Source organism: Sphingobium terrigena, from assembly GCF_003591655.1.
GTDB classification, from domain to species: Bacteria; Pseudomonadota; Alphaproteobacteria; order Sphingomonadales; family Sphingomonadaceae; genus Sphingobium; species Sphingobium terrigena.
In genome coordinates, this window is the sequence record NZ_QVRA01000015.1 from 1 (window position 1) to 103,707 (window position 103,707).

At 63.2% G+C, this 103,707-nt stretch carries 97 protein-coding genes, 6 tRNA genes and 3 pseudogenes; 47 read left to right on the forward strand and 59 right to left on the reverse strand.

The genetic code is table 11. The features are described 5' to 3' along the window. Positions 1-235 precede the first annotated feature (235 nt). A complete protein-coding gene (locus tag D0Z70_RS15670) occupies positions 236-1,570 on the reverse strand; it encodes an MFS transporter (RefSeq protein WP_119748282.1) in 1,335 nt (444 codons plus the stop codon). 164 nt (positions 1,571-1,734) lie between these two features. Between D0Z70_RS15670 and cyoA the strand changes: the two genes are divergently transcribed. The 9 genes from cyoA to D0Z70_RS15715 all read left to right on the forward strand — a co-directional run bounded on the left by cyoA (position 1,735) and on the right by D0Z70_RS15715 (position 10,155). Beyond that, positions 1,735-2,865, forward strand: coding sequence for a ubiquinol oxidase subunit II (gene cyoA / locus D0Z70_RS15675; protein WP_119748112.1), 1,131 nt, complete (start codon positions 1,735-1,737; stop codon positions 2,863-2,865). Positions 2,866-3,039: 174 nt separating this feature from the next. Continuing rightward, entirely contained in the window at positions 3,040-5,058 is a 2,019-nt protein-coding gene (cyoB, locus tag D0Z70_RS15680; protein ID WP_119748114.1) for a cytochrome o ubiquinol oxidase subunit I, read from the forward strand. A 4-nt stretch (positions 5,059-5,062) separates the two neighbouring features. After that, complete coding sequence (gene cyoC / locus D0Z70_RS15685; RefSeq protein ID WP_119748116.1) at positions 5,063-5,707, forward strand: cytochrome o ubiquinol oxidase subunit III; 645 nt, start codon at positions 5,063-5,065, stop codon at positions 5,705-5,707. After that, positions 5,704-6,066 (forward strand): cytochrome o ubiquinol oxidase subunit IV, encoded by a 363-nt coding sequence (cyoD, locus tag D0Z70_RS15690; protein WP_119748118.1) that lies wholly within the window; start codon positions 5,704-5,706, stop codon positions 6,064-6,066. The genes cyoC and cyoD overlap by 4 nt, the downstream gene beginning before the upstream one ends. Continuing rightward, positions 6,063-6,761, forward strand: coding sequence for an SURF1 family protein (locus D0Z70_RS15695; RefSeq protein ID WP_119748120.1), 699 nt, complete (start codon positions 6,063-6,065; stop codon positions 6,759-6,761). Before cyoD ends, D0Z70_RS15695 begins: the two co-directional genes overlap by 4 nt. Next, positions 6,758-8,077, forward strand: a complete 1,320-nt coding sequence (locus D0Z70_RS15700) for an ATP-binding protein (protein WP_119748123.1) — start codon at positions 6,758-6,760, stop codon at positions 8,075-8,077. The genes D0Z70_RS15695 and D0Z70_RS15700 overlap by 4 nt, the downstream gene beginning before the upstream one ends. Further along, on the forward strand, positions 8,074-8,607 hold the full coding sequence (locus D0Z70_RS15705) for a response regulator transcription factor (protein ID WP_119748125.1): 534 nt from the start codon (positions 8,074-8,076) through the stop codon (positions 8,605-8,607). Before D0Z70_RS15700 ends, D0Z70_RS15705 begins: the two co-directional genes overlap by 4 nt. Positions 8,608-8,657: 50 nt before the next feature. Beyond that, positions 8,658-8,731 (forward strand) — tRNA-Gly (locus D0Z70_RS15710). A gap of 200 nt (positions 8,732-8,931) precedes the next feature. Then, positions 8,932-10,155 (forward strand): tyrosine-type recombinase/integrase, encoded by a 1,224-nt coding sequence (locus D0Z70_RS15715; RefSeq protein ID WP_119748128.1) that lies wholly within the window; start codon positions 8,932-8,934, stop codon positions 10,153-10,155. A 137-nt stretch (positions 10,156-10,292) separates the two neighbouring features. Here the strand turns inward: D0Z70_RS15715 and D0Z70_RS15720 are convergent, their stop codons facing one another. Then, positions 10,293-10,691, reverse strand: a complete 399-nt coding sequence (locus D0Z70_RS15720; protein WP_119746153.1) for a hypothetical protein — start codon at positions 10,689-10,691, stop codon at positions 10,293-10,295. Between the two features lie 546 nt (positions 10,692-11,237). Between D0Z70_RS15720 and D0Z70_RS15730 the strand changes: the two genes are divergently transcribed. Continuing rightward, positions 11,238-11,435: a hypothetical protein gene (locus D0Z70_RS15730; protein WP_119748132.1), complete on the forward strand. Its 198-nt coding sequence runs from the start codon at positions 11,238-11,240 to the stop codon at positions 11,433-11,435. After that, positions 11,423-11,533, forward strand: a complete 111-nt coding sequence (locus D0Z70_RS25835; protein ID WP_420820385.1) for a hypothetical protein — start codon at positions 11,423-11,425, stop codon at positions 11,531-11,533. The genes D0Z70_RS15730 and D0Z70_RS25835 overlap by 13 nt, the downstream gene beginning before the upstream one ends. Here the strand turns inward: D0Z70_RS25835 and D0Z70_RS25420 are convergent. From D0Z70_RS25420 to D0Z70_RS15755, 4 genes and pseudogenes are all read right to left on the reverse strand, one after another. Beyond that, positions 11,485-11,676, reverse strand: a pseudogene (locus tag D0Z70_RS25420) (hypothetical protein); the annotation flags it as partial. The gene D0Z70_RS25835 and the pseudogene D0Z70_RS25420 overlap by 49 nt on opposite strands. A gap of 338 nt (positions 11,677-12,014) precedes the next feature. Beyond that, positions 12,015-12,989, reverse strand: coding sequence for an NAD-dependent epimerase/dehydratase family protein (locus D0Z70_RS15740; protein ID WP_182913988.1), 975 nt, complete (start codon positions 12,987-12,989; stop codon positions 12,015-12,017). 595 nt (positions 12,990-13,584) lie between these two features. Further along, positions 13,585-14,061 (reverse strand): hypothetical protein, encoded by a 477-nt coding sequence (locus D0Z70_RS15750; protein ID WP_119748141.1) that lies wholly within the window; start codon positions 14,059-14,061, stop codon positions 13,585-13,587. Between the two features lie 77 nt (positions 14,062-14,138). Next, positions 14,139-14,492, reverse strand: coding sequence for a hypothetical protein (locus D0Z70_RS15755; protein WP_119748143.1), 354 nt, complete (start codon positions 14,490-14,492; stop codon positions 14,139-14,141). 284 nt (positions 14,493-14,776) lie between these two features. Between D0Z70_RS15755 and D0Z70_RS15760 the strand changes: the two genes are divergently transcribed. From D0Z70_RS15760 to D0Z70_RS15770, 3 genes are all read left to right on the forward strand, one after another. Continuing rightward, entirely contained in the window at positions 14,777-14,977 is a 201-nt protein-coding gene (locus D0Z70_RS15760) for a hypothetical protein (RefSeq protein ID WP_119748145.1), read from the forward strand. Between the two features lie 365 nt (positions 14,978-15,342). Beyond that, positions 15,343-17,100 (forward strand): ParB/RepB/Spo0J family partition protein, encoded by a 1,758-nt coding sequence (locus D0Z70_RS15765; RefSeq protein WP_119748284.1) that lies wholly within the window; start codon positions 15,343-15,345, stop codon positions 17,098-17,100. 110 nt (positions 17,101-17,210) lie between these two features. Continuing rightward, positions 17,211-18,131, forward strand: a complete 921-nt coding sequence (locus D0Z70_RS15770) for a HEPN domain-containing protein (protein WP_119748147.1) — start codon at positions 17,211-17,213, stop codon at positions 18,129-18,131. A 14-nt stretch (positions 18,132-18,145) separates the two neighbouring features. Here the strand turns inward: D0Z70_RS15770 and D0Z70_RS15775 are convergent, their stop codons facing one another. Then, complete coding sequence (locus D0Z70_RS15775) at positions 18,146-18,541, reverse strand: polyketide cyclase (protein ID WP_119748149.1); 396 nt, start codon at positions 18,539-18,541, stop codon at positions 18,146-18,148. Positions 18,542-18,936: 395 nt separating this feature from the next. Here D0Z70_RS15775 and rlxS point away from each other — a divergent pair, with 395 nt between their 5' ends. From rlxS to D0Z70_RS15795, 4 genes and pseudogenes are all read left to right on the forward strand, one after another. Then, positions 18,937-20,886: a relaxase/mobilization nuclease RlxS gene (rlxS, locus tag D0Z70_RS15780; RefSeq protein WP_119748151.1), complete on the forward strand. Its 1,950-nt coding sequence runs from the start codon at positions 18,937-18,939 to the stop codon at positions 20,884-20,886. A gap of 95 nt (positions 20,887-20,981) precedes the next feature. Beyond that, the gene (locus D0Z70_RS15785) at positions 20,982-21,401 is read left to right on the forward strand and encodes a CopG family transcriptional regulator (RefSeq protein WP_119748153.1); all 420 of its coding nucleotides are present in this window, start codon (positions 20,982-20,984) and stop codon (positions 21,399-21,401) included. Continuing rightward, positions 21,398-21,592, forward strand: a complete 195-nt coding sequence (locus D0Z70_RS15790; protein ID WP_119748155.1) for a helix-turn-helix domain-containing protein — start codon at positions 21,398-21,400, stop codon at positions 21,590-21,592. Before D0Z70_RS15785 ends, D0Z70_RS15790 begins: the two co-directional genes overlap by 4 nt. After that, positions 21,583-21,813: pseudogene (locus D0Z70_RS15795) on the forward strand (IS66 family transposase); the annotation flags it as partial. The gene D0Z70_RS15790 and the pseudogene D0Z70_RS15795, both read left to right, overlap by 10 nt. Before the next feature lie 207 nt (positions 21,814-22,020). On the opposite strand, the gene D0Z70_RS15800 reads toward D0Z70_RS15795, so the two are convergent. The 4 genes and pseudogenes from D0Z70_RS15800 to D0Z70_RS15820 form a co-directional block, all read right to left on the reverse strand. Then, positions 22,021-23,133, reverse strand: a complete 1,113-nt coding sequence (locus D0Z70_RS15800; protein WP_119748157.1) for a DUF3800 domain-containing protein — start codon at positions 23,131-23,133, stop codon at positions 22,021-22,023. 42 nt (positions 23,134-23,175) lie between these two features. Next, on the reverse strand, positions 23,176-26,973 hold the full coding sequence (locus D0Z70_RS15805; RefSeq protein WP_119748159.1) for an SIR2 family protein: 3,798 nt from the start codon (positions 26,971-26,973) through the stop codon (positions 23,176-23,178). A 79-nt stretch (positions 26,974-27,052) separates the two neighbouring features. Continuing rightward, positions 27,053-27,655: pseudogene (locus D0Z70_RS25425) on the reverse strand (carbohydrate porin). 180 nt (positions 27,656-27,835) lie between these two features. Beyond that, the gene (locus D0Z70_RS15820) at positions 27,836-28,636 is read right to left on the reverse strand and encodes a DUF3223 domain-containing protein (protein WP_119748167.1); all 801 of its coding nucleotides are present in this window, start codon (positions 28,634-28,636) and stop codon (positions 27,836-27,838) included. Between the two features lie 59 nt (positions 28,637-28,695). On the opposite strand from D0Z70_RS15820, the gene D0Z70_RS15825 reads away from it, so the two are divergent. After that, on the forward strand, positions 28,696-30,324 hold the full coding sequence (locus D0Z70_RS15825) for a HamA C-terminal domain-containing protein (RefSeq protein WP_182913989.1): 1,629 nt from the start codon (positions 28,696-28,698) through the stop codon (positions 30,322-30,324). A 50-nt stretch (positions 30,325-30,374) separates the two neighbouring features. Then, a complete protein-coding gene (locus D0Z70_RS15830) occupies positions 30,375-32,486 on the forward strand; it encodes a DEAD/DEAH box helicase (protein WP_119748171.1) in 2,112 nt (703 codons plus the stop codon). Positions 32,487-33,075: 589 nt separating this feature from the next. Here D0Z70_RS15830 and D0Z70_RS15835 read toward each other — a convergent pair. From D0Z70_RS15835 to D0Z70_RS15845, 3 genes are all read right to left on the reverse strand, one after another. Continuing rightward, positions 33,076-33,152: transfer RNA gene (locus D0Z70_RS15835), tRNA-Ile, on the reverse strand. 31 nt (positions 33,153-33,183) lie between these two features. Beyond that, on the reverse strand, positions 33,184-34,221 hold the full coding sequence (locus tag D0Z70_RS15840) for a polysaccharide deacetylase family protein (RefSeq protein ID WP_119748173.1): 1,038 nt from the start codon (positions 34,219-34,221) through the stop codon (positions 33,184-33,186). A 46-nt stretch (positions 34,222-34,267) separates the two neighbouring features. Then, positions 34,268-35,992, reverse strand: a complete 1,725-nt coding sequence (locus D0Z70_RS15845; RefSeq protein ID WP_239018951.1) for a sensor histidine kinase — start codon at positions 35,990-35,992, stop codon at positions 34,268-34,270. A 203-nt stretch (positions 35,993-36,195) separates the two neighbouring features. Between D0Z70_RS15845 and D0Z70_RS15850 the strand changes: the two genes are divergently transcribed. Continuing rightward, the gene (locus D0Z70_RS15850; protein WP_006950751.1) at positions 36,196-36,669 is read left to right on the forward strand and encodes an Lrp/AsnC family transcriptional regulator; all 474 of its coding nucleotides are present in this window, start codon (positions 36,196-36,198) and stop codon (positions 36,667-36,669) included. Between the two features lie 44 nt (positions 36,670-36,713). Here D0Z70_RS15850 and D0Z70_RS15855 read toward each other — a convergent pair whose 3' ends face one another. After that, the gene (locus D0Z70_RS15855) at positions 36,714-37,955 is read right to left on the reverse strand and encodes a tetratricopeptide repeat protein (RefSeq protein ID WP_119748177.1); all 1,242 of its coding nucleotides are present in this window, start codon (positions 37,953-37,955) and stop codon (positions 36,714-36,716) included. A gap of 93 nt (positions 37,956-38,048) precedes the next feature. Continuing rightward, positions 38,049-39,323: a hypothetical protein gene (locus tag D0Z70_RS15860; RefSeq protein WP_119748287.1), complete on the reverse strand. Its 1,275-nt coding sequence runs from the start codon at positions 39,321-39,323 to the stop codon at positions 38,049-38,051. 294 nt (positions 39,324-39,617) lie between these two features. Between D0Z70_RS15860 and gyrA the strand changes: the two genes are divergently transcribed. Together gyrA and D0Z70_RS15870 are read left to right on the forward strand one after the other, a co-directional pair. Beyond that, complete coding sequence (gene gyrA, locus D0Z70_RS15865) at positions 39,618-42,293, forward strand: DNA gyrase subunit A (RefSeq protein WP_119748179.1); 2,676 nt, start codon at positions 39,618-39,620, stop codon at positions 42,291-42,293. Continuing rightward, positions 42,290-42,637, forward strand: a complete 348-nt coding sequence (locus tag D0Z70_RS15870; RefSeq protein WP_119748181.1) for a DUF952 domain-containing protein — start codon at positions 42,290-42,292, stop codon at positions 42,635-42,637. The genes gyrA and D0Z70_RS15870 overlap by 4 nt, the downstream gene beginning before the upstream one ends. On the opposite strand, the gene D0Z70_RS15875 is transcribed toward D0Z70_RS15870, so the two are convergent. Beyond that, positions 42,616-43,749 (reverse strand): glycosyltransferase, encoded by a 1,134-nt coding sequence (locus D0Z70_RS15875; RefSeq protein WP_119748183.1) that lies wholly within the window; start codon positions 43,747-43,749, stop codon positions 42,616-42,618. The two genes, D0Z70_RS15870 and D0Z70_RS15875, sit on opposite strands and share 22 nt — an antisense overlap. A gap of 53 nt (positions 43,750-43,802) precedes the next feature. On the opposite strand from D0Z70_RS15875, the gene D0Z70_RS15880 reads away from it, so the two are divergent. From D0Z70_RS15880 to D0Z70_RS15910, 7 genes are all read left to right on the forward strand, one after another. Next, entirely contained in the window at positions 43,803-44,681 is an 879-nt protein-coding gene (locus D0Z70_RS15880) for a lysophospholipid acyltransferase family protein (RefSeq protein ID WP_119748185.1), read from the forward strand. Between the two features lie 32 nt (positions 44,682-44,713). Further along, positions 44,714-45,358, forward strand: coding sequence for a phosphoribosylanthranilate isomerase (locus D0Z70_RS15885; protein WP_119748187.1), 645 nt, complete (start codon positions 44,714-44,716; stop codon positions 45,356-45,358). 99 nt (positions 45,359-45,457) lie between these two features. Further along, positions 45,458-46,699 carry a tryptophan synthase subunit beta gene (gene trpB / locus D0Z70_RS15890; RefSeq protein ID WP_119748189.1) on the forward strand — a complete coding sequence of 414 codons (1,242 nt, stop codon included), beginning with the start codon at positions 45,458-45,460 and terminating at the stop codon, positions 46,697-46,699. 2 nt (positions 46,700-46,701) lie between these two features. Continuing rightward, positions 46,702-47,517, forward strand: coding sequence for a tryptophan synthase subunit alpha (gene trpA / locus D0Z70_RS15895; protein ID WP_119748191.1), 816 nt, complete (start codon positions 46,702-46,704; stop codon positions 47,515-47,517). After that, the gene (accD, locus tag D0Z70_RS15900) at positions 47,514-48,365 is read left to right on the forward strand and encodes an acetyl-CoA carboxylase, carboxyltransferase subunit beta (protein ID WP_017182676.1); all 852 of its coding nucleotides are present in this window, start codon (positions 47,514-47,516) and stop codon (positions 48,363-48,365) included. Before trpA ends, accD begins: the two co-directional genes overlap by 4 nt. A gap of 27 nt (positions 48,366-48,392) precedes the next feature. Next, a complete protein-coding gene (locus tag D0Z70_RS15905; protein WP_119748193.1) occupies positions 48,393-49,715 on the forward strand; it encodes a bifunctional folylpolyglutamate synthase/dihydrofolate synthase in 1,323 nt (440 codons plus the stop codon). 68 nt (positions 49,716-49,783) lie between these two features. Then, on the forward strand, positions 49,784-50,227 hold the full coding sequence (locus D0Z70_RS15910; RefSeq protein ID WP_119748195.1) for a DUF6628 family protein: 444 nt from the start codon (positions 49,784-49,786) through the stop codon (positions 50,225-50,227). Here the strand turns inward: D0Z70_RS15910 and D0Z70_RS15915 are convergent. Next, positions 50,212-51,537, reverse strand: a complete 1,326-nt coding sequence (locus D0Z70_RS15915) for an AmpG family muropeptide MFS transporter (protein WP_119748289.1) — start codon at positions 51,535-51,537, stop codon at positions 50,212-50,214. The two genes, D0Z70_RS15910 and D0Z70_RS15915, sit on opposite strands and share 16 nt — an antisense overlap. A 76-nt stretch (positions 51,538-51,613) precedes the next feature. Next, the gene (locus D0Z70_RS15920) at positions 51,614-52,072 is read right to left on the reverse strand and encodes a response regulator (RefSeq protein WP_119748197.1); all 459 of its coding nucleotides are present in this window, start codon (positions 52,070-52,072) and stop codon (positions 51,614-51,616) included. 175 nt (positions 52,073-52,247) lie between these two features. Between D0Z70_RS15920 and D0Z70_RS15925 the strand changes: the two genes are divergently transcribed. Further along, positions 52,248-53,237 (forward strand): pseudouridine synthase, encoded by a 990-nt coding sequence (locus D0Z70_RS15925; protein ID WP_119748199.1) that lies wholly within the window; start codon positions 52,248-52,250, stop codon positions 53,235-53,237. Next, positions 53,234-53,785: a 16S rRNA (guanine(966)-N(2))-methyltransferase RsmD gene (rsmD, locus tag D0Z70_RS15930; protein WP_119748201.1), complete on the forward strand. Its 552-nt coding sequence runs from the start codon at positions 53,234-53,236 to the stop codon at positions 53,783-53,785. Before D0Z70_RS15925 ends, rsmD begins: the two co-directional genes overlap by 4 nt. Here the strand turns inward: rsmD and D0Z70_RS15935 are convergent. After that, complete coding sequence (locus tag D0Z70_RS15935; protein ID WP_119748204.1) at positions 53,770-54,213, reverse strand: globin domain-containing protein; 444 nt, start codon at positions 54,211-54,213, stop codon at positions 53,770-53,772. The two genes, rsmD and D0Z70_RS15935, sit on opposite strands and share 16 nt — an antisense overlap. A 108-nt stretch (positions 54,214-54,321) precedes the next feature. Here D0Z70_RS15935 and D0Z70_RS15940 point away from each other — a divergent pair, with 108 nt between their 5' ends. Continuing rightward, complete coding sequence (locus D0Z70_RS15940; RefSeq protein WP_119748206.1) at positions 54,322-54,795, forward strand: Rrf2 family transcriptional regulator; 474 nt, start codon at positions 54,322-54,324, stop codon at positions 54,793-54,795. Here the strand turns inward: D0Z70_RS15940 and D0Z70_RS15945 are convergent. Further along, a complete protein-coding gene (locus tag D0Z70_RS15945) occupies positions 54,758-55,168 on the reverse strand; it encodes a Fe-S oxidoreductase (protein ID WP_119748208.1) in 411 nt (136 codons plus the stop codon). The two genes, D0Z70_RS15940 and D0Z70_RS15945, sit on opposite strands and share 38 nt — an antisense overlap. Before the next feature lie 216 nt (positions 55,169-55,384). Then, complete coding sequence (locus D0Z70_RS15950) at positions 55,385-55,780, reverse strand: GFA family protein (protein WP_119748210.1); 396 nt, start codon at positions 55,778-55,780, stop codon at positions 55,385-55,387. Between the two features lie 115 nt (positions 55,781-55,895). Between D0Z70_RS15950 and D0Z70_RS15955 the strand changes: the two genes are divergently transcribed. Further along, the gene (locus tag D0Z70_RS15955; RefSeq protein WP_119748212.1) at positions 55,896-58,172 is read left to right on the forward strand and encodes an ATP-dependent helicase; all 2,277 of its coding nucleotides are present in this window, start codon (positions 55,896-55,898) and stop codon (positions 58,170-58,172) included. Between the two features lie 9 nt (positions 58,173-58,181). Here the strand turns inward: D0Z70_RS15955 and D0Z70_RS15960 are convergent, their stop codons facing one another. The 4 genes from D0Z70_RS15960 to D0Z70_RS15975 all read right to left on the reverse strand — a co-directional run bounded on the left by D0Z70_RS15960 (position 58,182) and on the right by D0Z70_RS15975 (position 59,422). After that, positions 58,182-58,646 carry a GAF domain-containing protein gene (locus tag D0Z70_RS15960; protein WP_119748214.1) on the reverse strand — a complete coding sequence of 155 codons (465 nt, stop codon included), beginning with the start codon at positions 58,644-58,646 and terminating at the stop codon, positions 58,182-58,184. 84 nt (positions 58,647-58,730) lie between these two features. Beyond that, positions 58,731-58,806: transfer RNA gene (locus D0Z70_RS15965), tRNA-Ala, on the reverse strand. 115 nt (positions 58,807-58,921) lie between these two features. Beyond that, a tRNA-Ala gene (locus D0Z70_RS15970) sits at positions 58,922-58,997 on the reverse strand. Positions 58,998-59,086: 89 nt separating this feature from the next. Next, entirely contained in the window at positions 59,087-59,422 is a 336-nt protein-coding gene (locus D0Z70_RS15975; protein WP_119748216.1) for a TIGR02300 family protein, read from the reverse strand. Positions 59,423-59,603: 181 nt separating this feature from the next. Between D0Z70_RS15975 and aroA the strand changes: the two genes are divergently transcribed. The 7 genes from aroA (at position 59,604) to D0Z70_RS16010 (ending at position 66,397) form a co-directional block, all read left to right on the forward strand. After that, the gene (gene aroA, locus D0Z70_RS15980; RefSeq protein WP_182913990.1) at positions 59,604-60,914 is read left to right on the forward strand and encodes a 3-phosphoshikimate 1-carboxyvinyltransferase; all 1,311 of its coding nucleotides are present in this window, start codon (positions 59,604-59,606) and stop codon (positions 60,912-60,914) included. Further along, on the forward strand, positions 60,911-61,162 hold the full coding sequence (locus D0Z70_RS15985) for a CBU_0592 family membrane protein (RefSeq protein WP_119748220.1): 252 nt from the start codon (positions 60,911-60,913) through the stop codon (positions 61,160-61,162). Before aroA ends, D0Z70_RS15985 begins: the two co-directional genes overlap by 4 nt. Next, the gene (gene cmk / locus D0Z70_RS15990; RefSeq protein ID WP_119748222.1) at positions 61,159-61,794 is read left to right on the forward strand and encodes a (d)CMP kinase; all 636 of its coding nucleotides are present in this window, start codon (positions 61,159-61,161) and stop codon (positions 61,792-61,794) included. Before D0Z70_RS15985 ends, cmk begins: the two co-directional genes overlap by 4 nt. Positions 61,795-61,963: 169 nt before the next feature. Beyond that, positions 61,964-63,676: a 30S ribosomal protein S1 gene (gene rpsA, locus D0Z70_RS15995; RefSeq protein ID WP_119748291.1), complete on the forward strand. Its 1,713-nt coding sequence runs from the start codon at positions 61,964-61,966 to the stop codon at positions 63,674-63,676. Positions 63,677-63,841: 165 nt separating this feature from the next. Further along, positions 63,842-64,132, forward strand: a complete 291-nt coding sequence (locus tag D0Z70_RS16000; RefSeq protein ID WP_006961926.1) for an integration host factor subunit beta — start codon at positions 63,842-63,844, stop codon at positions 64,130-64,132. A gap of 47 nt (positions 64,133-64,179) precedes the next feature. Next, positions 64,180-64,265 (forward strand) — tRNA-Leu (locus tag D0Z70_RS16005). A 347-nt stretch (positions 64,266-64,612) separates the two neighbouring features. Then, positions 64,613-66,397: a cation:proton antiporter domain-containing protein gene (locus tag D0Z70_RS16010; protein WP_119748224.1), complete on the forward strand. Its 1,785-nt coding sequence runs from the start codon at positions 64,613-64,615 to the stop codon at positions 66,395-66,397. A 99-nt stretch (positions 66,398-66,496) separates the two neighbouring features. Here the strand turns inward: D0Z70_RS16010 and D0Z70_RS16015 are convergent, their stop codons facing one another. The 16 genes from D0Z70_RS16015 to D0Z70_RS16090 form a co-directional block, all read right to left on the reverse strand. Beyond that, positions 66,497-67,288 carry a LysR family transcriptional regulator gene (locus D0Z70_RS16015; RefSeq protein ID WP_119748226.1) on the reverse strand — a complete coding sequence of 264 codons (792 nt, stop codon included), beginning with the start codon at positions 67,286-67,288 and terminating at the stop codon, positions 66,497-66,499. Next, a complete protein-coding gene (apaG, locus tag D0Z70_RS16020; protein WP_119748228.1) occupies positions 67,285-67,683 on the reverse strand; it encodes a Co2+/Mg2+ efflux protein ApaG in 399 nt (132 codons plus the stop codon). Before apaG ends, D0Z70_RS16015 begins: the two co-directional genes overlap by 4 nt. Positions 67,684-67,715: 32 nt before the next feature. Then, positions 67,716-68,924 (reverse strand): trans-sulfuration enzyme family protein, encoded by a 1,209-nt coding sequence (locus D0Z70_RS16025; protein WP_119748230.1) that lies wholly within the window; start codon positions 68,922-68,924, stop codon positions 67,716-67,718. Continuing rightward, positions 68,921-69,919: a threonine dehydratase gene (locus tag D0Z70_RS16030; RefSeq protein WP_119748232.1), complete on the reverse strand. Its 999-nt coding sequence runs from the start codon at positions 69,917-69,919 to the stop codon at positions 68,921-68,923. The genes D0Z70_RS16025 and D0Z70_RS16030 overlap by 4 nt, the downstream gene beginning before the upstream one ends. Positions 69,920-69,982: 63 nt before the next feature. Next, positions 69,983-70,402 carry a hypothetical protein gene (locus D0Z70_RS16035; RefSeq protein WP_119748234.1) on the reverse strand — a complete coding sequence of 140 codons (420 nt, stop codon included), beginning with the start codon at positions 70,400-70,402 and terminating at the stop codon, positions 69,983-69,985. Positions 70,403-70,467: 65 nt separating this feature from the next. After that, complete coding sequence (gene leuB / locus D0Z70_RS16040; RefSeq protein ID WP_119748293.1) at positions 70,468-71,511, reverse strand: 3-isopropylmalate dehydrogenase; 1,044 nt, start codon at positions 71,509-71,511, stop codon at positions 70,468-70,470. A 146-nt stretch (positions 71,512-71,657) separates the two neighbouring features. Next, entirely contained in the window at positions 71,658-72,392 is a 735-nt protein-coding gene (gene recO / locus D0Z70_RS16045) for a DNA repair protein RecO (RefSeq protein WP_119748236.1), read from the reverse strand. 19 nt (positions 72,393-72,411) lie between these two features. After that, positions 72,412-74,328: an excinuclease ABC subunit UvrC gene (gene uvrC, locus D0Z70_RS16050; RefSeq protein ID WP_119748239.1), complete on the reverse strand. Its 1,917-nt coding sequence runs from the start codon at positions 74,326-74,328 to the stop codon at positions 72,412-72,414. A gap of 349 nt (positions 74,329-74,677) precedes the next feature. Next, entirely contained in the window at positions 74,678-75,292 is a 615-nt protein-coding gene (locus D0Z70_RS16055) for a F0F1 ATP synthase subunit B family protein (RefSeq protein WP_119748241.1), read from the reverse strand. Further along, entirely contained in the window at positions 75,285-75,779 is a 495-nt protein-coding gene (locus D0Z70_RS16060) for a F0F1 ATP synthase subunit B family protein (protein ID WP_119748243.1), read from the reverse strand. The genes D0Z70_RS16055 and D0Z70_RS16060 overlap by 8 nt, the downstream gene beginning before the upstream one ends. 85 nt (positions 75,780-75,864) lie before the next feature. Next, positions 75,865-76,092 carry a F0F1 ATP synthase subunit C gene (locus D0Z70_RS16065; RefSeq protein WP_006961951.1) on the reverse strand — a complete coding sequence of 76 codons (228 nt, stop codon included), beginning with the start codon at positions 76,090-76,092 and terminating at the stop codon, positions 75,865-75,867. Positions 76,093-76,145: 53 nt separating this feature from the next. Then, positions 76,146-76,931, reverse strand: coding sequence for a F0F1 ATP synthase subunit A (locus D0Z70_RS16070; RefSeq protein WP_119748244.1), 786 nt, complete (start codon positions 76,929-76,931; stop codon positions 76,146-76,148). Between the two features lie 134 nt (positions 76,932-77,065). Next, positions 77,066-77,389, reverse strand: a complete 324-nt coding sequence (locus D0Z70_RS16075) for an AtpZ/AtpI family protein (RefSeq protein ID WP_119748295.1) — start codon at positions 77,387-77,389, stop codon at positions 77,066-77,068. A gap of 171 nt (positions 77,390-77,560) precedes the next feature. Beyond that, entirely contained in the window at positions 77,561-77,962 is a 402-nt protein-coding gene (locus D0Z70_RS16080) for a YdbL family probable chaperone protein (RefSeq protein WP_119748246.1), read from the reverse strand. After that, on the reverse strand, positions 77,959-78,147 hold the full coding sequence (locus D0Z70_RS16085; RefSeq protein WP_017182713.1) for a YnbE family lipoprotein: 189 nt from the start codon (positions 78,145-78,147) through the stop codon (positions 77,959-77,961). The genes D0Z70_RS16080 and D0Z70_RS16085 overlap by 4 nt, the downstream gene beginning before the upstream one ends. Further along, on the reverse strand, positions 78,144-81,374 hold the full coding sequence (locus D0Z70_RS16090) for an intermembrane phospholipid transport protein YdbH family protein (protein ID WP_119748248.1): 3,231 nt from the start codon (positions 81,372-81,374) through the stop codon (positions 78,144-78,146). The genes D0Z70_RS16085 and D0Z70_RS16090 overlap by 4 nt, the downstream gene beginning before the upstream one ends. 135 nt (positions 81,375-81,509) lie before the next feature. Between D0Z70_RS16090 and radC the strand changes: the two genes are divergently transcribed. After that, positions 81,510-82,205, forward strand: coding sequence for a RadC family protein (gene radC, locus D0Z70_RS16095; protein ID WP_119748250.1), 696 nt, complete (start codon positions 81,510-81,512; stop codon positions 82,203-82,205). Between the two features lie 93 nt (positions 82,206-82,298). Further along, positions 82,299-82,697 carry a hypothetical protein gene (locus tag D0Z70_RS16100; protein ID WP_119746153.1) on the forward strand — a complete coding sequence of 133 codons (399 nt, stop codon included), beginning with the start codon at positions 82,299-82,301 and terminating at the stop codon, positions 82,695-82,697. A 180-nt stretch (positions 82,698-82,877) separates the two neighbouring features. Here D0Z70_RS16100 and D0Z70_RS16105 read toward each other — a convergent pair whose 3' ends face one another. Then, a complete protein-coding gene (locus tag D0Z70_RS16105) occupies positions 82,878-84,356 on the reverse strand; it encodes a DEAD/DEAH box helicase (RefSeq protein ID WP_119748252.1) in 1,479 nt (492 codons plus the stop codon). A gap of 136 nt (positions 84,357-84,492) precedes the next feature. Beyond that, positions 84,493-84,927, reverse strand: a complete 435-nt coding sequence (locus D0Z70_RS16110) for a hypothetical protein (protein WP_119748254.1) — start codon at positions 84,925-84,927, stop codon at positions 84,493-84,495. A 77-nt stretch (positions 84,928-85,004) separates the two neighbouring features. On the opposite strand from D0Z70_RS16110, the gene D0Z70_RS16115 reads away from it, so the two are divergent. The 3 genes from D0Z70_RS16115 (at position 85,005) to D0Z70_RS16125 (ending at position 87,749) form a co-directional block, all read left to right on the forward strand. Then, entirely contained in the window at positions 85,005-86,444 is a 1,440-nt protein-coding gene (locus tag D0Z70_RS16115) for an FAD-binding oxidoreductase (RefSeq protein WP_119748256.1), read from the forward strand. Positions 86,445-86,573: 129 nt separating this feature from the next. After that, positions 86,574-87,362 (forward strand): SapC family protein, encoded by a 789-nt coding sequence (locus tag D0Z70_RS16120; RefSeq protein ID WP_119748258.1) that lies wholly within the window; start codon positions 86,574-86,576, stop codon positions 87,360-87,362. 312 nt (positions 87,363-87,674) lie between these two features. Further along, positions 87,675-87,749: transfer RNA gene (locus D0Z70_RS16125), tRNA-Glu, on the forward strand. Here D0Z70_RS16125 and D0Z70_RS16130 read toward each other — a convergent pair. From D0Z70_RS16130 to D0Z70_RS16160, 8 genes are all read right to left on the reverse strand, one after another. Continuing rightward, on the reverse strand, positions 87,709-89,310 hold the full coding sequence (locus D0Z70_RS16130) for a recombinase family protein (RefSeq protein ID WP_119748297.1): 1,602 nt from the start codon (positions 89,308-89,310) through the stop codon (positions 87,709-87,711). The genes D0Z70_RS16125 and D0Z70_RS16130 overlap by 41 nt on opposite strands. An 864-nt stretch (positions 89,311-90,174) precedes the next feature. Further along, positions 90,175-90,639 (reverse strand): SRPBCC domain-containing protein, encoded by a 465-nt coding sequence (locus D0Z70_RS16135; RefSeq protein WP_119748260.1) that lies wholly within the window; start codon positions 90,637-90,639, stop codon positions 90,175-90,177. Positions 90,640-90,821: 182 nt separating this feature from the next. Beyond that, the gene (locus tag D0Z70_RS16140; RefSeq protein WP_119748262.1) at positions 90,822-91,097 is read right to left on the reverse strand and encodes an HU family DNA-binding protein; all 276 of its coding nucleotides are present in this window, start codon (positions 91,095-91,097) and stop codon (positions 90,822-90,824) included. Positions 91,098-91,172: 75 nt separating this feature from the next. Beyond that, complete coding sequence (locus D0Z70_RS25430; protein ID WP_239018952.1) at positions 91,173-91,847, reverse strand: lytic transglycosylase domain-containing protein; 675 nt, start codon at positions 91,845-91,847, stop codon at positions 91,173-91,175. Positions 91,848-91,864: 17 nt separating this feature from the next. Continuing rightward, positions 91,865-94,825: a MobF family relaxase gene (mobF, locus tag D0Z70_RS16150; RefSeq protein WP_119748264.1), complete on the reverse strand. Its 2,961-nt coding sequence runs from the start codon at positions 94,823-94,825 to the stop codon at positions 91,865-91,867. Next, positions 94,822-96,867, reverse strand: coding sequence for a type IV secretion system DNA-binding domain-containing protein (locus D0Z70_RS16155; protein ID WP_119748266.1), 2,046 nt, complete (start codon positions 96,865-96,867; stop codon positions 94,822-94,824). Before D0Z70_RS16155 ends, mobF begins: the two co-directional genes overlap by 4 nt. Next, on the reverse strand, positions 96,864-97,028 hold the full coding sequence (locus D0Z70_RS24955; protein WP_182913991.1) for a hypothetical protein: 165 nt from the start codon (positions 97,026-97,028) through the stop codon (positions 96,864-96,866). The genes D0Z70_RS16155 and D0Z70_RS24955 overlap by 4 nt, the downstream gene beginning before the upstream one ends. Next, a complete protein-coding gene (locus D0Z70_RS16160) occupies positions 97,025-97,324 on the reverse strand; it encodes a ribbon-helix-helix protein, CopG family (protein ID WP_119748299.1) in 300 nt (99 codons plus the stop codon). Before D0Z70_RS16160 ends, D0Z70_RS24955 begins: the two co-directional genes overlap by 4 nt. Positions 97,325-97,502: 178 nt before the next feature. On the opposite strand from D0Z70_RS16160, the gene D0Z70_RS25435 reads away from it, so the two are divergent. Further along, the gene (locus D0Z70_RS25435; RefSeq protein ID WP_239018953.1) at positions 97,503-98,120 is read left to right on the forward strand and encodes a hypothetical protein; all 618 of its coding nucleotides are present in this window, start codon (positions 97,503-97,505) and stop codon (positions 98,118-98,120) included. 146 nt (positions 98,121-98,266) lie between these two features. Here D0Z70_RS25435 and D0Z70_RS16170 read toward each other — a convergent pair whose 3' ends face one another. The 7 genes from D0Z70_RS16170 to D0Z70_RS16200 form a co-directional block, all read right to left on the reverse strand. Beyond that, positions 98,267-99,250 (reverse strand): DUF2493 domain-containing protein, encoded by a 984-nt coding sequence (locus D0Z70_RS16170; protein WP_119748268.1) that lies wholly within the window; start codon positions 99,248-99,250, stop codon positions 98,267-98,269. A gap of 462 nt (positions 99,251-99,712) precedes the next feature. After that, the gene (locus tag D0Z70_RS16175; protein ID WP_119748270.1) at positions 99,713-99,910 is read right to left on the reverse strand and encodes a hypothetical protein; all 198 of its coding nucleotides are present in this window, start codon (positions 99,908-99,910) and stop codon (positions 99,713-99,715) included. Further along, positions 99,907-100,143: a DUF6117 family protein gene (locus D0Z70_RS16180; protein WP_119748272.1), complete on the reverse strand. Its 237-nt coding sequence runs from the start codon at positions 100,141-100,143 to the stop codon at positions 99,907-99,909. The genes D0Z70_RS16175 and D0Z70_RS16180 overlap by 4 nt, the downstream gene beginning before the upstream one ends. Before the next feature lie 59 nt (positions 100,144-100,202). Then, entirely contained in the window at positions 100,203-101,195 is a 993-nt protein-coding gene (locus D0Z70_RS16185) for a DUF2493 domain-containing protein (RefSeq protein ID WP_119748274.1), read from the reverse strand. Between the two features lie 84 nt (positions 101,196-101,279). Then, positions 101,280-101,762, reverse strand: a complete 483-nt coding sequence (locus tag D0Z70_RS16190) for a DUF736 domain-containing protein (protein WP_119748276.1) — start codon at positions 101,760-101,762, stop codon at positions 101,280-101,282. Between the two features lie 379 nt (positions 101,763-102,141). Continuing rightward, positions 102,142-102,648 carry a hypothetical protein gene (locus tag D0Z70_RS16195; protein ID WP_119748278.1) on the reverse strand — a complete coding sequence of 169 codons (507 nt, stop codon included), beginning with the start codon at positions 102,646-102,648 and terminating at the stop codon, positions 102,142-102,144. A 79-nt stretch (positions 102,649-102,727) separates the two neighbouring features. After that, positions 102,728-103,549, reverse strand: a complete 822-nt coding sequence (locus tag D0Z70_RS16200) for a hypothetical protein (protein WP_239018954.1) — start codon at positions 103,547-103,549, stop codon at positions 102,728-102,730. Positions 103,550-103,707: the final 158 nt, after the last annotated feature.

The window sequence follows — 103,707 nt, forward strand, 5'->3', positions numbered from 1 at the left end:
CGGCGACAACCAGGCTCCACCCAAATCCCCCTGACCACTTGAACGATGCATCGACCATCCCTCCCACAATCAAAACAGAATCACATCTGATCGGTTTTGCAAAGGTCTCCTCAAAGGGGGAGGTTGGGTGGGGGTGTGCTGCCGCCACCGTGGACGCTCGGCTTCGCCTCACTCCCCCTCCCCCGGCCCCTCCCCGCCGGGGAGGGGAGATCAATGGAGCCATCGCGTATTGATATTAGCGATCCTTACCCGCCAGTTCCTTGTTCACGAACAGAGCGAATCCCGTCACCACCGCGCCCGACAGCAGATAGGCACCCGACGCGGCCAGCCCGAACTCTGCGGAAATCGCCAGCGCGACCAGCGGGGCAAAGCCCGCGCCCACCAGCCAGGCGAGATCCGAGGTCAGCGCCGATCCGGTATAACGGGTCGCTATGCGGAAATTGGAGGCGACCACGCCCGACGACTGGCCGAAACTCAGGCCCAGCAGGATGAAGCCCAGCACCATGAAGGCGACCTCGCCCAGATCGCCGCCATTGAGCAGCAGCGGCGCGGCGACGGCGAAGAAGCCGATCCCGACCGCCGAATAGCCCAGCAACCGGCGGCGACCGATCATGTCGGCGACGAAGCCCGACACGATGATCGCCAGCACGCCGACGCAGGCACCAATCGCCTCGATTACCAGAAAGCGCTCCAGCGGCTGGTCGGTGTAGAGCGCGATCCACGAAAGCGGGAACACGGTGACCATGTGGAACAGCGCGAAACTGGCCAGCGGCGCGAAAGCCCCGATGACGATATTGCGCCCTTCGCTGCGGATGGTCGGGATGACCGGCGAGGGCTGAAGTTCGCGCGTTTCATAGAGGCGCGAAAACTCCTCCGTCACGACGATCCGCAACCGCGCGAACAGCGCCACCACATTGATCGCGAACGCCACGAAGAAGGGATAGCGCCAGCCCCAGTCGAGGAAATCGGCAGGCGACAGGGTGGACAGGAAGAAGGCGAACAGCCCCGCCGCCACGATCAGTGCCAGCGGCGCGCCCAGTTGGGGCATCATCGCATACCAGCCGCGCTTGCGCTGCGGCGCGTTGAGCGAGAGCAGGGACGCGAGGCCATCCCATGTGCCGCCCAGCGCGACACCCTGCCCCGCACGGAACAGCGCCAGCAGCACGGCGGACCAGTGACCGATCGTCGCATAGCCGGGCAGGAAGGCGATCGCCGCGGTCGATCCGCCGAGCAGGAACAAGGCGATGGTCAGCTTCACCCCCCGGCCATAGGCGCGATCCACCGCCATGAAGATGAACGACCCGATCGGCCGCGTGACGAAAGCCAGCGCGAAAATGGCGAAGGACCAGAGCGTCCCTTCCAGCGGCGACAGATAGGGAAAGACATGGGCGGGAAAGACGATGCAGGACGCGATCGCATAGACGAAAAAGTCGAAAAATTCCGACGTCCGCCCGATGATGACGCCGATGGCGATCTCGCCGGGCGCGATCTTTTTGCCGCTATGCGCATGAAGATTGCGCACGTCATGTTCCGCCTGCGTTTCGTTGGGCGTTGTCGTCGCGGATGTCATGGCGTGGAACGGGCCTTCATGCTGCGGGAACGATTGTCCGCCGCACTTCGTTGCACGGCGAATCATCGGCTTGTCAAATAGACCCATGCCCCATTTCGCAGCCGCACAGGGATAGGACAAAAGGTCCAATGTCGCCCCGGTAACTTCCTGACTAGACGGAGGCTATGATCGCTCGACCATCCGCCAAATGCCGCGCTTTTCTGCGCCGATTCGCGCCCTTGCTGCTGCTGCCTTTGGGGGCGTGCAACTGGGTGGTGATGGCCCCATCCGGCGACGTTGCGGTGCAGCAACGCGATCTCATCCTGATCGCGACCGTATTGATGCTGCTCATCGTGCTGCCAGTGATGGCCACCATCGCCTGGTTCGCATGGAAATATCGGGCCAAGGCGCAGGCCGCCGATTATGATCCCGACTGGGACCATTCGACCAGCCTGGAACTGCTGATCTGGTCCGCGCCGCTGCTGATCATCATCGCGCTGGGGGCGGTCACCTGGACCAGCACCCATCTGCTCGACCCCTATCGCCCGATCGAGCGGCTGGACGCGCAGCGCAAGGTCGATCCCGCTGCTAAACGCTTGCAGGTCGAGGTTGTGGCGCTCGACTGGAAATGGCTGTTCATTTACCCTGAGCTTGGCATCGCGACCGTCAATGAACTGGCCGCGCCGGTCGACCAGCCGATCGAATTCAAGATCACCTCGGCATCCATCATGAACAGCTTTTTCGTGCCGGCGCTGGCGGGGCAAATCTATGCCATGCCGGGGATGCAGACCAGCCTGCACGCGGTCGTCAACAAGCCCGGCAGCTTTGACGGCTTTTCCGCCAACTATTCGGGCGCTGGCTTTTCCAACATGCGCTTCAAATTCCACGCGATGGACCAAAGCGGCTTTGCCCAGTGGGTCGCCCGCGTGAAGGCCAGCGGCAAGGCGCTGGACCGCGCCACCTATGTGAAGCTGGAACAGCCGAGCGAAAAGGTGAAGCCGACCTATTTCGCCAGTGTCGAACCCCGCCTGTTCCACGCCGCACTCAACATGTGCGTGCAGCCGGGCAAGCGTTGCATGGACGCGATCATGATGACCGACATGCACGGCGGCGCAGGCAAGGAGTCAGCCCGCGACACCGCTGGCCTGCGCCATGACGGCACCATCGACGTGGGCGGCTATCACCCGGTCGAACCCGGCAAGAAGGGCGAGATCGCCCAGCCTGCGGGCATGACGCCAGCGGCAGAGCGCACGCCTGCCGAGCGCGGCAAACAGGCGCCGGGGCAGCAGGATCATGAGGGGCATGATGGGCATTAACGCGAATACTCCCCTCTCCTTTAGGTCGGATCGAGTCACGTGCCTCGATCCGAGGGCTGGGGGTGGGGGCCATCGTCTTGACGCTCTGCCTGCCTCACGCCCCCACCCCAACCCCTCCCCTGAAGGGGAGGGGCGTGAGAAAACCCCCTCCCCCCTTTCAAGGCCGTAACGTCCATGTCCCCGCATCCCGCCTCCGAAAATAGCGGCATCTGGAAGCTGATCTTCGGTCGGCTCGACTGGAGTTCGTTGCCGCTGCATGAGCCGATCGTCGTCGGCACCTTCCTGATGGTCGCGCTGGGTGGCGCGGTGGTGCTGGGCCTCGTCACCAAATATCGGCTGTGGGGCACGCTGTGGCACGACTGGTTCACCACCGTTGACCATAAGCGCATCGGCATCATGTATATGATCCTGGGCCTCATCATGTTCCTGCGCGGCTTTGCCGACGCGATCATGATGCGGCTGCAGCAGGCGATGGCCTTCAACGGGTCCGAAGGCTATCTCAACGCCCATCATTACGACCAGATTTTTACCGCCCACGGCGTCATCATGATCTTCTTCGTCGCGATGCCGATGATCACCGGGATCATGAACTATATCGTCCCGCTGCAAATCGGCGCGCGCGACGTCAGCTTCCCCTTCCTCAATAATTTCAGCTTCTGGATGACCACGGCGGGTGCCGTGATCGTCATGATGTCGCTGTTCGTGGGCGAATTTGCCCGCACCGGCTGGCTCGCCTATCCGCCTTTGTCGGGCATCGCTTACTCGCCCGGCGTCGGGGTCGATTATTATATCTGGGGGCTACAGATAGCGGGCATCGGCACATTGCTCTCGGGCGTCAACCTGGTCGCCACCATCGTCAAGATGCGCGCGCCGGGCATGACGATGATGAAGCTGCCCATCTTCACCTGGACCTCGCTCTGCGCCAACGTGCTGATCGTTGCGGCCTTCCCGGTGCTGACCGCCGTGCTGGCGCTGCTCAGCCTCGACCGCTATGTCGGCACCGCCTTCTTCACCAACGACATGGGCGGCAATCCCATGATGTATGTGAACCTGATCTGGATCTGGGGCCACCCCGAAGTCTATATCCTGATCCTGCCCTTGTTCGGCGTGTTCAGCGAAGTCACCTCCACCTTCTCGTCCAAGCGGCTGTTCGGCTATTCGTCGATGGTTTACGCCACGATCGTCATCGCCCTGCTCAGCTATCTCGTCTGGCTGCACCATTTCTTCACCATGGGATCGGGCGCGAGCGTCAACAGCTTCTTTGGCATCACGACGATGGTGATTTCCATCCCCACCGGGGCCAAGCTCTTCAACTGGCTCTTCACCATGTATCGCGGGCGCATCCGCTATGAATTGCCGATGATGTGGACGGTCGCCTTCATGCTGACCTTCACCGTGGGCGGCATGACCGGGGTGCTGCTTGCCGTGCCGCCGGCCGACTTCGTGCTGCATAACTCGCTGTTCCTGATCGCCCATTTCCACAATGTCATCATCGGCGGCGTGTTGTTCGGCCTGTTCGCGGCGATCAACTACTGGTGGCCCAAGGCGTTCGGTTTCCGGCTGGAAACGACCTGGGGCAAGCGCAGCTTCTGGTTGTGGGTCGTGGGTTTCTGGGTCGCCTTCATGCCGCTCTATGTGCTGGGCCTGATGGGCGTCACCCGCCGGATGCGCGTGTTCGATGACCCTTCCCTGCAAATCTGGTTCCAGATCGCGGCGCTGGGCGCGGTAATGATCGCGGCGGGCATCGCCTGCATGTTCATCCAGTTCGCGGTGTCGATCAAGAATCGTGCGGCATTGCGCGACACCACGGGTGATCCATGGGATGGCCGCACGCTCGAATGGGCAACCAGTTCGCCCCCGCCCGACTATAATTTCGCCTTCACCCCCGTCATCCATGATGGCGACGCATGGGCGGACATGAAGAAGCGCGGCTATCAGCGTCCGCTGATCGGTTATGCCGCCATCCACATGCCGTCCAACACCGGCACCGGCGTCATCATCGCGGGCCTGTCGGTCGCCTTCTCGGTCGGCATGATCTGGTACATGTGGTGGCTGGCGGGCCTGTCCTTCCTCGCCATCCTGGCCGTAGCGATCGGGCATACGTTCAATTACAAGCGCGACTTCACCATCCCCAAGGATGTGGTCGAGCGCATAGAGGGCGAGCGCAGCACGCTGCTCGCAGCAAAGGGCTAACATCATGGCCACACGCTCCCAAATCGACCCCGCCTTTCTCGACAATGATGGCAAGCCCCTCTTCCATCTGGGCGAGGAGCCGCATCATCCCGAAGGGTCCAGCACGGCGCTGGGCTTCTGGATCTACCTGATGAGCGATTGCCTCATCTTCGCCTGCCTGTTTGCCACCTATGCAGTGCTGGGCGGCAATTATGCGGCGGGACCGGGACCGCGCGACCTGTTCGACCTCAATCTTGTCGCGCTCAACACCGCGATGCTGCTCTTTTCGTCGATCACCTATGGCTTTGCCATGCTGGCGATGGAGAAGAACCGGGTCGGCGCGACGCAGGGCTGGCTCGCCATCACCGGCCTATTCGGTCTGGCGTTCCTCAGCATCGAACTTTACGAATTTGCGCATCTGATTCACGAAGGCGCGACGCCGCAGCGGTCGGGCTTCCTGTCCGCCTTCTTCGCGCTGGTCGGCACCCATGGGTTGCACGTCAGCTTCGGCATCATCTGGCTGGTCACGCTGATGGTGCAGGTCGGGAAAAAGGGTCTGATCGCCGCCAACCAGCGCCGCCTGATGTGCCTTTCCATGTTCTGGCACTTTCTGGACGTCATCTGGATCGGCGTTTTTACCTTCGTCTATCTCATGGGGATGCTGCGATGAGCGCGCACGATCACGATACTCACGCTGGCACCCACGGGACGATGGGCAGCTATATGATCGGCTTCGGCCTGTCGCTACTGCTGACCGCCATCCCCTTCTGGCTGGTGATGGACAAGACCTTCGCCAATCCGCAGGTGACCGCCTTCATCATCATGGGCTTTGCCGTGGTGCAGATCGTCGTTCACATGATCTACTTCCTGCACATGAACACCCGCTCGGAAGGCGGCTGGTCGATGATGGCGCTGATTTTCACGCTGGTATTGGTGGTCATCACCCTGTCCGGCTCCATGTGGGTCATGTATCATCTCAACGCTAACATGATGCCCCATATGGAGCATGACATGAGCCAGATGCCGTGACATCCCCGCGCCAGGGCCGGGCGGGCTTCCCGGTCGGCCCGACGCTGATCGCCGCCTTGCTGTTTACGGGACTGTGCGCATTGGGCGTGTGGCAGGTCGAGCGGCTGGCGTGGAAGCGGGATCTCATCGCCCGCGTCGATGCCCGCATCCACGCCGCGCCGGTCGCAGCACCCGGCAGCGCCACCAAGGCCGACGAATATCGCCGCGTCAGCGCGACCGGCACCTTCCTGCATGATCGCGCTACGCTGGTGCAGGCCTCCACGGTGCGCGGCCCCGGCTTTTGGGTGCTGACACCCCTGCGCCAAACCAACGGCACCTTCCTCCTCATCAACCGCGGCTTCGTGCCACCCGACGCCCGCACCCACTATGCCCGCCCGACCGGCACCGTCCGCGTGACCGGCCTGTTGCGCCTGACCGAGCCGGGCGGCGGCTTTCTGCGGTCGAACGATCCTACCGCCAACCGCTGGTATTCGCGCGACGTCACCGCCATCGCCACAGCCCGCGCCCTGCCCACCACGCCCACCTATTTCATCGACGCCGATGCCGACCCGCAGCCCGACGCCCCGCCCATAGGCGGACTCACCGTCATCCGCTTCCCCAACAATCATCTTGTCTATGCGCTGACATGGTTCAGTCTGGCCGCCATGACCGTGGGCGCCTATATCCTCCTCATGCGCCAAAGCCGCCGCCCATGACCGCGCTCCTGCCGATAGCGACACGCTGGCTGCCCAGCCAGTGGCCCGCCGACGCTGCCGGGCGCAAGAATATGGCGCTGCTGGTGCAATTGCGCTGGATCGCGCTGGCGGGTCAGGTCGCCACCATCCTGATCGTCCATTATGGCATGGGCATCCGCCTGCCGATGCTGCCGATGCTCGTCGTCCCCTGTATCGCGGCGGGGGTGAACCTCGCCAGCCTCGCCATCTTGCGGCGGCGCACCGACATTACCCATGCCGAACTGTTCCTGGCGCTGCTGTTCGACGTCCTCTCGCTGACCGCTCAACTCTATATGAGCGGCGGGGCAACCAACCCGTTCATCTCGCTCTATCTGCTCCAGGTCGCATTGGGCGCGGTGCTGCTGCATCGCTGGAGCGTCTGGGGCATCGTCGCCGTATCCGCTTTGTGCGCAGCGGGCCTCGCTTTCTTCTACCGTCCGCTGGACCTCAGCGAAACGCTCGAAGGCCGCCTGTTCGACCTCCACATCATCGGCACCTGGGTCTGCTTCACCATGATCGCGGTGCTGCTGGTGCTGTTCATGACCCGCGTGACCCGCAACCTTGCCGCGCGCGAAGCCTATCTGGCGCAATTGCGGCAACAGGCGGCGGAGGAGGAGCATATCGTCCGCATGGGCCTGCTGGCGTCGGGTGCAGCCCACGAGCTTGGCACCCCCCTCTCCTCGCTCGCCGTGGTGCTGGGCGACTGGCGGCACATGCCCGAAATCACCAGCCACCCCGCGCTGGTGGAGGAAGTGGAGGAGATGCAGGCCGCCGTCACCCGGTGCAAGGCGATCCTGTCGGGCATATTGCTATCAGCAGGCGAAGCGCGCGGCGAAGCGCCGCAGGTCACCAATGTCCGCGCCTTCATCGACGCTATGGCGCAGGGCTGGCGCGCCGCCAATCCGGGGATGCCGCTGCGCTGCGATTTCGGCCCGCACGACTATCCCCGCATCGTCGCCGATCCGGTGATCCGCCAGGCGATCACCAACCTGCTCGACAATGCGCGGGAGGCTGGCGCGACCACTATCGACCTGCTGGTCGGGCGCGACAGCCAGTGGCTCAACATCGCCGTGCGCGACAATGGGCCGGGGTTCAGCGCCGACATGCTGGCCGATTTCGGCAAGCCATACCGCTCCAGCAAGGGGCGGCAGGGCGGCGGGCTTGGCCTGTTCCTGGTCGTCAATGTCGTGCGTAAACTGGGCGGCAGCGTCAGCGCCAGCAATGGCGCGGACAGCGGCGCGCTGATCCTGCTACGCCTGCCGCTCGGCACGCTGGCGATCGAGGAGGGAGAAGGATGACCGATAACCGTCTGCTCATGATTGTCGAGGATGACGACGCCTTCGCCAAAACCCTCAAACGCTCGTTCGAGCGGCGCGGCTACACCGTGCTGATCGCCGACAGCGTGGAAATGGTCACCATGCTGCTGGCCGATCATGATCCGGGCTATGCCGTCGTCGACCTGAAACTGGGCGGGCAATCGGGGCTGGTCTGCGTCCAGGCGCTCCACGCCCATGATCCCGACATGCTGATCGTCGTTCTGACCGGCTTTGCCAGCATCGCCACGGCTGTCGAGGCGATCAAGCTGGGCGCGACCAATTACCTCGCCAAACCGTCCAACAGCGACGATATCGAAGCCGCCTTCGCGCGTTCAGGCGGCGATACCGCCACCCCGCTTGCCCCCCGCCCGACATCGATCAAGACGCTGGAGTGGGAACATATCCATGAGGCGCTCAAGGACAGCGAGTTCAACATCTCCGAAGCCGCCCGCCGCCTGGGGATGCACCGCCGCACCCTGGCCCGCAAACTCGCCAAACGTCAGGTTGGTTGACGCCCAATCGGTTGACGGGGCTTTTCCCCCGTGGCAATGGGCGCTGCAACGCGGGTGTAGCTCAATGGTAGAGCTTTTGCTTCCCAAGCAAGTGACGAGGGTTCGATTCCCTTCACCCGCTCCAGCTCCCTCTTCAAAAATCACCCTCCTTAGTGTATAAAACCCGCAGAAACCTTGGACTTTTGTGTCCTCGGTTGTCCAGATTTGACCAACTCTTTCCGGCCGCATCCGTGCCGTGTGGGGGCCTTTCGAGGGAGTGGTCTGTTCCGGGCATTTCAAGAAGCCCCCATCATAGGGGCCTATTGCGGAAAAAGGCTTTGGATCATGGCACTTACCGACATTGCGATTCGAAACGCGAAGCCCCGGGAGAAGTCATACAAGATGGGCGACAGCCTTGGACTCTTCGTTCAGGTAGAGCCCACGGGTGGCAAGCTTTGGCGGTTCAAGTATCGAATCCACGGGAGGGAGCGAAAGCTGGCGATCGGCACGTACCCCGCTATCAGTCTTGCCGAAGCTCGGCGGAAGCGGGATGCGGCACGCGAGATGGTAGCCCAGGGACAAGATCCTTCGATCGAGAAACGGCGCGCCAAGTTGCGCGGGGAGCTCGGGGCGGCATCAACATTCTCGGCGGTTTCGGCTGAATTCTGCGAAAAGCGCAAGCAGGATGGCCAAAAGCGTTGGGCCCCCGCCACGGCTGCTCGCAGCGAATACCTTTTATCACTTCTGAAGGTCTCGATCGGTAACATGCCGATCGCTGATATTCAGCCAATCGATATTCTTGGCGCGGTTCGAAGAATTGAGAAAAGAGGGAAGCTTGAGAGCGCCCGGCGAACCTTACAGCTGGCCGGCGCCGTGTTTCGATACGCCGTTGCCACGGCCCGAATTCCGTCTGATCCTACACGCGATTTGCGTGGAGCGCTCAGAACTCCAACTGTTACGCATTATGGCGCCATTCTAGAGCCGGAGCGAGTTGGAGACCTGCTTCGCGCAATCGATGGATATGACGGTCAGCAGATCACCAAATTTGCATTACAACTGGCACCGCACGTCTTTGTCCGGCCTGGCGAATTACGCCACGCCGAGTGGAACGAATTCGACCTTGAGGCCGCTCTCTGGACGATCCCTGCGGAAAAAACAAAAATGCGTAAAGCGCATCGGGTACCATTATCCCGGCAGGTCATCGCAATTCTAGAAATGACCCACAGGTTGACGGGACCCAAAGGCTACCTCTTTCCTTCTGTCAGGACACGGTCAAGGCCGATGAGCGATAATACAGTCAACGCAGGGCTTCGACGCCTCGGCTATTCGACCGACGAAATGACCGCCCACGGGTTTCGCGCCATGGCATCAACCCTGTTGAACGAAAGTGGACTGTGGCACCCCGATGCTATCGAGCGCGCGCTGGCTCACGGCGACAGCGATAAGGTCCGCGCCGCCTATCACCGGGGTGCCCACTGGAAAGAGCGGGTCGAGATGGCGCAGTGGTGGAGCGATTATCTTGATACTCTGCGTAACAGCGCCGGGTCTCACCATCTTACTCGATTGTGAGCAAGACTGGCCGATTTCGGAATGTCGTCTTACCGGCGGGCAAGAGGGGATAGCCGTCGGTCCTCTTTAGGGCAGGAGACACGATCGTGGTCGGAAATAGCTGCCTGTCGCCCATCGACCAGTTGCGGACAGGGTAGCTACTGCTGCAAAACCCTATCATCGGACATATAGAAGAGCCCTGTCTCCTTCTTGAAGCCGAGAGCGCGCCAGACGCGGATGGCGTAGCGGCCTACTTCATCGCGGTCTTCGGTGGCGAACATATCCACGTCGCCTAACAGACTCGATAAGCGTTTACGCACGGCTTCTCGATCAAGAGGATCAGGCATGGCGCGAATATCTAAAATCGCAGCGTCAACAGCGTCTTGTAGAGGCTTGCGATCCTCTGGAGTGTCCGCGCCAGTGTAATGGCCGTCAGGTTTGAACTTCGATTGTTTGAGAAGGGCGGTCAGCGCAGGTCGTTCTGGAGGTGGTGAAGCCTTGGCGCATCCTGTAAGGGCCAGTGAGATCAGTACGGTATATTTGACATAGCACAGCATACCGCCATGTTATCAATGTCTGTGTCTGCTTTCCAGCATTCCGGCGCCGAGAGCCGACCGTCCACTAACCACCCTAGCCGGGCACCATGAAGGTGACAACGCCTTTGCCGGAACCTGCCCCCGGCGGAAACGACAATTTTTGGTCACTCCGCAAGATCAACCGCATCTTTGAAACCGGTCACTCATTCAGACGACAAATCGAAGGCTGACGGATCAAATCTGGTGAGAAACGGACGTAGATGCTATCGTTGCCCTGCGCTGCCCGAAAATGAAGGAGGCCGTAATCGCCAAGTTTGTCGCTATGATCGGAGTCCTGTTTGCCCTCGCTGGCGTTTTCCTCAACGTGAGCGCTAACCTGCTCTACGGCCGCCCCTTTGTGTTCAGCGCTCAGTGTTGGTCGATAGCAATCAGCGTTTTCGCGGTGGCGTTCGGTGTAACAGCCGTCAGTCTCTGCTTCTATTCCGTCCGCGAACGCACTCGGAGGCGAAGATAAGGTCGAATGACCCCTAAATTGGCGCATTTCTGTCAAAGCTTTGGAAAATTGACATGAGAAATAGGTCGTCCCGTGCGTGCCGCCCCGGCCTCGACACCGTAAACGCACTGGCCCGTTTCATCGCCGAGCATGGCGGGTTGGGCGCGGCGCTGCTCGACCATTGCGACGACGACCTTGAGGAAGGCCGCGAGGCATTGGAGGATCGTTACCTTGGCACTATGCCAGCCTTGATGATTATGTGCAGGAGGTGACGGAAGAAGCCACCGCTATCCTACAAACGCTGCGCTACTACATCGACTATCAGGCCATGGCCCGTGACCCAGAAATCATGTTTGGTCCCGGGATTTGATGGTGCGGGTCTGATGTGAAGCGCTGGGATACTTTTGTCCAGCATTTGCAGATGAACTCGTAGGGGGTGATGCCCTGGAGGGTCTTCAACCGCTTGGCGAAGTTGTAGGCGACGATGAAGTTGGCTAGATGTTCGCGCAGTTCGTAGCAGATGGTTGGGCGAAGCTTCACAAGATCCAGTCCTTCGTGACGAAGCTCCGCCCGCGCCCTGAGCACCCGGCCAAATGAACGGCTGATTGCGGGATCAGAATATGACGTCAGTTGCCTCGCGCCCGATGACATGGTCAGGCAGCTAAACACGAAAAGACGCCGGCGCGGTGGGGGGTACGCCGGGGCCCATCGAAGGTTGCCTCGTTGATCGGAAAGAATCGGAGACACCGATGATGATCGAGCCAATATCATACAGAAAAGTTAACGGCAGAGCCGATTGCCAGCAGGTCACGCCGCATCGCTTTGAAACGGCAGCGAGACGCCCAGCCCCATCATCGGGGGGAAAGGCATGGCAGGGGGGCCATCAGATCCGCATCCCGCAATATCTGGCTCAGGCCATCATGCAGGCTGATGGTGGGCTGCCACTGCAGGACATCCCTTGCGCGCGCAATGTCGAGGCAGGAGAATCTGGGATCGGTCCTGTCGGCTTCCACATTGACCTTGTTAAGTTCCAACCCGCTCAGTTCCTCGACCATCGCGATTAGCTGGTTGATCGATGTTCCCTGGCCCGTCGCGATGTTGACGATCCCGGCACCCTTGGCATGCACGGCCGCGGCGATGGCTTTCTGGACGTCGATCACATTGACATAATCCCTCTGCATCTCACCATTTCCCAAAACCGTGAAAGGCGATCCGCTCTTGAGGGCGCTGATCATGGTGGGAATGACGCCAAAGCCGGGCTTGATCGTCTGACCGGAGCCATAGGCATTCGATACGCGCAGGATCGACACGTCCAGCGCGATCTGCGCGGCGGACAGAAGGCTCGTTTCGACGATCATCTTTTCCAGGCCATATTCGGTCTGCGGATTGCAGGGCGACTGTTCATTCAGGGTCGTAAGGGCAGTATTGCCGTAGATGGCACCGCCGGACGATAGGTAGATATAATGGGCATGGCTGCGATGGTTGAGGAGGCCATCGATCATCCGCAAATGCGGTCTGATCCGCGTATTGATGTCCCTTTCCTGGGCAGTGCGCCCACGGCCCTGAGACACCAGATCGATGATGACATCGGCCTCGCTCAGCCAATCCAGATCGATGGTTTCGAAATCTTCGATCATATGGGGTTCGGGAAGATCGGAAGCGTGGAGGAACGTGGACTTTGTCCGTTTCACCCAATGAAGATCGATGTTTTCGTCTTTACACAAATAGTTAATAAGTCTGAAACCTATAAATCCAGTACCACCAAGCACTATGACGTTCTTTTTAGCGTTAGTATGGCCCGGCATTGAAAATACCTCCAATATCAATCCTCCTAATTATAGCCATGTAACTGAATTTGAATGGCTGTAATCAGAAGATGGTTTCCCACTTCCGATCACTCTCCTTCAATTGTGTCCCATTCCGAAATCAGATATTTCAATGAGGGGCGCCATTATATTTTGTGATTGCATCGGCACTTTATCAAAAGCCTCGCTACCTTGAAATAGGAAATGCGAAAGGCTGACCTTCTCACAAGGCCAGCCCATTCTCACGAGCAGGAAGCCCAACTCCTGGAACGCGCGGTCAACTCTATCTGCGCAACACCGTGACGTCTATTCACTGCACGCTGCACTCAGTTCCGATGCCATCAGGGCTTGTAAGCGTCGCGCATCTCTCCGCCCCAACCAGCGATAGGCGCTGCCTCCGATGTTACAGGCTGCGGGACCAAGCTGACGCACTATTCTTTCTAGCCTCATCTATCGCGTCGTTGAACGCAAGTCCGGCAAGCTGATAGCGAGTCCATCGCACGGTCGCCCCGGCGGCATGAATAGCGCCCACCGAGTCAGCCACGCGCATAACCGGCCCGTTGAATGTCCGCAACCGGGCAAGCGCCATTGTGATCTCAATGGCAATAAGTGGCCGCTATCGGGCATAGGATTGGCCGCTCCAAGGCATCCACCAAAACCAGATCGGTGGTGAAGTTCCCTGTTGATTGGGACCGAACGCAAAATCTCCTTTTCCGTTCTGAACATCAGTTAAGGCGGTCAGGATGTTGTCGCATCGTTCCTCTCCCACAAACAGCTCTAAGCGGTCGTTCGTCAGCTGCAACTGAAGGTCAGAAAAGAACGGGTCAAAAATGATCCGAAGCTTTTCGAAATCATCGTTCTTCGGATCGCCATAGCCCGGAACGGAGGAAATCGATGGTGTCGGCCGACTAAGCTTGATGGTCCTATGAACTGCCTCAGCGGCGGATCGCATGTATGTGAGCAATTCAACTAATGCGCCGCACGCGGCCGGTTCGGCTGAAAAGTGCCACCCCTGATTCGAACTTCGGGAGGCCGAGTAGCGCCAGACAAAAACCTGTCCGCGCATCTGCCAGTTCGCGACATCTTCGTTCATTCGACTATCCTACCAGGCATCACAAGCGTCCGCTATCCGAGCACGTCACGCCCTTGCTCAACGGCAAAAAGTGGTCGTCAGCCGATGCCTTTCACAGTGTAAGGATAAGTAGCCTCCCGAAGCATTGACATCGTTTCGCCGTCGTCTCTGCCGTTGGCCAGAGCCCACTCTTCAACGAGCCGGATCGGTGCATTGAGGTCAGCCCGATCCATGACGAGATTGGTAGGCGCGAGGCCAGCGGGTTCGATCAATGCTTCGATCAATGCATTGACGTATGGCGTGGTTAAAAAATCGATGCGAGGGCCATCCGCGAATTTTGAGTGCAGCAAGATCGACAGAATAGGCATCGCGTGCTGCCGGTTGACCCGAATGACAACATCGTCGTCAGTATGGGCAATGGCGATGCCCGGAGCTGTGCGTTGAGATTGCATGCCTTTTCATAAGAAGTTTTTTGCGGGAGGCAAACTAATGTCCGCTCTCTGGCGACCCAAGACGCCTTCGAGATGGCGATTTCTGGTCGGCGGCTGACCGGCAGCCTTCTGTCTCCAGATGGGCAGCGAAAATCCGAACGAATGACCGCTTCCGGGAAACGGAAATGGAGCGCTGAACGGCGACAAGTGGCGCAAAGGGGCCGTCGCCACTGAGCGGATGGCGATACGGATTTATCGACCGCGGCCATGGACATGTCGGCCCTGCCGTCGGTATCGGCCTGCCGATGAGTATCATCGCCACCATCATGAATTCGGCCACCGGCCAGCCCATCCAGAAAATGACCTTTGGCCGCATGCCCAAGCCCTGGGCGAGCTTCAACCTGGAGAGTGGCGAACTCGTGACCGCCGACCGGGTCCACGTCGGCAAGCCTGCACCGGGCAAATTCGTCGCACCGGTCGAGGTCTGGGTCACGCCCAAGGGCTGACACTGACAAAAGACCATGGCGTGTCCTTGGCCGGACCGCGCTCTATGTCGCTGCGCGCCACCGAGCCTGCGCTGCGCTTGTCTCGTCCCTCCCGGGTGACGATCGCTCACGTGTGCCGGTCACTGACCGGCCAGCCTCATCGCGCGGGGCGCGATGAGGCTGTTGCGGCTCCGAACAAGCGGGGTGGGCGTCCCTCTCCTCTAGTCCCGCCGCGGCGTGCCGCAAACCGCGCTGCGCGCGGCTCCTCCTCTTGCGTTCCGGCCTTTCAGGTGCAGCCCGCCTTGTTCGGCGGGACTGCCGGATCGCTCCTGCCGCCCACCCCGCCGTCCGGGGCCGGTGCGCTGTTAGAGAAGGAGCAGAAAGACATGGAACTCAAGCATATCGACATCGCCTGCCTCTCGGTCTCGCCCGCCAACATGCGCGGCGTGAAGAAGCAGCCCGACCTCACCAACATCCTGCCCTCCGTGCGAGCGCGGGGCATACTCGTGCCGCTGATCGTGCGGCAGAACGGGTCGCCCACCACCTATGAGATCGTGGCAGGCAAGCGGCGCTATCATGCCGCCCTTGCCGTGGCGCAGGAGAGTGGCGGCATCGATCCGCTGCCCTGCGCGGTCATGGAAGCAGGCGACGATGCCGCCGCGCTCGAAGCCTCGCTGATCGAGAATATCGCCCGGCTCGATCCCGACGAAGTGACCCGCTGGGAGAGTTTTACCCGGCTGGTGAAGGAAGGCCGTTCGCCCGAAGACATTGCGCTGACCTTTGGCTTGACCTCGCTGCAGGTGAAGCGGACGCTGGCGCTGGGCAATCTGCTGCCACGTATCCGCACCCTCTATCGCAATGGGCATATCGACGCCGTTACCGTTCGTCACCTGACGTTAGCGTCCCGGCCAAGGCAGCGCGAATGGCTGGCCCTGCTGGACGATGGCAGCGCCTACGCCCCGACTGGCCACGCGCTCAAAAGCTGGCTGATGGGCGGTCACGCCATCGCCACCGGCAAAGCGCTGTTCGACCTCTCCCTCTATACTGGCGAGATCATCGCCGACCTGTTCGGCGAAGACAGCTATTTTGCCGATGCGACCCAGTTCTGGCAGGCGCAGGAAGACGCGATCAGCGCGCTGGCGGAGGACTATCGCGAAGCGGGATGGAACGATGTGCTTGTCCTGCCCCGCGGCGAGACCTTCCATCATTGGGAGCATGTCCATTGCCCGAAGAAGAAGGGCGGTCGCATCTATATCGCGGTCGGCCATGGCGGCGACGTTGCGGTCCATGAGGGCTATATCAGCCAGAAGGAAGCGCGGCGTCTGGAACGCGGCGACGTACTGGAAAAGCCGGTTCGTCCCGAACTCTCCGCCCCCCTGGCCAGCTATGTCGACCTGCATCGGCATGCTGCCGTGCGGGCCAGACTTGCCTGCGCGCCTTCCATCGCGCTGCGGGTCATGACCGCACATGCAATCAGCGGCAGCAGCTTGTGGCGGGTGGATGTGGCATCCCAGCGTGGCGCGACCGACGCGATCAGCGAGAGCGTCGAGACCTGCGCATCGGAAACCGCGTTCGACCGCGAACGGCGCATCGCGCTCGACCTGCTTGGTCTCGATCCCGACACCCCGACCGTCACCGGCCGTGGCTATGATCGCGACATCAACGCCCTGTTCGCGCGACTGCTGACCATGGATGACCCCACCGTCATGGGCATCCTTGCCGTGGTGATGGCCGAGACGCTGGAACCGGGATCAGCGATGATCGAGAGGCTGGGGCAGGAACTAAACGTCACCATGGCGAGCGTGTGGGAAACTGATAACACGCTGCTCGACCTCATCCGCGACCGTGAAGTAATGAACCATATCCTTGCCGATGTGGCAGGCTTCGACATCGCCGAGGCCCATGCCAGGGCGACGGTCAAGGTCCAGCGCGGGATCGTGCATGACTGTCTCACCGGTAGCAGCGGGCGCGGACGAGTCGAGGGCTGGGTGCCGCGCTGGATGCAGTTTCCGCCCAGCGGCTATACAACGCGCGGCGGGGTCGGCAGCGTCGAGAGGGCGCTGGAGATGTCCGCTCGCGAGGAGCAGCCGCGAGACGACACAGAGCTTGCGCCGGAGACCGAACCGGAACGGCAGGCTGCATGATCCCACCCCATGGCTGGCGGCGATCATGCCGCCAGCCATCTTTCTTTCCTCATCCGCCCCTGCCGATTTTTTGCTTGGCATGGGCGACATTTGCCGCAAGGCTTGGCCCCATGAAATCGATCACGGACAAGGATGTGACCCTGCCGCTGGCCAAGCGCCGCGAACTGGATTTCGTAGTCGAGACGCTGCGCGATGGCTTTGCCACCGCTACGGGCAAGAAGTGCCACGAGAAATACCGGCAGGGCCGCATTCTCAAGATCATCCTGTTCGGCAGCTATGCGCGCGGCGACTGGGTCGAGGACCCGGTCGGCCGCTATTTCTCCGACTTCGACATTCTCGTGGTGGTCAGCGGCGAGGACTTCACCGACGGCGCGGAGTTCTGGATGAAGACCGAGGCGAAGCTGCTCGACGCGCTCGCCGATGGGTCACGCCTGCGCACGCAGGTCAGCCCGATCTACCACAGCATCGAGGATGTGAACGCCCAGCTGAAGCTCGGCCGTTACTTCTTCATGGACATCGTGCGTGATGGCATAATCCTGTTCGAGGAACCGGATCATCCGCTGGCCGAACCGCAGCCGCTGGAGCCTGCTCAGGCGCTGCAGGAGACACAGGATTATTATGAGGAGTGGTTCGAAAGTGCGTCCTATTCCATAGAACGGGCGAGAAATAGCGTGGCGGATGGCCAGCTTAAATATGCTGCATTCGACCTTCATCAGGCCAGTGAACGGCTATATCACTGCCTGTTTCTGGTCCGCACTTTATACAGCCCCAAGACCCACAATCTGAACCGTTTGCGCTCCCAGACCGAGCAGCTTGAGCCCCGCCTTGCCGCCGTCTGGCCCGCCGACACGAAGTTCGAGCGGCGCTGCTATGAGTTGCTGCGGGCGGCCTATGTGAAGGCGCGCTACTCGCGCCAATATGTCATCACGCCAGAGCAATTGGCATGGCTGAGCGAACGGGTTGCGCTGTTGCAGGACCTTATCCGCGAGCTCTGCAGCGCGCGGATCGAGGACCTCGCCCGAGCTGCCTAGCCTTTAACGTCGGCCTAGCCCTCGATCAGCGCCTTCAAGCGCTTCAAATCCCGCATCACCCATTTGACGTCCGCCGAGAAGCGTTCGTCATCCATGTCGGGCTGTCGAAACAGCGTCAGCAAGACCTCTGACCCATCGCCATTGGCGATGATCCGCATCGGAATGGAGATGGTGGAACCGCTGCCGGTATCGACCCAATGATCCATGACTCCATGGTCATTATGCGGCGTGAAACGGATGCGGATCGGCCTGTCCGCGCCATCGGCAAGCCATAGATCGCCCTCCTGCCGCAAGTAGGATTCGGCGAGGCCCGACGCCCATTTGGTGAAATATTCCGGTCGCCAGATCCATTCATAGAGCGCCTGCCAGCTATGGTTGATCGAAACGCTCAACGTGCGTGATGGCAGCATTTTACTTTCCCTCTGGCTCTTGCATCCGACGCTTTTGCAGCGTCCCAGGCTTTCCCATGCGCGCTACGACTCCTGCGATGTGACCGCAAGAATCATGCGGACGATCCGCAGGCGCGCTGCGCCGGGGCTGGTGGTCGGCGGCAGCGGTGGGGAATGTCCATAAGCGTCCGGGAATGCGGAAACAGGGGGATAGAAGGGACGGCAAGATTAAAACGCGGCCTCCATGAGGCCAGCGATTGGGCGTCTGCACAGGCTTTGCGATGGAGGCATGGCAAGGGCCTTGCCTCCACGTCTACAGGAAAGGCCGGTGTTGCCGGCCTTGGAGAGGAGGCCCTTGAACGGAGCTGTCGGGCTTGCCCATCCTCTTGTCCTTTGCGGACGAAGAGGAGGAAGGGATGCCCGGCGACGACGACTTCGAACTCTGGCTGGGTCGCATTGGCGCGAAGGATCGCAGCGTCGGCCAGACCCTTGCCCGTGCGCGCCGCGCAGGGGGCGTGGCGAGCGCCAGGGGCCGCCGCTTCACTGGCGCCGCGATCGGGCGCGGCGCGGGCGTGGGCCGCGTGCTGGGGGCATCACAGCGCATGACTGGCCTGCGCGCACGGCGCGTCATCGTGAAGGCGCGGATCGTGAAGCTTGGGGGCAAGGGCATGGCCGCCGCCGCGCACCTGCGCTACCTGCAGCGCGACGGCACCACCCGCGAGGGCGAGCGCGGCGCGCTCTACGGCGCGGATGTCGACAGGGTCGATGGGAAAGCCTTCCTCGCGCGCGGGCAAGGGGATCGCCACCAGTTTCGCTTCATCGTCGCGCCAGAGGATGGCGCGGAGTATGACGATCTCAAACCCCTGGTCCGTCGCCTGATGAGCCAGGCGGAGAAGGATCTGGGCACAAGGCTCGACTGGGTCGCGGTCGATCACTTCAACACCGGCCATCCCCATAGCCATGTCATGCTGCGCGGCGTGGACGAACGGGGCAAGGACTTGGTCATCGCCCGCGACTATCTGACCCAGGGTCTGCGCAGTCGCGCAGAGGAACTGGTGAGCCTCGATCTTGGACCGCGCACGGAACGGGAAATCATGGCCGCTCAGGACCGCGAAATAGGCCAGGAGCGGTTTACCGGTATCGACCGCCGCCTGCTGCGCGAGGCCGATGGCGATCGTCAGTTGATGGTAACGACCAGCGATCCGCGCGAACATGCCCTGCGTATCGGCCGCCTGCGCAGCCTCGAACGCCTTGGCCTCGCCATCGAAGGCAAGGCCGGCCAATGGAGGCTCGATCCCGAACTCGAGCCGACCCTGCGCCGGATGGGCGAGCGTGGCGACATCATCCGCACCCTGAACCGCGACCTGCGCGAGGCGGGCATCGCCCGGCCGCCGCAGGACCATGCACTGTTCGACAGCCACGATCCGTCCGCCCGCCCGATCATCGGCAGGCTGGTGGCGACCGGCCTCTCGGACGAACATCGCGACCGGCGCTACATGATCATCGACGGCATCGATGGCCGCAGCCATTATGCCGATATCGGCGAGGACCAGTCCATCCATGCCAAGGGTGCCATCCTGCGCCTCTCGCCCCGTCCAGCCGACATCCGGACGGTGGACCGCACCGTCGCCGCCATCGCCAATCAACATGACGGCAAATACAGCGTCGATATCCACCTGCGCCATGATCCCGCGATGAGCGAGAGCGGCACCCAGGCCCATGTTCGCCGCCTTGAAGCCATGCGTCGTTCGATCGGCAGGCCCGAGCGGCTGGCCGACGGGACGTGGCAGGTCGGCCCCGATCATCTCGCCGACGCGCTGGCCCATGAGCAGCGACAGGGACTGAAAGCGCCGGTGATCATCGAGAGCCTGTCGCACAAGCCGCTCGAGCAGTTGCCTGCCCATGATGGCGAGACATGGCTCGACCGCCAGCTGACCGCCGCCACGCCCGCGCCCTTGCAGCGCGGCTTTGGGGCAGAGGTGCGCGGGGCGATGCAGCAGCGGCGGCAATGGCTGGTCGAACAGCAGCTGGTCGAGGGTGAAGAGGGCGTCACGCGCTATCGCCGCGACATGTTGCAGCTGCTCCAGCGCCGCGAGCTCGATCGCGTGATTGCGGGCATCGAGCAGGACACGGGCCTTGCTCATCGCCGGTCCCATGCCGACGCGCCGATCGAAGGCGTCTATCGCCGCGCCGTGCAGGTCGGCGACAAACGCTATGCGCTGATCGAACACGCCCGAGAGTTCAGCCTTGTGCCCTGGCGGCCCGTGCTTGAGCGCGCTGTGGGCAAATCCGTATTGGGCATCATGCGCGGCGAGGGCATCAGCTGGACCATCGGCACCCGGGCGCGGGGGCTGGGCATTAGCTGAACGAAGCGGCCTTGGATGGCACCGGGCGGCACCACAGAGCCTCTGTCCATTGGCGGCCGCAGGCGCGATCCTGGCACGCGAAAGGATCGTCCGCCGTGAAGACGTTCAAGACCCGCCACCAATTCTACCTGCCCGACGCCCTGTCGGAGAAGCTCGAGGCGCTGACCGCTGCGCCGGGCGCGTCCAAGACGACCATCCTCACCGATGCACTCACCGCCTGGCTCGAGCGCAAGGCGGGGAGCGAACTCGACCAGCGCTTCGGACCCCGGCTCGACCGGCAGAGCCAAGCCGCAGAGCGGCTCGAGCGCAAGGTCGATGCGCTCACAGAAATCCTTGGCCTGTTCGTCCAGCATCAGCTGACCCTGGTCGCCCATCAACCTGCGTTCGATCCTGACACCGCGCAGCTGGGCCGCGTGCGCTACCAGCGGTTCATGGAACTGGTCGAACGGCGGCTCGGCAAGACCGTCGAACCCGAGCGCCTGCCACCCGCCAACAGCCAGGAAACCAAGCCATGACTCTCGATCCCGAACCCGAGCGGATCACGGTCCGCATCAAGGAAGCCTGCCGTATCACCGGCATTGGTCGGTCCAAGCTCTATGAACTGATTGCCGAGGGCGAGATCGACATCGTCAAGATCGGGGCCATGACGTTGATCCCGGTCGATAGTCTCAAGGCATTGACCGAAGGCCGACGGCAGCGACGGTGAACACAGCGCCGGTGCTTGACCCAGGACGCGGCAGAACGAAGACTGGCCAACTATGGGCCTATGCGCGCGATGATCGGCCATGGGGTGGCGTAGGTCCGTCGATGGTCGCCGATGTCTATGCGGCAGACCGGAAGGCCGAACGCCCCGACACCCATCTCGGAGATTTTGCAGGCATCCTGCAAGTCGACGGATATGGCGGATACACAGCGCTTGCCAAACGCCGCGGACAGCAGCTTATGGTCGAAGCCGTCACATCACCTGTCATTGCCGAGAAACTGTGGGTACAGCGTCGAGGTTCGCTGGCCCCGTCGATCGGAAGGCTGGGCACACGGGTTCGACGCCGCCTGCCATAGGGCCGGAGGGATCGACGATCAAACAGTGGCTAACCCGGTTGCCCGGACAGGATGAGCGGAACGCCGCCCGACCCGTCACCGATCCAGGAAGATCTCCAGTCGTCGCATATCGTCGAGGCTGACCGCCTTCTGCACGAATGCGTCGCTTACGGCGATCGAGCGCTCGATCAGGCTGGCTAAAGCGAGACGGTTGCCGTTCTGCGCCGGCGTGAGATCCCGGTTGATGGCGGGAATTTCGTCAATGGCGAGATCCCTGAGCCACGTGAGGGTCGCGCCAAGCAGGCCCACCACGACGTCGGAGAGCTGCACACCGGGCTCCACCTTGGAATCGACGAAGCGGTAGAGGTCGAGCTGCCGACCCGAGCCGATGAACCGGTATTGCTCCAGAAGCGCCCTGATCTTCTCCTCCGTGTCGAGGATGTGTCTGCTCGCCTTGAAGAGACATAGTCGGTGGATGAAGATGTCGGAGAAATCCTTGGTTATCTGCCCTGCCACATCGTCGAGAAAGATCAGCGATGACAGGGATCGACCCGACTGCAGGACGCCTTTGAGCATCATGAGGTGGAAGTGGGGGAGGAGGTCGTCCGCGTTCTCCACCAGATCTATCAGCCCGTTCAGGAAGCCCCTGACGTCGCCGTGGGCGATGGCGGGATAGGAATTGCGCCGCAAAATGTCCTGCGTCGCGCCAAGATTCCGACGGAGTACGCGGTAGAGGTCGTTCTTGAGCAGTAATCGGTCGCCCAGGCCCAACGGATCGGCCGCGGGCATGGAGTCGATGATGTCGACGTAGGAGTAGTAGACGGGATCGAGGGCGATGAAGTGAACGAGGTAGCCTTCGTCCGAGAGCCAATTCAGGAAGATGTCCAGCCTCTTCGACCCAAGCATCGTCAGGAAGTCGCCATGCGCGACCCTCTCGAACTTCAGCTCGGGAGCTCGAGGCTGGATGCCCATCCACCGCCTGAGGACCTCCAGCTCGATCGGTCTCTCCGAGCCCGGATGGGCGACTCCGCCCAGCACGAAGGGCCGGGGGTCGGGCACATTGAAGCCATCCTCTCGCAGATAGAGCAGCCGGTGGTTGTTGGTCTCGTCGTAGTAGAAGGTTCGCGCCTCGTCGGTGCGCTTCAGTCCATAAAGGTCGATCGCCAGCTCCCGCTGGTCGTCCACGTCGATGTCGATCGGCTCTACCATGCGTCGTCTCGCTAACTATGGGATCGTCTGACTTTTCACCAATTAGCGGTTCTGATCGCGCCGGACGAGTTCGCCCAGACGCGGATCTTTCCGCACCTCATCCCTCTCGCGCAACGTATCGATGACGCGGCGTACGTCGTAGGGCCAGAGCCAGGGATCCTCGGCAAGGACTTTCCATAGAAGGTCGAGCAGGTGCGTCGGGTGCTTGGCGATGATTCCCGCCTCGACGTCGCTAAGGGTACCTATGCGCAGCGACGTGCCGGCGATCGGTCCGAGCACCGGAAGGATGAGTTCGACGATCTCACGGAACATCGCAGGCTTGGCGACTGCCAGGTCGACGAGACGGCCAGATGTGGAGACGGTCCGGACCGCCCACTGCCTCGGCCACACGTTCTTGAGAAATGGAGCGATGAGAGCATCCCATTTTGACCCCGCCTCGTTGGACCACCGCTCCAGATACCAGAGCATCTGTCCCCTGAGCTCATCATCCGCGTGGATTAGGATCTCCCGCAGTTCGACGTCCGGGATGAGTGTGTCTCGATCAGATCCATCGCCGCTGTCGGCCCAGCCCGCAAGCAGCATGCCGGCCAGCTTGTTGGCATGTCCACGACGATGGGTGCCGGACCGGGCGAGGGAGACGAACGCTGGCTTCAATCTCGTGTAGAGTGGCAGTTGGGGTGTCCGGGCCGCCCAGAAGTAGCCGCTCCAGAAGGCTTCCGCGCCGGCTCCCCCTGCGTCTGCCACCGAAAGAAGGCGGCTCTCCGACCATTCGGGATCAATGAGATAGAGCCAGTTCAAATGGGGCGCGATCATCGCGATCGTGTGATGTCGTGCATCACCAGGCAGCGCCAGAACTTGGTCTAGGCGCGCTCTCCATTTCTCTGGAAGTCCGTCGCCAGCGCGGAGGTCGGCGTTGGAGCGATCCTGGAAGAGCGCCTCCACCAGTCGACCAGCGGGCTGGTTGAGCGCGTCATCTACCCAGCTCGAATCGGGACACCGGAACCTGTCTTCGGGGGGATGGGCGGCAAGCGCGTTGGCAAGCGCATCCCAGAGGATCAGGAAGACTTCCGGTTGCGCGACGACGAGTGTGTCCGCGCGATCGCGCATCCACTCGCTGACGGGCTGCCGAAGGACCGCTACCTGCTCGGGTGAAAGCCGGGACAATCGGTGAACAATGGCCCGGAGCAGGCGAGAGCTGAGAGGAGCTCTGCTGGTGGCGTGAAGCAGCGCGGCCCATTCTTGCTCGGGGAATTCGCCTTTGCGCGCGGCGTCACTGAGGACTGCGAGCGCGAAGGCGGGGCGTTGATCGGCGAGTCCGCGGAATGGCCGATGGTCGACGAAGGTTGCGAAGTCGCGCCCCGCTGCATCCCTCGCGGCGGTCAGCACGCGACCGATCGGCAGGCCCTGGATCGGCGCGGTGTCTGTATTGGGAACCACCGTCCGGACCTTGCCGACCTGCGGCTCGGCCGTGGCTCCTGCGAACCGCGGCTCCCACCCGGTCGCGATCTCGCGCAGTGCCGACATTCCGGTCTCGAAGCCCGCGCCGAACTGCACGCCCTGTTCCCGTAGCCAATGGAGTCGGCTGAGACGTTCGTGCGCAATGTGCTCGGCTACGTCTTCGCGGGGCACGGGCCAAGGGATGTCACCGGCGAGCAGCCGCTGCTCCAGCCTCGCGCGATCAACCTCGCTCATGTCCGGCCACCGGTCGCGGATGGCGTAGAGGAGGTCCCGCTCGTGGCGATTAGCCCAGTACGTCTCATTATCCAAGGAGAGGAATACCGCTGCTGCTTCGTCCGGAGCCAGGATCGCAGGGTGTCCAGCGGCCCATATCCTCACGCGGATCGATACGGGATCCGTGTTCGACGCCCAGCGGCGGACCTCGGCGGCGGCGGCGGCCCTTTCAACCTGCGCAAGCCTAGAAAGCATGTTGAGGAAGGTGCCGAGCAGCCCTGTCATCTGGAACGCGTCCTCGTCGAGCTGGTCGCCGTCCTCGGGTCGCGTGGTGTTCAGATAGACGTTGTCGTTCCCTCTGATCTCCCGTTCGAGGGTGATGGCGTGCTCGATCTGCGCACGGAGTAGTGTCAGGGCATAGGGAATCTGTTCGGGCGGAATATCGAATGGCTGGTGCGGGCGGGGATACCGGACGTCCGGCCGGATCATGCCCCTCAATTCGCAGGCCACTTTTACGGGGGGTAGGCGCGTCTCGAAGGACGGCTCGACCATCAGCACCGGGCGATACATCTCCATGGCCGTCCTTACCGTGGCCGTCGACCAGCCCGACTGCGCCACGATGGCATGCAGGTCGTATCTCTGATGGTCCGGATCAGACCGCCTGTCCCGCCACGCCGCGATGAGGAGCCGCCACGCCTTGAGGACATCGGGAGGGAACCGGTCCTCCTCGTGGCGCAACGCCCGCTCGATCTGCTGTACCACTTCCGGATGCAGGCCGGTCTGGTGCGAAGCCCACCAGACGGCGGCGGGTTGATGGGCCACGCGGACGAGATAGGCGCCGAGGTGCCACAGGCGCCTTGGCAGCTTGGAGGCCGCGCCGGCCCATGGGCCTCGCAGCTTGCCGGTCGCCTCGGCCGGAAGATCCTCCCGATCGGCATCCGTCACGGCAAACAGATCCCACGCGTAGATTGGGACTTCGCGCCGCGAGAACAGATCGTCAGGATCGGTGGGCGCTGGCGGTCTGTCCGCATCGAGGCGCAGCGCCTCAAAGGGATCGACGCGCTCTCCCAAGCTGTCAAAGGGGGCGACGAGGCCCGGTGGCGCGTAGCGCCTGTCGGGATCGAACACACTCAGCCATTCCGCGGGAAGCGGGGCGCCCCTGCCGGCGAGCCGCCTCGCACCTTCCGGGGTGGCCGCGAGATGGGCGACGAGCCCGCGCTGATGAGGAAGGAGCGCCGAAGGGCCTGCGGACGCCATCGCGATGACGTCCTCGTGCCAGCCTTCGATGTCCCTTGCGCGCTCCGCCCAGGCTCGCAGCGTGTCCCAGAGGGCGGCGTGGCCATTGGCGCTGTCGTATGCGATCGGCTGCACGCCCTTGTGCCTCCACTGGGCGGATGCCTGGTCGGCGGTCCCCGCTTGGAAGGCGTAGAGGTCGTTGCGCGGCTCGTCGCCTCGGTTCAGTGCTTCAAGGAGATACTGGACCGGCGGATCATCGGCCGAATAGCCCACGAACACGATCTTGAAGCGCCTCAGCAGCGATTGGATGTAGCGGGTCGCCCATCCGTCCGCGAGGTAGGCACGCCCGAAGTCCGCGCTCGATAGGACGAATTCGTCATCGCAGGCGCGCTGATAGTCGGGATCCACCCGGCCGTGGATGTGCATGATGCCGCGGAAGTCGTTCAGGCGGCGGGGATCTGGGAGATGCGGCGGATTAAACGAGCCGAGATCCGGATCGCAGTCTTCGAAGAGCCGGTCGAAGTTCGTGGTCATCAGGCGAACGACGCCGGCGGCGTCGCGCGACAGGTCGAGCAGCACCCGGTGCGCGTCGAGCCTGTGGCCGGGTGGTGGGAGCAAGGCCTGCGCGACGGCCTGTCGGACCTCTTCGGGATGGAACTCCTGCTCAAGAAGGCCGAAGACCCGGTCTGTGGCGACGACTCCGGTAAGTTCGGTGAGCCTCTCGAAGTCCTGACTGGCCTTGAAGAGCCGTCGGGCGGGGCTGTCCAGCGCCGACCCGAGGGCGGACAGCACCCTGCCGGCGAGATCAGCGAAGTTGGGCAGCTTCGCCTCCGCCTGCGACACGCCGGCGCCGCAGAAGAAGAGCACCTGTCCCGCATCGCGTGCGGTCAGCAGGTCGTCAGGGAGTTCGGGGCCGTCAGCAATGAATCTCATTGCATTGACTTATGCGGTGACCGGGACGGGCGGAAGTCCTCGAAGGATGACAATCGCCGAATGTTTTGAGTGACATCCCTCACTTCTGCGCGGGCATCCCCAGAAGAGCGGCGAAGTCGACCGAAAGCCACGCACCGAAGACAAGGATGTCGTTAGACTGTCGGAAGGCCTTCGGCCTTGGAAGGTTGTCGGGATTCACGACATACTGGATGTTCGGGTTCAGCCTGACGCCGCGCGAGATGGCAAGATCATAGTTCAGTTCTCACACGGCTTCGCCGTTCCTCACGCGATCAATGCCCACGACGTTCGCGCGGGACGCTTGGAGGAAGTCAATCTGGTGGGATCCGAGCCTCATGTAGCTTCCGACGATGCCCAATGTCTCATTCGGCCTGCCGGCAAGCGGACCTGTTACAATGGGGCCCGCGATCGTCTGCGACTTGAACGGCACATAGTCGTTCGTCGAGGCAATGACGCCGCCGAATACGGTGACCGGACGCCGAACGTCGCCTCCGACGTGGGTAACGACAGCATCGCCCATCGCATACCGGGAAGTGTGCGTCGCGAGAAGATCGGGCGAGGGCGATCGATCGGCGTGTGCAGTCGTCGATGGAGTCAAGCGCGGGTTTGGCGAACGCATCCCCGTCTGGCGGACGAACGGCGCACCGGAGCCCAACCGCCGCATGGGAGAACTCGCCCTAAGCCAATGCCAAGCCTGAAAGCTCCCAGGTTCCGAAATGACCAGAAGCGGCGCGTGTCGCGTCGCTGCGGAAACGTATGAACACAAAAACCCACATAGAGATTACACGTGACGCCGCTCAGCAATGCGGATGATCTATTCGGGTCTTGGGCGGACATAATTGAGTTAAAGTTCGAGATACTCTCCCTCCATTCCGGTCTGGAGCCTATTTTGCTGCCGCCTAACAATTTTCCTAGAGACGACGCGAATACGGGCAGTGGTGCGGTGAAACTCACGAAACGCAGCTGCATGCGATGGGCTTGCAAATGAAGTCGTAGTCTGCGCGTCGGCCGGTGCACTCAGAACGCCTTCCGGGATGCCGTCTTGCCACCCTTGCGCGACGGCGAAATCGCCGACCAGCTCAGAAAACCCCCGCCAGGCATATTCCAGCCCGCAATCGCGCTCGGAAATACGCTCGCCCGAGACTGCGCACACCACGCTTCCGGATTGATCAGCGTACATCGCGAAAAATGCGATGCGCGCGCTCTGTAACTCAGCCTGGACGACTGTTCGACAGGCATCGACGAGCTGATCATGGACCCCTTTGGGAGTTTCGTTCACTGCCCGGATGAAGCTGAAGTCCGTTTCGCTACCGTCCAGCCGGACAACCCAGAAGCCGACATTTCGACCCCCGTTGGTGATGTTCAACCGAGTCTCGAACCGGTCCACCCCCACCCCGATCTTGCTTGGACCGTCAAGACCGCACATGTCGTAACGCCGGACCAGCGCCATCAGATCATCATGATCCGCCGGATCCGACACGGTCGCACCGACGGGATAGCGGTCGCGCAGATCACGGAAGTAGTCAATCGCCGCTCCACGGGACGGCCAAGATCTTCCATTACTGAGGCTTACAGGTTTTTTTGCCATTCGTGTCTTACCCTCGCCAAATAAATCATCCAAATGCATAGGCTTCTTGACGTTCAACTCAAAGCACCGGCAGGTTGCGGCATTGCGAAATGTCACAAGGTAGAACAAAGACCGCCATGCCGCTCATCAGCCTCATAGATTCCGAGACAGCCTCGGACGCAGGCGGTGTCGCGGGACGCCGAGGGCAGAAGTTCCAGGACCACGTCGCAGCCAGCCTTGTCATCGACATGCTGGTCGAGCCCACGATCGTGCAGATAGAATGCGAGACTGCGGATGATGTCACCGTCCGGCGGGTGTTGGACGCGGTGGAAGCCCATGAGTATGTGCAGGTCAAGACGACAGACGGTGACTCCAAATGGAGCATGCAGGAGCTTCTGCAACGCATCGACGATAGGGAAGGCACTTCAATCGCCGAGCGTTCACTCGCCTGCGATGCCCACGACGCCGTCCCCAGCTTCCGCCTCGTCACCGTCCGCGAGCCCAGATCCCCTATGGTCCATTTCAAAATCCCGAGGGGCGAGCGATCCAGCCGCACATCCCAGATGGCAACCGCAACCGGTCCATTCGAGAAAAAGTTTCCCAAGTTCAAGTCGCCGAAGGGACGAACCCTCGCCGACTGGGCGAGGCAACTGCTCTGGCAGGTCGAGCCCGATATGGAGAAGCTCGCAGGCCATAACCGTCTGCGACTGCTAAAACTCGCCGGCAACCATGGAGAGAGGCCCCATATCGCCGAAATAGAGACCAGCTACGCCGACCTGCTTGGAATGGTCATCGAGGCCGGTGACGCCTCGCGGGTTCACGCCCCTGAGAAGAAGTGCATCTCCCGCGCCACCGCTACCACGTGGTGGAGGAAACAAATCGCATTGTTCGCCGCTGAGACCCGACGGACAGTCAAAGTCTATCGGGTCCGGTCCGAGGAGTTCTTCTCCGAATTCCACCGCGGGCCCGGCACATCGGACAATCGAACGGTCTCCGGCTGGGATGTGGAATTCGACGGCGGCAAATGGAGATCCCGCGAACTCGTCGACCACCTGCTCGACTGGATTCCCGAAGTTGTGCTCCCACCTACGGTCCTCGCCAATCTGGACCAACTCAACGCACGAAGCCTACTGACACGCGCAGTCGAGGCATGCGAAGCGCATGGCGGCCTACGGGCCAGGGAATTGCTTGCCGAGCTTATGCTGCATGCGATCCTGAGGCACCATCACCGTTCGGAACCGATCGCGTGCAAGATCTTCCATATGAACGGCGGTCGCCTCGTTTTCGGCAGCGCCCACGTGCTGCTGGACGAAGGCGGCGATCAGCTCTGGCTGGGCCAGAGCAGGCTGACGACCGTCACGGATCGAGAAAGCATGCCCGCCGCGGTAGCGGAAGCACTCAGGTCTGGCCTTGACCGCGAGATCCTGCGCCACGAGCGGAAGATAATCCTGCAGCTGCGGCATCCGGCTCACCTCACCGAGCACAACCTCGGCCGGTCGATGGCCGCCAACGGCAAGATCGACGATCTGCTGTCCGTTCTGCACATTCCGCTGCTCATCGCCTACGGCAGCGGCGTACTCGCGGGAGGATTCACTCAGGACTATCTCGACGACCTCAGGCAGGAGGCCAACGAGGTGTCCGCAGCCATCCAGGCCGAACTGGACACCGATCTGCGCGACTTCAGAATCCACATTTTCCTGATACCGGTCGAATGCGCAAAAACTCTCGCTGACCTGTTCGAAACAACCCTGAAGGCTGACCAGTGACCGAGGCAGAGATAAGATCCGCACTGTCGTTGCGGACATTGCCTCCCGAAATGGCGTTCGACGCGCTTCAAACCATCAGCGCGCTCGCCAACGACGTCGCCACCCAACCGGCCGCACGGGACCTCGTGATCCGCATGCTCGCCGCAAAGGACCTGCTGCGGGACGACTTCCACCCGCTGCTGGACGGTCTGGTCCGTTCCGTCGGCCTGATACCCTATGTCGATTCGGACAATGCCCGATCATTGGACGACCACTACCTCATGGAGGCCCATCGAGCGCCGATTCCCGACGAGGACGACTACTTCTTCCATACGCTGCAGCTGCAGATCTACCGTGATCTCGTCGTCGGCAGGAACGTGGTGCTGAGCGCCTCGACCAGCGTGGGCAAGAGCATGGTGGTGGACGCGGTCATCGCCTCCGCTCGCTATACCGTGATTGCCATAATCGTCCCGACCATCGCCCTGATCGATGAAACCCGTCGCCGGCTGGGTCGCCGCTTCGCCCAGACGCACGACGTCGTCACACACCCAACGCAGCAGACCGACTTCAGTAGGCCGGTCATATTCGTCCTCACCCAGGAAAGGGCACTCGCACGCAAGGATCTGGACAGAGTGGAGTTCTTCGTCATCGACGAATTCTACAAGCTGGAGATCGACGAAAAGGAGCCTGAGCGTTCCGTTGACCTCAATCTGGTCTTTGCGCGCCTCGCGGCTCAAGGTGCGAATTTTTATCTCATAGGCCCACATGTCAGCGGAGTGGCGGGCATCGCAGCGCGCTACAATCCGGTCTTCGTCCCGTCGGAATTCTCGACGGTGGCACTCGACATCGTTCAGTTCGACCTCCCCGAAAAAGGGGATGTCCGCAAGGAGAAGCTCGTTGAGCTATGCGGCCAACTCACCTCTCCCACGCTCGTCTACTGCCAGTCCCCTCCCCGCGCGACCTCCTTGGCGGAGTATCTGCTTGAGCATGGCGGTCTCGGAAAGGTCGCGTCCACGCGCCCCGCAGTCGATTGGCTGCGACGCCAGTATCCGGAGGAATGGATCCTCACACAAGCGCTGGAGCATGGAATCGGGATACACCATGGCAACGTCCCACGGGCGATCCAACAATACATCATTCGCGCCTTCGACGCAGGCGAGATCAAGATTATCATCTGCACGACAACCCTTATCGAGGGCATCAACACGGTCGCCGAGAATGTCATCATCTATGACCGGCGGGTCGAGAACACGGGCTTCGACGCCTTCACCTTCCGCAACATTGCAGGCCGAGCCGGCCGCATGCGCAAGTATTTCATCGGCAAGGTCTTCGTCCTAGAAGCCGCACCCCCGGACGAGCCGATGTCCGTGGAGATCGGGGTTGGCCTCCAGAACGAGAACACACCTTCCGCGCTGCTGCTGGAGTTGGATGATGCGGACCTCGCGCCGATCTCACGACAGCGCGTCCTGGACATCGAAAGTCAAAGCCCCCTTTCGATGGAGACCCTTCGGTTGAACCGGCATGTTCCCCTCGACCGACAATATGCCGTTCACACGCATATCGTCCGCGACCTGCTCAATCTGGAGGACGCTCTCGTGTGGTCGAACATGCCCAAGCCGTTCCAGCTCCTGAAGGTGTGCGAGATGATCTATGATCATTTCGATGGAGTCGCACTCAGCCGCTACGGCGTTACATCCGGCATGGGATTGAAGGCCGAACTTGATCGGTTGCGGTTTGCGAAGACGTTCAGGTCCTACATAGACCACAGGGTCGCAAACCGTGCCTTCTTCCAATCTGTAAGCGAATCGGTCGAACAGGCCCTCAAGTTCATGCGGCGCTATGTCTCCTACACATTCCCCCGAAGCATGCTGGCGATCAGCAATATCCAAGCCGAGATTCTGACGCGCGACGGACGGGAAACGGTCGGCGACTATTCAACCTTCGCGTCCAAGGCAGCGAGCCTGTTCATGAACTCCAGCCTGTTCGCACTCGACGAATATGGAGTGCCCCCGGAAACCACCAAACGGCTGCGATATTCAGGCGATGGTCCAACGACGCTCAGCGAGGCAGTCGATCTTCTTTTCCTGGCGGCTCAGGATCCGGACTCCGACCTCGATCCGTTCGAACGCTCCATCGTCGAAGACCTGATGACGACGATGCCGCTAAGGCCGATGACTTCCTAGCGAAGGTTAAGTCCCAGCGTCTACTATAGCGCTTGCGGCGCTCCAAAGCGGACGGAGCGCAAAGTCCCAAAGCTAGCCGTTCGCACCAACCGCTATTCCGAACTGAAACTTATTGATGTGTCTGTGAAATGGTATCCAACGTTCAGTTTCCAGCCACATGCGAATCGCTCTGTTCCCAGTCCGTGGCAGTCCAACTGCACCCAGAAAATTCCCGGCACTGACTGGGGGCTCTCTCGAACAATCCATCATCCAAGTTATTGAATTATAAAATGGAATCCCTGGGAGTTATATTCCCTTCACCCGCTCCAAATTTTTGGATTCGTCCAAAGATTGATTAAAATGGATGATTAGCGGGATATCCGGAATGTGTTTCGCGAAGCGAAACTGCTGGCACACCTGCCCACCAGCCGCGACAACTGGCTATCAAACCGCATGTCGGCACCACCGCCCGTCGGGTCAAATCCACCAATGACATTGTCAAACACTGCTGCTTCGCCTGAAACCAGTTCAGCGCCCAGCCTTGGCGCATCATGAACCTCGGCCGGCTACAGCTATTCAGATATCACATGATGTGCATGACATCGGGGATTGGTGGGCCCGGCAGGACTTGAACCCGCAACCTATCCGTTATGAGCGGACAGCTCTAACCAGTTGAGCTACAGGCCCCACCTTGTCAACGACGCCCGATTAGGCAGCATCACGCCGCTTGGCAAGCCTCGATACGCATGGGAATGGCGTTAAGAAACTGATCCAGGCTGGCTGCCCCGACGCCCCGTTTCGCCAGATGCGCCAGCACTGCGTCCCACCAGCCGTAAAAGGCGGTGCGGTCGGCTTCGTCACGGACATAGGGGGTATGGCCCGGCTCCAGCGTGGGCGAATGGAAGCTGAAATTGAGGACGGGGATGCCTTCCTCGATAAGCGCGTCGATCGCGGCGATGGCTTCTGGGGCGGATATGCCTTCAGGAGTCAGCGGCACGCGGCTCAGCATCCGGGCGCGCGACAGGGCACCGGCGAGCGGCCCCATGGACTGGGCCGCGCGGTAGAGCCGCTCGCCCGCGCCGCGCAGCAGGCCGACAAAGGCGGTGGAGAGCGGCAATTCCACCAATGTCCGGTCAGGGCCAGCCCAGTAAGGCGTCTGGGGCAAGCCACAAAAATCCGGGCCATGCTGGTGGCTGTAATCGAACCGGCTACGCACCGAACTGTCGAGCCGGAACCCGGCTTCGCTCAGCAACCGCGCGCTGTTGGGGCCAACGCCATAGCGACCGGCGCGATAGGCGATGGGCCGCTGGCCGAAACGCTCCTCGATCCGGCGGCACAGCGCCTCCAGCTTGGCGCGCTCCACCGCTTCGGGCAGGAAGCCAACATAGGAGTTGGCGGCGCTGACTTCCTCGACATGGGGCGGGTTGACCCAGGGGTGGAGATGCGCGCCGATATCGGCAGTGCCGTTGTTGACCCATTGCGCCATCATCGCCGACGCAGCGTCGCTATCGATTACGGGATAATCGGTGACATAGATGGGCTTAACGCCAGCCGCCGCGAAATAGGCCTGCCCCCGCGCCATGCCCGGCAGGGCGGTGACGCCATGACCGGTGCGGCTGAACGGGGCGTTCCAGTCAAATTCTTCTTCGGTATCGACGAACAGCATGAATCGCGTGCCGAACGCAGGATCGAGAGTGATCCTGTCCTGCGGCAAGGGCGGGGCCAGCAGGTTGCCGTCATGGGGGGAAACAGTCATGCGCTACCCATAGCGCGCAATGGTTGCCATAGGGTTGCCGTGTGCGTCAGGCGTGGGCCGTGTCTTCGGCAACGCTGGCGGCGGGAATGGCGAGCAGCAGCCGCCCCGGCTCCACGTCCAGACTGCCGCCGCATGTCCCGGCGAGGCTGCGGATCAGCCGCAGCGAAAAGCCAAGCCCCAGCAGCGGGCCATCGGCCCAGTCGCCTTCGGACGTATAGCCCGGATCGAGCAGTTGCGACTCCTCCATGCCAGTCAGGCTCGAAGGCCGGTCGATGGCCAGCACCACCCGGCCGTTGGTCCCGTCGGGCTGGAACCAGCAGGCCCCGGTCACCGCCTCCCCCTTGGGCGCGACGGAAATCAGCGTGCGCAACAGATGCTGCACCATGCGCTCGCCCTGCACCGGGTCGATCCGCACGGGCGGCAGGCCGGGTGCCATGGCGATATCGACCGACGCGCCGCCCTGATCGCGGAAGCGGTTAGCGATCTGGCGCACCAGCTGTTCGGGATCGAGCAATTGCGGGGCGCTGACATCGTCGCCGCGCGACACGCGGGCGGCGAGATCCAGATCGTCGAAGGCCGCCAGCAGATGACGCGCATCGACCGCGATATTGCCTGCCATGTCGCGATATTCAGCGCCAGCCGGGCCGAACAATTCCTGCTCGATAATCTCGGCAAAGCCCAGAATGGCGTTCAAGGGCGTGCGCAGTTCATGCACGAGCTGGCGCAGCGAATCCGCCGACAGGCCGCTTAGTCCGTCCGGTGCTGGCGCGGGTTGCGCCGCCACCTCATGCAGGAAAGGACGCCGCGCCTGGCCACGATACCCTTGGAAGCGGCCTGACCGGGGATCGAAAAAGGGCGTGGCCGACAGGCGCCACTCGCCCGCCATCGTCCCGCCGACAATGGCGAACCGGCCATTCTGAAACCCGCTGCGCCGCGCAAAGGCGCCTGCAACATGGCCATCCGGCCCGCTGCCGCCCTCCAGCGCTACTTCCCCCAGCGACAGGCCGATCAGCGCTGCGCGCGGTCCCTGGTCGATCCAAAGAATGGTGCCTGCGGCGTCCGTCTCGAACGCGAAATCGCGCGGTGGGGCGCTGCTCTCGGGTTCCTCTGCCGCCAGCTGTTCCAGCGGCGGGGGCGGCGGCCGCGTGCTGGTGAAATGAGCGATCCGGTCGACCAGATTGCGAATCTGGTCCTTGTCGCCGACAGGCGCGCGTAGCGGCGTGACCGTGCCGGTCTCCGCCTCCACCTCCGGCGCGTCCTTCGCCGGGACCATATCAGCGGTGAGCAGCATGTCGCTGTCGCCCACCATATCCTGCCGCACCGTGGTCAGCACCAGATCGGACGGGCCAAAGGCTTCGAGCGCCAGCCGGGTTGCCGGGCCGATATCGCGCCGCCCGCGCAGGACGCCGCGCGCCGTTGGCGTCAGCCGGGGCAGCAATTCCTCCCACATCATGTCGGGCAGTTGCGCCCGTGCCATCGCGGCAGCGGCAATGGAGGGGCGGTCATGGGCAAAAAACTCGACCAGACTGGCCGACCGCAGCCGCCCGCCCAGTTCGACGACGGTGGCAATACGCTGCGTTTCCGACAGCTTGGCACGCAATCCTGCCAACCGGTCGAGCAATGCCGCCCGCTGGTCCGCCGCCATCGGCGCGCGATCGGCGCGGTCATGTTGCGCCAGCAGATCGACGCACTGACGCCACAACGTCACCGCGCCCAGCCCGGCACGGTCCTCGGCGGCCAGCACTGTCTGCATCAGATCGTTGAAACGCACCAATAATCCCCATATGGCCGTGACGCAGGCAGGTGCCCGGAGCGCTCAGCGGCTGTCACGCACCTACCGATAAGCCCTCCCCCCGCAAAGGAAAAGGGGCTGGTTACGCGAACGAAAGCGATCGTCGCATAGTGGGACAATTGCATTGCCCTGAAACATTATTATGATGGGACAGGAAAACAGGACAGGAAATAAGCACAATAATGGCTGGCCCGAATATCGACGACATTGATCTGCAAATTCTGGGTGAATTGCAGCAGGATGGCAGGATGACCAACGTGGAACTGGCACGCAAGGTCGGCCTGACCGCGCCGCCTTGCCTGCGCCGCGTCCGTTCTCTGGAGGAAGCGGGGGCTATCACCTCCTACCATGCCGTGGTCGATCCTGGGATGCTGGGCTACACCATCACGGTATTCGCGATGGTGAGCCTGAAAAGCCAGGCGGAAGCGGATCTCAAAGCCTTTCAGGACCATGTCGCGGAACTGCCAGAGGTTCGCGAATGTCACATGCTGAATGGTGAAATCGATTTCATTCTGAAGGTCGTAGCGAAAGACCTTCAGAGCTTTCAGCAATTCCTGACGTCCAAGCTGACGCCAGCGCCCAATGTGGTGAGCGTCAAGACATCGCTCACGATCCGCACGTCCAAGAATCTGCCGGGCGTGCCTTTGCCGGTGTGAATTGTCAGGGGCGGTGCCGGATCATAAGCTGATCCGGCACGCGATCACGCGACCTTGCGGCTTTGCTGATCGACCCATACCGACCAGAAACCCGCCACGCTGGCCCAGTTGCCGCTGGCCTGGCTCAGAGCCGCCTGCGCGCCCGGCAGGTCGCCCGACCGTGCCAGCGCAACGCCGAGCCGCGCATTGACCCGGCCTGCATCGACACCGCCCTTGGCCAGCGCCAGCCGATATTGCTCGACCGCCTGGGGGAATTGCCCCAGCGAAAAATAGCTGTCGGCCACGGCCTGCGCATCCTTGCCGGATGAAGCGCCCGCCGCCTTCTTCGCCTGCGCGGGCAAGGCCGCGATTTCCTTGGTCGCCTTGGGCGTGACCGCTTTCAGCAGCGAAGTGGTCGCAGGCTGGGTCGCGGTCAGCTTGCCCGCCTTGCGGCCGGCCTCGATGATGGACTTGGCTTCGGAAAAATAGCCCGCCTTTTCAGCCAGTTGGGCATAGGCCTGATAATCCCGTTCGCTTGCCATCGCGCCATTGGCGGCTTGCAGGCGGTACAGATCCAGCTGGAGCTGCGAATCTATGCCCGCCGCCGACAGATAATTGGTGATCGCCGAACGCCAATCCTCCCGCGCGCCTGCCTGGGTCAGTCGTTCGCGATAGAGCTGGCCGACTTCGGTCCAGTCCCCGGCCTGATAGGCCATGGAGATGGCGCGGTCGGACCAGGCGAGCGGCATGGGCTGACCGGAAACGCGCTGACGGCCCAGCGCCTGCTGGACGAAGGGGCGTGCCTCCTTGGGCTTGTTGCGGCGCAGGGCGATGTCGGCACGCAGGAAGGTTGCGTCGATGCCGTCATAACCCAGCGTCTTGGCATAATCGAGCTGCGCCACCGCATCGTCATAATTGCCCACGGCATAGGACAGATAGCCCGCGACATAGCGCAGCCGTGGCGCATCCTTCTTGGGCAAGGCACTGGTCTTGAACAGATCGGTCAGGGCGATCCGCTGCGCCTGCACATCGCGGCGCTGCGCCGCCAGTTCGAACCGAAGCCCTGCCGCGACATAATTTTCAAAGTCGGATACCGGCGCAAGCGTCGCAATGCGGGCATTGGCGGTCGTCACGTCACGGGCGTTCAACGCTGTCTGCGCAGCGGTCACGCTGGCGCGAAACCGATCCGACATTGCGATAGCGGGGCCGGGCGCAACTTTCTTCTTGGCCAGCGCAGGCGAAGCAATCAGCAAGGCCCCGGCGAGAGCAACAGGCAGGCTCGCAAATATTAGATTATGAAATCGCATGGCCGCCAAAGCCTCCCCCGAAACGCATTATTATTCCAGATATAACCGGTTATCAGGGCGCACCGTCGCTCACCAGCGACGGCGCGCCTCCTGTCATGCGTCCTTGGTGCCCAGATAGGCAAGCCACAGACCGGCAATCTGCTTGCGTGCGCCACCCTGCACCGCTTCAAACGCCGCCTTGGCGGCCGCATTGTCGCCGCTCATCAGCTTCGCGATGCCCATGCGGGTGTTTATCTCGTCCGCATCGACGCCGCCCTTCTGCTTGGCCAGGTCGAACATCGCAGCCGCCTTGGCATAATCACCATAGCCCAGATAGGCGTCGGCAGTTGCTGCTGCGATCTTGCCGTTTGCGGCCTTCTTCGCATCGGCTTCCGCAGCGCCCAGCGAGCCTTTGTCGCCAGCGATCCGGCTCGTTGCGGTCTGGTAGAGATCACCGCCCTGGCTGGCATTCAGCACGCCCTTGGAACGGCCCAGGTCGATCGAGGATTTGACCTCACCATAAATGCCGGTCTTGGACGCCATTTCGGCATATTCGACAAAGTCACCGGCAACGACCAGACCGCCGGACGCCGCCAGCAGGCGCAACACGTCGAGATTTTCGCGATTCGTAATGTTCGGGTTGGCGCGCTGGAACAGCCGCACCAGCGTCCGCAAATTCGCGCCGCTCGGTTCTGCCTGATAGGCCATCTTGGCCCATTCGGTCACTTCAGGAAGGCGCGCGGCTTCCGCCCGGCCAACGCCGATCTGATACCATTGGGCCGGCACTTGCTGCCCCGCAGCCTTCATCGCATCGGCCGCAGCTTTCAGCGCAGCAAGGCCTTGCACGTTGAAACCGCGCGCTGGCTCGACCGACGCATTGCCGGTGCCTGCCTTCCCAAAATAGGCTTGGGCAAGGGTCGGATTGACCGCTTCGGGCTTGTAACCCGCCGCCAGCGCGGCCTGCCCGCGCTGGATCGCCAGATCATAATTTTTGGCACCCATCGCCTGTTCGGCAGCGATCGCGTTGAATTGACCGGCCTGTTCGGGCGGGGTCAGGCCGCTATCAAGCATCTGGCTCAGCGCTTCGCTCTGAAGCGCCGTGTCCTTGCTGGTGATCGAGGTATTCAACTTGATCGCGCCAATCTGATATTTGTCGTCATTCGACTTCGCCTTGGTATCGGCATCGGCCAGCGCGGCCTTGGCACCGGCAAAATCCTGCGCTTCGGCTGCCTTTTGCGCGGCCTGGAGTGCCTTGATGACTTCCGGCGAGACATTGAGCTTCGGCCCGGCCTTCTTCTCTTCCTTCTTCGCGGCAAAGGCAGGGGCGGTGATCGCGCCGCCGCTTACGGCCAGAGCCAGCACGAGCGCCACCGGGGTAACAAAACGCATGATCCTCATCTCCTTTATGCGCCGGGCGGGGGAAGCCATGGGCGACTGAAAAGCTGTTATGCGCCGATTAGGGGGCGGCGCGTGAATGGCCATTGAACAAGCCTATATCGGCGGATTTTGCAACTGTCATGCGCACGCTTCGTTCCGTGCGTGCCGGTCATCACCCCCGGCCCTGCCCACGGCCCTGTTCGTCTGCCCGTGCGGGCGCGCGCGTGAGCGCGCGAGGGGTGACAGATTTGTTTCGCTCAGCTAGTGCGAAGGCAGAAACACATCCATCCAAAAAAGAGAATCGCCTTGAACGACGAGACCAGCCTCGCCGACCCTTCGGACATCAGCCCCGTCAGCATCGTAGACGAGATGAAGGCGAGCTATCTCGACTATGCCATGTCGGTCATCGTGTCCCGCGCCCTGCCGGACGTGCGCGACGGGTTGAAGCCGGTGCATCGCCGCATTCTCTTCTCCGCCCAGGAATCGGGCTTCGTCTATAACCGCCCCTATCGCAAATCGGCGCGTCTGGTCGGTGAAGTCATGGGTAAATATCACCCCCATGGCGACAGTTCGATCTACGACGCGTTGGCGCGGATGACGCAGGACTGGTCGATGCGGGTGCCGCTGATCGACGGTCAGGGCAATTTCGGTTCGATGGATCCCGATCCGCCAGCCGCGATGCGTTACACCGAAGCGCGTCTGGCCAAGGTCGCCAATGCGCTGCTGGAAGATCTCGACAAGGATACGGTCGATTTCACGCCCAATTATGACGCTTCGGAAAGCGAGCCGCAGGTGCTGCCCGCGCGCTTCCCTAACCTGCTGGTCAATGGCGCAGGCGGCATCGCGGTCGGCATGGCGACCAATATTCCGCCGCACAATCTGGGCGAAGTCATCCGCGCTTGCCTGGCCTATATCGACAATACCGGCATCACGATCGACGAACTGATCCAGATCGTCCCCGGTCCCGATTTCCCGACCGCGCCACTGATCCTGGGCCAGTCGGGCGCGCGCAGCGCCTATCATACCGGCCGTGGTTCCATCATGATGCGCTCGCGCCATGTGATCGAGGAAGGACGCGGGGATCGCCAGTCGATCGTCCTGACCGCCATCCCTTATCAGGTCGGCAAGAACGGCCTCGTTGAAAAGATCGCCGAAGCCGCCAAGGAAAAGCGGATCGAGGGGATCAGCGACATTCGCGACGAATCCAGCCGCGAAGGCGTGCGGATCGTCATGGACCTGAAGCGCGATGCGACGCCAGAGGTCGTGCTGAACCAGTTGTGGCGCAACACGCCCGCGCAATCGAGTTTCCCGGCAAACATGCTGGCGATCCGTGGCGGCCGCCCCGAATTGCTGAATCTGCGCGACATCATCGAAGCCTTCGTCAAGTTCCGCGAAGAGGTGATCACCCGCCGCACCAAGTTCGAGCTGAACAAGGCGCGCGACCGGGCGCATATCTTGCTGGGTCTGGTCGTTGCGGTCAGCAATCTCGATGAAATGGTCCGCATCATCCGCGGATCGTCCAGCCCCGCCGAAGCGCGCGAAAAACTGCTGACGCGCGAATGGCCGATCGGCGAGATCGCGCCCTATATCCGGCTGGTCGAAGCGATCGACATCGAGGTTTCGGGCGATTTCTACAAATTGTCCGACCTTCAGGTCCGCGCCATCCTGGACCTGCGCCTGCACCGCCTGACGGCGCTGGGCCGCGATGAAATCGGCAAGGAACTGGCCGAACTGGCCGACGCGATCGCTGAATATCTCGCCATCCTGGGCGACCGGGTCAAACTCTATGCCGTGATGCGCGAAGAGTTTGAAGCGATCGAGCGGGAGTTTGCCACCCCCCGCCTGTCCGAAATCACCGCCGCTGCCGACGGGATCGAGGATGAAGATCTGATCGAGCGCGAGGATATGGTCGTCACCGTCACGGTGCAGGGCTATATCAAGCGCACCCCGCTGGAGAGCTTCCGGGCGCAGGCGCGTGGCGGCAAGGGCCGGTCGGGCATGGCGACCAAGGATGAGGATGCGATCACCGAGCTGTTCGTGACATCGACCCATACGCCGGTGCTGTTCTTCTCGACCGCGGGCAAAGTCTATCGCCTGAAAGTATGGCGCCTGCCCGAAGGCGGCCCGGCGACGCGCGGGCGGCCGATGGTCAACCTGCTGCCGCTTGCGGCCGGCGAAACCATCCGCACCGTGCTGCCGCTGCCCGAAGATGAGGATAGCTGGAAAGATTTGCACGTCATGTTCGCCACCGCGAACGGCACCGTGCGCCGCAACAGCATGGACGCCTTCGCCAATGTACCGAGCAACGGCAAGCTGGCGATGCGTTTTGACGAAGGCAGCGAGGACCGGCTGATCGGCGTCGCGCTGCTGACCGAAGAGGATGATGTGCTGCTCGCCACGCGGCAGGGCAAGGCGATCCGCTTCGCCGCGACCGATGTGCGCGAGTTCCAGAGCCGCACCTCGACCGGTGTGCGCGGCATGACGCTCAAGAGCGACGATGAGGTTATCTCGCTGTCCATCCTGCATCGTTCGGGTGCCAATCAGGAACAGCGTGAGGAATATCTGCGCTTCGCCCCGTGGAAACCGGAAAAGGAAGGCGAAATGGCCGATCAGGCGATGTTCGCCCATATGCGCGAGCATGAGCAGTTCATCCTGACCGTCTGTGCCAATGGCTATGGCAAGCTGTCATCGGCCTATGATTATCGCCGTACCGGACGCGGCGGCCAAGGCATTACCAATATCGACAATATCGGTCGCAATGGCCCCGTCGTCGGCAGCTTTGCCGCAACCCATGGCGACCAGCTGATGCTGGTGACCGATCAGGCCAAGCTGATCCGCATGGGTCTCGACAGCCTGCGCGTGATCGGCCGCAATTCGGCGGGCGTCCGCCTGTTCGACGTGGCCAAGGACGAGCATGTCGTCAGCGCAGCGCGGATCGAGGAAAGCGACGAGGGCGAGACCGAAGCGGCCGTCGAGGCATGAGCGATCTGTTCGCCTACAAGATATTGACGGCGGACCAATATGCGCAGTTGAAGGCCGACGGCGTCTTTGCGGGCGCGCCGGTCGACCTGGCCGATGGCTATATCCATATGTCGACCCGCGATCAGGCGGCGGAGACGGCGGCGAAGCATTTTGCCGGGCAGGACCGGCTGGTGATGCTGATGGTCGATCTCGCGCCATTTGGCGAGGCGATCAAATGGGAAGAGTCGCGCGGCGGCGCGCTGTTCCCGCATCTTTATGGCGAGCTGCCGTTAAGTGCGGTCGCGGGCAAGGTGGTGCTGCGCATCGGCGATGATGGACTGCATCAGTTCCCGGCGGGATTCTGATCAACCCGTTTCATCCGCACGACCAGTCCCCGCCTGACCCAATAATCCCAGCCGCCCCAGCGGATGCGCGATGATGTGGCCGCGGCGAGTTGAACAATCAGATGCGCCCAGCTGACCGCAAAGGGCGCAATACAGTCCCACCAGAGCGACCGGCGGGCGCGGCTGGCCTGATCTGGCTCCAGCACGCTGGCGAGGATCGCCCGTCGCGCCAGCGCCCGGCCCCAGGCCGCGCCATAGCCGACAGCGACCATCGCCCAGCCACCCCAGCCCAGCGCCCAGACCCACGCCGCCGCCTGCACCGCGACCACCAAAGTCGCCAGCGCCCACATGCCGGGGCTGTTGGTGATGATATGCCGATATTGACGGACGCCAAAGCCCAGCACCTGCGCGGCATTGCCCTCCAATGGGCTGGCGACGAGCAGGTCGCGCACCGGTCGCAACCGCATTTTCGCGCGCCAGCCAGCCAGACCGATCGCCATGTCATCGGACAATCGCCCCGCCATCGCCCGGTCGAGGTCCAGCCGGTCGGCCACCTCCCGCGTCAGCGCCATCGCGCCGCCCCAGGGCATGGTCGCGCTGGCGAAACGGGGTAGCGTTGCCAGTTGCATTTCGACCGCGCCGACCAATGCCAGCATCGGCCCGCGTTCCGGCAAAAGCATACGATAGCCGGTGACGATGTCCGCCTTGCCCCGGACCAGCGGGAATAGCAGCCGCCCAACGAGGCGCGCGGGCGGTTCGATGTCGGCGTCAATGAACAGGACATAGCGATCGTCCGACCGCAATGCCCGCAATGCCGCGCGCAATTTGTGGACCTTCTGGCCTTCATCGCTGGCTTCCCCGGCATGGACGACCTGCACCCAGTCGGCTTCGCGCGCCGCCAGCGCGTCGGCAGCGGCGCACCCGCCCGATGTCGCGATCATCAGGCGGAAGCGCGCCGTCTGGGCTTTCAGCCGGGCGATCAGGTCCGGCCCGCCGTCCCAATCGTCGCGTACCGATAGCAACACAACCACCCCGTCGGGCGTCTCGATCTTGCGGTCCGTCGGCAGGTGCCGCCAGTAATTGACGACGCCCAGCAGGCTCAAGCCCTGAAGCAATATCCATAGCCACAGCATGTTACGCCAGCGCCCCTTTACCGTCCCGGCTGCTTCTGTATGACGCTATCCCCATGCTCTCCAACCCCTTTCTCTTCGCCCTGTTGCGGCTGTTGCCCGCAAGCATCGCCTCCTGGCTGGGCGGTTGGCTGTCTGTCACTTTCGCCCGCCCGCGCATGAAGATGCGCGACGCCCGCGCCCGCGCCAATCTGGCGATCCTGCGCCCGGACCTTCCGCCAGCGGAGCGGGAGGCGATGTTGACCCGGCGCTGGTTCAACATCGGACGGACCTTGGGCGAACTGGCCAATATCGACCGGCTGGTGAATGAACGGCATGTCAACGTGATCGACCGCGCTGGTTATCAGGCCGTGCTGGATGGGCCGGGGCCGATGATCAGCCTGACGGTCCATACCGGCAACTGGGATTTGCTGGCCGCCCATATCAAGGCGTCGACCGACCGGCCGGGGCTGGGCATTTACGATCCGCCGGACAATCCGGCGCAGGCCGCACTGCTCAAGAAGGCGCGGCAAAGCTATATGGGCGAAGCGATCAGCGGCGAAGGCGCGGCGCGGGGCGTGTTCAAGCATCTGACCCAGAAGGACCGGGCGACGCTCTATATCTTGGTGGACGAACGGCGGGAGTTTCAGGTCTGGTTCCCGACATTCGGGCGCGAACTGGCACCGTCGGGCAATCTGTCAGTGGCGCTGCGGCTGGCGCGCAAGGTGGGCGCAAAATTTCTGCCCTTCTATCTTGCCCGCACCAATGGCCCCCATTTCGACCTGCATTGGCATCCCCCGCTCGATCCGCGCACGACCAGTGATGCTGACATTGTCGCGACGCTCGACCGCTTTCTGGGCCAGGCCTGTATCGACCATGCCGACCAGTGGCTGGCGCTGCATGACATGGACCTGACCCAGCCGGGCCATATGCCCCCTGCCCCTCCGGCCATGTGACTTCGCGATCCATCACGGCTAAAGCCCCTGCCATGTCCCGACTCGCGATCAAGATTTGCGGCCTTTCGACTGCCGATACGGTGGGCACCGCCGTGCGCGCGGGGGCGAGCCATATCGGCTTTGTCCATTTCCCTAAAAGCCCACGCCATGTCGATGCCGCCCGGATCAGGGCGCTGGCCGCCATCGCCCCCGCTCATGTCGAGCGGGTCGGCGTGGTGGTCGATCCGACCGACGAGATGCTGGACGAACTGGTCGCGACCGGTGCGCTGACCGCGCTGCAACTCCATGGCAAGGAGAGCGCGCAGCGGGCCGCCGCCATTCGCCATCGTTTCGGCCTGTCGGTGTGGAAGGCGATTTCGGTCAAGACCCGCGCAGATATCGACGCGGCCAGTGCCTATACAGGTGCTGTGGACCGGCTGCTGTTTGATGCCAAAACGCCCGATGGCGCGGCATTGCCCGGCGGGATGGGGCTGCGGTTCGACTGGACATTGCTGCGCGGGGTTTCTATGCCGGGACCATGGGGGCTGTCGGGCGGCCTGTCGGTGGACAATGTCGCCGAGGCTGTCCGCATCACCGGCGCGCCGCTGATCGACGTTTCGTCGGGCGTGGAAAGCGCGCCGGGCATCAAGAATATGGACAAGATCATCACCTTCTGCAAAGCGGTTTCGCAATGTTGACGCCGCCCGCCTTTGTCGCGCGCATCGGGACACGATGGCGCTGATCGCTTCCCCCATCCGAAGCGAACGCCCATTTTGACCCAAGAGACTGAAACGATCATGACCGACACCATTAGCTTGCCCAACAGCCTGCGCAGCCAGCCCGACGCCAGTGGCCATTTCGGCCAGTTTGGCGGACGCTATGTCGCCGAAACCTTGATGCCGCTGATCCTGGAACTGGAGAAAGTCTATCGCGCCGCGAAGGACGATCCGGCGTTCGAGGAGGAATATGATTATCTGCTCAAGCAATATGTCGGCCGCCCCAATCCGCTATATTATGCAGCGCGGCTGACGCAGGCGCTGCGCGAAGGCGCGCCTGCGGGCAGGGGCGCGAAAATCTATCTGAAGCGCGAGGAATTGAACCATACCGGCGCGCACAAGATCAATAATTGCATCGGACAGGCGCTGCTCGCCCGCCGCATGGGCAAGAAGAAGGTGATCGCGGAAACCGGCGCTGGCCAGCATGGCGTCGCGACCGCCACTGTCGCTGCCTTGTTCGGCATGGAATGCAAGATTTTCATGGGCGCCAAGGATGTCGAGCGCCAGAAGCCCAATGTGTTCCGCATGAAGCTGCTGGGGGCGGAGGTCATTCCGGTGACGTCGGGGTCTGCGACGCTGAAAGATTCGATGAACGATGCGCTGCGCCATTGGGTGTCGAATGTGCATGACACATTCTACATCATCGGCACGGCGGCAGGCCCGCACCCCTACCCCGAACTGGTGCGCGATTTTCAGTCGATCATCGGCAAGGAAATCAAGACGCAGATGATGGAGGCCGAAGGTCGCCTGCCCGACATGCTGATCGCCCCGGTCGGCGGCGGCTCCAACGCCATCGGCATGTTCCACCCCTTCCTGGACGACACAGACGTCGCGATGATCGGCGTCGAAGCGGCGGGCGAAGGGCTGACCGGCAAGCACGCCGCGTCGCTGGCGGGCGGCGCGTCGGGCATATTACACGGCAACCGCACCTATCTGCTACAGGATGAGGACGGCCAGATTACCGAGGCGCACAGCATTTCGGCGGGGCTGGATTATCCCGGCATCGGGCCTGAGCATAGCTGGTTGCATGAAATCGGTCGGGTAAAATATATGCCGATCACCGATGATGAGGCGCTGGCCAGTTTCCAGAAACTGTCGGCGCTGGAAGGCATCATCCCTGCCCTCGAATCCGCCCATGCCATTGCCGCTGCGGAGCAGGTTGCGCCGACGATGGACGCGGACAAGATCATCGTCGTCAATCTGTCCGGTCGTGGGGATAAGGATATTTTCACCGTCGCCGACGCCCTGGGAGTGGAGATGTGAGCATGGACCGGATGGCCACCCGCTTCGCCGCCTGCAAGGCGCAGGGCCGCGCAGCGTTGATTACCTTCGTAACCGCCGGTGATCCGACCGTTGCGGCAACCCCCGCCATTCTTGACGCACTGGTTGAGGGTGGCGCGGACATTATCGAGCTGGGCATGCCCTTTACCGATCCCATGGCCGATGGTCCCGCGATCGAACTGGCCAATCTGCGCAGTCTGGGGTCCGGCACGAAAACGGCGCATATCTTTGCGATTGCCGCCGATTTCCGCGCCCGCCACCCCGACACGCCGCTGGTGCTGATGGGCTATGCCAATCCGATGCTGGTGCGCGGGTCCGACTGGTTTGCCGACCAGTGCAAGGCGGCGGGCGTCGATGGGGTCATCTGCGTTGATGTGCCGCCGGAGGAAGATGCCGAACTGGGTCCGGCGCTGCGTGGCGCGGGCATTCATCTGGTCCGGCTGGCGACGCCTACGACCGACGCAAAGCGGCTGCCCGCCGTGCTGGAGGGGGCCAGCGGGTTCCTCTACCATGTCTCTGTCGCGGGGATCACCGGCAAGCAGCAGGCAGCGCAGGCCAATATCGAACTGGCCGTCCAGAAACTGAGGGCCGCGACGGACCTGCCGATCGCAGTCGGTTTTGGCGTTCGCACGCCCGAACAGGCCGCCGCGATCGGGCGCATTGCCGATGGCGTGGTCGTCGGTTCGGCGATCGTCGATCTGGTCGGGTCGCATGGTGATGCCGCCGCGCCCTTCGTTCAGCAGTTTGTCGCCGCCCTGAGCGGTGCGCTCACCGCAAATTCACGGGAAACCGCCGCATGAGCTGGATCAACCGCGTTCGCAAGGCCATCCCCTTCATCGCCAAGAAGGAGCAGACCGCCGAAACGCTGTGGCATAAATGCCCGTCCTGTTCGGAGATGATCTTCATCAAGGAATGGGAAGAAAATCTGTCCGTCTGCCCCCGTTGCGACCATCATGGCCGCATTGGGCCGTCGGAGCGGTTCGAGCATATTCTCGACGCCGGTTTCATCCTGCTGCCGACCCCGCATGTGCAGGAAGACCCGCTGAAATTCCGCGACAGCAAGCGTTATCCCGACCGGATCAAGGCGGCACGGCTGGCGACCGGCGATCATGACGCGCTGATCAACGCGCGCGGCGCGATCGACGATGTGCCGCTGGTGATGGGCGTGCAGAATTTCGCCTTCATGGGCGGGTCCATGGGTATGGGCGTGGGCGCAGCCTTCATCCAGGGGGTCAACGACGCGATCGCGCATAAATGCCCCTATGTCATCTTCACCGCGGCTGGCGGCGCGCGGATGCAGGAGGGTATCCTTTCCCTCATGCAGATGCCCCGCGCGACCGTGGCGATCCAGAAGCTGCACGCGGCGGGCTTGCCCTATATCGTCGTGCTGACCGATCCGACCACGGGTGGCGTAACCGCCAGCTATGCGATGCTGGGCGACATCCAGATTTCCGAGCCCAATGCGCTGATCGGCTTTGCCGGGCAGCGAGTGATCGAAAGCACGATCCGCGAAAAGCTGCCCGAAGGATTCCAGCGCGCCGAATATCTGCTCGACCATGGCATGATCGACATGGTGGTGCATCGCGCCGAATTGCGCGACACGCTGGCACGGGTGATCGACTATCTGACACCACGGGCCGCCGCCTGACATCACGCACATAGGGGGACGGGGCGCATGGCCGATCACGCGGTATCGGATCATCCTGCGGTGCAGGCGCAACTCGACCGGCTCTGGTCGCTGTCCCCCGGCGCCGACATATTGGGGCTGGAGCGGATCACCACACTGCTCGACCGACTGGGCAATCCGCATCGTGCGCTGCCGCCGGTCTTTCATGTTGCGGGGACCAACGGCAAGGGTTCGACCTGCGCTTTCCTGCGCGCGGCGATGGAAGCGGACGGCAAAAGCGTCCACGTCTTTACCTCGCCCCATCTGGTCCGCTTCAACGAGCGCATCCGGGTGGCGGGCCAGCTGATCAGCGACGATGCGCTGGCGCGCTATCTGGAGCGGGTGCTGGACATTGCCGAGGGCGTTGACGCTAGCTTCTTCGAGGTCACGACCGCCGCTGCGTTCCTGGCCTTTGCCGAGCATCCCGCCGATGCCTGCATCATAGAGGTCGGGCTGGGTGGGCGGCTGGACGCCACCAATGTCATCGCCAATCCGGTGGTATGCGGCATCGCGCAGTTGGGCATCGACCATCAGGCGTTTCTGGGCGACACGCTGGCGGCCATTGCCGCGGAAAAGGCGGGGATCGCCAAGCCGGGCGCGCCGCTGGTCACCCAACGCTACGCCGAATCGCTGTTCCCGGTGATGATGGACGCGGTCGCCCGTGCGCGGACCAGCTGGATCGGTCAGGGCGACGGCTGGGACGCCGCTGCCTATCGCGACCGGCTGCATTATCGCGACGAGCAAGGGCGGCTCGACACGCCGCTGCCCCGGCTGGCGGGGGCGCATCAGGTGCAGAATGCGGCGCTGGCCTTTGCCATGTTGCGGCATCAGAGCGCGGTGCCGCTGTCCGAAGCCGCGCTCAAGGCTGCGCCACTGTGGGCGCATTGGCCCGCGCGGCTCCAGCGGCTCGATCATGGCCCCCTGCTCGCGCCCCTGCCCGATGCGACCACGGCCTGGCTCGACGGCGGGCATAATGCCGGTGCGGGAGAGGCGATCAGCGCCTTCTTCACCAGCGATCGACTGGAGGGGCAGAAGCTCCAGTTGGTGATCGGAATGCTCGCCAACAAGGATGTCGATGCGTTCCTTTCTCCCTTCGCCGGGCGGATCGCGCATATCCATGCCCTGCCGGTGCCGGGGCACGAGCATCATGAGGCCGAGCGATTCGCGGCGATCGCGACGCGCTGGGGCATAGGCTGCACCGCGCATGAGGAGCCGACCGGTGCGATCCGTGCCATTGCGGCGCTGGGTGAACCGGCGCCCAAGCTGTTGATCGGCGGATCGCTCTATCTGGCGGGTGAAATTTTGCGCCTGAACGATCAACTGCCTGACTGATTCTACTTGCGATTGACTCGCAATAGCCTAACCTGCGGAAACCAGACCACCGTAGAAGGCGCTTTATCATGGCTCATGGAGAGACTTCCTCCCTCGACGACCTGCCCCGACCAATGCCGTCGGGCTATGGCAACCGGCTGTTCCTGTTCGTGATGCGGCGGATGGCGAGCGCGGGCGTCAATGATGCCCATGCCGCCAATGCGATGTTGGGCGCATTCGGGCGCAGCTATCGCCGGCCGCTGGTATTGATGCGGGCAATGATGCTGGAACTGGCGCGGGCGTCCAGCCGCAAGATATTGGTCGCGCCCTGCTGCTGCGCGCGGATGACGGCGGACGAGGCACTGATGATGCAGGCGACCGGCGACGCGCTGCGTGATCCCAGTGCTGCCTATGAGCAGGTGAGCCAATTACTCGGCAATGATCATGCGCTGGGCGCGCTGACCTGTTTGCAGGCGGTGGCGCAGGCTCATGCGGACCTGGGCCGGCCGCTGGAGCTTTATGGCGAGGGGTGATCGCCCGGATCGGTCGCGGCGCTGCCCACGCTGGCGTCGATCAGGCCAGCGCGCATCATCAGCCAGAACAGGATAATGCCCGGCACCGCCGCCGCCGTGGTGAGCAGGTAGAAATCGACATAGCCGAACTGCTCGATCAGCCCGCCTGCCGTCGTCCCGGTCAGGAAACGGCCAACGATGCTGGCGGCGGCAGAGATCAACGCATATTGTGTGGCAGTGAAACGCAGGTCGCACAGGGCGGAGAAATAGGCGACGACGGTGACGCCGCCGATGCCGCTGGCGAAATTCTCGAACCCGATCGCGCCCGCCATGCCCCAATTACTCTTCCCCAGCGCCGCGAGTGCCGCGAAGGCGAAGTTCGATACGCCCATCAGGATCAGGCTGAGCAGCACCGAGCGTTTCATGCCGATTCGGGCGTAGAGAATACCGCCGACGAAAATGCCGATCAGATAGGCCCAGAAGCCGATGCCGATGTCGTAAATGGCGATCTCGTCATTGCTATAGCCCATATCGTCGAACAAAAGGCGAAAGGTCAGGTTCGCCAGCGTGTCGCCAATCTTGTGCAGCAGGATGAAGAGCAGCACGAGCAAGGCGCCCTTGCGCTGGAAGAACTCCATCAAAGGCCCCGCGATCGATCGCCAGACTTCCCCCGCGCCGCGCCGTGCCAGAGGATCGCGATGGCGTTCCGGTTCGCCCAATAGCAGGCCAGTCAGCATGGCGGGCAAGGCGAAGATGGCGCAGGCGAGATAGGCGCCTTCCCAGCCGATCCGCGCCGCCAGCACCAGCGCCAGCGCGCCTGCCGCGACCGATCCGATGCGCCAGCCATATTGCGACATGCCCGATCCGACGCCAAGCTGTTCGGGCTTCAATAGCTCGATGCGATAGGCGTCGATCACGATGTCGAAAGTCGCGCCCGCAACGCCCACCAATATGGCGGCATAGGCGGTCTGGATCAGGCTGCTGGTGGGATCGACCAATGCCAGATTGGCGACCGCCGCCATCACCAGCACGCCTGCCAGGAGCAGCCAGGAGACGCGCTGCCCCAATCGACCGATCACGGGCAAGCGGACGCCGTCGACCACCCAGGCCCATAGCCATTTGAGATTATAGACCAGGAATGCGAGGGTGAAGGCGGTCACCGCCTTCTTGTCGATGCCGTCCTGCGCCAGGCGCGTCGTCAGCGTCGCACCGATCATCGCGAAGGGAAAGCCCGACGACACGCCCAGGAAGAAGGCCGCCAGCGGGGCTTTCTGGGCATAGGGCTTTACCGCATTAAGCCAGCTGTTCGTGCCGGTTGTGGCGTCGGTCATGATGGTGCGCGTCCCCCGCAAGCGTCTGTTGCGCGCCACCATATGGCCTGACGCGGGGCTGGCAAGCCTTGTGGGATCAATCGGCCGTGTCGAACAGGGTGAGGCCGACGGGCAGGCGCGGGCGGCGGGCACCGCGCAGCAGGGCGTCGATGACGCCGATCGCCGCGACCAGATCACGCGGGGCATAAGGTTTGGCGAGGCAGCCATATGCCAGCGCGCGGGCGTCGATCGGGCAGGCACCGGTGACGAACAGCACCGGCAATTCCTTGGTCGCGGCATGGCGGGCAACATCGATGCCGCTGCGGTCGCCCTTCAGGCTGACGTCGGCGATTACCAGATCAACGCCGCCACCGTCGATGACAGCGATGGCGTGGCTGTAATCGTCCACGGTCGCGGCGATACGATAGCCAGCCTGTTCGAGCGCATGTTCATTGTCGAAGGCGACGAGGGGTTCGTCCTCCACCACCAGCACGGTGCGGATCGCCTTGCGACGTCCGGTGCGCGCGCCTTCGCCCTTCACCAACCCGAAAAACATTTGCCGATCCGCCCTGTTTCCGCCATGCCCACCGATCAAACGCCGCGCCCCCGCGCCGGGTTGCGGGGCGGATGCTACACCGCCCTCATCCAAGCGCCGGGACGGCACCGTTCAGCCTGTTGCTGGCTTTCCTGTCATATGGGAAGGGCCAGTGCCCACGAAAAGGAATCCGCCCTTGGAACCGCCGAAAAAATCTGGACCGCCCCGCAGGGCTGGCCCCGGCGGCCCGAAACGCCCGTCTGGACCCGGTGCTGGTGGGTCGGGCAAGACGCCGGACGGCAAGCCACGCTTTGGCAAGGCGGGCGAAGCCAAGGCCGGTCCCGCCGCCAGCGCCAAGCCATGGGGTCGCAAGCCCGGTTTCAAGAAGCCGGGTGCCGGGGTCAAGACGCCCGCCAACCCGCATCCCGCGCGCGCCGCCGCGACCAGCGATGGCAAGGGCGAACCGCAGCGCATCGCCAAGCTGCTGGCGCGGGCCGGGGTGGCGTCCCGCCGTGAGGTCGAGCGGATGATCGAGGAAGGGCGCGTGACGCTGAATGGCGTGGTGGTGGAGACGCCCGCGACCTTGCTGGCGTCGCTCTATGGCGTGGCGGTCGATGGCGTGGCGATTGCTGCGCCGCCCCCTGCCCGGCTGTTCCTGTTCCACAAGCCGTCCGGCTTCCTGACCACCGAACGCGATCCCGCCGGACGGCCGACCATCTATGACAAGCTGCCCGCCGACCTGCCGCGTGTCATGCCGATCGGGCGGCTGGACATGACGACCGAGGGGTTGTTGCTGCTGACCACCGATGGCGGGTTCAAGCGGCAGATGGAGCTGCCGTCGAGCGGCGTGCCGCGCACTTACCGGGCGCGCGCCTTTGGCGAAGTCAGCCAGCAGCAGCTGGAGGATCTGTTCGACGGGATCGAGATTGAGGGCGTCCGCTATGGCCCGATAGAGGCCAATCTGGAGCGGCGCACCGGGCGCAACCAGTGGATCGAAATGACGCTGACCGAGGGCAAGAACCGCGAAGTGCGGCGGGTGCTGGAGCATCTGGGGTTGCAGGTCAACCGGCTGATCCGCACCAGTTACGGCCCGTTCCTGCTGGGCGACCTGCCGCCCGGCGCGGTCGAGGAAATCCGCCAGCATGATCTGGTCCAGTTCAAGGCCAGCCTGAAGGACAGCAAATGAGGATCATATCGGGCCAATGGCGCGGTCGCCCGCTGACCGCGCCCAAGGGTGACGCGACAAGGCCGACCGCCGACCGGACCCGCGAGACGCTGTTTTCGATGCTGGTCAGCCGGATCGGATCGTTCGAGGGGCTGGCCGTTGGCGACTTCTTTGCCGGGTCCGGGGCGTTGGGGTTTGAGGCGCTGTCGCGCGGCGCGGCGACCTGCCTGTTCGTCGAGCAGGACAAGCAGGCGATCGATTCGATCCGCGCGAATGCGGAACGACTGGGCATCAAGCCCGACATCCGGGCGTCGAGCGTATTGTCGCTGGGGTCTGCGCCCAAGCCATTGGACCTCATCTTCATGGACCCGCCCTATGGCACGGGGGCCGGACAGGTCGCGCTCGACAAGCTGGGGCGGCTGGGCTGGACCGGGCCTGCGACCTGGATCAGCATAGAAACGGACCGGCGCGAGGATGTCGAGGTGAAGGGCTTTGCCATCGACGCCGTGCGCGACGCTGGCAAGGCGCGGATCACTTTGCTGCGGGCGGTGGATCAGGCGGCTTCGTAGGCCGCCGTCTCCTTGGCGATCAGGATGTTGGCGAGGAAGGTGTAAGCCTCCGCCCAGGCGGCCAGCACAGCGTCGGTCGCGACCTCTTCGCCCAACACCTCCCGGATGGCGGGGAGCAGGGCGGCGGCGACCTTGGGATAATGGTCCGGCTTCACCCCGGTTTCGACATGGCGCGCGACCATGCGAGCGACAGCGCCGTCGAGCGCGCCGAGCTTGTCGATATTCTCCGCATAGCCCAGAATCGCGGCGGCAAGGCGCTTGGGCTGCTCGCCGCTGGCCTGGGCAGCCTGATCGAACATTGCCTTCACTTCAGCGTCCTGAAACAGTCTGGCGTACATGGCGGTCGTGATGGCGACGCCGTGCTGGCGCAGGGCCGGACCGGTCGATTTGACGATCGCGATGGTGGAAGCCGACAGTGAGCTGGACATATGTACGCCTTTCGATGGACTCGATAAGCGGTATTTAATTTGCATCTTTTAAGATGTAAATAGCATATATGTTTTCCACCGCCTGTCGCGCCGTTAACGGACAATCCCATGCAACTGACCCGCCACACCGACTATGCGCTGCGCGTGCTGATCCATCTGGCGGCAGCGCCGGAGGGGCGCGCGACGATCCCGCAGATTGCCGACGCCTATGGTCTGTCGCGCAATCATTTGATGAAGGTGGTGCATGGCCTGGCGCAGGGCGGATTCATTGCGACCCAGCGCGGGCGCGGCGGCGGTTTTACGCTGGCGCGTGCGCCGCAGGAGATCAGCATTGGTGCTGTGATCCGGCATAGCGAGCCGGACATGAGGATGGCCGATTGTGCAGCCTGCGCGATCCGCCCGTCCTGCGGCCTGACCGGCATATTGGCGCAGGCGACGGCGGCATTTCTGGCGGTGCTGGACCGGCACAGCCTGAGCGATGCGACCCGCGACCGGGCCGGGCTGGCGGCGATCATCGCTGCCCTGCCCGGCCCGGAGGCCTCAGTTAGCGACGACGCGCCTTGCGTGCCTCGCCCGGATTGATGCAGCTGTCCTGCACGGTTTTCGAGCAGACCGGATAATCCTTCGCTTCAGCGGGTGGCGGGGTCATGTTGCCGCCGACGGTGACGGGGTTGGAGGATGATCCGACTGGGGCCGCGGGATCATTGGGGACGCCTGCCGGGGCTGGGGCCATGCCGGGATCGGCGGGAACGGCACCGGTTGGCTGGCCTGCATTGGGATCAGCCGCAGTGGCCGGGTCGGCAGGCGGGGGTGGCGCGGCGGGATCAGCGGGCGGAGCCACATCGCCAGCGGGTGGCTGGCTCATCGGGGCCGGTGTTTCCTGCGCAACGGCGACGCCTGCGACGACGGTGGTGAAACTGAGCATCGCGGCACTGGCCAGCATGATGGACTTCATCGGGAATATCCTTTCCTTCTTTTCTCACGGCCCCGTTGTGCGGGGAGCGGCGAGGGAAGAACCGGAGTTGTGACATGTCCGTTCCGGCAGCGGCGGTAAGCCGTGGCGGATGTGCCGTGAAAGGAAGGAGGTGTGGTGTTATCAAGAGGGCGACACCCCTCCGTCTGGCCTGCGGCCAGCCATCTTCCCCGCTGGGGGAGGATTTTTCAGTTGCCCTTACTCGCCGGGATAGCGATCGAACTTTGGCAGGTCGTTGGCGGTCGCGGCCCATGGCGGGGCTTCGGCCAGTTGGATGTGCGCCTGGGGCGGGAAGGCGGACTGATCGTCCAGAGTCGCGGTCTGAATATCGATACCGCCGGGGAAGATGGCGGGATTGGTATAGAACAGCCCGGTGCCACAGGTGCCGCAGAAATGGCGCGTGACGTTCTCCGATGACTGATAGGCGACCGGCGTGCCTTCAATCTTCACCGCGTCCTGCTGAAACAAGGCCCAGCCGACCATCGGCGCACCCGAACTGGCACGGCAATCGGCGCAGTGGCAGATGGCGCTGTGCGCGGGATCGCCGCTGGCTTCATAGCGGATGGCCCCGCACCGGCATTTCCCTGTCGCCATGATTCGCCCTCCCTTGCATGATTCGCCTTTTGTTCTCATAGAAGGCGCATCGCTGCAAGGCTGATGCCTTGCCCCCGCCCTTGCCCCCGCCCTTGCCCATGCCTAGTTGTCGATCATGACCTTTCCCGCATCGTCCTCCACCGACCCTGACTATATCAAGGGGCTGAACCCGCCGCAGCGTGAGGCGGTGTTGACGACCGAAGGGCCGGTGCTGGTGCTGGCGGGAGCGGGAACGGGCAAGACGGCGGCGCTGACGGCGCGACTGGCGCATCTGGTCGCGACGCAGCGGGCCTGGCCATCGGAAATCCTCTCCGTCACCTTCACCAACAAGGCTGCGCGGGAAATGCGCGAGCGGGTGGGACGGATGATCGGCCCGGCAGTCGAGGGGATGCCGTGGCTTGGCACATTCCACGCCATCGCGGCCAAGATGCTGCGGCGTCATGCCGAACTGGTCGGGCTGCAATCCAACTTCACGATCCTTGATACGGACGACCAGTTGCGGCTGATGAAACAGCTGATTCAGGCCGAAGGGATTGACGAGAAACGCTGGCCCGCGCGGCAGCTGGGCGGGCTGATCGACCAGTGGAAGAATAAGGGCTGGACCCCGCAGGACATCAGCGCGGGTGAGAGCGAAGGCTATGCCAATGGCAAGGGGCAGAAGCTGTACGCCGCCTATCAGGCGCGGTTGCGGGCGGTGAATGCCTGCGATTTCGGGGACTTGCTGCTGCATGTTCTAACGATATTGAAAAGCCATCGCGACGTGCTGGAAAGCTATCAGCAGCGGTTTAAATATATCATGGTGGACGAATATCAGGACACCAACAGCAGCCAATATCTGTGGCTACGGCTGTTGGCGCAGACGCGCAAGAATCTGTGTTGCGTGGGCGATGACGACCAGTCCATCTATTCATGGCGCGGGGCAGAAGTTGCCAATATCCTGCGGTTTGAAAAGGATTTTCCCGGCGCGAAGATCATCCGGCTGGAACAGAATTATCGATCCACCCCGCATATTTTGGGCGCGGCGTCGGGCGTGATTGCCGAAAATGGCAATCGGCTGGGCAAGACGCTGTGGACCGACATCGACGTGGGCGAGAAGGTGCGCGTCATCGGCATATGGGACGGGCCGGAGGAAGCGCGACGGGTCGGCGAGGAGATAGAGGCGATCCAGCGGACAGGCAATTCGCTGGACGAGGTAGCGATACTGGTGCGGGCGCAGCACCAGACCCGCGAGTTTGAGGATCGCTTCATCCAGATCGGAATGCCCTACCGCATCGTCGGCGGTTTCCGATTCTACGAGCGGGCGGAAATCCGCGATGCGCTGGCCTATTTGCGGCTGGTCAACCAGCCCGCCGACGATCTGGCGTTCGAGCGGATCGTCAATGTCCCCAAGCGAGGCCTCGGCGACAAGGCGGTGGAGAAATTGCACCGGCTGGCGCGGGCGGAGGGGATACCATTGGTCCATGCGGCCGCGCGGATATTGGACACGGACGAATTGACGCCGCAGGCGCGTCGATCATTGGGATCGTTCGTGGGCGATCTGGCGCGTTGGCGTGACCGGGCGGCCACCCTGCCCCATGCCGAACTGGCGCGGCAGATATTGGACGAAAGCGGCTATACCGCGATGTTGCAGGCCGAGCGCAGCACCGAGAGCGCGGGGCGGCTGGAGAATCTGGGCGAACTGGCCCGCGCGATGGAGGAATATGAGACGCTGGGCGCGTTTCTGGAGCATGTCTCCCTCGTCATGGACAATGAGGCGCAGCAGGAAGAGCGCAAGGTCACGATCATGACGATCCATGCCGCCAAGGGGCTGGAGTTTGATTCGACCTTTCTGGTCGGCTGGGAGGAAGGGATTTTCCCGTCGCAGCGGGCGCTGGATGAGGGCGGTCTCAACAGTCTGGAGGAGGAAAGGCGGCTGGCCTATGTCGCGATCACGCGGGCGCGCAAGCGCTGTACGATTTTGCACGCGGCGAATCGGCGTATCTACGGGCAGTGGACCAGCAGCATCCCATCCCGCTTCGTGGGCGAATTGCCACCGGAGCATGTCGACGCGGAAAGCAGCATGAGCGGCGGCGCGTCGCTGTGGCGGGCCAACTGGTCGGAGCGGGACGATCCGTTCGCCCATGTCGGGCGCGGCGAAGGACGCGGGCCGGGATGGCAGCGGGCGCAATCGTCGGGCCAGTTCAGCCGGGAGCCGGTGCGGATCGTGGAAGCGCGCGCGTCGGCGGTGTCGATCGGCAATAAGGGGCGCAGCGACATGGCATTGGGGCTGCGGGTGTTCCACCAGAAATTCGGTTATGGCACTGTCGCGGAGATTGAAGGCAATAAGCTGGAGATTGATTTCGAGACGGCCGGGCGCAAGCGGGTGATGGACAGTTTTGTGTCGGTCGCCTGACCGGTCGCGCTATTTGGCTGACAGGATGAGGCCGATCGCGCGGGCATAATCCTGCATCGCTGCCACGACCGCCAGGCCGCTGACCGAGCGGGGGTGCGGGTCGATGGCGCAGAGCGTGCCGTAGAAGCTGCCATCCGACAGGGTGACGGGTAGCGAGGCATAGCTTTGGAAGCCGTAGAAGATGGGGACATGGTGGGTGCGCCAGTCCTGTTCCATCGCGACATGATCGATATAGATACCCTCGCCGCAGCGGCGGATATCGTCGCACAGGGTCTTTTTGATTTCCAGTTCCCCGCCGGGATCAAGGCCGAACTCGATCCGGTCGATGATCTGGCAGGCGATCCAGCGATCTTCGGTCACTCTGGCGACCGCAGCGAAACCCATGCCGGTGGTCTGGCAGACCTGTTCCAATATCGCCCGAATCCGGTCGTCATCGCCCTGTGCTGCGACTGATGCAGCCAAATCGTCCCGCATAGATGCACCCCTGATGACGCACCGCTGAACGCGGCGCAGCATCCGGCAGATATGTAGGATTATGCGGAATATTGCGCAAGAAATTGGTGGAGCCTAGCGGGATCGAACCGCTGACCTCCTGCATGCCATGCAGGCGCTCTCCCAGCTGAGCTAAGGCCCCATCCGGTGCGGCAGCGAGGCTGCGGAACCCGTTGGTATATGATCGCGCCCCTCCGCTTGCGCTTCGGGAGCTTCGCCGGAAGCCGTCCCCCGGACGGCTTCTGTATCGGCGAAACTGGTGGAGCCTAGCGGGATCGAACCGCTGACCTCCTGCATGCCATGCAGGCGCTCTCCCAGCTGAGCTAAGGCCCCATTTCCATCGCTAAAGCGCCGTTTGGGTCCGGCGCTTCGGAGGCGCTGCCATTAGGTCGCAGCGCCATCCTTGGCAAGAACAAAATGACTTAATTGTCGTCCGCGTCGTCGTCGCTCGCGGCTTCGACGCCCAGGTCGTCATCACCGCCCAGATCGACGTCATTGTCCGGCGAATCGCCGTCATCATCGACGTCGATGTCGAGGTCCAGATCGTCATCAGCCGTTTCCAGCTCGCCGTCGGCGGTCTCGATCACCTTCTTGGGCGCTTCCTCATAGGGGAGCGGCTGCTTCGACTTGAGCACCGGCTCCGGTTCCCAGGCGGCGTTGCAGTTGATGCAGACGACCGGGTTGTCATTGCCCAGGTCATAGAAGCGCGTGGCGCATTTCGGGCAGGTCCGCTTCGTGCCCCATTCAGCCTTCACCATGTCCGGCCTAATCCTTTTTTGATGCTCAAATAACAACTACGCGGCGCAACGGTGAAGTTGCCCGCGAAACGTCGCGCGCCTTGCCATAGCGAGACGGCGCTGTCAAAAGCCGGGCGCATTTTTTCGCCCCCGACATGATCGGAACGCTTTAGTGACTGCCTCTTCTTCATCACCGACCCCCATGACCTTCGCCGCCGCCCCTGCCCTGTCGGGCAGCGTGACCGTGCCGGGCGACAAGAGCATTTCCCACCGGTCGCTGATGCTGTCCGCACTGGCGGTGGGGGAAAGCCGGGTCGAAGGGCTGCTGGAGGGCGAGGATGTGCTGGCCACGGCTGCTGCAATGCGGGCGATGGGTGCGGACATAGAGCGCGACGCGGACGGCATCTGGCATGTCCATGGCGTGGGCGTCGGTGGGCTGCTCCAGCCCGAAACCGCACTGGACATGGGAAATAGCGGCACATCGACGCGGTTGCTGATGGGGTTGCTCGCCAGCCATGACCTGACCGCGACGTTCATTGGCGATGCGTCCTTGAGCAAGCGACCGATGGCACGGGTGACCGAGCCGCTGGCGCGGATGGGGGCGAGCTTCACGACCAGTCCGGGCGATCGCCTGCCACTGACGATGCGGGGCGCCTGCCCGGCGGTGCCGCTCGACTATCGGCTGCCGGTGGCATCGGCGCAGGTGAAGTCAGCGATATTGCTGGCGGGGCTGAACACGCCGGGCATCACCCGCGTGGTCGAGCCGATCCCGACGCGCGACCATAGCGAGCGGATGCTGCGGGGATTCGGGGCGGAGTTGAACGTCGAGGTTGAGGACGACGGGACGCGGATCATCACGCTGGTGGGGGAAGCGGAATTGAAGCCGCAGCAGATCGTCGTGCCGGGCGACCCGTCCTCGGCAGCTTTCCCAATGGTCGCGGCGCTGCTGGTGCCGGGATCGCGGGTGACGATCGCCAATGTCGGGCTGAATGCGACGCGGGCCGGGCTGATCGACCTGCTCCGCGAGATGGGCGGATCGATTGAGGTGACTAACTCGCGTGAGGTGGGCGGCGAGCCGGTCGGCGATCTGGTGGTGACCGCATCGGCGCTGAATGGCGTTGAGCCGGACCCGGCGCGCGCACCGAGCATGATCGACGAATATCCGGTCGCCTTCATCGCCGCCGCGCTGGCGCAGGGGCGCAGTATATTTCGCGGGCTGGACGAATTGCGGGTCAAGGAATCGGACCGGATCGCGACCATGGCAGCAGGCCTGCGCGCGATTGGCGTGAGCGTCGAGGAACTGGAGGATGGCATCATCATCGAGGGCAGCGGCGGCGCGTTGCTGGCAGGCGGCGGGCCGATCGCGACCAAGCTGGACCATCGGATCGCAATGAGCTTTGCCGTGGCGGGGCTGGTGTCGCGCGATGGCGTGACGATCGACGATATGGCGCCGGTGGCGACCAGCTTTCCCACCTTCGTGCCGCTGTTGCGGACGCTGGGAGCGGTAGCGTGACGATGGACTGGGCCAATATCGTCGGATTGCTGGGCAGCGGGCTGATGGTGGTCGCTTATGCTTACAGCAATATCGCGAAGGAAATGAACTTCCTCTGGTTCAACCTGCTTAATCTGGTCGGGTCGCTGCTGCTGATCGCGTCGCTCACCATCCATTTCAATCTGGCGTCGATGGCGCTGGAGATTGTCTGGGCCGCGATCGCGGTGATCGGCCTCGCCAACACGATACGCAAAGGCAAGGCCCGATGATCATAGCTGTCGATGGTCCCGCTGCGTCGGGCAAGGGAACGATAGCCAAGGCATTGGCGCGTCATTATGGCCTGCCCTGCCTTGACACCGGGCTGCTCTATCGCGCGGTCGGCCTGTCAGTGCTGAAACGCGGCGGCGACCCGGATATCAAGGCCGATGCACTGGCCGCGTGCGATTTTGGCGACGAGATATTGGCCGACCCAGCGCTGCGCAGCGAAGCGGTGGGCAGCCTCGCTTCCCGCGTGTCAGTGCATCAGGTGGTGCGCGACGCGCTAATCGCGCGGCAGCGTGATTTTGCGACCCAGCCGGGCGGCGCGATCCTTGACGGGCGCGACATCGGCACGGTGATCGCGCCGGATGCCGACGCCAAGATTTTCGTCACCGCCAGCGTCCATGTGCGGGCCGAGCGTCGCTACAAGGATGGCGTCGCGCAGGGCGGACATCCCGATATGGACTCGCTAATCGCCGACATTCAGGCGCGCGATACGCGCGACATGAGCCGCGACCATGCGCCGCTGAAAATCGCCGATGGTGCGGACTTGCTAGATACGAGCGATTTGACTATAGACGCGGCCGTCCAGCGGGCGATTGCGCTTGTGGACGCCCAGCTTGAAGGTCGCCCTAAGGGCTGACCCGTCAAGGCGCGCGGTTTTACCACGCGCCCTTTTCGCTTTTCACGGCCGCGCGTTCCCAAGCCCCTAACCGGCTGGATACGCGCCGGATATTCGGTCCTGCGCGTGTTTTGGCCAAAGACCATCGGATACAACCGGTTGGCCAGCAATGATGTATGAAGGACTGACCATGGCCTCTACGGCATTCCCCACGCGCGACGATTTCGCCGCGCTTCTCAATGATTCCCTCGGTGGCGAGGACGGCGGCTTTGAAGGCCGCGTCGTCAAGGGCACCGTTACCGCCATCGAAAACGACCTGGCCGTCATCGACGTAGGCCTGAAGTCCGAAGGCCGCGTGCCGTTGCGCGAATTCGCGATGCCGGGCCAGAAGGCCGACATCAAGGTCGGCGACGAAGTCGAAGTCTATGTCGACCGCGTCGAAAACGCCCATGGCGAAGCCATGCTGTCGCGTGACCGCGCCCGCCGCGAAGCCGCCTGGGACAAGCTGGAAGCCGAGTTCACCGAGAGCGCGCGCGTCGAAGGCGTCATCTTCGGTCGCGTCAAGGGCGGCTTCACCGTCGACCTGGACGGCGCCGTGGCCTTCCTGCCCGGCAGCCAGGTGGATATCCGCCCCGTGCGCGACGTCACCCCGCTGATGGACATTCCGCAGCCCTTCCAGATCCTGAAGATGGATCGCCGCCGCGGCAACATCGTCGTGTCGCGTCGCGCCATTCTGGAAGAAACCCGCGCCGAACAGCGCAGCGGCCTCATCCAGACGCTGGCCGAAGGCCAGATCATCGAAGGCGTCGTCAAGAACATCACCGACTATGGTGCGTTCGTTGATCTGGGCGGCATCGATGGCCTGCTGCACGTCACCGACCTGTCGTACAAGCGCATCAACCACCCCAATGAAATGATCAACATCGGCGATACCGTCCGCGTGCAGATCATCCGCATCAACCGCGACACGCAGCGCATCAGCCTTGGCATGAAGCAGCTGGAAAGCGATCCTTGGGAAGGCGCAAGCGCCAAGTACCCGATCGGTGCCAAGCTGTCGGGCCGCGTCACGAACATCACCGAATATGGTGCGTTCGTCGAGCTGGAAGCGGGCATCGAAGGTCTGGTTCACGTTTCGGAAATGTCCTGGACCAAGAAGAACGTCCACCCCGGCAAGATCGTTTCGACCAGCCAGGAAGTCGAAGTTCTGGTTCTGGAAGTCGATCCCGAAAAGCGCCGCATCTCGCTGGGCCTCAAGCAGGCGCAGTCGAACCCCTGGGACAGCTTTGCCGAGCGTCACCCGATCGGTTCGACCGTCGAGGGCGAAGTCAAGAATGCGACCGAGTTCGGCCTGTTCATCGGCCTGGACGGCGACGTCGACGGCATGGTCCACATGTCCGACATCGCATGGGGCATTTCGGGCGAAGACGCACTGGCGCTGCATCGCAAGGGCGAAGCCGTGCAGGCAGTCGTTCTGGACATCGACGTCGAGAAGGAGCGCATCAGCCTTGGCATGAAGCAGCTTGAGCGTGGCGGCCCGGCTGCGGGCGGCACCACCGCTGCTGCTGCTGGCCTGAACAAGAACGCGATCGTCACCGTGACCGTTCTGGAAGTCCGCGACGGCGGCCTGGAAGTCCAGGCTGGCGAAGATGGCGCCACCGGCTTCATCAAGCGCAGCGACCTGGGCCGTGACCGTGACGAACAGCGTTCGGAACGCTTCCAGATCGGCCAGAAGTTCGACGCGATGATCACCGGTTTCGACCGTGCGAAGAAACCGACCTTCTCGATCAAGGCGATGCAGATCGCTGAAGAGAAGCAGGCTGTGGCACAGTATGGCTCGTCCGACAGTGGCGCGTCGCTGGGCGACATTCTGGGCGAAGCGCTCAAAGCCAAGACCGAAGGCTAAGCCCTTTCCGCCTTGCAGCGAACAAAAAGCCCGCCGGAACCTGGGTTCCGGCGGGCTTTTGCATATGTTTCTGGAAACGAAACGAACTTCTTGTTCCATCATTGTCAACGCCTTGCCGAATCTCTATGCAAGACAGGGGCACAGCAGAGGGGCGCTGGAGAACCAATGATCCGTTCGGAATTGATCCAGAAACTGGCCGACGAAAATCCGGGGTTGAACCTTGCGGAGGTAGAGAAGATCGTCGATCTTTTCTTCCGCGAGATTGTCGATCGGCTGGCATCGGGCGGTCGCGTCGAACTGCGCGGCTTTGGCGCTTTCACCACCCGTGCGCGCGACGCCCGCACCGGACGCAATCCACGCACCGGGGAGCAGGTGCCGGTATCGGCAAAGCGCGTCCCCTATTTCAAGCCGGGCAAGGAAATGCGCGAACGGCTGAACGTCAAGGGCGAAAGCTGATTACAGCCGCTTGACCTGATCCGCGCCAGCCGTCAGGGAAGCGGCACGCGGACGTGGCGAAATCGGTAGACGCAGCGGACTTAAAATCCGCCTTCCCCTGGAATTGCGGGTTCAAGTCCCGCCGTCCGCACCAGTTTTTTGAGCGCGATTGTGCGATACGCCTGATGTTTGGCGTTCAACCGGAAAGCAATGTTGTTGCGTCGTCATCAGAATTTTCTGACGATTGAGCCAACGGCGTGATGGGTAAGGCATACCAAATTTCTCCTCGCTCCGCCGTTTGACGGAGTTTGAGCAATTTCGCCGAACAGGATCATGGGTTCCTCTTGTGGGATTTCCGGGCGAGATATAGTTCATGCGGATAGTTGGAGGTGTCGGGCCACGATCACCATGTCAGTAAACAGCTAATGGCGATCGGTATCAGCACCCTTCTTTTCTACCAAAAGGCTGGATATTCCGCCCGCTTGCCGCGATGATGCGGGTATGGCCGGTGCAATTGATCCCAACAGTTTTAGCGACTCCCTCGTCATACTGGGTGCGGCGGGGCTGGTTATTCCCGGTTTTGCGCGGTTTCGGATCAGTCCGGTGATCGGGTTCATCCTGGTCGGGCTGGCGGTCGGGCCAGCCGGGCTGGGTTCGCTGGTCGGGCAATATCCCTGGCTCTATCATGTCACCATTTCCAACCGCGCGGCGATCGAGCCATTTGCCGAACTGGGCGTCATATTATTGCTGTTTTCCATCGGGCTGGAGCTGAGCTTCAAGCGGCTGTGGACGATGCGGACGCAGGTGTTTGGCGTGGGTGCCGCGGAATTGCTGTGCAGCGGTGCGCTGATTGCGCTGGGGCTATATGTACTGGGGCAGCCGACGGCGGGCGCGGTCGGTTTGGGGCTGGCGCTGGCGCTGTCCTCCACCGCCGTGGTGCTGCCGATGGTCGGCACGCAGAGCGCAGTCGGCAAGGCGGCGTTCTCCATGCTGCTGTTTGAGGATCTGGCGCTGGTGCCGATCATCTTCATGCTGGGTGCGCTGGCACCGTCCGTCGCGGCCAGTCCCGACGGGGCGTGGGGCGAGATGATGAACACGCTGATGCGCGGGGGCATTACCATCGCCATCATGCTGGTGCTGGGCCGCGTGTTCCTGCCCCATATTTTCAGCCAGGCGGCGCGGACCAAAAGCCCGGAGGTGTTTCTGGCCGCCAGCCTGCTGGTCGTCATCGTCTCCAGCCTGGCGACGTCGATCGCGGGCCTGTCCCCCATTGTCGGGGCGCTGCTGGCGGGGCTGATGATCGCGGAGACCGACTATCATGGCGAGGTCGAAGTGATGACCGCGCCGTTCAAGGGGCTGGCGCTGGGCGTGTTCCTGATCACGGTCGGCATGAGCCTGGACATTCGCGTCATCCTGGCCAACTGGCCCAGCCTGCTGCTGGCGGTGATGGGCGTGGTGTTGGCCAAGACGCTGGTGACCGCGGCGCTGCTCTATTTTTCCGGGGCGCGCAAAGGCGTGGCGCTGGAGGTGGGCGTGCTGATGTCCAGCCCGTCGGAAACCACGTTGATCGTGCTGTCGACGGCGGCGGCGGCGCAACTGATCCTGCCATCGACTGCGGCCTTCTGGCAGATCGTCACCGCCATTGGCCTGACCATCACGCCGCTGCTGGCGCGGATCGGCCATGATATCGCCCGGCGGCTGGAAATGGCGCTGGGCGAGGAGTTGCCGGAAGCCAGCGAGGAGCATGTCGAGGCGGCGGCGGTCGTGATCGGATTTGGCCGGGTCGGGCGAATGGTGTGCGACCTGCTCAAGACCCACAAGCAGCGCTTCATCGTCGTCGAATCGGACCCCGATGTCGTCGCCGAGGCGCGGCGGGCGGGTTATCCGATCCTGTTCGGCGACGTGGCGCGGGTGGAAATGCTGGACAAGCTGCGGCTGGGCCATGCCCGCGCGCTCATTCTGACTATGGATGATCCGGTACTGTCGGTGCGGCTGACCAGGCGGGTGCGCGGTTGGGTGCCCGATCTGCCGATCATCGCGCGCGCGCGCGATACCGATCATGCCGCGCAGCTTTACAAAGCAGGCGCAAGCGATGCGGTGCCGGAGACGCTGGAAAGCTCGCTGCAACTGGCGGAGACGGCGCTGGTCGATCTGGGCGTGGCGATGGGTCCGGTGATCGCGTCGATCCACCAGATGCGCGAGGATTTGCGGGTGGACATCAAGGATGCGGCGCAGATGGCGACAGCACCGAAATTGCGGCGGCTGCGGCCGGATGAGGTTGGGTGAGTTTATCGAAGCCCGTTCGTTTCGAGCGAAGTCGAGAAACATGGCGCGCAGGTTTCTCGACTTCGCTCGAAACGAACGGATCGTAGAGAGATTTTTCGCTTAAGCCAGCAGCGCCTCGACCAGCGCCTTGACCTTTTTCTGGCGCCATTGCGGTAGCGGGGCGATGAGCCAGTAGGAGAGCGGCGACGGGGCGGGATCGCCCACCTGGCGGATGCGTCCGGCGGTCAGGTCCGCCTGAGCGAGCAGCAGCGGCACGCTGGCGCGGCCAAAGCCGGTGGCGGCGGCTTCGATGGCGAGGCCGCCATCGGCAACGCGGATCGCGGCGGGCTGATCGTCCGACGGGCAGCCGGGCCAGGCGATGCGCTGGTCCGGGCCGCCATTGGCCGCTTCCACCGTGACGAACAGCGATTCGCCAAGCTTCACGCCCTCATGCTCGCCGACCCGGTCGGACAGGCGCAGGGCGAGATCGAGATTGGCTTCGGTGAAATCGAGTATGTCATCCGCCGCGACCAGCGAGAAAGTGAGGCCGGGCTGGCTGGCGGCATAGGCGGCCAGGCGCGGCTGGAGCCATTTGGCGGTGATGTCGCGCGGCGCGGCGATGGTCAGCGCGCTGCTGGACTGGCCCGCCTGCATCGCACGGACGGCTTCTTCAAATTCGAGGAAACCTGCGCGCAGGGCGTCCAGGCCGCCTTCGGTTTCCGGGGTCAGTTCCAGCCCCTTGGGCGTGCGGCGGAACAGGACGACGCCCAGCAGATCCTCCAGCGCGCGAATCTGCTGGCCGACGGCGGCGGGGGTGACCGCCAGTTCGTCGGCAGCGCGGGTGAAGGACAGGTGCCGGGCCGCCGCGTCCAGCACGCGCAGGCCGTTGAGCGGCAAATGGGTGCGCTTCATTCGGCAACCGCCGGGGCGATGAGCGCGAAATGGGGAATCGCGACTTCGAAGGTTTCACCGCCAACGCCGATCATCTGATAGCTGCCCGTCATCGAGCCGGTGGGGGTATTGAGCGGGCAGCCCGACACATAGTCATAGCTTTTGCCCGGCTGCACCACCGGCTGTTCACCAACCACGCCGTCACCATCGACCCGGTGCTGGACGCCGCGCCCGTCGGTGATGATCCAGTGGCGGGTCAGTAATTGCACCGGCAGGTCGCCCTGATTTTCGATGCGGATATGATAGGCCCAGAACCAGCGGCCCCGGTCCGGCTCCGACTGTTCGGGCAGGAAGGAGACGGCGACATGGACAATCACGTCGCGCGTCGTCGCGTGAAAGGGGAAGAGCGCGTTCATAGCTGTGAGATGCGCTTGGCCGAGGCCTCCCGTCAACGTCCTATTGATGTAAGCGCGCGATCAAGATCAGCGATCACATCGTCGGCATCTTCCAGTCCGACGTTCAGGCGCAGCATATCCTCGGTAATGCCGACCTCCAGCCGCGCCGCTTCGGCCATGCCGAAATGGGTGGTGGAGGCAGGATGGGTCATGAGCGATCGCGAGTCGCCGATATTATTGCTGATATCGACCAGTTCGAGACCGTTGAGCAGACCATGCGCCTCCGCCCGGCCACCGCCGACATAGAGCGAGAAGATGGGACCGGCCATGTCCATCTGCGACATGGCGAGTGCATGCTGGGGATGGCTTTCGAGGCCGGGGTAGAGAACCTTGGCCACGCGGCCTTCGAGGAAGGCGGCAACCTTGAGCGCATTCTCGCTCTGGCGGCGGATGCGCAGGTCGAGCGTTTCCAGACCTTTCAGCACCACCCAGGCGTTGAACGGGCTGAGCGTCGGGCCGGTGTTGCGGTGGAAGGGCAGCAGGACATTGTCGATCCAGTCGCGCGTGCCGCAAATCGCCCCCGCCAGCACCCGGCCCTGCCCGTCCATCATCTTGGTCGCGCTATAGGCAACGACGTCCGCGCCAAACTCCATTGGCCGCTGGAGCGCGGGCGAGGCGAAGGCATTGTCGACGACGCTGGTGATGCCATGCGCCCTGGCAATGGCGCAGACGGCGCGCAGGTCCACCACGTCCATGGTCGGATTGGCGGGGGTTTCAAAGAAAAACACCTTGGTATTGGGCTGGATTGCGGCTTCCCATGCGGCGGTGTCGCGCGCGTCGATCGTGGTGGTTTCGATCCCGAATTTGGGCAGCAGCGTGTCGGTCAGCCAACGGCAGGAGCCAAAGGCCGCCTTGGCCGCGACGACATGGTCGCCCGCCGACAGCTGGCACAACAGAGCGGCCGTCATCGCCGCCATGCCGGTGGCGGTCGCGCGGCAGGCCTCTGCCCCTTCGAGCAGGGCGATACGCTGTTCCAGCATCTCCACGGTCGGATTCTGGAGGCGCGAATAGGTCATGCCCTGCTGTTCACCGGCGAAGCGCGCGGCGGCGTCCTCCGCCCGGTCATAGCTGTAGCCGCTGGTCAGGAAGAGCGCTTCGGAGGTTTCGCCCCATTCGCTGCGCGCGGTGCCGCCCCGGATGGCCAGCGTGGCTGGCTTCCAGTTCTTCGTGATCTCCGGGTTCTGACCGCTTTTCCGCTTCATATCGCTTTCCGCATGTCTTGCCGCACCACCGGGGTAGCGCCGCCCAATATTTCGGCCATCTGGCTCATGTCGCCATTACCGCCCGACAGGATAACTGCAACCTTCTTGCCCCGCATCGCGTCCTTTTCCTGTAGCGCGGCGGCGAGCGCAACGGCCCCTGCCCCTTCGGCCAGATTATGGGTGTCCTGCCAATAATGGCGGATCGCAGCCGCAACTTCATCATCAGTGACGGCAACGAAGCGATCGGCACGGGGACCGAAATAGTCGAGAGCGGCCTGCACCGGGGTGCAAACGGCGACGCCATCGGCAAAAGTGTAAGCCGTGGGGCTGGCGAGCAACCGGCCCGCCTCGAACGAGCGTTTGGCGGCATCGACATGGGCGGACACGACGCCCACGACCTTGGTGTTCAGGCCCAGCGCATCGCGCGCGGCGATGGTGCCGCACAGGCCTGAACCGCAACCGACGGGGACATAGACGGTGTCGATGTCCGGCACGGCGTCGAACAGTTCCAGGCCATAGCTGGCGACGCCCCGGACCAGCTCGTCATGATAGGCCGGGACCATGAACAGCCCTTGTTCGGCGGACAGGCGGAGGGCTTCTGCCTTGGCGCTGTCGAAATCATGGCCATGTTCGATCAGGGTTGCGCCGAACGCGCGCATTGCGGCGTTCTTTTCCAGCGCATTGCCGTGGGGAACGACAATCGTCGCCTTCAGCCCGGCGGCAGTGGCGGCGCGGACCTGCGCCTGACCATGATTGCCGCGTGTCGCGGTGATGATGCCGGTGACGTGCGGGTGAGTGCGGCGGAGCCAGTCGATATAGGTGATAGCCCCGCGCACCTTGAACGCGCCGGTGGGGGTGTGATTCTCATGCTTGACCCACAGCTCGCATCCGGCGCGCGCGGCGAGCAGCGGCCAGACATATTGCGGGGTCGGCGGCACCTGCGCATGAACCATCGCGGCGGCAGAGCGGAGCGAGGCGAGGGAGAAGTCGGTCATCCCGGCGCTCTAACTGCCGCGCCGGGACCAGGACAGAACCGTTACCGACGAATTGGCCTTCAATCAGGCCGCCCGACGTGGCTGCGCATCCATCAGCGGATGCAGGTTCCGTTCTTCCCACGCCATCCGTTCAGCCAATTCGCCTTGCAGGGCGAGTACGGCTTCAAGATAGCCGCTCCAGTCCTGCGCGATCAGGGTGGGCGTCCAATATTTGATATGATCGCTGTACAGCAGGAACAGGGCACGGATCGCCCGGCCATGTTCGCGCAACAGTGGATCGGCCTGCGCCGCCAGATGGCCATCGCGCAGGGCCAGGGCACAGGCATCCTCTCGCCCCATATGTTCACGAAACAATTGAGAGAAAGCGATGCGCTTTCGCGCTATATCCGGCAGGGCTTCGATGCCGCTGGTTCGCATGACGTGCGCGAATTCGCGCATCATCACCCGCAAGGCTTCATGATCCTGCTTCAATGTTATCGACATAGGTGCGTCCCCGTTTTCTACTTAGAACGACGGGGCAGCAAAATCTTAAGGGATGCGGCGGACGGTCAGAGGACCGCCAGAACCGCATCGCCCATGTCCACCGTATTCATCGCACCGCCCAGATCAGGCGAACGAGCGCCATTGGCCAGCGCCTTTGCCACGGCCTTCTCGATCCGGTCAGCCTGTTCGGGCATCCCCAGCGAATAGCGCAGCATCATCGCCGCCGACAGTATGGTGGCGAGCGGATTGGCCTTGCCAGTGCCGGCGATGTCGGGGGCGGAGCCGTGGATCGGTTCATACAGCCCCTGCCCGCTGCCGTTCAGCGTGGCCGACGCCAGCATTCCGATGGAGCCGACGCACATGCTGGCCTGATCCGACAATATGTCGCCGAACAGGTTGCCGGTGACGATGACGTCGAACTGGCCGGGGTTGCGGACCAGCTGCATCGCGGCATTGTCCACATACATGTGGCTGAGCGCGACGTCGGGATAGTCCGCCGATACCTCTATCACCACGTCGCGCCACAGCTGGCTGGTTTCCAGCACATTGGCTTTGTCCACTGAGCAGAGCTTGCCGCGACGGGCGCGGGCGGCCTGAAAGCCGCTATGGGCGATGCGGCGCACTTCGGCTTCGTTATAGGACATGACGTCATAGCCTTCGCGCAGGCCGTCGGCGGTGGTGCGGAAGCCCTTTTCGCCGAAATAGACGTCGCCATTGGTTTCGCGCACGATCAGCAGGTCGATGGCACCAGCCACTTCGGGCTTGAGCGCGGATTCACCGGCCAGTTCGGGAAACACCTTTGCCGGACGCAGGTTCGAGAAGAGGCCCAGTTCCTTGCGCAGGCCCAATATCGCCTGTTCAGGACGCAGATGCCGTTCCAGAGCGTCGCAATCGGGATCACCCACCGCACCGAACAGGATAGCATCGGCGCGCTTGGCCAGCTCCAGCGTTTCGGGCGGGAGCGGATGGCCGACCGCCTTATAGGCCGCGCCGCCAACCAGCCCATGTTCATAGGTCAGGCCGTCAATCGCCAGCGCATCCAGCACGCGCTTGGCCTGATCAACGATTTCGGGACCGATGCCGTCTCCGGGAAACAGGGCAATGAGCATGTTCATCCTATCCTCAACAGAGCGTCATCCCCGCGAAGGCGGGGATCCATCTCCCAACCGCGCGCCTGTGGAGAGGGGCGGAGATGGATTCCCGCCTTCGCGGGAATGACGGAAAATGTGCGGGACGCTTATGGCCATGCCCCCCTTCACGCAACCGCTCTTTTTAGACGATCGACCAACCTTTCCCTTGCGGCCAGCACATCGGCGCGCCAATCGGTGAGGACGGAGCGTTCAAGGAAGAAGCCGGTGAGGCGCAGTCCGTCGATGATCTGGCTCCATTCGCCTGTCCCTCCCTCCAGCAGGAAGGACGGGAGCGGCAGCAGCAGGTTTTCGTAGCCGACTGCCCCTGACCGACTGACCGCCGCTGCGCTGCGCGGGCTGACATAGGCAAGGTCGGTCGCGTCACCCGTCGCAGCACAGCGGGTCAGGTCAAGGCCAAAGCCCAGTTCGGCGAGCAGCAGCAATTCGTAGCGCACAAGCGCCACCGCCCAGCCGCGTGCTGCGGGGGCCGCCTCTATCGCGCCCAGCACGCCGTCGAGCGCGCTATGGAGCGCGGGATAGGGCGTCCCTTCGGGCAGGGCGATGGCAGTGAGTGCGCAGGCCCAGTCGATCGCGGCGGCGGGCAAGGGTTCGGCATGGAGCGGTGCGCGGCTATGTGCCAGTTCGACGGTCAGTCCGGCAAGCTGCTCCTCCGTCCGTGCGCGAAAGGTCGCGGCCACAGCATTGCCGGGGAGCAGCACCGGGCGCATCGCACGGGACCGCCCGCCCCGCACATAGCCCGCGATCAGACCATGATCGGGTGTCAACAGCCGCGCAATCGCGCCATGTTCGCCATGGGGGCGCAGCGAACAGACGATAGCGGGGGTGGCGAGGATGGACATGGCCTATCCTAGCCCGCCATCACCCATGAAAATAGTCATAGACCTGCTGCGCCACAGCTGTGGAGACGCCGGGCGCGCGGGCCAGATCCTCCAGGGCCGCGTCGCGGACGGCGCGGGCGGTGCCGAAATGCATGAGCAGGGCTTTCTTTCGGGCGGGGCCGATGCCGGGAACTTCGTCGAGCGAGGAGACGGTGATCGCCTTGCTGCGTTTGGCGCGGTGGGCGCCGATGGCGAAGCGGTGGGCTTCGTCGCGCAGGCGCTGGAGGTAGAAGAGGACGGGGTGATTGACCGGCAGCATCAGTTCACGGCCATCCATCAGGTGGAAAACCTCCCGCCCGTCGCGGCCATGATGTGGCCCCTTGGCGACGCCGATCATGGTGACATCTTCTATGCCCATTTCCTCCAGCATCGCGCGGGCGGCTGATAGCTGGCCCTTGCCGCCGTCGATCAGCACCAGATCGGGCCATTCGCCGCTGTCGCGGTCCGGGTCCTCGCGCTGGGCGCGGCCGAAGCGGCGTTCGAACATGTCGCGCATCATCGCGAAATCATCGTTGGAGATTTCGGGATTTTTCATGTTGAACTTGCGATAGGCGTTTTTGCGGAAGCCTTCGGGTCCGGCAACGACCATGGCGCCAAGCGCGTGCGCTCCCTGAATATGGCTGTTGTCGTAGATTTCGATGCGGTCGGGGACGCCATCCAGCCCGAACGTCTCGACCAGCTCGTCGAGTATCTTGCCCTGGCTGGTCGTTTCGGCGAGGCGGCGGTCGAGCGCCTCCACTGCGTTGCGCTGCGCCTGCTTGATCAGGCGGGTGCGATCGCCGCGCTGGGGGACTTCGATGCGGACCTTGCTGCCGATCCGTTCGGTCAGCGCCTGCGCCATCAATTCGCATTCCGCGGGCGCGCGGTCGGTCAGGACCAGCTTGGGGGGCGGCACTTCCTCGTAAAATTGGGCCATGAAGCTGGCCAGCACTTCATCCTCGGCCACCTCTGCGGTGTGAACCGGAAAGAAGCTGCGATGCCCCCAATTCTGGCCGCCGCGAATGAAGAAGGCCTGGATGCACATCGCCCCGCCCTTTTGCGCCAGCGCGAAAATGTCGGCGTCGCCAAGGCCTTCGGCGTTGATCGCCTGCGACCCTTGAATAAAGGTCAGGGCTTTGAGGCGATCGCGGATGACCGCGGCTTGCTCGAAATCCATCGCGTCGGACGCGGCCTGCATTGCGGTGCCGAGCTTTTGCTGCACCTTGGTCGATTTGCCGCCGAGGAAATCCTGCGCGTCGCGGACCAGTTCGGCATAGCCGTCCGGGTCGATGCGATCGACGCAGGGGGCCGAGCAGCGCTTGATTTGATAGAGGAGGCAGGGGCGCGATCGGTTGGCGAAGAAGCTGTCGGTGCAGGAGCGGAGCAGGAAGAGTTTTTGCAGCGCGTTGATGGTGCGGGTGACCGAGCCTGCGCTGGCAAAGGGGCCATAATAGCGGCCCTTCGCCTTGCGCGCGCCGCGATGTTTCTGGACGCGGGGGAAGGCGTGATCCTCCCGCAGCAGGATGAAGGGGAAGCTTTTGTCGTCGCGCAGCAGGACGTTGTAGGGCGGGCGGTAGCGCTTGATCAGTTGCGCCTCCAGCAACAGGGCTTCCGCCTCGCTGTTGGTGGTCACGATGGTCATGCTGCGGGTCTGGGCGACCATGCGTTGCAAGCGGCGGGGGAGCCGGTCGACCTGGGTATAATTGGCGACGCGATTCTTGAGCGCGCGCGCCTTCCCCACATAGAGGACGTCGCCGCGCGCGTCGTGCATCCGGTACACGCCGGGCCGGGTCGGCAGCGTGCGCAGCGTCGTGCGGATCGCCTCTATCCCGACGTCAAGGTCGGGGGTGCCGGAGCCGCGGACCGTGTAGCTGGCCTTGTCCTCATTGAAACGGTCGGGGGATTGGGGTTGCGACATGGGGATGGAGATAGCGTGCCGGGCGGGGATCGCAATGGGGGCGGTGGGGGGTAAGGGCTACAGAGAAGCCTCCCCCCTTCCGGCAGTGCTATTGCGCATATGAAACTGCCCCCCTTCATCGTCATGCTGAACTTGTTTAGCTGCGCTGGCCTTCGGCTCAGCATCCATTTCTCGTCACGCGCGGCGGCGTTTGGGGCACAATGGATCCTGAAACAAGTTCAGGATGACGTTGTAGAAATAATGAAAAGACATATGCAATTCCCCTCCCCTTGCAGGGGGGATTTCCGTGCCAACGAAAAAGGGCCGGGATTGCGCCCGGCCCTTTTGCGTTTTGTCTGGCGCGCGGTGGTCAGACGACCGGGCCAAGTCCCTTGATGGCGCTGTCGACCATGGCCTTGTCGGCGCTGGCATTATGGCCCTGAGCGATCAGGCTGGCGGCAGCGCTCGTCGCGGCGTTGACGGCGCGGGCGCGGATGGCGGTGATGGCAGCGCGTTCGGCGGCGCCGATCTTGTCCTCGGCCATTTTCTGGCGGCGGACGACCAGGTCGGCGGCGTTGGTGCGGGCATCCTCCAGCAGGGTTTCGGCCTCATGCTCGGCAGACTTGCGCATCGCTTCGGCTTCACCCGTGGCGGCGGCGAGTTTCGCCTCATATTCCGCCTTGAGCGCGTCAGCTTCGGCGCGCAGCTTGGAGGCTTCGGCGAGTTGGGCCTTGATCTGCGCGATCCGGCCGTCAAGAACGCCGCCGATCAGCGCCGGCACCTTCTTGAACAGGAGGATGGCGATGAAGGCTGCCATGGCCAGGCTGACCCAGGCGGTGGCGTCCATGCCGACCGCTTTGGGGTCCGTATGGGGGGCGACGCCTTCATGCGCGACGGTGCCGACCGGCTCCATCCCTTCGGCATGGATCGCCTGGTCGAGGGTCGGGGGCGTTTCGCCCTGATGCTGTGCTGCTGCCTCAGCCATGGGCCAGTGCCGCCTTTACTGCGTTGCGGGCTGCATCGTCCGACGCTTGCACGCCAGCGATACGGGCCACCATGTCGCGTGCCGCATCGGCAGCGACGGTTTCAATTTCTGCCAGAGCGGCGTCGCTTGCAGCCTTGATCCGGGCTTCGGCAGCCGCGATTTTGGCGGCGACTTCGGCATCGGCGGCGGCGAGCTTGGTTTCGGATGCCTTGGCGGCTTGCGCCTTGGCCTGAACCAGCGTCGCCTGGGCGGCGGCACGGCTTTGCGCGTCACGGACGCGATAGTCGGCTTCCGCTTCGTCGGCGCGGGCGAAGGCGGCCTTGGCCGCGTCCAGATCACCACTGATCTTCGCGTCGCGCGCGTCCGCCGTACCCTGAACCTTGGGCACCATGCCGAGGCCGATGACGAAGAACACGAAGCCGAAGGTCAACAGCAACCAGAAAATCTGGCTGGAGTAGGTTTCGGCAATTTGCGCGATTTGAGGCATATCTATCCGTCCGATCAGGGCGCGGTCAATTTAAGGGGATGCGGGCGGAGCGGCACGATACCGCCCTGCCCGCGTCCGAACCGTGTCAGGCCACGAACACCAGGATCATGGCGATAACGAACGCCAGCAGACCCAGAAGTTCCGCCGCGGCGAAACCGATGAACAGACGACCCTGCTGGCCATCAGCAGCACCCGGATTGCGCAGCGCGCCTTCGAGGAATGCGCTGAACACGTTGCCCACACCGAGGGCGGCGATGCCCGCACCGATGGCGGCCAGGCCAGCACCGAGCAGCTTTGCGGCTTCTGCGTCCATGTCGTAAACTCCTTCGTTAGAATATTGATAATGTTGACGAAATTACGGAAATCTTAATGCAGGTTCTCGGCATCGTTGAGATAGACCGAGGTCAGCAGCGCGAACACATAGGCCTGGATCACGGCGACCAGCATTTCCAGCGCGCTGATGCCGATCATCAGGATGAAGCTGGCGGTGCCGACGGTGAGGCCCAGGGCAGGCGACGCATTGGCGCTGTTGATGACGAAGCCCGCAAGCACCTTCAGCAGGACGTGGCCAGCGGTCATCGCGACGAACAGTCGCAGGCCCAGGCTGAACGGACGCACCATGAAGGAGACGAGTTCAATAAGGAAGAGTGGCGGGATCATCAGCGCGGGCGTGCCGTGCGGAATGAAGAGCGAGAAGAAATGGAAGCCATGTTTGGCAAAGCCGACGATCAGGACGATCGAGAAGCTCATGATCGCCAGCACGCCGGTGGCGGTGAAATGGCTGGTGAAGGTGAAGGGGTGAAGCCCGACCAGGCCCAGCGGCAACATGCCAAGCAGATTGGCCAGCAGGATGAACATGAAGAGCGAAAAGACGTAGGGGATATATTTGCGCCCCTTGTCACCGATATTCGCGATCAGCAGGTTCTTGATGAAGCCGGTCATATATTCGACCGCCATCTGCCAGCGACCGGGGACCAGTTCGCGCTTCATGCCGCCGATCACGAAGATCCACAGCACCACAGCAGCCAGCACCATATAGAGGGCGCTGTTGGTGAAGGCGATGTTGAAGCCGCCGAGCGACAGATGATCCGTACCGAACAGGGGTTCGATCGCAAATTGATGCATCGGATCGATTTTGCCGGATTCTGCCACGCTGGACCCCTGTTACGTCTAAACCGTCGGATTAGAGCGGTTTACGAACCGCTCTAAATCTATACTTTTGCGCGGTTTCCGAGTCATCAGATGATTCCATCTGATTAGAAACCGCTCCCAGACAAAAGCGTCCCTTATTCCGGGGGACGCTTCGTCGTCGTCAATCTGATGATGTTCCTGAACGCCGCCACGATGCCAAGACCGAGGAAAACGAGCAGGAGCCATGGGGATGTGCCAAACAGCCGGTCGAGAACCCAGCCGATCAACGCACCGCCGACAAGACCGCCGATCAGTTCCGCAAGAACCCGGTTGCCCAGGCGAGACCCATCGTCCGCCTGCTGCTCCACAGCCCCCTGCCTGACCTTTTCGACGGATTCAGCGCGCGCGATCCGCTCTTCCAGAGACGTGATGCGCGCGTCCTCCCCCGCCGGGTCCTGTCCGGGTCCATCCGCAACCATGATCATCCTCCATCCGGGTTCGACCCCTTATGGCAGGCGGCATGGCGCTTGCGGCTGCACCCGTCAAGGCGCGGCCCGTTTAGAAAGGCGATTGCGGATAGTCAACCATGGTTGGGCAGAGATTGCCCCACCCGAACGAAGGAATGAGAAAAGTCCGCCAGAGCGGGATTTTCAGCCCGCGGTTGCGCAGTAAGAGGGCAGCGCGATCGCGCCTGCGCCCTTGGTCTGCCACGCGCCAGCGCCGATGCGATAGGCCTGCCCGGTCTTGACCCGGCTGCTGAGCGTCTGACAACCGGTGGCGGCGGCGACGTCCTGCACGGTCACGCCGCGCTGGCTGGCCAGTTGGGTATAGGCGGCGCGGCGCTTGATATTGATCGATTCGACTTCGGCGCGGACATCGGCCCCCACCGTCCCGGCGATGCCGAGATAGCCGTCGGCCTGTTCGCCCACGGTGCCGGCCGCCATCGCGCTGGCCACGGCGCCGGTCTGGGCGCGGGCGGGCGCGGTCATCGCGAAGCCGGTGGCCAGCGCGACAGCGGCACCGGCGGCGATCAGGAGAATCTTGCGTGTCATTGCGGGAACAACTCCGGGTTATTCTGGATGAGGTCCTGTGCGTCACGTTGCAGGCGCACGACGACCTCCTGCTGCACCTTCACATTCAGATTGATTTCGATCGGCTTGTCAGGCGCCTTGACCTGAATACAGCCCCCAAGGGCCAGACCGGCGAAACCCGCCATCATGATTGCTTGCTTCTTCATTTGTGCTCCCCGTTTGGCACGTTGTCGCTTTCCACAGGCTGAACCGCAAGGCTTTCGTTCAATTTGCTCTTCATGTTCGCCTGCATCTGGTCGCCAATGCTGTTCTGGATCAGTTGCGACGGGTCGATGAAGGACTGGGCGGTGCCGAGCAGTCCCCGGAACGGCGCGGAAATGCGTACGTTGAAGAGGAAAGGCAGGCCAGTGAAGTTGCGCGCCAGCCCTGCCGGTGCGCCGCCCAGCTGGCCGCGATTAATGCCGTTGAACACGACGTTCGTAACCATTTCGCCGTCCAGCGCGCCATCCATCAGGATTGTCAGACATTTATATTGCAGATTTTTGAGCGCGTCGAAGGCCAGCCGCCCCATCGTGCCCAATTGTTCGTTCGACACCGGGCCGACATAGGAGAGGACGCCGGACTGGAGCGCGGGGTCGCAGGGGATGGTCGGCAGCACACCTTCGGGCATCAGCAGCGGCGGCATACCCTGTTGCCGGGCGACCAGCACCCCGCCCGCGATCCGCCCGCCCTGCGCGTTGAAGATCAGCGGCATCAGCCCGTCAAACGTGCCGGTGGCCGAGATATTGTCCAGCTCCATCGCCTGGATGAACGCGCCCGCATCCAGGCCGATGACGCGGAAGGTCAAATAGCGATCGACATCGGCGCTGAAATCCATGGTGGTGGGGAGCAGCACCAGTTGCCCCCCGGAGAAAGGCCAGCCGCCGCCCTCGATTCGCACCTTCTGCCCGGCTTCCAGTCGGTAGCGGACCGTGCCGTCGCGAACTTCGACGCCGGGATTGACCGAGGCGATCTTCACCGTTTGGCCCGGCGCAGTGACCATGTTGATCAGGTCGGTGAAGCGGATTTCGCCTGACAGCCCCTGCACCGGGCCGAAGGCGGCGGCGAGATTGGCATTGTCGGTGCGGAAGGTGCCGGTGGAGGTGACGGCTGATCCGGTCCAGTCGATCCGCCCCTCCCCGGTCACGGTCGCCGCGACATTGGCGACGACGCCGAGTGCCAGTGGGGTGACTTCGTCGGGCTGGAGGGTGGGACCGAAGGCGAGGCCGGGGACGGTCAGGTCGGCATGACCCTTCCCACTGTCAAGCTCATGCGCGATCACGGTGCGGGCCACGGTTGCGCCATTGCGCGGTGCAGTCAGCGTGCCGGTGGCAGCGATGCGGCCATTTTTGAAGGTCAGGGCGAAAACGGGGACGGCGAGCGGGTTGAAGCGCACGGGCGACTGCGAATCGCGCACGGTCATGGCGGCGCGGAAATCGAGCGCACTATTGGCAAAGCTCCATGTGCCATTGCCCTGTTCCGCGATTAGCGGGACGGTGCCGATCTGGCCCCCTGCCCCGCTGACTTTGCCATTCATGCCACGCGCAGTCATTGCGCCGTCCAGGCTGGCGGCGCTCAGGCGGACCGGCGCATCGTTCGGGCCTAGCGTCAGCGCGGGATTGGCGAGCGCGAAACCGGTCTGGCCGAGCGCGATGCGGGCATGATCGGCGGTCAGGCGCAGCGGGCTGTCGCCGCTGGTGCCGGTGAGCGCCAGATCGCGGATGTCCGCACCGCCGCTCACCCCCTTTGGTCCCATGGCGAACAATGCGCCGCCGCCCGGCGGGCAGAGCGTCTGGCGGGTCTGGCCAATGGCGAAGGCACCATAGCGGCCTTCGAGCAGCGACAAAGGGACGCAGCGGCGGTTGATCGCCAGCGCGCCATTGGCGGCAAGCTGCCCCTCGATCGGCAGGCTGAGGCCGCGCACGCGACCGTCGGGCAGCGGGCCGTCGAGCCGCAGCGCGGTGGAGAAGCGGGTGGTGCCGTCGGGCTGGGCGAGGAAGCGGACGCGGTCGATGGCAAGGCGCGCGTCGCCTGCGGCATAGGGATTGACGAACAATTCGCCGCCAAAGCCGCCACCGGGACGGCGCGCGAGGCGAAGCGCGGCGTCGGGCAGGCCACCGCCCTCTGTACGCAACGCGCCTTCGAGCGCCCAGTCGAGCGCAGACCCGGCACGGCCGGGCCAGCCGAGCGTGATACGGCCATCGGGGGCAAGGCCTGCCTGTGCGCCGCTGCGCGCGGTGAGGCGACTGTCGGTCAGGACGAGGCTGCCAGTTGCGCCGCGCTGGACCAGGGCGAAGCGGGTGCGGATCTGGTTGCTGTCGCCTGCGCGGCGCACCGCGTCGGCGAGGCGGGCGGCGAGTGGCGCCACCGGGGTGCCGACGGTCGAGGCGCGCAGGGTAGCCAGCGGATCGCGGCCGGAAACGCGGAGCTGGCGGCCGGAGAGTTCGCCTTGCAGCGCGGTTTCGCCGCTCTTGACCGACCATGTGCCATTCAGGGCGGCCTGTTCGAGCATTGCCCCCTGCCCCGCCAGCGCCTGTGCGCCAATGCGGGCGCGGCCGCTGGTGGCGGCAGCTGTGCCGTCGAAATCAACGCGACCTTTGGGTGCGGCAAGGACGATGCCGCTGGCCTTGAGCGCCTCGCCCGCCAGATCGACATGGCCACTCCAGCGGTCGAAGGCCGCGCCAAGCGTCAGGTCGAGCGTGGCGACCGGGCGGGCTATGGCGGCACTGTCGCGGCAGGCCAGCGCGGCGGCGCGAACCGGACCGGTGACATGCGGGCGGCCCTTATCCATGGCGAGGGCTAGCGAGGCGCTCCCTTCGGTCAGGCCGCAACTGGCGAAGGCGGCGCGGGGCATGACGGCGGCGAGTTTGCCGCGAAAGCCGGAGCGCAAATTACCCTCCCCGTCGATCCGCATCCCCAATTGGCCAGCGTCGGTATCGAGACGCAGCCGCGCGTCGGCGAGCGAGAGGAGAATGTCGGGCAGGCTGAAGGGCGCGGTCGAATCGGGATCGCGGAATTTGTCGAGTTCGCCCAGGCGCAGCACGCCGGCATTATATGAGCCGCGCATCCGCACGCCACCGGCGCGCACCGCGGCGACCTGCGGCGTCAGGCCGGCAAAGGCGATGTCTACTTCGACCCAGTCGGCGGTCAGATCAGGATTGGCGGGATCGCCCAGCAGGATATGTTCGATCCGCTGGGTGCGCAGGCCGACATCGACCAGATCATAATTGGCCTGCACCCCGCGCCTGTTAAGTTCGCGGCTGACGAAATTTTCCGCGATCGGCGCGCGCTGGGTCCACAGCGCAACCAGCACCAGCGCAAGCGACCCCGTGCCGACACCCAGCCAGCGCAGCCAACCCCGGCGAACCTGCTCTTCGCCGTTCTGTTCTTCCATGCCTATGGCCAACCCCGGCTTTCAAGTAACGCTGATGGTCCGTAACGGGACCATAACGTCTGACCCCGCGTAAATATCCTTGCCCCGCGATTCCGCACCTTATAGCGTCCTTTGCCGGTAGCGAGGGACGCAAGTGTGGCGGAGCAGGACGCAAAAGTCACGCATGACGGCACAGGGCATCGCGCGCGGTTGCGGCAGAAACTGGCGGAGAGCGGCGGGGATGCACTGCATGACCATGAGCTGATCGAATATCTCCTCGCCCTGGCCATTCCCCGGCGCGATACCAAGCCGCTGGCCAAGGCGCTGCTGCGCGAATTTGGCGGGATTGGCGGGCTGATGAGCGCCGACTGGCAGGCGATCGCGCGGGTGCCGGGCATGGGCGACACCAGCATCGCGGCGATCAAGATCGTGCAGGCGACCATGCTGCGGACGCTGCGCAACGAGGTGGCGGCGCGGCCGGTGCTGGCCAGCTGGCAGGCTCTGCTCGACTATCTGCGCGCGGACATGGCGTTTCTGGGCGTGGAGCGGGTAAGGGTGCTGCACCTGAACGCGCGCAACATGCTGATCCGCGACGAGAATATGGGCGACGGGTCGATCGACCAGGCGGCCATCTATGTGCGCGAGGTTATTCGCCGGGCGATCGACCTGGGATCAGCGGCGATCATATTGGTGCATAATCACCCCAGCGGATCGCCCGAACCCAGCCGTCAGGACATAGATGTGACGCGGCAGATCATCGACGCGGGCAAGCGGCTGAACATCGCGGTGCATGACCATATCATCGTGGGCGCGAACGGGCATAGCAGTATGCGGGCTATGGGGTTGTTGTGAGGGGGGAAGTGCCGGAATAGGGTGGTTAGTGGACGGTCGGCTCTCGGCGCCGGAATGCTGGAAAGCAGACACAGACATTGATAACATGGCGGTATGCTGTGCTATGTCAAATATACCGTACTGATCTCACTGGCCCTTACAGGATGCGCCAAGGCTTCACCACCTCCAGAACGACCTGCGCTGACCGCCCTTCTCAAACAATCGAAGTTCAAACCTGACGGCCATTACACTGGCGCGGACACTCCAGAGGATCGCAAGCCTCTACAAGACGCTGTTGACGCTGCGATTTTAGATATTCGCGCCATGCCTGATCCTCTTGATCGAGAAGCCGTGCGTAAACGCTTATCGAGTCTGTTAGGCGACGTGGATATGTTCGCCACCGAAGACCGCGATGAAGTAGGCCGCTACGCCATCCGCGTCTGGCGCGCTCTCGGCTTCAAGAAGGAGACAGGGCTCTTCTATATGTCCGATGATAGGGTTTTGCAGCAGTAGCTACCCTGTCCGCAACTGGTCGCCCATTGCCATTCCCCTTTTCGTCATGCCGGGCTTGACCCGGCATCCCGCTTTTCTTCGCGCAGAAAGCGGGACCCCGGATCAGGTCCGGGGTGACGTAGATGGGCGTTGCTGGCCTTGCTCATTGGCGGACAGAGCAAAGCCCGTCCGCCCCAAAATTCAGGCGTCGAAGCCGAAGTTCAGGAATTCCGGCACGGGGCCGTTCCAGCCTTCGTCGGGGCCGTCGTCCTGATGGTCGTTGCGGCGCTGGCGGGCGGGGGCTTCTGCGGCGCGGGGGGCGACGGCCGGGCGGGCCGGGGTTTCCACGCGGGGCGCCTGCGCGCGCGGGGCTTCCTCGCGCGGTTTTTCGGCGCGGGGCTGGCGGGCGGCGCGGGGCTTTTCGGCGACTGGCTCGTCGGCTGGTTTTTCCGCGACCGGCGTTTCTACGACCGGCTGGTCCGCTGCGGGCTTGGCGACGCGGGGCTTGCGGCCCCTTGGCGTGCGGGGCGCGGCTTCTTCGGTCGGTTCGGCGCTGGCGATGACGGCGGCGGCGCCGACGACCTCGATCTTCGTGCCGATCAGCTTCTGGATATTGTCGATCGCTTCGGCGTCCGCTTCGGTGACGAAGGTGTAGGCGACGCCTGATGCGCCCGCGCGGCCGGTGCGGCCGATGCGATGGACATAATCGTCCGGGTGCCAGGGCGCGTCATAGTTGAACACATGGCTGACGCCCTTAATGTCCAGCCCGCGCGCCGCGACGTCCGACGCGACGAGGATGTTGACGGTGCCAGCGCGGAAGCGTTCCAGTTCGGCGATGCGCGATCCCTGGTCGATATCGCCATGGATCTCGCCCGACTTGAAGCCGTCGCGTTGCAGGCTCTTGTTCAAGTCCCGCACCGTCGTCTTGCGGTTGCAGAAGATGACCGCGCTGGTGACGTCGGCTTCGCGCAGCATTTTGGACAGGACATCGCGCTTCTTGCGCGACTCCACTTTCACCAGGCGCTGGGTGATGTTGATCGAGGCGCTGGCGGGGCGCGCGACTTCGATCGATTTGGGGTTGGACAGGAATTTGTCGGCCAGCTTCTTGATGACTGGCGGCATCGTTGCCGAGAACAGAAGCGTCTGGCGCTGCGCGGGCAGCTTGGTGCATATTTCCTCGATATCCGGGATGAAGCCCATGTCGAGCATCCGGTCGGCTTCGTCGATGACCAGCAGCGAACAGCCGTTCAGCATGATCTTGCCACGCCCGAACAGGTCCATCAGACGGCCCGGCGTAGCGATCAGCACGTCCACGCCCTTTTCGAGCGCCGCGAGTTGATCACCCATCGACACGCCACCGATCAGCAGCGCCATCGAGAGCTTGTGATATTTGCCATATTTCTCGAAATTTTCCGCCACCTGGGCGGCAAGTTCGCGCGTCGGCTCCAGGATCAGCGAGCGCGGCATCCGCGCGCGGCTGCGGCCATGGGCGAGGATGTCGATCATCGGCAGAACGAAGCTGGCCGTCTTGCCCGTCCCCGTCTGGGCGATGCCAATAATGTCGCGCATCATCAGGACGGACGGAATCGCCTGCGCCTGAATCGGCGTGGGCGTATCATAACCGGACTCGGTTACGGCCCTGAGCAATTCGTCGGAAAGGCCGAGATCGGCAAAAGTCATTCAATGGTCCGGGAACAGGAGGCTTGTCCGCCCTGCACGATAGCGAGACGGAAATCGGCCGCGCATTGCGGAAATATCGGCCGCTTGTCAAGGAAATCGCGCGATTTGGCGGGCGGTCCTTGGCCAATAGGAGCGCTCAGTCGTCCGGTTCCGCAGCGATCAGCCGTTTGAAGCTGTCGATCGCGCAACTGGTGCCGCCGCGCGCCTGCAACTCGTCACGGCCCGAACAGAGCGATCCATCCTCATCCGGTTCGACATAGAAACCGGAATAGAAAGCGGTCGCGTCACAGCCTTTTTCCAGCCGCGCGCGGTAGCGATGCTGGTCGGCGAGAATCAGGTCCACCCCGTTGCGCACGACGATGCTGGCAGCGCGAATCGAGCGCAGGGCGACGCAGCGCGGCCCCTTTTTCTCGTCCCAGGCGTCCGCCGCCTTGTCGCTGATGCGCGCGGGCGCCCTGCCCTTTTTCGCCATCGGCACGCGGATGATGACGCGCTGCTCAATCGTCAGTTGCGCCCATTGAACCGGGTCAGCCGTCGTGGCGGCAAGCAGCAGCAGGATGGAATGAACCAAGTCGGACCCCTTTTGGGAATCGGACGCTATCGACCCGTGGTTGAACAGTCGATGAATTCCGGGGATAGGTGCGTCCCATGATCGGACAGCATATCATCGCGCGCTTCGCCGCGCTGCTTGGCCCCAAGGGCGTTATCACCGACCCGGACGACATCGCGCCCTGGGTCAGCGACTGGCGCGGGCGTTATCATGGCGCGGCGGTGGCAATCCTGTCGCCTGCCTGCGTGGAGGAGGTTGCTGCTGTGGTGGCGCTGGCGGCGGAGCTGGGCGTCGCGCTGGTGCCGCAGGGGGGCAATACGTCGATGGTGGGCGGGGCGACGCCGCCCGCCGACGGATCGGCGCTGATCCTCTCGCTGCGGCGGATGAACCGGCTTCGCAGCCTGAGTGCGGACGACAATCTGGCGATTTGCGAGGCGGGCGTGATTCTGAGCAATCTGCATGATGCCGCCGAAGGCGCCGGACGACGCTTTCCGCTCAGCCTGGGGGCGAAGGGATCGGCGACGATCGGCGGGCTGGTGTCGACCAATGCGGGGGGCACGCAGGTGCTGCGCCACGGGACGATGCGCGCGCTGGTCGAGGGGGTAGAGGCGGTGCTGCCCGATGGCAGCATCTTCCACGGACTGGACGCGCTGAAGAAGGATAATCGCGGATACGACATCAAGCAGTTGCTGATCGGCGCAGAAGGCACGCTGGGGGTGATTACCGCGGCAGCGCTGCGACTGGTCCCGGCGATTGCGGCGCGGGCGGTCGGCTGGGTCGGGGTCGCCTCCCCCGCTGACGCGCTGGCGTTGTTGCGGCTCACCGAGGCGGAACTGGGCAATAGCGTCGAGGGATTTGAGGTCATCGCTGACGAGACTTTGGGCTTTGTGCTGGGGCATATTCCCGGCACGCGCAGCCCGATCGAGACGCGGACGCCCTGGCATGTGCTGATCGAGGTGGATCATGCCGATCTGCGCGATCCGGGTCCGGGCGAGCGGCTGGAGGGTGCGCTGGCGCTGGCGTTCGAGCGGGGCATCGCGATCGACGCCGTGGTGGCGGCCAGCGAGGCACAGGCCGAGGCCTTCTGGCGAATCCGCGAATCGCTGTCGGAATCGGAAAAGGCGCAAGGGCCAGCGCTGCAATATGACATCAGCGTGCCGGTGGCGCGGATGCCCGCCTTCATGATCGAGGCGGCTGATGCGGCAATGGCGAGATTTCCCGGCACTACGGCCTCGTCCTTCGGCCATCTGGGCGACGGCAATGTCCATTTCCATGTGCGCGCGCCCAAGGGAACGAGCGACGGGCCGGGCTGGATCGCGGCACAGGGGCAGGCCATCAACGCCTTCGTCCATGACGCGGTGGTGGCGGCGGGCGGATCGATCTCGGCCGAACATGGCATTGGCCAGATGAAGCGCGCGGAGCTGGCGCGGCTGGCCGGGCCAGCGCGGATCGGCGCGCTGCGGGCGATCAAGGCCGCGTTCGACCCCAAGGGGCTGTTCAATCCGGGGAAACTCATCCCGCTGCCCGATGAAGCCTGAGGATCAGGCCTCAGAGTATATGTGAAAGCAATTGCCACCCGCTGCGCGGGGCTTTATCGCCCTCTCCCAGTTTTATGCCCGGCGGCGCGTCTGCACAGCGTCGCTTTTTGACAGAATGGATACCGGATCATGGCCAGCGCGCCCGCGAATACCCTGCCGATCTTCTACAATGACCTCATCCCGCTGAGCAGCCTGGATCATGCCGATTTCCGCAGCAAGGCGGTCGATTCGGCCCCGTTCCTGACCAGCCAGCACGCCATTCCACTGACGATCGACGAATTCGTTTCCGCCCAACGTTTCGTGCCGATCATCTTTTCGGCTGGCGCGGATTCGGTCCCGCTGGCGCTGATGGGCCTCAATGAAGGCGTCAACATCTTCGTCGATGAGGACGGCAAACTGCGCGGCCCGGCCTATGTGCCCGCCTATGTCCGTCGCTATCCCTGGATGCTGGCCAAGCTGCGTCCCGACACGGACGAGCTGTCGCTCTGCTTCGACCCGACCAGCCCCGCGATCGGCGCGTTCGAGGATGGCCAGCCTTTGTTCGAGGATGGCAAGCCGAGCGAGCTGACCCAGGGCGTGCTGAAATTCTGCGAGGATTTCGAGCAGGCCGCTGCCCGCACCGGCCAGTTCGTGCGCGAATTGCAGGACATGGACCTGCTGATGGACGGCGAAGTCGCGATCCAGACTCCGGGTAACGAGCAGCCCTTCGTCTATCGCGGGTTCCGCATGATCAACGAGGAAAAGCTGCGCGACCTGCGCGGTGACCAGCTGCGCAAGATCAACCAGAGCGGGATGCTGCCGCTGATCCACGCCCACCTGTTCTCGCTCCAGCTGATGCGCGACATTTTCGAGGCGCAGGTCAATCTGGGCAAGGGTCCGATCCCCCAGCCAGCCGTACCGCAGCCCGCCGAAGCCTGAATACAAAGTTAACCCGAAACGGCGGAAATATTTGATAGAAAAGCGATTGCATCTCCTCTTGAAACGGAATGTGACCTGGCCTATCTACTGAACATGCGATGCACCTGCCCCCCTTTCGGGTGTATCGTATGGGCGCCTCCCCCCTTTGGAGGCGTCTCCTCCCTGAACCTAGGCCGCTCCATGCTCTGCATGGGGCGGTTTTTTTTGGAGTGCTCCTTTTCCCAGGCGGATTGGGTGCGGCGCGGTTTTCCTTGACGCGCGCCACGCGCCTTCCTAAAGGCCAGCCCCTGCCAGCCGCCCGACGCGGCCCATGGCCCCTTCGTCTAGCGGTTAGGACGCGGCCCTCTCACGGCTGAAACACGGGTTCGATTCCCGTAGGGGTCACCAAACTGTCAAAACCCTCATTTTGGGGTTGGTTTGGCGTGCCGAGAGTGAACGCGGCCCGTGATAATTCTTCAAGCATTCCAAAGGGCTGCCTGAATTCTACGGTCAGCCGATCATTGGCCCAAGTGCAGTTCGAAAGTACCAAATTTAGAGCTCGACGCCGGTATTCCGGGGCCATCTCCGCAAAGCCCTTGTGAGCGTTCCTGACGATATCGAGCAGCGCTACGCCATCATCAACATAGGCCTCGTCCGCATTATTGAGGTGCTCGAGTCCTCGGATCGCCCGCGCTCTCTCCTCCCGCCAGGTGGTAGCGATGCGATCGTGAAATTCCTTGGTGATACGTCCATCGACCTTGTCGAGGTAGATGGTGTCAAGACGCTCCTGGAGCTTGTCTGCCTCGGCAGCCAGCCGCGCCTTGGCTTCATCACGCTCGCGGCTCTCGTCGCCATGGCTCTCGCGGAGCGCTCGCTGTACGAGACCGAAAATTTCGTCGTCGAGGCGAAGCCGCGAAAGCATCTGTTCGAAATGAACGTCAAGCGCCTCCTGCCGGACGTAACGCTCAGGGCATTTTCCCTTAAAGCCGGTGCAATGGTAATAGACGTATTTCTGCTTCTTGATCTCCGCGACTATCGCACAGCCGCAATGGCCGCAGGTCATCAAGCCGGTGTAGACGAAATCTTTGGGACTCGCGCGGACGTTGGACGCGCTACGGCCATCGATGACCTCCTGAGCTAGTTCCCAGGCCTCCAGCGAAATGATTGGATCGTGCAGGCCTCGATAAAGCTTGCCGTCCCACTCATAGGAGCCGGTGTAGAGCCGATTTCTGAGAATATAGAAAATCGTACTCGTACTGCTGACGAGCTTGCCGCTTCGACGATACCTCAAACCAAGATCGCGCGCCTTCGCTGCCAGTTCGTTGATCGAGAAATTACCGGTTCCGCACAGCTCGAACAGGCGCGCAATGATCGGTGCGATCTCGGGATCGACCTCGATTACTTTCCGCCCCGCATCGTTGCGGATGTTGCGGTAACCGAGTGGAGCGAGAGTAGGCCAATAACCCTGCGCGGCCTTTTCAGTCATGCCTTTGCGCGCTTCCTCCGATAGATTGTCAATATAGTTCTTGGCCATCAACACCTTGATGCCGTGCATGAACTTCTCGGAAGACCTGGACTCGTTGGAAAGGACAACGCCCTCCTTGGCGAGGTGGATCTCGATATCCAATTCGTCGAGCGTCACCCAGTCCTTGAGGTTGCGGTACAGCCGATCGGTCTTTTCGACCAGGATCATTCGGACAGACGGATGGCGTCGTAGATAAGCCAGCATCGCTTCAAATTCGGTGCGGCCAGCCTTCCGTGCAGTTTCTACATCGACATGTTCGGCTACGATATCGATGTCGTGGATCGCTGCGTAGTCTCGGAGAAGTTTGAGCTGGGCAGGAATCGAGAATCCCTCGCGCTCCTGCTCCGACGTCGAGACGCGAGCGTAGAGAACCGCTTTCTTTAATGCGTGGCGGATCGACGCACGTGCCACCGTCCGTCTCAGCTTCGCTCTGGGTTTCACCATTGTTCGACACTTCCTTCTCTGCTCTCAATCACGATCCTTCCCCACTTCCAACCGCGAAACGCGCCTATCGCTGGGGAATTGTGGTTGTGCCGCCGTCCCGTTCTGTTCCCTATTTATTCCGCGACAGCACTGAACCGTCAAGCCGCCGATTCGGCGTAGGCAAACCGCCTGGCTGGGTTATCGGGCACTCGTGTCGTCATCGCATTGTCTTGACGGTTGTCGATCGACAATGGTCCGACGTCGGGCGATGGCGAGCTCATAATAGTCGGTCAGGTCGCCTAGCAGAATCCTCGCTTCGTCCTGAGAAACTGGCCGGCCCATCCGTCGTGCGAAGATCGCACTGGCATCCTCAATCAGCTGGCGTGAGAATTTGTCGCGTCTCGCAATGCGAGGTTCCCGTGGATCGTTCTGCGGAGACTTGCCCGCTGAGAATTCACACGCAGCCTTAGTAGGCTCCTGATCCGTAGCCTGAGCCTCGGGGTGCAAAGGCGGGTTGGACTCAATACCAAGCGTTCGTGGCGCGGCCGAGGCATCAGCGGCGGTCCCGTACCTCGTGTTCGGAGATCGGGCACGCCTCATCGCCGGACGATGCGTTCATCGTGTAAGGGACATTCGCACTGTCTGAGGTACCCAAGCAAGGCGCAACCGAGGCGCACGCCCATCGTTAACACGTCGCTGCTCCAATCGATGGAGCTCGGCGGGATGTCTTGAAGCAAGGTTATCGTACCTCGCGTGCCGTCGTTTATCAACAGTTCCCGCGCTCGAACCGACGCACAATGCTCAGCGTGTCGATGATGTCGCGGGCGGTCAGGCGCTATCTTCTTCGCTAACACCCATAGAAAGGCTCAAGCGGCGCCTGCGGGCCTATTCAACGAGATTGGCGAGGTTCTTCAATGATGAATCCATGCCGGCGCGATGGTCAACTTCGCTGATCCCCATAGGGACGTTTTCCGCGGTGAACGTCACTTTCGTGCCGTTTGCGACCGCCGTGAATATCGCTGTCATCGTCATGGTGCCGGTAAAGGCCGGATGGGCGGACTCGAACTCGACGGCCTCGACAATTTTTTCATTCGGTATCAGTTCGATGAAGCGTGCCTCGACGACGTCGGTATCCTCCGTTGATTTGCCTCGGCCACGTTCGGTCTCGGAATAGACGAGTGTCATCCGATAGCCGCCCCCAACACGGGGGTCGAAAGAGAGGATCTTTGCAGTCATGCCCTTGGGCGCGCGCCATGACGCAACGGCCTCGGCGTCAAGAAAAGCCCGGAAAATGGCTCGTGGTGGCGCAATGATGGTGCGAGAAGTGGTGTGAGTTCGAGGGTTTGTCATGAAACCTATATGATAGAGGGCCGTCGCGAAGCAGCGCCAGCGGACGCTTGAGTTGAACCCGTCACTGCCGAACGCTGGTGTGGGAAACCTCCGAAACCGGCCTCCGAGCGAGGAAAAACGACGGACGGCTTTCTTGGTCCAGGCGCGATCGTTGAGGGATGTGCCTGGGACCAAGAGTCGGTTCAACCGTTCAGCTTGTCCTTCACCGCTTTAGCGGGCGTGAATGTCAGCTTCTTCGAGGCCGCAATCGTGATGGTCGCGCCAGTCGAGGGATTGCGACCTTCGCGCTCCGCGCTGGCCTTTACTTTGAACTTGCCGAAGCCGTTGAGCGAAATCTCCTCGCCCTTCGCCGCCGCGTCCGCAATCGCCGCGAAGACAGTATCGACGATTTTCTTGGCGTCGGCCTTGCTCGAGCCGGTGGCGCTGGAAAGATGGTCGGCGAGGTCGCTGTTGTTCATGATTCACTCCTGGTTGTTCCCCTGCTGATCTATCGAGGAGCGGATAGAGCGACAAGCCTGCTGCCACCGCGCCGCTTAATCTTGCACCTCTGACGATACGGAGCGCGCTACCACGCCGAACCCGAGCATTCGCTCCCGCTTGGCCTCGTTGGTGGGCGAGTCGGGCGATTGCAGGGTCGTCGCGACCGAAGCACCGCCAAGCCTAACAGGCCTTTCGGCGAAGATCGCAGGACCAAAACGCCGCGTGAGATGATCCGCGACGCTCAGCGCATAGCGCCTTTGGCGCCACGCTGTGGGGCTGTGATAGACCCCGATCGCGGCCCAATAGTCACCGGTCGACCGCAAGGCCGACAGGAAGATCCAGCGGGCAACGTCGGCATTGAAGCAGGCATCGGACTTGAGCCAGGTGCGAACCTCCGGCTCGGGCCGCCGCAGCACCGCTGCGATCTTTGGCACCCACCAACTGTTGATCTGAAGGGGCCCCAGGTCATGCGATCCGTTGGCATTGGCGACCTCCGCGCCGACCCATCCGCCTTCCTGGTCGCGCAGTCCCCACAGGGTTTTCTCGAGCCAATCCTTCCCACCAGCGGCACGTGCAATGCAGTGTGAGATGTCGCCTTCCGAAAGTCTCGCCATCCCCGCCGAGGGTGAAGCCGCGGTGGATACCGCGAACACCACGGCAAGGCAGCCGACGCGCAGAACGGGTTTGAGGCGGCGTCGGGCGGAGAATGCAGAACTGGAGTGGTTCATCGAAAGAGTCTCCGTGATCAATGTTCGGGACCGTGGCCGGGATCGGCATCGCGGGTGTCATGTACGTGGGCGGGTGTGGGATCGGGTCGCGCATCCGCGCGCTCGGGTTCGGTTGGCGCGCGATCGACGACAGATTGCAGGAACCGGTCGAGGATGTCGGCAATCCCGCGGGCATTTTCAGCCAGCCGCTCCGGCAGGCCCCTTGGCGCATTCGTCCGTTGGTCGAGTTGCCGGCCAAGGGCCATGTCGCGCCGCTCGGACCGCTCACGATCCTGGTCCGCCCGAGCTCGCTCAATCGGGTCTGCATGCGGCGCCGCAAGACTTTCGCGATTATCCCGGTCCAGCCTACCCAGCCCTTCCAGCGCGGATGTCTTTTCGCCGGAATGGGTTTGGAGCTTCTCGGCGAGGCGCTTTTCATCCTCGGTCCAGAGCTTAACGCCGAAGCGCGCGCGGGTGATCGCCGTATAATAATTCTGGCCGTTCACGAGCCCGGAATTGACCGGCGCCAGCACATAGACGCGGGCGTAGGTCTTGGACTGCGCGGAATATACCGTCTCTGCGTATCCGTGATCCCAGTGCTTGTGCTCGGACAAATCGATCTGCTGCACGCGCTCGCCCCGGTCCCACCGGATCGTGGCGAGGGTTCCATCCATCTTTTCGACCGTGCCACGCTCTGCATTTTTGAGATCGAGCGCGTTGCTCACCAGGCGCCATTGGATGCGATCGCCTTCCGCGAGGTCGCGATTCTCAGCATTGAATACGTTGATCTGCTTGACCTGACTCTGCCGCGGATCCCAGCGGATGATGCGGCCATTCTCGTCGAGCAGTCGCACGACCTGCCGCCCGCTCTCGGCGCGTCCGATACCGACGACACGATACTGGACGTCGCGCGCGATCCCCGCCCCGAGTTGATCCCGGGTGAAGGTCACGACCTGCCCGCCGGAATAGAAGCGGGCATAATGTTTCTCCTGATCGGACATGCCGGTCGGCGTCAGGACCTGGAGTCGCGCGTCTTCGGCGGCGATCGCGCTTTCGGATTTCAGGGTTTCGCGAATCTTTGAGTTCACGATCAGCCGGGTCGCATTGTCGAGTACGAGGATGTTGGTGGTCGCGCGGTTTTCGGGTTTCAACCGGGTCCATTCCGCGACCAGCCCTTTCGCCAGGGCCTCGGCCCCCTCCCCGCTCACGACCTTGTCGAGCTGCGAGAGCGAGGCGGCATATTCCGCCGCCCGCGCATGCGTGACCGCGGCTTTCATACTCTTCGTTTGCTGACGCATGGACTCGGTAAGTTGCGCGGTGGCGAGGCCGAATTTCTGCATCAGCCAGAAGGGCTTCCCCTGTTCGATCGCGCCGGTCTGCTTGTCATCGCCGAGCAGGATCAGCCGCGCGCCCGTCATCCGGCTGATCTCGAGGATGCGAATGGCCTGGCGTGTCCCGAGTTGCCCGGCCTCGTCGAGGAGGAGAACATGGCGGTCGGTGATGCCGCGACCACCGCTGGTGAGAACGCTTTCGACCGTCCTGGATTCGACGCCCGCTATCTGCCCAGTGGTCGCGGCGGCTGATGATGTGGGGGCCAGCGCGACCAGCACCGTTCCCGGCTCGGCAGCCTGCCGCAGGGTATTCATCAGCGTCGATTTGCCGGCGCCGCCGACGCCGTGGATTCCGGTGACGCGGTCGCGCGACAAAGCAGATTGAACGAGAGCCTGTTCCTGATGGGGGGTGAGGCCAGCGGTCTCCAGCGCGACCAGAAGACGGTCGGCGGTGGCGATCGGTCGGGCATCGTCCAGGGCCAGAGCGAGGTGCTGAGACAGCGCCATTTCCTGGCGTGCGCTGCGCCTGCTGGTTCGGCCGCGAGTGAGGATCTGGTCACCGGTCGGCGCACGGGTGACGAGGAGTTTACGCTTCGCCTCATGCTCGGCAAGCAATGGCCGGACATCGGCAAGCCGCACCTCTCCGACATGGCTGGCAAGCGCCAGCCTGTACATGCGGCCGAGATTGTTCACGGCTTCGCGGGTCTCCGCCTGCCGGAGACCGAACAGGCTCGCGCGCCCTGCGGTTCGGCGATCGACCTCGATGATCGACGTCCCCCGCTCCTCTACCTGCGTAGTGAGTCTGGCGAGGTCCGCCTCATAGGGTTTCGCGCGCGCGGCCCACTGGCTGTGGAGCTCGTCGAGTGTCGCCGTCACCTTGGGACCGCGCGTCTGGTAGAAGGATTGGCGACGCGCTGCCTGTCCGGTGAGCCCGTGCTCTTTGGCATGGGCATCGATCTGTTCGGCGCGTTGTGAGGTGTCCCTGATGAAATCCCTGGGAACGCCGACGATCTCGAACAGCCCCCGTCTCGGATCGAATTCGACGTCGTATCCGATCTGGCGGAGCTCATGGGCGAGGTCGTTTCGATAGACCTGACCCGCAACCATCTGTTCGGCGAACATCGCCCGTGTCTCGAGGCTGGCCCAGGACGAACCGTCCTCCCGGTTCGTAATGTTCATCACGACAACATGGGTATGAAGATGAGGATCAAGCTCGCGGCTGGCGTGCTCGGTGAAGCGGGCGAACACGAGCCGGCCGGTTGTCTCGTGAACGATCTGACCATTGTCGCGCCGACGCAGCGATGCATGTTCTTCGAGATAATCAAGCGCCGTCCCCACCGCCTTTTCATGGGCGGCGATGATGCGCTCATCGTCCATCACCAGCGCCATGATCGATACCGATTTCGGCGCATTGACCGCGAAGTCCCAGCCAGGATGATGCTCGATCTCACCATTTGCGCGATGGCGCCCGAGCTGCTGGTCGCCGATTTTTCCGGCCAGCAACTCTTGGAAAGTCTGGGGGTCGACTGGACCGGATAGCCCCAATTCATCTGCTATCCGACCACCCCATTCTGAATGTTCGTCGCTCCCTTTGGTGTAATAATCGCCCACGGTATAATAGCGGGAAATGTTGGCTGGCGTGCCTTTCAGGCGGCGAGGATGGATCATGCCGGTCGCGCCGGACGGGCCGGCCCATTCTCTCGGTCATAGACATCAAGCTCGATCCGGATCCGTCCGCGCTGCGGGGCGAGCGTGAAGGCCGGAGCAGGTGCGACAGGGTCCGCCGGCGGCTTTTCGGCGGGTTTGGGTTCAACATTCTCGCCCTGGACCGCCCCAGTGCTGCCGCCCTCGAACAGGTCAGGCGATGTCGGCGGAGGCGGTGGCGGCACCGGTCGTGCAGCCTTCTTGCGTCGCGGCGGTGATGGCGGCTCGGTTGACTTGGCTTCGGCATGGATCGCGGCGATCAGGGCCTCGCCATCGCGGTCGCGCACCGGCGGCGTGTCGCGCTCGACAAAGGCGTCGGCAATGGTCGCGACGGTGTTGAAACGGTCCTGGAAATGCACCACCGGCAGGTTGCGGCCGAACCGCAGGAAACCCGACAGGTTTGGTAGATTGGTGACCTCGGTATGCATCACCAGAGGCCGGGTCACCTGCATGCGCGACAGGTTCACGCCGTCGCGCATATCGTTGACGCCGTAGGACATGCCTTCGTTGGCCTCAACCTGTTCGACCTGCCCAAGATTCTCCGACACATGCTTGGCGGTGGGGGTATCGTTGGCGCGCAGCGCCACCCAGGTCGAGCAATAGCCGGTGATGGCGGCGGCATCCTGGATACCGTAGGTCGCCTCCAATTGCGGGTAGGATTGGAACCCCAGAATCCCGCACCCGCCATATTTGCGGGCGCGCGCCAGGAAGTCGGATAGCGACGGCAATTTCTGAAGTGTCGGAAGCTCGTCGATGACGCAATAGAGGCGCCGTCGGCGATCCGGCGTCAGGCTCATGATCGCCGAAATGGCGATGTCGAGCCAGACCGTGATCAGGGGCCGAAGCGACGGAAGCTGGTCGGCTTTGACCGTGATGAACAGCCAGCCGTCCCCCTTTTCATTCGCCACCCAGTCGCGGATCGACAGCCCTTTGCGGGTATCGTCGAGGTAGGAGAAGCTGCGCATGACGGAGGCAAGCTCCGCCTGGATGCCAGCCGATGTACGCTCGCCCTCGAGACTGATGAAGGCAGCTGCATCGGTGCCCGCGGCGAAGGCGGCGAGGTCTTTCAGTTTGGAGCGCAGCAGCCGGTCGAGAAGAATCGAGACCAGCATCTCCTTCTGGTGTGCGAGCTTGCGCATGACGGCGACGAGAGTGCCGCGCGCGGCCTTCGCCCAGAAGGGATCACCGGCCTTGTCCGGAATCGTCGACTCCGCGATCTGGTCATAATGATAGTCGCGCGGAACGTCGCCCCAGGGCGACCAGCGGCTGGTGCGCTTGTCGAGCGGATTGAGGAGAACGTCTTTGCCCGGGCGGTAGAATTTCTCGACGAAGGTGCCGGCGGTATCATAGACGATCGCCCGCTTGCCCTCCTTGCGGATACCCTCGAGCATCTTGACGATGAGGTTGGTCTTGCCCGTCCCCGGCGCGCCGCACAGGAGCACATGCTCGGGCTCATAGGCGTCGGGAATGGGGACGCCGCCGATAGAAAAGCTTCCCTTGCGCTGGCGGCGGAGCAGGCGCTTGACCTGCCGGACCGTGCCGAACCGGGCGCCGCGGAGATACTCGTTCGACCCGAGCCCCCTGCCCGTCCGGGTGAAGGTGAACCAGGCGAAGAACAGCGCAAGCAGGGCGAAGGCGCCCGCAATCAGCGCGCCGTGGACCAAATCGAGTTCGAGTTTATGCAGCATCTGTTTGGCGAGGGAGGAGGCCATCAGCCAATCGGCTGACGTCCAATATTGGTGACCGGCTGGCGTGCGAAACAGGACCGGATCGTTCGTTCCTCCTGCGGCATCGACCTTGAAGCTCGCCTCGACCAGCTTGGTGAGGACGAAGCGCTCATAGTCGGTCGACATTTCGAGCGCATACCAGATCGTGCCCATCACCCAGAGCACGAAGCTGGCTATTACCGTCTGGAAAAAGACCTGGGTCGTCATCCGGACATTGTGGACGATGGCCTGTCCGCCCCGCGTCCAGGAGCCGAGCGTATCGTTGCGAAAAATGCTCATCGCGGGTCTCCCGCGTCCGCAAGGGTGGGAAGAACCGAGCTGGGTTGCCCGAGATACAGGAGCGGCAGGAAGCCGATCGTCCAGGGGATGGTCGGCAAGTGCGGCGATGCCTGAAGCAGCGTGGCGGGGACGGGATCAGCCCGTCGTTCGTTCCCGCTCATCGGTCGGCCTCCGGGTCGAGCAGACCCCTGTCCCGCAATATGCCGCGGGCCTCCGCCATCCCCTTTTGCAGGACGTCCGGCGTCCGTTGACCGACCGACGTGCCGAGGATGGTGAGGATCTGAATGCAGGTCGCGAGGATCTCGTCCTGCGACGAATAGATGTACCGGCCGCGGGGATCGGCGGCCTGTTCGAGAACGGACCGAATGAACACGGAAAGGGAAAGATCGGCGCCCGCCGCGCGCCGGCTAAGGCGGTCGTGCAGGGCACTGTCGACCCGCACGCTTATTCTGATCATGTCGTAGCTCCAGCATAGGAGCTCGACGGGCAGGTCTTGAAGCGAAGGCACCATAGCGCGAATGCCGCTGTTTTTCAACGATTTATGCTGTCCGACATGTCAGACACGAATAGACGCGCGAATCCAACGGTTTGCGCGACGCACTGTCGTTCGCGGGTGACATGTCGGACGGCGCGCCGTGCCCAGCGGCGGACTTGTCGGACAGGATTATAGCATTGATTTAACGACGGAATATCTGCGCAGCACCCGTGCGTACGGTGCATTACAAACGGCCAAGGCCGTGAGTGCTCCCCTTCGCAGCGCTCTGCGCGCTGCGTTGTCTCGACCGGGCACGGGCGGACAATCCCCGGCAGGGGATTTCTTCTTCTCGCTGGCGGCACGCCGGCAAGCCCATCTCAATCGCGATTCCGTGAGTTTGCATGAGATCGATACCCCAAGTTCGGGATTGAATGCGGGCGAACCCAGCCTACAATCCGGGACGGCGGGCAGACCCATCACAAGGACGATGGACATGCCCAAGATGACGGAACGTGAGCGACTTGCCGACCTCGAAGCGCGTCAGCGCAAGGTCGCTGAAGAAGTGGAGAGTGCCCGCCGCGCCCTGCGCGACCGATATGCTGGGATGGTCACGGACCTCCCGATCGAAGCATTGAGCGAGCGGGATTTCAGGGACGTCCTCACCCACGCGATTCGGGTGGGAGGAAGCCCTGCCGTCTCGGCACTGAAGACGCTGCCAGCGGCAGCGCCCGAACCTAAAAGTCGCCCGAAGGGCGGCCCAGCGACGAGCATGGCGTAGCCACGCGCAGGAGGCCGACAGCATCGCTGTCGCACCGCCCCGTGACGGACCCGATCTTTGATCGGGCTCCCGAGCGGGGCGGTTCTCAACGCCAACAAAAAAGGGGACCGGCCGGGCATCATGCCCAACCGATCCCCGTCACGATCTCAGGCGACAGCGCTGGCTGTGCGCTGATCCGAGAGCCGGAAGAAGTGAGCCGGCACCCGCTTCTCGCGGACCATCCGGGCGAGGTGCGACTGAAGTCCCGACCCTTCGCAAACCAGCGCTTCGACGGGGCGAAGTGCCAGCAACCGCTCGTTCCGTGCGAACCCGGCCCGCTTGCCCAGTCGCGCGTCGAGCGTGAAGGCCACCAGCTTCACCCCCGACCGGGCCGCCCATGCCGCCGCGATCGCGTCGCACCCTTTGTTCTGGGCGGTGGTCGCCAGCACCATCGCGGGGATGCGGGCGTGGATCGCGTCGAGCCGATCCCAGAGGAGCTGATGGTCCTCCCATTGCTGGCCGCCCGAGAAGATGACTATCGGCCCCTGCGGCGCGTGCTCCTCGATGCGGCGCTGGCGGCGTGCGGCGAGGAAGTCGGTGGCGGCGATGACCGAGGCCGTGCGCTTCCCCGACACCAACGTCGCGCGCGGTGCCGACCATGGTCGTCCGGTCTCGGCATGGTACATCTGCGCCGCGTGATCGCGCATGCAGGCGACCGCGTCGCGCGCTTCGTCCAGCGACTGGCAGAGCGTCTGCGCTTGCTCCAGTTCGGTCGTCGCGACCTCGCTGCCGTCGGCGGAACGGATCAGGCCGTTGACCTGCTGCGCCGCGCGATCGGCTTCCCCGTCAAGTTGGCTGGCGACCTTGTGGAAGCTGTGCACGATGCCCCAGGCGAGCCGGTCGGCGATGCTCTCCAGTCTTGTGTCGCGCAGGACGTCGAACAACGTCGTGATGAGGAGTTCGGTCGCGCGCTCGGCCTCCAGCGGATCGGGCATCCCGGCATCGGTGCTGTCCTCGGCGCGGTCGATCCGGAACTCACCTACGGTCTCGGTGAAGGCGGCGGCGAAGCGGTCCGTAGGCTCGGCCGTTTCTTCGGCATAGAGCGCGGCGATGTCGGCGAAGCGGGAAATGGAACGGGGTGAATGCGTCATGATGGCCTCCTGAAATTTAAAGAGGCATTTTCCCCGGCACGGGCTCTGAGCGACGGGGTCAAGGATCGCGAAGCGACCGCGTAGCGGCGATGGGGGTCACGATTTTCTTTGGCGGCCACCGACGTCGACGCTGAGGCGCTGTGTTCGATCCGCCAAGGAAAATGGTGGGGCCCCGTCGTCCTTGAGGCCGGCGCTGTCCCCGTGCCATGCTTGGACTTCTTGATAGATAGAGAGAGGCTGTGATTCGGGGGGCTCGATGCCCCCCGAATCGCATCGGCCGGTGCGGACCCTTTGTCCGCACTGGCCGTCCCGCACGTCTGAGGATTGTGAGACGCTAGCCGCGCGTAACACCCTCCCACGGCGGTCAAGGAGAAGGGCCAAGCCTGTTTGTCGCTCGCCACCCTTGCATAAAAATAGGCCGGCACGCGGGAATGCGTCCGGCCTCATAGGAACCTCAGATCGTCAGGGGTTCAGCCAATCGAACCCTTCATGGTGCCCGCAATGATCGCAGGCGACCGTGCGGTAGATATTGAGCGAGCCTTCCGCGCGCTCGACGTGGCCGTGCTCGGCTGGCTCGCCACAGCGTGGACACCGCGCTCCCCATCGCTCGTCGGCAAGCTCCACGCCGCCGGGCTCGATGCAACCTCCATAGCCGATCATGGCTGCTCCGATCTGTTGGTGTCGGGAGGTAGATAGGCCTCATACGGGTCTCCATCGTGAAGATGGCCGAATGGCGTCATCACATAAGCACCGTCGTCCCGTCCCACGGCGCAGATCACGTAGCGCGGGACGCCGGTGACCGCGTCGGTGCACTCCATCAGGGCGAGATTACCGTCCTCGGCCGCGCGGCGCAGGGTTGCGAAATTGCGCCGGTACACATCTGGTATGGCCATGCCGGCCTCCTGTGAAACGGTAGGAAAGGAGGCGGGAGCAAAGCCCCCGCCCCCGATGTTCAGGCCCGCATCCGGCGCACCGCGGTATCGGCGATCTGATCGGCCTTGCGGAAGGCATGGATCGGCACGCCCGCCTGTTTCAGAGTCTGATAGAGGTTCGCCTGCAACCCCGAGCCTTCGCACAGCACCGCCTCGACGGGCTTCAGCTCGGCGAGCTTGCGGTTTCGCGTGAAGGCCGTTTTCCGGCCAGAGCCGTATAGCCCGAACGCCACCAGCGGCACGCTGTTGCGCGCCGCCCAGGCGGCCGCGATCGCGTCGGCGCCTTTGCGCTGACCGGTGGTGACGAGGGACATGTGCGGTACGCGCTGATGGACCTCGTCGAGCCGCGCCCACAGGGTTTCCCAATCGTGCCACTGGGCGGGTCCGGAAAAGACGACGATCGGTCCCTTCGGACTGTGCTTCTCGCGGGCGGCAAGTTCGCGGGCACGCAGGAAATCCTGCGCCGCGATCTGGCTCGCCGACGATGCGGAGGATGCCCGGCTTCCCCGCGCCGGCGACCACGGCCAGCCCGACTGCGCACGGTACATCTCGGCCGCATAGTCGCGCATGCACTCGATCGCCTCGCGGTGCTCGGCGGTCGACTGGCAGAGGAGCTGCTTCTCCTCCAGCTCGTTATTATAGACCTCGCTCATGTCGGGATGTCGCACAAGATCACCGATCTCGGCGGCGAGCCCGTCTTCGCGGCGTTCCAGTTTTCCAGCGACGAAATGGAAGCTGTTGACGAAACCCCAGGCGATCTCGGCGGACAGCGGCTCCAACCGCGTGCCCGCGAACAGGTCGAAGATCGTGGCGATGATCGCCCCGCATTCGGCCTGAACGGCGAAGGGCTCGGGCATGTCATGCTCGCCGGGTTCATCGCCAAGCTCGACGATGCTGAGCGGCATGGGATCGCCGAACGCCGCCTGAAATTCCGGGGTGGCGATCATCTCGGCATAGAGGGTGGGAAGGTCGGCCAGGCGGCTGACACTGTTTGTCGATGCGGTTCGAGCCATGATGGCGAACTCCTTGTCAGATGGGGAAACAAAAAAAAGGGCCGGAGGCGCTGGACGCACCCCCGGCCCTCGATCACGCGCGGGTCAGAACGGGATGTCCTCGTCCACGTCCGCGTTCGTCCGGTCGTCGGCGAGGCTGCCATCGGCGCCGGCGGTGCTGTCACCGAAGCCGTCCTGGGTCCGGGGCGCATAGTCGCGCTGGCTGGTGCCGAACCCTCCGCTGCCGAAGCCGCCACCGAATCCGCCGCCGAGATTCTCGCGACGCCAGGCGACGGTGAAGCCACCCGCCTCGTTCGGGAACAGGGCGACCGGAAGCGGCTCGGGCAGGCTCGGATCATCGATCTGGCCCGCGAGGAAGACCTCGCCGGTCTTCTTCGAAACGGCTTCCCAGAGCGCCCCGATCTGCACCCAGCGCCGCGCGATGTTCAGCGCCACGATCTCATAGATCGGCGCCTTCTCGCTCTGGCTCTGCACCGGGCGAAGCCCGATCCGCGGCAGGTCGATGGTGCGCGTGAAGACCGAACCCATCAGGCGGCCGTTCTCCTTCTTGAATTCACCAATGTTCATCGTCTCAACTCCTTCGAATGTCGCTCTCGAGACCATCTCGGCGACACCCCTCCAGATCCCCCTTTCCTCTGATCCCCGGCCTCACCGCCCGCGCTGCCGCCCAAGAACAGCGCCGCGCCGCCACCAGCGACGCCCCTCCCTCCCCCCGCCCGGCCGCGCGCCCAACCGCCGACGCGCACTCGATCGCCCGCGCCCGACGACACCAGGCAAGGCTTCCAGGGTAAGTTAGGTGTGCGGGTTTGGGCGCGCGAACGAGAAAGGCGGGCGGGGCAGCGACGCGGCGGTGGATTGGATAAAAGTATGGGGCGATCGGCGTCAGTCGCTCCGGCGCATCGCGCCGTTCTGGTATCCGGAGCGACAGGGGCAGAAATGCTGTTGGCTAGGCGTGGCCTGCGGGATGCGCGGTGCCGATCGGTTTGATGATGACTGGGTGGTGACGGCCGAGCGTAGCGAGAAGCCGGTCTTCGGTTTGATCGAGAGCGTCGATGCTCTCGAACATTTCGGTGGTGTAGCAACCGCGGGCAAAGGAATCGCTCGTTGGCGGCACCATTACAGTGAAGTTGGCGGGCCAATGGCAGAGAAGCAGGAGCGGCCAGCCCGGAGCCGGCGCGGCATAGCGACAGAAGACAATGTCACCACCATTCAGCGCCGAAGGGCGTCGGTCGAATAAGTCGGGGACGACGGGGAAGTCCCGCTCGGCGGCGAGAAAGGTCTCGATCTCGTCGAGTTCGAAGCGGGTTTCGATGATGATGGGATAGTAGCGGCCGAGCGGCAGGCTGGGGGCCGCGTACCGCGGTGGTATATCGATCACCAGGATATCCGGCATGGTCGGTATCGGCCGACGATACAGCATTCGGCGAACGGCGAGGTCGTGGATCAGGCGCATCGTCACGGTAGAATGACGGCGTGGCTACACACCGGTCAAGGCGAAGGTGCGCAGCCCAACCGGAGTGAGAAAGCGGCAGTCATGCCGCGAGCCGGTCGACACCCTCATTGAACCGCTCGATCCACTCACGCATCTGCGGGCGACGTTCGATCGGGATATCGGCGGCAACAAGCTGGAAGTCGACAAGGTCAACGGGGGCCCCCGCGATGATGGCATCGATCTCCGCGGGATCGAGCAGAGCGTTCGCACGAATGAACAGGGTCATGGAGCCGGGTCGCGACTTCGTTGAGCTGCGCCACAACCCCTCGACATTGCGCAGCCGCGGTGCGGCACGCGCCTCCAGGAGCACGATCAGTCGGAGGCACCAGCGCGGCAGTGTCATCAGTTCGTGGGGTTTTTGCGCCGCACAGACCCAGCAAGCCGACTTGATCGGGATGGGAAGACCCTCGGCGCGGATCCGCGAGGCACAACGCTCGCGGTCCCACCCCCATTCGCGAAGTGGATAACGATAGTCATAAAGGGGTGAGACATGACCTTCGCGATGTGCATATCGCCGGGTGTCGGCAGGGGAGCTGTCATAACCGATAAGCTTCACCACACGCTGGCCGCGAGCCCATGCCCGTTGCGCTGGTTGCCACTGAGCCACCCATTGATCCTGGGGCTGAATCTTCCATTTGAACGAGCAGGAGTGGCGCCCGAAACTGATTGACGGCAGGGTCGCGTTAGTCAGGCAGTTCTCAAGTAACGTGAAGTAGGGCGGCCAATGCTTGAAGCGCTTTGGAACGTAGTGAACAACGTGATGCTCGATGCCGTGATCGTCCATCCATTTCTGGAAGATCGGGAGATACGCATAGGTTTCTTCGCGCTCGGTTCCGGTATCGGCGGTCAGGACGACAGACAAAGGGAGGCCCCGGGCGACCCATTCGATAATGAGTGTCTGAGCGGAACCGATTAACGCCCTTTGCGGAAGCAGTTATACTGAACCGGTAATTCGAGTCGTTCCCGTAAGGAGAATAGCGGATGCCGGCGTGACCGACAAATCTGCCCGTTTGCGTTCTG

Excerpts from the sequence above, each read along its gene's own strand:
- cyoC (WP_119748116.1), top strand. The coding sequence starts at position 5,063 with ATGGCCACACGCTCCCAAATCGACCCCGCCTTTCTCGACAATGATGGC.
- D0Z70_RS15765 (WP_119748284.1), top strand. The coding sequence starts at position 15,343 with ATGGAACTCAAGCATATCGACATCGCCTGCCTCTCGGTCTCGCCCGCC.
- D0Z70_RS15775 (WP_119748149.1), bottom strand. The coding sequence starts at position 18,541 with ATGCTGCCATCACGCACGTTGAGCGTTTCGATCAACCATAGCTGGCAG.
- D0Z70_RS15905 (WP_119748193.1), top strand. The coding sequence starts at position 48,393 with ATGGCCGATCACGCGGTATCGGATCATCCTGCGGTGCAGGCGCAACTC.
- D0Z70_RS16155 (WP_119748266.1), bottom strand. The coding sequence starts at position 96,867 with ATGAGCATTTTTCGCAACGATACGCTCGGCTCCTGGACGCGGGGCGGA.
- D0Z70_RS15880 (WP_119748185.1), top strand. The coding sequence starts at position 43,803 with ATGCTCTCCAACCCCTTTCTCTTCGCCCTGTTGCGGCTGTTGCCCGCA.
- D0Z70_RS16120 (WP_119748258.1), top strand. The coding sequence starts at position 86,574 with ATGGCCAGCGCGCCCGCGAATACCCTGCCGATCTTCTACAATGACCTC.
- D0Z70_RS15800 (WP_119748157.1), bottom strand. The coding sequence starts at position 23,133 with ATGGTAGAGCCGATCGACATCGACGTGGACGACCAGCGGGAGCTGGCG.
- D0Z70_RS15975 (WP_119748216.1), bottom strand. The coding sequence starts at position 59,422 with ATGGTGAAGGCTGAATGGGGCACGAAGCGGACCTGCCCGAAATGCGCC.
- D0Z70_RS16080 (WP_119748246.1), bottom strand. The coding sequence starts at position 77,962 with ATGACACGCAAGATTCTCCTGATCGCCGCCGGTGCCGCTGTCGCGCTG.
- leuB (WP_119748293.1), bottom strand. The coding sequence starts at position 71,511 with ATGCTCATTGCCCTGTTTCCCGGAGACGGCATCGGTCCCGAAATCGTT.
- D0Z70_RS15955 (WP_119748212.1), top strand. The coding sequence starts at position 55,896 with ATGACCTTTCCCGCATCGTCCTCCACCGACCCTGACTATATCAAGGGG.
- D0Z70_RS15920 (WP_119748197.1), bottom strand. The coding sequence starts at position 52,072 with ATGTTTTTCGGGTTGGTGAAGGGCGAAGGCGCGCGCACCGGACGTCGC.
- D0Z70_RS15860 (WP_119748287.1), bottom strand. The coding sequence starts at position 39,323 with ATGCGTTTTGTTACCCCGGTGGCGCTCGTGCTGGCTCTGGCCGTAAGC.
- D0Z70_RS15915 (WP_119748289.1), bottom strand. The coding sequence starts at position 51,537 with ATGACCGACGCCACAACCGGCACGAACAGCTGGCTTAATGCGGTAAAG.
- D0Z70_RS15730 (WP_119748132.1), top strand. The coding sequence starts at position 11,238 with ATGAGAAATAGGTCGTCCCGTGCGTGCCGCCCCGGCCTCGACACCGTA.
- D0Z70_RS16135 (WP_119748260.1), bottom strand. The coding sequence starts at position 90,639 with ATGACAAACCCTCGAACTCACACCACTTCTCGCACCATCATTGCGCCA.
- D0Z70_RS15805 (WP_119748159.1), bottom strand. The coding sequence starts at position 26,973 with ATGAGATTCATTGCTGACGGCCCCGAACTCCCTGACGACCTGCTGACC.
- D0Z70_RS15790 (WP_119748155.1), top strand. The coding sequence starts at position 21,398 with ATGACTCTCGATCCCGAACCCGAGCGGATCACGGTCCGCATCAAGGAA.
- aroA (WP_182913990.1), top strand. The coding sequence starts at position 59,604 with ATGACCTTCGCCGCCGCCCCTGCCCTGTCGGGCAGCGTGACCGTGCCG.
- D0Z70_RS15855 (WP_119748177.1), bottom strand. The coding sequence starts at position 37,955 with ATGCGATTTCATAATCTAATATTTGCGAGCCTGCCTGTTGCTCTCGCC.
- D0Z70_RS15935 (WP_119748204.1), bottom strand. The coding sequence starts at position 54,213 with ATGTCCAGCTCACTGTCGGCTTCCACCATCGCGATCGTCAAATCGACC.
- rpsA (WP_119748291.1), top strand. The coding sequence starts at position 61,964 with ATGGCCTCTACGGCATTCCCCACGCGCGACGATTTCGCCGCGCTTCTC.
- rsmD (WP_119748201.1), top strand. The coding sequence starts at position 53,234 with ATGAGGATCATATCGGGCCAATGGCGCGGTCGCCCGCTGACCGCGCCC.
- D0Z70_RS16175 (WP_119748270.1), bottom strand. The coding sequence starts at position 99,910 with ATGATCGGCTATGGAGGTTGCATCGAGCCCGGCGGCGTGGAGCTTGCC.
- D0Z70_RS15705 (WP_119748125.1), top strand. The coding sequence starts at position 8,074 with ATGACCGATAACCGTCTGCTCATGATTGTCGAGGATGACGACGCCTTC.
- D0Z70_RS16025 (WP_119748230.1), bottom strand. The coding sequence starts at position 68,924 with ATGAAGCGGAAAAGCGGTCAGAACCCGGAGATCACGAAGAACTGGAAG.
- D0Z70_RS25430 (WP_239018952.1), bottom strand. The coding sequence starts at position 91,847 with ATGAACCACTCCAGTTCTGCATTCTCCGCCCGACGCCGCCTCAAACCC.
- D0Z70_RS15885 (WP_119748187.1), top strand. The coding sequence starts at position 44,714 with ATGTCCCGACTCGCGATCAAGATTTGCGGCCTTTCGACTGCCGATACG.
- D0Z70_RS16195 (WP_119748278.1), bottom strand. The coding sequence starts at position 102,648 with ATGCGCCTGATCCACGACCTCGCCGTTCGCCGAATGCTGTATCGTCGG.
- cyoA (WP_119748112.1), top strand. The coding sequence starts at position 1,735 with ATGATCGCTCGACCATCCGCCAAATGCCGCGCTTTTCTGCGCCGATTC.
- uvrC (WP_119748239.1), bottom strand. The coding sequence starts at position 74,328 with ATGTCGCAACCCCAATCCCCCGACCGTTTCAATGAGGACAAGGCCAGC.
- D0Z70_RS15700 (WP_119748123.1), top strand. The coding sequence starts at position 6,758 with ATGACCGCGCTCCTGCCGATAGCGACACGCTGGCTGCCCAGCCAGTGG.
- trpB (WP_119748189.1), top strand. The coding sequence starts at position 45,458 with ATGACCGACACCATTAGCTTGCCCAACAGCCTGCGCAGCCAGCCCGAC.
- D0Z70_RS16100 (WP_119746153.1), top strand. The coding sequence starts at position 82,299 with ATGCTGTGCTATGTCAAATATACCGTACTGATCTCACTGGCCCTTACA.
- D0Z70_RS16190 (WP_119748276.1), bottom strand. The coding sequence starts at position 101,762 with ATGAACATTGGTGAATTCAAGAAGGAGAACGGCCGCCTGATGGGTTCG.
- cyoB (WP_119748114.1), top strand. The coding sequence starts at position 3,040 with ATGTCCCCGCATCCCGCCTCCGAAAATAGCGGCATCTGGAAGCTGATC.
- D0Z70_RS16035 (WP_119748234.1), bottom strand. The coding sequence starts at position 70,402 with ATGTCGATAACATTGAAGCAGGATCATGAAGCCTTGCGGGTGATGATG.
- D0Z70_RS15940 (WP_119748206.1), top strand. The coding sequence starts at position 54,322 with ATGCAACTGACCCGCCACACCGACTATGCGCTGCGCGTGCTGATCCAT.
- D0Z70_RS16160 (WP_119748299.1), bottom strand. The coding sequence starts at position 97,324 with ATGATCAGAATAAGCGTGCGGGTCGACAGTGCCCTGCACGACCGCCTT.
- D0Z70_RS16130 (WP_119748297.1), bottom strand. The coding sequence starts at position 89,310 with ATGGTGAAACCCAGAGCGAAGCTGAGACGGACGGTGGCACGTGCGTCG.
- D0Z70_RS15770 (WP_119748147.1), top strand. The coding sequence starts at position 17,211 with ATGAAATCGATCACGGACAAGGATGTGACCCTGCCGCTGGCCAAGCGC.
- D0Z70_RS15875 (WP_119748183.1), bottom strand. The coding sequence starts at position 43,749 with ATGCTGTGGCTATGGATATTGCTTCAGGGCTTGAGCCTGCTGGGCGTC.
- D0Z70_RS15720 (WP_119746153.1), bottom strand. The coding sequence starts at position 10,691 with ATGCTGTGCTATGTCAAATATACCGTACTGATCTCACTGGCCCTTACA.
- D0Z70_RS15830 (WP_119748171.1), top strand. The coding sequence starts at position 30,375 with ATGGCGTTCGACGCGCTTCAAACCATCAGCGCGCTCGCCAACGACGTC.
- D0Z70_RS16170 (WP_119748268.1), bottom strand. The coding sequence starts at position 99,250 with ATGACGCATTCACCCCGTTCCATTTCCCGCTTCGCCGACATCGCCGCG.
- D0Z70_RS15910 (WP_119748195.1), top strand. The coding sequence starts at position 49,784 with ATGGCTCATGGAGAGACTTCCTCCCTCGACGACCTGCCCCGACCAATG.
- cmk (WP_119748222.1), top strand. The coding sequence starts at position 61,159 with ATGATCATAGCTGTCGATGGTCCCGCTGCGTCGGGCAAGGGAACGATA.
- D0Z70_RS16060 (WP_119748243.1), bottom strand. The coding sequence starts at position 75,779 with ATGCCTCAAATCGCGCAAATTGCCGAAACCTACTCCAGCCAGATTTTC.
- D0Z70_RS15755 (WP_119748143.1), bottom strand. The coding sequence starts at position 14,492 with ATGCAATCTCAACGCACAGCTCCGGGCATCGCCATTGCCCATACTGAC.
- D0Z70_RS15840 (WP_119748173.1), bottom strand. The coding sequence starts at position 34,221 with ATGACTGTTTCCCCCCATGACGGCAACCTGCTGGCCCCGCCCTTGCCG.
- D0Z70_RS16010 (WP_119748224.1), top strand. The coding sequence starts at position 64,613 with ATGGCCGGTGCAATTGATCCCAACAGTTTTAGCGACTCCCTCGTCATA.
- D0Z70_RS15715 (WP_119748128.1), top strand. The coding sequence starts at position 8,932 with ATGGCACTTACCGACATTGCGATTCGAAACGCGAAGCCCCGGGAGAAG.
- D0Z70_RS24955 (WP_182913991.1), bottom strand. The coding sequence starts at position 97,028 with ATGAGCGGGAACGAACGACGGGCTGATCCCGTCCCCGCCACGCTGCTT.
- D0Z70_RS16000 (WP_006961926.1), top strand. The coding sequence starts at position 63,842 with ATGATCCGTTCGGAATTGATCCAGAAACTGGCCGACGAAAATCCGGGG.
- D0Z70_RS16090 (WP_119748248.1), bottom strand. The coding sequence starts at position 81,374 with ATGGAAGAACAGAACGGCGAAGAGCAGGTTCGCCGGGGTTGGCTGCGC.
- D0Z70_RS16065 (WP_006961951.1), bottom strand. The coding sequence starts at position 76,092 with ATGGACGCAGAAGCCGCAAAGCTGCTCGGTGCTGGCCTGGCCGCCATC.
- accD (WP_017182676.1), top strand. The coding sequence starts at position 47,514 with ATGAGCTGGATCAACCGCGTTCGCAAGGCCATCCCCTTCATCGCCAAG.
- D0Z70_RS16185 (WP_119748274.1), bottom strand. The coding sequence starts at position 101,195 with ATGGCTCGAACCGCATCGACAAACAGTGTCAGCCGCCTGGCCGACCTT.
- D0Z70_RS15950 (WP_119748210.1), bottom strand. The coding sequence starts at position 55,780 with ATGGCGACAGGGAAATGCCGGTGCGGGGCCATCCGCTATGAAGCCAGC.
- D0Z70_RS15760 (WP_119748145.1), top strand. The coding sequence starts at position 14,777 with ATGAGTATCATCGCCACCATCATGAATTCGGCCACCGGCCAGCCCATC.
- D0Z70_RS15945 (WP_119748208.1), bottom strand. The coding sequence starts at position 55,168 with ATGAAGTCCATCATGCTGGCCAGTGCCGCGATGCTCAGTTTCACCACC.
- D0Z70_RS15960 (WP_119748214.1), bottom strand. The coding sequence starts at position 58,646 with ATGCGGGACGATTTGGCTGCATCAGTCGCAGCACAGGGCGATGACGAC.
- trpA (WP_119748191.1), top strand. The coding sequence starts at position 46,702 with ATGGACCGGATGGCCACCCGCTTCGCCGCCTGCAAGGCGCAGGGCCGC.
- D0Z70_RS16115 (WP_119748256.1), top strand. The coding sequence starts at position 85,005 with ATGATCGGACAGCATATCATCGCGCGCTTCGCCGCGCTGCTTGGCCCC.
- D0Z70_RS16140 (WP_119748262.1), bottom strand. The coding sequence starts at position 91,097 with ATGAACAACAGCGACCTCGCCGACCATCTTTCCAGCGCCACCGGCTCG.
- apaG (WP_119748228.1), bottom strand. The coding sequence starts at position 67,683 with ATGAACGCGCTCTTCCCCTTTCACGCGACGACGCGCGACGTGATTGTC.
- rlxS (WP_119748151.1), top strand. The coding sequence starts at position 18,937 with ATGCCCGGCGACGACGACTTCGAACTCTGGCTGGGTCGCATTGGCGCG.
- D0Z70_RS16030 (WP_119748232.1), bottom strand. The coding sequence starts at position 69,919 with ATGACCGACTTCTCCCTCGCCTCGCTCCGCTCTGCCGCCGCGATGGTT.
- D0Z70_RS15850 (WP_006950751.1), top strand. The coding sequence starts at position 36,196 with ATGGCTGGCCCGAATATCGACGACATTGATCTGCAAATTCTGGGTGAA.
- cyoD (WP_119748118.1), top strand. The coding sequence starts at position 5,704 with ATGAGCGCGCACGATCACGATACTCACGCTGGCACCCACGGGACGATG.
- D0Z70_RS16085 (WP_017182713.1), bottom strand. The coding sequence starts at position 78,147 with ATGAAGAAGCAAGCAATCATGATGGCGGGTTTCGCCGGTCTGGCCCTT.
- mobF (WP_119748264.1), bottom strand. The coding sequence starts at position 94,825 with ATGATCCATCCTCGCCGCCTGAAAGGCACGCCAGCCAACATTTCCCGC.
- D0Z70_RS15825 (WP_182913989.1), top strand. The coding sequence starts at position 28,696 with ATGCCGCTCATCAGCCTCATAGATTCCGAGACAGCCTCGGACGCAGGC.
- D0Z70_RS16105 (WP_119748252.1), bottom strand. The coding sequence starts at position 84,356 with ATGACTTTTGCCGATCTCGGCCTTTCCGACGAATTGCTCAGGGCCGTA.
- D0Z70_RS16180 (WP_119748272.1), bottom strand. The coding sequence starts at position 100,143 with ATGGCCATACCAGATGTGTACCGGCGCAATTTCGCAACCCTGCGCCGC.
- D0Z70_RS16015 (WP_119748226.1), bottom strand. The coding sequence starts at position 67,288 with ATGAAGCGCACCCATTTGCCGCTCAACGGCCTGCGCGTGCTGGACGCG.
- recO (WP_119748236.1), bottom strand. The coding sequence starts at position 72,392 with ATGTCCATCCTCGCCACCCCCGCTATCGTCTGTTCGCTGCGCCCCCAT.
- D0Z70_RS15670 (WP_119748282.1), bottom strand. The coding sequence starts at position 1,570 with ATGACATCCGCGACGACAACGCCCAACGAAACGCAGGCGGAACATGAC.
- D0Z70_RS15870 (WP_119748181.1), top strand. The coding sequence starts at position 42,290 with ATGAGCGATCTGTTCGCCTACAAGATATTGACGGCGGACCAATATGCG.
- D0Z70_RS16055 (WP_119748241.1), bottom strand. The coding sequence starts at position 75,292 with ATGGCTGAGGCAGCAGCACAGCATCAGGGCGAAACGCCCCCGACCCTC.
- D0Z70_RS15750 (WP_119748141.1), bottom strand. The coding sequence starts at position 14,061 with ATGAACGAAGATGTCGCGAACTGGCAGATGCGCGGACAGGTTTTTGTC.
- D0Z70_RS16075 (WP_119748295.1), bottom strand. The coding sequence starts at position 77,389 with ATGGTTGCGGATGGACCCGGACAGGACCCGGCGGGGGAGGACGCGCGC.